The organism is Ruegeria sp. H6 (assembly GCF_056532975.1).
The window spans coordinates 56535-158491 of record NZ_JBQFOA010000011.1; the positions used below are offsets into that span (position 1 = coordinate 56535).

The window sequence follows — 101957 nt, forward strand, 5'->3', positions numbered from 1 at the left end:
ACTGGCGGATCCGGCGCTGTATGAAGATGACAGGATCGACGATCTGGAAACCTGGAACCGCAAGTTCGCCGAGTTGAGCGAAGCGATGCAAAAGGCCGAGGCCCTGTGGGTTGCCGCGGCGGAACGGCTGGAACAGGCGGAAACCGTATGAGTACGCCCGTCTCGGACACCAAAGCCATGATCGCAGGCATGCGCCCCAGGTTGCAGGATGGTGAGTTTGCCTTTGTTGTTTGGCCAGAGGACACACCGTGGCCCCAGGGAACGCAGGCCAGTTACCGCGAAGAACAAGGCCTGTCGCTGATCGTTCCGTTTGCCGACGCACCGCAAGGCGCCTTGCCCATGCGCTGCATCACTTTGCAGGTTCATTCTGCTTTGGACGGCGTGGGGCTGACTGCGGCAGTGTCCGATGCTCTGGCGCGGGCTGGTATTCCGGCCAATATGGTTGCGGGCTACCACCATGACCATGTCTATGTCCCGGCTGGGCAAGCAGATCAGGCATTGGCCATACTTCGGCAATTGCAAGAGGCGGCGAAATGATCGACGCGGCCTTTCTGATCACCGCCTTCACCACCTTGTTCGTTGTCATCGATCCGTTCGGGACCACCCCGATCTTTGTCGCGTTGACGCAAGAGATGGACGCGCGCAGTCGCAGGCGCGTTGCCTATCGCACCTGCCTCACGGCGTCGTGCATCCTGATCGTCTTTGCCGCCTTTGGCGAGGCAGTGCTGGGATTTGTTGGCATCTCGATGGAGGCGTTCAAAGTGGCCGGTGGCGCGCTGCTGTTCCTGACCGCGCTCGACATGTTGTTCGACCGGCGCACCAAAAGGCGTGAGGACCGGGCCGAAGAAGAAGAGCACCCGGATCCGTCTGTCTTCCCGCTCGCCATTCCACTGGTTGCCGGGCCCGGCTCGATTGCCACGATGATCCTGCTGGCGGGTCAGAACCCGGGGTTGGCCGGGATTGCGGCGGCTTGCGCGATGATGCTGGCCGTCATGGCGGTTGTTCTGGTGCTCTTTCTGTCCGGCGGGCTGATTGGGCGGTTGCTGGGCAAGACCGGGCTGAATGTTCTCACCCGCCTGCTGGGCATGCTGCTGGCCGCCCTGTCGGTTCAGTTCATTTTGGATGGCCTCAAAGCCTTTGGGTTTGCGACATAAATCCCCATATAGGTGTCAGGTAACTTAGCTCAGGTGACGATATGGATGGCGACAGCATTGCACGCATAGCCTATTTGGGTCTGCTTGGCGCGGCCGTGGTGGCCTGGTTCGTGTCGCAGAACCGCCAGTCGCTGAACAAGACCCTGCAACAGGCCATGGCCTGGGTCTTCATCTTCATCGGTGTCATTGCCGCCTACGGGCTGTGGGAAGATATCCGCACAACCGTTGGGCCAACGCCGCAAATGGCGGTCACGGGCGACACGATCGAGGTCCCCCGTGCGCGCGACGGGCACTATTACCTGCCGATCCTCGTGAACGGCGAGCCGATCACCTTCATGGTCGACACCGGAGCCAGCCAGATCGTCCTGACCGCACAGGACGCTGAAAAGGTGGGGATCGACCCCGCTCAGTTGAACTATTTCGGGCGGGCCGCAACCGCAAATGGCGAGGTGCGCACCGCGCCCGTGCGCCTGAACGAGGTCGAGCTGGGGCCGATTACCGACAGGGATGTGTCGGCCTGGGTCAACGAAGGGCAGATGAACCAGTCCCTGTTGGGCATGGAATATCTGCACCTGTTCTCGAACATTCAGTTTTCAGACGGGCGCATGATTTTGTCGCGCTGAGGTCGTTTGGCGCCACACCGTCATTGAGAACAAAATGAGAACATGTTAGAGTTCAGGCATGTCTGCACAGCTTCTTGGTCGCAAGCCCGCGCGCGCGGCACCCGGTGTCACTCTGCATCCTCAGATCACCTTGGAACTTGGCCGCGTGCACGAGGCCTGCGGCCCTGCGCGGCGCAGTTTTGCCATGTGGCTGGCCGGTCAGGTGCAAGGTCCCGTGCTGTGGATTTCCCCCGCGTGGGAACCCGGCCAACTGAACCCAGACGGAATGATGTCCTTTGCCGACCCGGCCCGGTTCATCTTTGTCCGCCCGCCCCGGGCCGAGGATCTGCTGTGGTGCATGGAAGAAGCGCTGCGCAGCGGGGCGATGCCACTGATCATCAGCGACCTGCCCGCCCCGCCCGGGCTGACCCCGGTGCGGCGGATGCATCTGGCCGCTGAACAGGGCGGCACCTTGGGTCAGGCCACGCTGGGGCTGTTGCTGACCCCCGGAGACGGCGGCGCACAGGGGGTCGAGACGCGCTGGCATATGGCCGCCGCCCATCAGGGCGAGACCCGACGCTGGACCCTGACCCGCCGCCGCGCCCGCGCCCTGCCCCCGGTCAGTTGGTGCGCCACCCAGACAGCCGCCCGGGCCGGCCTGCAGCTGAAACGCATCGCAACAGAAGACACAGTTGCTTGAGCAATCAACGGCTCACGCAACTTGTGACTGGTCAAAGGAATAGGTGCGCCCTAGCGTTCGGGAATGACCCACGCGATCCACGATAGCCGCTATTCCTGGCTGCGCCTTCTGATCACGCTTGCCATCGCAACGGTGGCGAATGTGGGCATGTGGGCCGTGATCGTGGTGATGCCAGACATCGAGGCGCAGTTCGGCGCAGGCCGTGCAGAAGCATCGCTGCCTTATGTCCTGACCATGATCGGCTTTGCGCTGGGCAATATGTGGCTGGGGCAACTGGTCGACCGGCTGGGCGTCACCAAAGCGCTGATCGGTGCCGCCACCCTCAGCGCGACCAGTTATCTCATGGCGACGATGACCCCGAACATGATGCTTCTGTCGCTGGCGCATCTGTTTCTGGGGCTGGGAACGTCGATCGGGCTGGGTCCGCTGATCGCCGATATCTCACACTGGTTCATGCGGCGGCGCGGAATTGCGGTGGCCCTGGTGGCCAGCGGCAACTATCTGTCCGGCGCGATCTGGCCCATGCTGCTGTCGGGCATTCTGGCACGCGAAGGCTGGCAACAGGTCTACCTGACCCTTGCGCTTGTCACGCTGGTTACGGTCATCCCCCTGTCCCTGCTGCTGCGCCGCCGGGTTCCGGCCGAGGCGCACAGCACCGCCGCAGCCGCTGCTCAGACCCGGGCGCAAAGCGTCGGACTGTCACCGCGTGCGTTGCAATACATCCTTGGATTGGCCGGGATCGGCTGTTGCGTGGCAATGTCGATGCCGCAGGTACATATCGTGTCCTATTGCGTCGGGCTGGGCTATGGTCCGGCGGTCGGGGCCGAGATGCTGTCGCTGATGCTGCTGGGTGGCGTTGTCAGCCGTATCATATCGGGGCTGATGGCGGATAAGCTGGGCGGGCTGATGACTTTGCTGATCGGTTCGATCCTGCAATGTTTCGCCCTGTTTTTGTTTCTGCCCTATGACGGGATGGTCTCGCTTTATGTGATCAGTCTGATGTTCGGTCTGGCGCAGGGTGGCATTGTACCCAGCTATGCGCTGGTCGTGCGCGAATACATGCCCCCAGGCGAGGCGGGCGCGCGCGTCGGTTTCGTCATGATGATGACCATCATGGGTATGGCACTGGGCGGATGGATGTCCGGCTGGATTTACGACTTAACCGGAAGTTACCAATTGGCCTTTATCAACGGCATCCTTTGGAACGGGCTGAATATCGCAATCATTCTGACGCTCATCAGCCGGTCAAGACCCCGCGCACAGGAGGCGCACGCATGACAATACTATTGAGCAGAAGAACCCTGATCGCCGGGCTCGCCGCCCTTCCCATTGCAGGCACAGCCAGTGCCGGATCAGTGCCTTATGTGCTGGCCCCGGACGGGACATCTGTGGGGTTCACCTTTGATCTGTCCGGCGTGGCGCAATCGGGTACTATGCCGATCCAATCCGCGGATATTCACATCAACCCAAAACGCCTGCAAGATAGCCGCGTGACCGTGGTTCTGAACGTGGCCAATGCGCGCACAAAACTGCCCTTTGCCCGGGGGCCGATGCTGTCAGACAGCGTGTTGGCCGCAGATGCGCATCCAACGATCCGGTTCGCCTCGACCAAGATAAAGTTGGGCCCGGGCGGGCGCATCTCGGACGGGGCCATGATCACCGGAGATCTGACGGTACGCGGTGTGACACGGCCCGTCACCCTGCTGGCCAACCTCTACCGCAAATCCGGCAGCGCCGCGGACGATCTGAACGCGCTGTCCATCCGACTGAGCGGCGCGCTGGATCGTCACGCGTTCGGGGCATCCGGCTATCCCGATCTGGTTGACGGCCAGGTCGGGCTGAACATCCAGGCCGAGATTATCCGCGACGGGTAAATCCGAAAGGACAAAAACGACCCGCAGAGGTCGAATAGGCGCGTGCAATTCCTTGAGATCAAGGCAAACTGCCCTCATCATGCGTACTGTCATTTCCTTTGCCGCCCTTTTTCTTTCGGTCATTCTTTTGCAACTCTCGACCGGAGGCGTTGGGCCTCTGGACGCGATCTCGGGGCTGACGCTCGATTTCACCACCGAACAAATCGGTCTGTTGGGATCTGCTCATTTCATCGGGTTTTTCATTGGCTGCTGGTGGGTCCCACGCCTTATGGGCACCGTCGGCCATTCGCGGGCCTTTGCGGTCTGTACCGCGTTGGGCGCCATGGGTCTGCTAGGGCATACCCTGACCGACAATCCGACGATCTGGGCGGGGCTCAGAATCGCGTCAGGCACTTGTGTGGCGGGCTGCTACACCGTGATCGAGGCCTGGCTGAACGCTAAAGTCACCAACGAGTCGCGCGGACGGGTCATGGGAAGCTATCGCATCGCCGATCTGGGCGCGTCTTTGTGCGCGCAGTTGATCATCGCTGTTCTGCCACCCGCCTCATATGTCTCATACAATCTGCTTGCCATCCTGTGTTGCGCATCCATCTTGCCGCTGGCCTTGACCCGTGCAAGCCAACCAAAGACGCCGGATGCCCCACGCCTGCGTCCCGGACTGGCCTGGAAAAGCTCTCCGCTTGCGGTGGCCGGGGTGATCGTTGCGGCGGTCAGTTCGGCCTCGCTGCGGATGGTCGGGCCTGTTTATGGTCAAGAGGTCGGGCTGGAAGTAGACCAGATCGCCTTTTTCCTGGCTTCGTTCGTGCTGGGGGGTGCGTTGGCGCAGTACCCGCTGGGCTGGTTGGCCGACAAATATGACCGACGTTGGGTTCTGATCTGGACCTCGGCTGCGGCCGTCCTTAGCTGCGGTATCACCATGGCAGCCAGCGGATTGGGAACCGTGGGCGTGATGCTGGCTGCGGGTATTTTCGGCTTTACGACCTTCCCGATATTCTCGGTATCTTCTGCCCATGCCAACGATTTTGCGACCACCGAGCAAAGGGTAGAGCTGGCCGCAGCACTGATGTTCTGGTACGCGCTTGGGGCGATCGCATCGCCCTATATCTCATCCACTCTGATCCAGAATTTCGGACCCTGGGCTTTGTTCGGCTTTGTTGCGATGGGGCATCTGGGGCTGATCGTCTTTGGCCTGGCGCGTATGCGGTCGCGCCCCAGCCCGGAAGAACGAACAGGTTATGTCTATGCGCCCAGAACGTCGTTCACCATTGGTCGTTTGTTGAAACGCACGCGAGAGTAACAAAGGAAAGGGCCGGGAAATTCCCGGCCCATCCGCGTCAGTGCTCGGTGCGTGGTTGGTCTTCGACCACTTCAGCCTGATCGCTCGCCTCGACCGAGCTCTCCAGGGCGCCGTTGACGATGCCGCCCACACCGTTTTCCATGGACAGTCCAAGCTCTTCACCCAGTTTCTTGAGCGCGGGCATCTGCACCGCCATACCCATGATCGAATCCAGCGCCTGATTGACCACCGGCTTGTCGCTGTTGGCCGCCCCGCCCGACGGGCCCGCGCCAATGCCACCAACCTGATGGATTTTGATCGAGTCGATCTTTTCCGCAGGTTTGACCATTTCCGAGATGATCGAGGGCATCGTCTCGATCCGCGCCAGGTCGACCTTCATGCGAATCTGATCGACGGACAGGGCATTGTCGGCCTCGACAATCGCGCGCTTACCTTCCGCTTCGGCCAGCATGTCGTTCTTCTTGGCCTCGGCCCGGATATTGAGCGCATCGGCGTCAGCCTGTGCCTCTTCCCGGCGGGCTTCGGCGCGGTCGGCTGCGGCCTCTTTCTCGGCCTGCGCGGCCAGACGGATCGCGGTTGCCTGACGCTCAGCCTCACGCGTGGCTTCAATCAAAGCGATCTGCTTCTGACGTTCGGCTTCGGCCACTTCGCGGGCGGTTGCCACGGCCTCGGTCGCTTTGGTCGCCTCGGCACGGGCCAGATCGGCAGACGCACGCGCGCGGCTTTCTTCTTCGGATTTCTGCGCGATGATGATCTGACGTTCCTGTTCTGCCACTTCGATCTCGCGTTCCTTGGCAATTTCGGCGTCACGGATTTTGCGCTCGCGCTCGATCTCGGCGGCGCGGATCGCCTCCTCACGAGAGATCCGGGCACGTTCGGTTTCGCGCACCGAGTCTTCGGTCCGCGCGGCAATCTCGGCCTCTTGCGCCACGCGCAGGGTCTCGACCTTTTGCGTTTGCTCAATCCGGGCCTGCGCCTCGTCCTGCTCGATCAGCAGCTTTTGGCGTTCCGCTTCCATCGCGGCGCGGCGCACTTCAACCTCGGCATCCGCATCGATCTGCGCGCGTTCCTTCTTCGAGGCCGCAATGACCTCGGCCAATTTGCGCATACCGACGGCGTTAAAGGCGTTGTTTTCGTCCAGCGCCTCGAACGGCGTCTGGTCCAGCGCGGTCAGCGAAACGGATTCCAGCGACAGACCGTTTTTCAACAAATCCTCGGACACTGCATTCTGCACCTCTTGCACAAAATCAGCGCGGTTTTCGTGCAGACCGTCCATGGTCATCTGGGCGGCCACGGCACGCAGACCATCGATCAGCTTGCCTTCGATCATCTCGCGCAGCTGTTCGACATCAAAGGTCCGGTCACCCAGCGTTTGCGCGGCCCGGGCGATGCCTTCTTCGGTCGCCATGACCGAGACGTAGAACTCGACGCCCACATCAACGCGCATCCGGTCTTGGGTGATCAGGGCAGCCTCACCGCTGCGCTTCACCTCTAGGCGCAGGGTCTTCATGTTGACGGGGCTGACCTCATGCAGCAGCGGAACGATGATGACGCCGCCATCCATGATGACTTTTTTGCCGCCCGCACCCGTCTTGACCAGGCTGACTTCACGCGTCGCGCGTTTGTATAGACGGCCCAGAACAAGGCCAATAAACAAGAGTACCGCTAAACTGGTCGCAACCGTAACGGCCAGGAATGGAAGTTCCATGCAATATCCTCCGAATTGGGGTTAGGAATTTTGGTTAGTCAGACAAGCCGACCAGAACGAACCGGTCACGCCGTCGGTCGCGCAGAACAAGGACCTCGGTGCCCTGATCCAGCGCATCTTTGTCCTGCAGCGGCTCAGCGCGCAGGTAGTGGGTGTTGCCAAAGCGATCCATCACGCGCACTTCCGCCGGACGACCACGCGAAGCGGTGCCCTGCGTGATCACGCCGCGGCGACGGGCCAACATCCGCTCGGACATCGCCTCGGTCTCGGTCTTGGGCAGCAGGCGGGCAAAGACGCCACCAAAGCCCCGCGCAAACCACAGGCCCAAAGCCCCGGCCGGGATGGCCGCCATCCACGCGGGCAGATCAAGCCCCAGCCCCCCGCGCAGCGCCAACTGCAGCCCGATGCCGGACAGACCAAAGCCCGCAAGCAGAACGACGAGCCAGATCATGACCGGCACTTTGCCGATCCCCAGCCAGGCCAATGGCCCAGCCGGTGCCGCACCTGGCGCGTCGGCTTCGATTTCAGCCAGTTCAAAGTCACTCAGATCGATGTCTGCATCGATGCCCAGATCGAATTCGGCAACATCCAGGTCCGGGGCATCCATGACGTCCAGATCGACCTCGCCATCACCTGCCAGCAAGCTTGCGCCTACAGCCAACGCAACCAGTTCCAGCGCCAAAAGGCCGAACAAAAGCGCAAGCGACATGGTAAAGGGCGCAAATGCACCCTCAAGGAGAAAGTCAAACATCAATAAAGTGCCCTCGTTATTGTATACGTTTGTATACCAATCAAATGGGGAGGCATTTCTAAAATTTCAAGTGTTTGTGATTCCAATTTACAACCTATGGGTAGTGCATCCTTCGATGCCACCGCAATGCGCAACCGCCTGTGGCGCAATTAATTTGGGAAATGCAGACGGAATACCGGGTGCAAAGAAAAGCCGGGCTTTTGCTGGCGGGCCACATAAGGTAGACGAGCCCGCAGTTAGTTACGTGGAAACGCAAAATGGCCCGGATTCTCATCACCTCGGCGATCCCCTATATCAACGGGATCAAGCACCTCGGAAACCTGATCGGCTCGCAATTGCCTGCCGATCTTTATGCACGCTATCAGCGTGGCCGGGGCAACGAGGTCATGTTTCTGTGTGCCACCGACGAACACGGCACACCGGCCGAGTTGGCCGCGGCCAAGGCCGGTAAACCCGTGGCGGAATACTGCGCCGAGATGTATGCCGTTCAGGCCGACATCGCCAACCGTTTTGGCCTGAGCTTTGATCATTTTGGCCGCTCGTCCAGCGAACAGAACAAGGCACTGACCCAGCATTTTGCCGGAAAACTGGATGAGGCCGGTCTGATCCGTGAAGTCAGCGAAAAGCAGATCTATTCAAATGCCGACGGGCGGTTCCTGCCCGACCGGTATATCGAAGGCACCTGCCCCAATTGCGGGTATGACAAGGCACGCGGTGATCAGTGTGAAAACTGTACCAAACAGTTGGACCCGACCGACCTGATCGAACCGCGCAGCGCCATCAGCGGCTCGACCGACCTTGAGGTACGCGAGACCAAACACCTGTACCTGCGCCAATCCGCGATGAGAGATGAGCTGCGGCGTTGGATTCAATCTAAGATGAAACCAACCACACTCACTGTTGAAGAGGAAAAGGTTGAACCTGACGACCAAAACTACTGGCCGACTCTAACTACTTCTATCGCATTGAAATGGCTTAATGACGGTGACGGTTTGCAGGACCGCGGTATCACTCGTGATCTGGATTGGGGCGTGCCGGTCAAGAAAGGTGATCAGGACTGGCCAGGGATGGAAGGCAAGGTTTTCTATGTCTGGTTCGACGCGCCGATCGAATACATCGCCTGCGCCAAGGAATGGGCGGATGCGAACGGCAAATCGGATGCCGATTGGGAACGCTGGTGGCGCACCGACAAAGGTGCCGATGACGTACGCTATGTCCAGTTCATGGGTAAGGACAACGTTCCTTTCCATACGCTCAGCTTCCCCGCGACCATTCTGGGCTCTGGCGAGCCATGGAAGATGGTCGACCACCTGAAATCGTTCAACTATCTGAACTATGACGGCGGCCAGTTCTCGACCAGCCAAGGGCGCGGCGTGTTCATGGATCAGGCTTTGGATATCCTGCCCGCTGATTACTGGCGCTGGTGGCTGCTGAGCCATGCGCCCGAAAGCAGCGACAGCGAATTCACTTGGGAGAATTTCCAGCAATCGGTGAACAAAGACCTTGCGGATGTGCTGGGCAATTTTGTCAGCCGCATCACCAAATTCTGCCGCTCGAAATTCGGCGAAACGGTGCCGGAGGGCGGTGCATTTGGCGCGCGTGAACAACAGCTTATCGAAGACATCGCAGGGCGCGTTCGGGCCTATGAGGCGCATATGGACGCGATGGATGTACGCAAATCTGCACAGGAGCTTCGCGCCATCTGGGTTGCGGGTAACGAATACCTTCAGGCCGCGGCCCCCTGGTCGACCTTCAAGGAAGACCCTGAGCAGGCTGCCGCGCAGGTCCGTCTCGGCCTGAACCTGATCCGGTTGTATGCTGTGCTGAGTGCGCCGTTCATCCCCGACACCTCGGCCCGGATGCTGAGCGCGATGAACACATTGGACACAAGCTGGCCCGATGATGTGGCAGAAGCGTTGAATGCCCTGCCCGCAGGTCATGAATTCGCCGTTCCCGCCGTGCTGTTTGCCAAGATCACCGACGAACAACGGGAAGACTGGCAGACCCGCTTTGCCGGTGTGCGCACCTAGACCCTGAATATTAGCTGACTGCCCGAACAGATCGGGCAGTCACCTTGGCTTGGATGGCAACCGACACTGCGTCGCGGTTCGTGGTCACACTTCGCTAACCACCCGTCGCACAGCCATTTTTGGCGTGGATCATCGGTCAGATCACAACATGCGAACTTGTGATATCAAATCAAAACGGCCATCCTGAGGGTAAATGCGCCGACTCGCATGTCGTGTCCGTTTTCTGGCGCAGCGCAGTGTTTACTGAAGGGGCCGTTGTAATGCCGATGATACCAACCTCTCGAAAACCAGATTTTGTTGCCGGATTGTGCCGCATTGCGGGCATCGCGGCGCTGGTATGTGCCGGCTCTGTGGCTTCCGCACAGGATCAGGGCGATGCCCCAGCCCCCAAGGTTTCCATCGCTGCGGCTTATACGCAGGAAATCACGGATGAGGCGGTCTTTATCGGGCGCGCCGAGGCGATTGAAAAAGTGGACATCGTTGCCCGCGTAAACGGTTTCCTGGAAAGCCAGAATGTCGAGGACGGCGCCCTCGTCAACAAGGACGATCTGCTTTTTACAATTGAACCAGACCTCTACCAGGCGACGCTAGAGGCCCGCAAAGCCGATCTGGACCGGGCCGAGGCCAATCTGGAACTGGCCAAGGTCGATCTGGCGCGAAAGGAAGAGCTTTACAAGCGCGACGCCACCCCTGAATCCGAACGCGACATCGCCCGCGCCAACGAACTGGTCGCCGAGGCCGAGGTCAAAGCCGCGAACGCAGCCATCCAACAGGCCCAGTTGGACCTGAGCTATACTGAGATTCACGCCCCTTTCACCGGGCGTCTGGGGCGCGTCGCCACCAGCGTGGGCGATGTTGTGGGACCGACCAACCCACCTTTGGTCAACCTGGTCAGCGAAGCGCCAATCTATGTGAACTTTTCGCTCAACGAAAAGCAATTTACCTCAGTTCTTCAACAGTTTGGCGAAAATGCCAGCACCCTGGCCGAAAGCGACAAAAGCCCGAACGTGCATGTGACCCTGCCCAATGGCACCGAGTTGGATGAGACCGGCGAGATCGTTTTTGTCGATAACCGTATCGATCCCTTGACCGGCGCAATTACCGTTCGTGCCCAGTTTGCGAATGCGGATCGTCTGATCATTGACGGAGCCTTCCTGAACGTGCAGATCGAGGCGCTTGAGCCGACATTGCAGGTATTGATCCCTCAGGCCGCGCTGCAGCGTGACCAGCGCGGAGAGTTCGTGCTGGTCGTCAATGACAAGCAGATGGTCGAACAACGCTATATCACCACGGGCGACACGGTGGATTCGGCCATTATCGTGACCGAAGGCCTGCGCGAAGGAGAAAGCGTGATTGTCGAAGGCCTGCAAAGGGTTCGACCCGGGGTTGCCGTGGACGCGGTTGTCGCTTCTGAACAGCCAGGAGAATAACGCATGTTCTCTGCCCTGTTCATCAGTCGGCCAAAACTGGCCCTCGTTATCTCGCTTGTCCTGACGATCATGGGCGGCATCGGTTATATGGTTCTGCCGGTCGCCCAGTTCCCGGACATCACGCCGCCTGTGGTCAGCGTGACGACCACCTACACAGGCGCCAACGCCGAAACCGTGGAAAACACCGTCGCCGCCCCGATCGAGGCGCAGGTCAACGGTGTGGACGACATGATCTACATGACGTCAACTTCGGCGGATAACGGTTCGTATTCATTGAACATTACGTTCGAGGTGGGCACGGACCCCGATATCGCCTCGGTCAACGTGCAGAACCGCGTGGCGCAGGCCATGTCATCCCTGCCGTCCGAGGTGACCTCGTCAGGTGTGGTGACGCAAAAAGCGTCCACCAACATGCTGTTGCTGGTCACGCTGACCTCGCCCAATGAAACCTATGACAGTGTGTTCCTGTCCAACTATGCTTCGATCAACCTGAAAGACGCGCTGGCGCGGGTTCAGGGCGTTGGTAAGGCGGATGTTCTGACCAATCTGGAATACGCAATGCGGATCTGGATGGACCCGGACAAGATGGCCGCGTTGTCGATCACTCCGGGTGATGTGATCAACGCCATTCGCGAGCAGAATATCGAAGTATCCGCCGGTTCCATCGGCGCCCCACCCGTTCCCGAAGGTCAGACCTTTCAATATACGATCAAGACCAAAGGCCGCCTGACCTCGGCCAGCGAGTTTGCAGATATCGTCATCCGTACCGGTGATGCGGGCTCGATCGTAACCGTAGGCGACGTGGCCCGCGTTGAACTTGGCGCGCAATACTATGCCGCTTCGGGCTATTTCGAAAGCGTCCCAGCCACTGTCATCGGTATCTATCAGGCCCCGGGCGCGAATGCGTTGGCCGTATCCGAACGGGTACAGGCCGAGCTCGACCGCCTGTCGCGATCCTTCCCTTCGGATGTGGAATACAAGGTTCCGTTCAACACAACCGACTTTGTCGAGGCATCGCTGAACGATGTCGTCTCGACCCTGATCCTGACCTTCATTCTGGTGATCTCGGTCGTCTTTGTCTTTCTGGGCAGTTGGCGGGCGACGATCATTCCGGCGGTCGCCATTCCGGTGTCGTTGATCGGGACATTCGCGTTTTTGCTGCTGTTTGGCATGTCGCTCAACACGATTTCATTGTTCGCGCTGGTGCTGGCAATCGGGATCGTGGTGGATGACGCCATTGTGGTGGTCGAAAACGTCGAACGCATCATCGCGGATGAGGGCCTGCCCCCGGCCGAGGCGACGCGTAAGGCGATGGGTCAGATCACCGGACCGGTGATTGCGACCACACTGGTTCTGCTGGCCGTGTTTGTGCCCGTCACCTTCATGCCCGGTATTTCCGGGCGGCTTTATTCGCAGTTTGCGGTGACGATCTCGACCGCTGTTGTGATCTCGTCGATCAACGCGCTGACCCTGTCACCGGCCTTGTGCGGGCTTGTCCTGCGTGCGCGCAGTGGCCCGCCTAAAGGACTGCTGGCGCTGTTTGAAAAGTTCATCGGCACGGTGCGCGGCGGTTATGTGGCCATCGTGCGCAAACTGCTGATCCTTCCAATCGTTGGGCTGGGTGTCATCGTTGCGTTGGCGATGGGCACGGGCACGATCATGTCCAACACTTCCAGCGGGTTCATTCCCCTTGAGGATAACGGCTATCTCTTCGTCGACATCCAACTGCCCGACGCGGCAACGCTGGAACGGACCGAGACGGTATCGGCCCGCGTGGACGAGCAGATCCAGCAGATCCCAGGGGTTGCCAGCACGGTTCTGATCAACGGGTTCTCGCTGCTGAACGGGACAACGACCAATGGTGCCGCGATCTTTGTGAACCTGACCAATTGGGCCGAGCGGCAGGAAGAAGACCTGAGCGCCGATGCCATTCTGGCCAAGGTTCTGGCCATCGCCAATGGTGAATCCGCGGCCTCAATCGTTGCGTTCAACCCGCCGCCCATTCAGGGCCTCGGCATGTCCGCCGGGGTCGAGATGGAGGTGCAGCAAACAGGGGGCGGCACGCCACAGGATCTGGCTTCGGCCGTGGGGTCCTTTGTCTATGCGGCGAACCAGCGGCCCGAGATCGGGCAGGCCTATACAACCTTCCGGGCCAACGTGCCGCAGCTGTTTGTCGATCTGGACCGGGAAAAGGCCAAGACCCTTCAAGTCTCTGTCGCCGAGATATTCCAGACCATGCAGGCTCAGCTGGGGTCGTACTATGTGAATGACTTCAACCTGTTTGGCCGCGTTTATCGGGTCATGATTCAGGCCGAGGGCGAATATCGCGACAAGGTCGACGACATCTCGAACCTCTATGTGCGTTCCAACAAGGGTGAGATGGTGCCGCTGGGCACGCTGATCGACGTGGAAAACGTGCTGGGACCGGTTCTGCTGAAACGGCATAACCTGTTCCGCTCGGCCACGGTGACAGCGGTGCCAGCACCTGGTCTGTCCACCGGTGACGCGATCAATGTCATGACCGAGGAATCGGCCACCGCCCTGCCCCCCGGCTATGCCTTCGAATGGACCGGGACAGCGCAGCAGCAGCTTGCGTCTGGCGGGCTGGTGATCGTCATCCTCGGACTGGCGATTCTGTTCGGCTACCTGTTCCTCGTGGGGCAATACGAAAGCTGGACGCTTCCGGTGTCGATCTTGTTATCGGTGATCGTGGCCTTGTTCGGCGCGGTTGCCGCGGTGGCGATCGTGGGCAGTGACATCAACCTCTATACGCAGATCGGGATGATCATGCTGGTCGGGCTTGCCTCAAAGAACGGTATTCTCATCGTGGAATTCGCGATGGAGCAGCGAGCGAACGGCCTCTCGATCAAAGATGCCGCTGCCGAGGCTGCGTTTCAACGTTTCCGCGCCGTGATGATGACCGCCCTGTCCTTCCTGCTGGGCGTGGTTCCGCTGTTGGCTGCCAACGGCGCGGGGGCTGCCAGCCAAAAGGCTATCGGTGTTGCCGTATTCGGCGGAATGCTGGCTGCCACGCTGGTTGGCGTCATTCTTGTCCCGGTCCTTTATGCGCTGATGCAAGGCCTGCGGGAATGGATCAAGGGCAGTAAGAACGACCCCGGCCCAACCGAAGAAGCCGCCTGACAAAGCCCAACGCCCCGCCAACCCAGCGGGGCGTTTTTTCTACCGACAGGTTTTGTCGTCAATTCGCCAAAACCCCAAAAAAGTGCATTGACGACCGGGGCACCAAAACTGAGGATGGAGCAACCTTCCCGAAAGGAGGCACGAGCATGGGACTTTTGGGTCAGCCACTTGGCTATTACGACTATCTGACTTTTGTCGCACTGATCCTGCTGCTGGCAGCGGTGATGGGGCTGTTTCTCTTTCTGATGGGCCTGCCCGGCCGGATCGCGATCAAGCGCAATCACCCGCATGCCGAAGCGGTCAAAGTCATGGGCTGGATGGGCTTTCTGGCTGTCGTGCCATGGGTCCATGCGTTCATGTGGGCGTTCCATGACGGTGTCACCGTCGATATCCGTCGCGGGCCAGATGAAGAAAAGGATGCCATCCGCAAAGACATCGAGCGTCTGGGCGGCACGGTGAAAGACGAATACAAACCGGCGTCGGAACAGACGCAGGAAAGCTGAGGCCAAAGGAATTTATTCACGATGTTTGTTGCCCTTGGCATCACGCTTTTCTACATCATTTTCGTCTGGTTCATCTTCTTCAAGATGGAGTGGCTCAAGTTCAACATCGCCTGGGGGATCGTCTCGTTCTGGGTGGGGGCGCATCTGCTGCTGATCTTTCTGGTCGCCTTGCGCTTCTTTCAGCCCTTCTCGGTCGACAGCCACGTCATCCGCTCGACCATCCAGATCGTGCCGAAACTGACGCAACCAACCATCCTGACCGAGGTTCTGGTTGAACCCAACACGCCTGTTGCCAAGGGCGATCCGCTCTATCGTTTTGATGACACGGTCTTCTCGCTGGCCGTTGAAAACGCAACCGCGCAACTGGTTGCAGCCGAGCAAAACGCCAAGATTCTGGAACAGGACGTCATTGCCAAGACCGAAGCGGTCGAGCGAGCGAATGCGCAATTGGCCTACGCATTGACCGAGCAAGCCCGGTACAAGAACCTGGTGCCCGCTGGTGGCGCACGTCAGGACGAGTTGGATCGCTGGGACGAACAGGTGGCCGAGGATCAAGCGCAGGTCAAACAGGCCGAAGCCAATCTGGAAAAGGCCAACCTCGCGCTGAATTCGCAGATCGACGGGGTGAACACCGGTGTGCTTCAGGCGCAGGCGCAACTGGCCGAAGCCGAGTATTTCCTGAACAATACCACAATCTATGCGCCCGAAGACGGCATGATCGTGTCTCAGCAGGCGCGCCCTGGCCTTGTGGTTGGCGATATCCGCCTGGGTGCGATCGCCAGTTTTGTGACAGAGGATGATCCCTATATTCTGGCCACTTTCCGGCAACAGAACCTGAAATTTGTCGAGGTCGGCCAACCGGTCGAAGTGGCGCTGGACCTTTACCCGGGCGAGATTCTCAACGGAACGGTCGAGGCCGTATGGTGGGCCACACGTCAGGGGCAATACCTACCTTCCGGTCGTTTGCCGGGCTTTGAGCTTCCTAAAATCCCCGGACGCATCGCGGTTCAGATCAAGGTGGATGTGCCCGAGGGCCATACCTTCCCTGCCGGCGGCCACGCCGCAGTGGCGATCTATACCGGTCAGGGCAAAAGCTTTGAGTTTCTGCGGCGCATCAACATTCGTCTCTATTCATTCGCCAACTTCATTCGACCGCTGGATATCTGAGGGCACAGACCATGACAGGCGCCAAGCCGCTTTGCAGATTGATCGGAACAGCCCTGTGCGCGGCTACGCTGGTGGCCTGCACACCGTTGGGGCCGGATTTCGTGCGCCCCAACTCTCCGGTCGTCAAACAATGGATTGAGGTGAACAACCCCAGCGTCAGCCAAAGCGGCCTGACCTCGCGCAGCGCGCCTGTCGTAAAGTGGTGGGAAACGTTCAACGACCCCACGCTTAACAAACTGATCGCGCAGGCTTATGCGCAGAACCTGTCCTTGCAGGTGGCAGGCTCGCGAGTTCTGCAAGCCCGCGCACAATTGGGCATCGCTTTCGGAGAGCTTTATCCGCAATCGCAGGCCATCGGCGGCTCGCTGCAACGGCGCGAGATTAGTGACAATCTGGGCCCGATTGCCGATATCAATCGCATCATTCCGCTGGATACCGAGTTTTCCACCTCGCAAGTGGGATTTGACGCTCAATGGGAGTTGGACGTCTGGGGCGCGCAACGGCGCGGTGTGCAGGCCGCGCGGTCCAACCTTGCTTTGCAGGTTGCAAACTATGACGATGCGCTGGTGACGCTGACCGGCGATGTCGCGGCGCTTTATGTCAACATCCGCGCCCTGCAAGAGTCGCTGGTTGTCGCGCGTGAGAACATAAAGCTGCAACAGGAATCTGCGGACCTGACCCAATTGCGGTTCAACAATGGTGTCACGACGGAGTTGGATGTACAGGAATCCAAGGCCCTGCTGAACAACACAAAGGCGTTGGTTCCAGAGTTGGAAAGCGATCTGCAACAGGCCAAAAACGCGCTGGCGGTTCTTCTGGGCACCACACCTTCGCGGATGACCAGCCTGTTGGGCAACTCCGGGCGCATCCCTTCGGCCAGATCAAACGTTGCCGTGGGCGTTCCTGCTGAGCTTTTGCGCCGTCGTCCCGACGTGCGGGCGGCGGAGTTGGCGGCGGCGACCCAATCCGCTCAGGTCGGGATCGCGATGGCCGATCTTTACCCGCAATTCATCCTGTCCGGCGCGATTGGCTTGCAGGCATCGGGCGGGCGCGATCTGTTCAGCTCGGCCAGCACAACGGGGCTTGCGAATGCGGGCGTCGTTTGGAATGTGCTGAACTATGGGCGCATCCAGAATAACGTGCGTGCGCAGGACGCGGCGTATCAGGAATTGATCGCCAACTATCAGAACACCGTTCTGACCGCCTATTCCGAGGTCGAAAGCGCGATGGTCGCCTACGTCCAATCGCGCAAGCAGGTCGGGTTCTATCAGCAAAGCGTCGAGGCCTCGCGCCGGGCCGCCGACATTGCCATTGATCAGTATCGCGACGGCATCGCCAGCTATTCTCGCATTCTGAACACGCAGACCGCCCTGCTGCGGTCGCAGGCCAATCTGATCGAAGCCCGCCAGCAGGTTTCAAGCAATCTGGTGGCCATTTACAAAGGGCTCGGCGGTGGATGGCAAATCCGCCAATCGCAAGAGTTCCTGCCCGACACTGTGCTGGCCGAAATGGCGTATCGCACCGACTGGGGCGATCTGCTGGAAAAAGACCCAACCGGTGCCAGCCTGAACTGATCCTACTTGGTCAGCCCTCGCAGACCGCCTGAAATCAGGATATTCACCTCATAAAGGATGCGCGGTGCGGCCAACCCGCCGGGGCTGGCCAAATAGTTCGGGCTCCATTCCGGTTCGAACTTTTGCTTGAAACTGCGCAGCCCTTCGAAGTGATAGAACTGTTCGCCATGCTCGTACACGAACCCGCCGATACGGTTCCAAAGCGAGGCAAGCTGCCGGTTTTCGATCCCGGAAAATGGCGCGGCCCCCAGCGAGAACCAGTGAAAACCCTGCTCGAACCCCCAGACCATCATCTCGGCAAACAGCGCGTCCATGACAAAGCTGGGACTTTCAGGTTCGTACCGCATCAGGTCCAGCGACAGTTCGGATTTATTACCCCCTTGGAACAGGTTGGCGAAGGCTCTGATCTTGCCCGTCTCGTCCCGCAGCACAGCGTGATCGAAATAAGACAAGTAGTCGTCATCAAATCCGCCTAAGGCGAAACCCTTCTCCTCACCGGCCTTTTGCGAAAGCCAGTCGTCCGAGATTTTGCGCAGTTCCGGCAACACCGGCGCGAGGTTCTCTTTCGGAATGATTTCGAACACATAGCCTTCGCGCTCGGCCCGGTTTTTGGACTGCCGGAAGCGCTTGCGCGATTTGCCATCCAGCGAGAAGCCTTCGAGCGGCACGCGCGCGACCTCACCGATCTTGAGAATAGACAGCCCCAGATCCAGGAAGGTCGGCAGATACTTGGTCGAAACGCTGTAAAAGGCACACAGCTTGCCTTCGCGGTCCGCGCGCTCTCGTAGCTGCCAAATCAATTGCTGGCCTGCCTTTTCGTCGCCGACCGGCTCGCCCTTGGTGATCAGCGCGTTGCCGGTATCGGCATAGGCCAGAAACGCTGTTTCATCGTCCGAAATCAGGAACTGCTTGTCTCCGGTCAGCGATATCTGTGATTCCGTGTCCTCGGATTCCATGACCAGTTTCACCACGACATCCGGTATCTCGGTGCGGAAAGGCGCGGGAATGTCGCGGCCAAATAACGAGTTCACGGCAACAATTCCCAAGATCACCGCAACAACAAGACTGGACCGCAGAAAGCGTGAGGCATCGCCGTTCCATGCAAAATCCCACCACAACGCGTTTTCGTATTGAACGTGGGAATAGGCAAAGAGACCGATCCAGAAAATGACCGCCAACAAGGCCATAACGCTCACGAGCCAGGGAATGTTCAACCGAAAGATCGACGCCCCACTGACCCGGTAGAACGCACCGCGGAACATCGCCAACAGGCCGATCGTGCCCAGCATCGAGATCGCCTCATGCGTATCCAGGCCCTTGGCCAATGAGGCAAAGAAGCCCGCAACCATCAGCAACATCGCAACCACCCAGGCGCGGTAGAGCTTGCGGAACAGTCCGCGCGACACCAGCAGCAGCAAGACACCGATGGCGCTGCCTGCCAGATGCGATGCCTCAACAAAAGACAGGGGCAGTACCTCTCGCAGAACGCCCAGGTTCTGTGAACTGGAAGGCAAGGCGCCCGACACCAGCAGGATAACCCCGGCCACAGCGGCCACCCCGGCCGCAACCATCGGGACAATTGGCCGGATCACCCGGTAAACCCATGTCGCCGCCCCGCCAATCCGGTGTCGTTGGGTTAGGGCCGACGCCACCGCAATGGCCAGGCTGGCGATACCAAAGGGAATGAACGTATAGGCGATGCGATAGAGCAGAAGTGCGGCGATCACATCCGAACGCCCGGACGCACCCAGCCCGGCGATCAAGGTGGCCTCGAATACACCAAGCCCACCGGGCGCATGGCTGACAATGCCAACAGCGATGGCCAAAATGTAAACGGTGAAGAAATACGGGTATCCGACACCCAGATCGTCCGGCATCAGCACATAAAGCGCCATTGAGGCGCCAAAAATGTCTCCGATTGCCGCCAGTGTCAGCAGACCGGCCAGCTTACCGCCCGGCAGGTTGAACCCGAACCCCGCAACGCCCAAACGCCGCCCACCGCGGGACAGCCAGATAAACAGTGTTACCAACCCGGCCAGCAAACAAAGCCCAATGGCCGTTTCAACCGTTTCGTTGATCGGAAGAACCTTGGACACGCCGTCCGGATGGAACGTCAGCAAAAGCCCCAGAAACAGGATCATCCCCATCCAGAACGCCACCCAAGAGGTCGCGATCACGCCCGCAACGCGGCCCAGATCCAACCCGAGCGACGCGTAGATCCGATAGCGGATTGCGGTGCCCGTGATGTAGGAAAACCCCAGACAATTCGACACCGCATACCCGCTGGCCCCGGCCATTCCGGCCACGGGCAAGGGCACTTTGCCCTCGGCAACGCTCTGCACCGCGAAAACGTCATAGAATGACAAAGACAAAAAGCTGACCGCTGTCCAGAACAACGCAAAGAACATCAAGGTCCAGGGCGTTTCGGACACATCCGTTTTCACATCCGCCCATTTCACATGCGCGGACAGATCGTGCAAAACGAACAAAGCGATGAGCGTCACGAACACGGGGATGGCAATCCGCACCAGCGGTTTTTCCAGCAAACCGGTGACCGTTTCGACCCATCGTTCGACCCGCGACACAGGTTCTGTCGCTTGATCCGTCATATCACTTACCCCTGCCCTGGTGCCAAATTCGGACCTTCGTGTTCAACCAGATCAATCCCGGTCCTTGGTTTCAGCTTGGCACAGAATGCACCGACGTCAAAGGGCGGCTGTACCGGTTCAGGATCTTCCCTTGCGTGTGGACAGCAACAGGTTGGTCTCGGACCGGGTGACACCCTCCATGCGTCGGATTTGGAACAGGACGGCGTCCAGATCAGCCAGCGTTTCCGTTCCAATCTCGGCGATCAGGTCCCAGCTGCCATTTGTCGAATGTACCGCCCTGACCTGCGCCATCGCCGCGATCCTGGACATGATCCGTTCCGTTCCCCGCCCTTCGATCCCGAGCATCATCAAACCACGCACCGGGCTTTCGGCAACGCCCTTGCGCGTGACAACGGTGAACCCCACGATTTCACCCGCGTCCTTCAGGCGCTGCATCCGGCTGCGCACGGTTGTGCGCGTAACGCCCAGAATCTCGGACAGCTCTGACAGCGATGCACGAGCATCGCGATGCAGCGCATTCAGCAGCTTTCCATCCAATTCGTCCAAATTTGACCTCCGATTCGAGCAACTTGGATTCATTTTGTGCATTCTGTTTTCTTCACGCAACCCGAACTGTGCGGATAAATAGGCATATGGAAAAAAAGAACATCATATTGGTCGGGGCCCCGATGGATGCAGGCAAGCGCCGTCAGGGCTGCCGCATGGGGCCGGATGCGTTTCGCGTTGCGGGCCTGGACACGGCGCTGCGCGATCTTGGACACAGCGTGCATGATCTGGGCGATACGGCACCTGATGCCGTCGACACCCCGGAACATGATCACCTGTTTGCCTTGCCCGAATGTGTTGGCTGGACCCAGGCGCTGAGTCGCTCAGCACAACAGGCCGCCACGCAGGGATTGCCGGTCTTCATGGGCGGAGATCACGCGCTGTCCATGGGAACTGTGACGGGTATGGCAGCCTATGCGGCAACGCTGAACCGCCCTCTGTTCGTTCTCTGGCTGGATGCCCATAGCGACTTTCATACCCCCGGCAGCACCGACAGCGGTAACCTGCATGGCACCCCGGTGGCATACCTTACAGGACAGCCCGGCTTTGAAAGCTTCCCCCCACCTGCGGCAACGGTTCCCACCGACCGGGTTGGCATGATCGGCTTGCGATCGGTTGATACGGCTGAACGCAAAACTCTTGAGCAGCACAACGCGATGCTGGCGGATATGCGCAGCATTGACGAACATGGCATCAAGGCGCCGCTGATGTCTTTCCTGGACACGGTCCGCGCCGCCAACGGCATCCTTCACGTCTCGCTGGATGTGGATTTTCTGGATCCGGCCATTGCACCCGCCGTTGGCACCACCGTTCCCGGCGGCGCGACCGAGCGTGAGGCACATCTGGTGATGGAACTGCTGCACGAAAGCGAATTGGTCTGCTCGCTCGACCTGGTTGAACTGAACCCTTTCCTTGATGAACGCGGTCGCACCGCAAAACTGATGGTCGATCTGGTTGCCTCGCTGATGGGCCGCCGCATCTTCGACCGCCCGACCCGGAGCTTTTGATGACACTTCCCTCTGACAAGGCACTGGTGCCTTTTGTATCCGTCGACAACATGATGCGCCTTGTGCATCACATCGGTGTCGAGAAAATGATCACTCAGATCGCCCGGCAGATCGAAGCCGATTTCAAACGGTGGGAGAGTTTTGACAAGACGCCCCGCATTCCGGCGCACTCTCCCCATGGGGTGATCGAGTTGATGCCGACCTCGGATGGCGAGGCCTATGGTTTCAAATACGTCAACGGTCACCCCAAAAACACGTCAGAGGGATTGCAGACCGTGACAGCCTTTGGCCTATTGGCGGACGTCTACACTGGTTACCCGACCCTGCTGACCGAGATGACCCTGCTGACTGCCCTGCGTACTGCGGCGACGTCCGCATTGGTTGGCGGCTATCTTGCGCCCAAATCGGCGACGACGATGGCCATGATCGGCAATGGCGCCCAATCCGAGTTTCAATGCCTGGCCTTCAAGGCAATGTGCGGCATCCAGACCGTGAAACTGTACGACACAGACGCCAACGCGACCGCCAAATGCGCGGCCAATCTGTCGGGCAAGGGCCTGACCGTTGTTCCCTGCAAGACGGCGGAAGAGGCTATCGAAGGCGCACAGATCATCACAACCTGCACCGCAGACAAGAAGTATGCGACCATCCTGACCGACAACATGATCGGCCCCGGTGTGCATATCAACGCCATCGGCGGCGACTGCCCCGGCAAAACCGAGCTTCACCGCGACATCTTGCTGCGGTCGGACATCTTTGTGGAATACCCGGAACAAACGCGGATCGAGGGCGAAATTCAGGCCTTGGAAGCGGACCACCCCGTGACCGAGATGTGGGAGGTTATGACAGGCCGCGCGCCTGGGCGTCGCGACGACCGGCAAATCACGCTGTTTGACAGCGTGGGTTTTGCAATCGAAGATTTCTCGGCCCTGCGCTTCATCAAGCAGGCAATCGAAGGCACCGACTATTTTGAACCGCTCGACATGCTGGCCGATCCGGACGATCCGAGGGATCTGTTCGGCATGCTGATGCGTGCCGGATAAGACAACTCACAGCTATCAGGGGGTCCTCCCCCTGATCTGTTCCCGCTAGTGGCGTGCGTGCCACTAGCGCCAATTCGCCGAGTCTTTTGGGCCTTGAAAGAAACTCAGAAAGACGCCGCGAATGGCGGCCTTGCCGATTGGCGAGACGCATTTTGCACGTTCATTGCGATTTCGGGCGACTTGAACCGTCACGACGCTGCCTCATGGTTGCGCGAACAGGTAGAAGTTGAGATTACACGTTTTCCATTGTTTTTATTATATTTTTTAAAAATCCTGCTATTTTCTTTACAAAAAATGACACGCGCAAAAAATTTCTTTACAGGATAAACATTACATTTCGGTGATTTATTTCTTTATTTTCAACTTTGCCTATTATCCGGCATCGGAGGGGGAAATCGGATCGACATTGTCAAATCGGCAGGCAAAATCGACCCGATTAGATCCAGGACTTGAAGGAGGAGTTCACCATGACCACCGCTGCCCAGGCAGATGCCAAGACATATCCGCCATCCGCAGACACAGTTGCCCACGCCCATGTCGACGCGGGTAAATACGCCGATATGTATGCGGACTCGATAAAAGACCCCATTTCCTTTTGGGGTGAGCATGGCAAGCGGGTTGAGTGGATCAAGCCTTACACGCAGGTCAAGGATGTCAACTATGGCTTCGGGTCGGTCAAAATCAATTGGTACGCCGATGGGACACTGAACGTCTCGGCCAATTGTCTGGACCGTCACCTGGAAACCCGCGGCGATCAGACCGCGATCATCTGGGAACCTGATGATCCGAATGACGCGGCGCAGCATATCACCTATGCAGAACTGCACCGTCGCACCTGCCGCATGGCCAATATTCTGGAATCCATGGGTGTGCGCAAAGGCGACCGGGTTGTGATCTATCTGCCGATGATCCCCGAGGCCGCCTATGCGATGCTGGCCTGCGCCCGGATCGGTGCAATCCATTCCATTGTTTTTGCAGGCTTTTCACCCGACGCTCTGGCCGCACGGATCAATGGTTGCGAGGCCAAGGTTGTCATCACCGCCGATGAGGCGCCGCGCGGTGGCCGCAAGACGCCGCTCAAGTCCAACGCAGATGCGGCCCTGCTGCACTGCAAGGACACGGTCAAATGTCTGGTGGTCAAGCGTACCGGCGGTCAGACCACCTGGATTGATGGTCGGGACTACGATTACAACGAAATGGCGCTTGAGGCGGATGACTATTGCGCCCCGGCCGAGATGAGCGCCGAGGATCCTCTGTTCATCCTTTATACGTCCGGCTCGACCGGTCAGCCCAAAGGCGTTGTGCACACCACCGGTGGCTATCTGGTCTATGCGGCCATGACGCATGAGATCACCTTTGATTACCACGAGGGTGACATTTACTGGTGCACGGCGGATGTGGGTTGGGTCACCGGCCACAGCTATATCGTCTATGGCCCGCTGGCCAACGGCGCGACCACGCTGATGTTCGAAGGGGTTCCCACTTATCCGGATGCCAGCCGTTTCTGGCAGGTCTGCGAAAAGCACAAGGTGAACCAATTCTATACGGCTCCGACCGCGATCCGCGCCTTGATGGGTCAGGGAACCGAGTTTGTCGAAAAATGTGACCTGAGCGACCTGAAAACCCTGGGCACCGTGGGCGAGCCGATCAATCCCGAAGCCTGGAACTGGTACAACGAGGTGGTTGGAAAAGGAAAATGCCCCATCGTCGATACGTGGTGGCAAACCGAAACCGGAGGTCATTTGATGACCCCCCTGCCCGGCGCACACGCGATGAAGCCCGGCTCGGCCATGAAACCCTTCTTTGGCATTCAGCCCGTGGTACTGGACCCTCAGTCCGGCGTTGAAATCGAAGGCAACGGCGTCGAAGGCGTTCTGTGCATCAAGGACAGCTGGCCCGGTCAGATGCGTACCGTTTGGGGCGACCATGAGCGGTTCGAAAAGACCTATTTCTCGGATTACAAAGGCTACTACTTCACCGGCGACGGATGCCGCCGCGATGAGGATGGTGACTACTGGATCACCGGACGTGTGGACGACGTGATCAACGTATCCGGTCACCGTATGGGCACAGCCGAAGTGGAAAGCGCGCTGGTTGCACATGCTGCAGTGGCCGAAGCTGCCGTGGTGGGCTATCCCCATGAAATCAAAGGACAAGGCATCTATTGCTATGTCACTTTGATGAATGATCGCGAGCCGTCGGAAGAGTTGCTGAAAGAGCTGCGCACCTGGGTTCGGACCGAGATTGGCCCGATTGCCAGCCCGGACGTGATCCAGTGGGCCCCCGGCCTGCCCAAGACCCGCTCAGGCAAGATCATGCGCCGTATCCTGCGCAAGATTGCCGAGAACGACTTTGGATCGTTGGGCGACACGTCAACTCTGGCTGATCCGTCCGTTGTGGATGACTTGATCCAAAACCGGGCCAACAAGTGAGGGTATGATGGACGCTGCCGCAACCATAGCACCCGCCGTTCTGATCCTTCTCGGCCCTCCGGGCGCCGGGAAGGGCACACAGGCCCGTATGCTTGAGGACAAGTTCGGTTTGGTGCAGCTGAGCACCGGCGACCTTCTGCGCGAAGCGGTCGCTGCCGGGACCGAAGCGGGCCTTGCTGCAAAAGCGGTGATGGAGGCAGGCGATCTGGTGAGTGACGGCATCGTCATCGCCATCCTGCGCGATCGCATGGCACAGCCCGATTGCGCAAAAGGTGTCATCCTCGACGGGTTTCCGCGCACAACGGTTCAGGCCGAGGCACTGGACGGTTTGCTGGCGGCGTCGGATCAGAAAATCAGTGCCGCAATCAGCCTGGATGTCGAAGACGCGGAAATGGTGGCACGTATCTCGGGCCGCTACACCTGTGCCGGCTGCGGCGAAGGTTATCATGACAGGTTCAAGGTGCCCGTTGTCGAAGGCAAATGCGACAAGTGTGGACATACCGAGTTCAAACGCCGCGCGGACGACAATGCCGAAACCGTTGCCTCGCGCCTGACGGCCTATCACGCGCAGACCGCTCCGCTGATTGACTATTACGGTGGCCACGGCGTGCTGCAGCATGTTGATGCCATGGGCAAGATCGACGACATCGCCCGCGATCTGGAGGCAATCGTGGGCGGCGCGATGAATTAAGGGGAGGAGACAAGCCACAAGGCTTTGATCCGACATCAGAATACTTCAATGGACCGCCTTGGCGGAACAGGGAAGTTTTGCCTGACGTCACGGGGCGGCAGGCACGACCAAGACGCGGCCCACGGCACTGGAGGAGTTGGGCATGGGCCGCCCAAGAGGGAAGCGAAGGAGGAACCCGCAATGGCGGATCAATCATCAAACTCCGCGCAGACTGCCGAAGCCGACAAGGGCTATTGGCAGGCCAACCTGCGCCTCATCTACATCAGCCTCGCGATCTGGGCGCTGGTGTCGTTTGGATTCGGCATCCTGCTGCGTCCGCTGCTGTCGGGCATCTCCGTTGGCGGCACCGATCTGGGCTTTTGGTTCGCTCAGCAGGGATCGATCCTGGTCTTTCTGGTGCTGATCTTCAACTACGCCTGGCGCATGAACAAGCTCGACGCTGAATTCGGCGTGGACGAGGAGTAAGAGCCATGGATCAGTTTACCATCAACCTGCTGTTTGTTGGCGCATCCTTTGCGCTCTACATCGGCATCGCGATCTGGGCCCGCGCGGGATCCACATCGGAATTCTACGCCGCCGGTCGCGGTGTTCACCCGGTCACAAACGGTATGGCGACAGCGGCGGACTGGATGTCTGCGGCCTCGTTCATCTCGATGGCGGGCCTGATTGCCTTTACCGGCTATGACAACTCGACCTTCCTGATGGGTTGGACCGGTGGCTACGTGCTGCTGGCACTGCTGCTTGCACCTTACCTGCGTAAGTTCGGCAAGTTCACCGTGTCGGAATTCATCGGCGATCGTTTCTACAGCCAGACAGCCCGTATCGTTGCGGTGATCTGTCTGATCGTGGCATCGGTGACCTACGTGATCGGTCAGATGACCGGCGTTGGCGTGGCCTTTGGCCGCTTCCTCGAAGTGTCCAGCACCACCGGTCTGCTGATCGGCGCCGCAGTCGTGTTCGCATACGCGGTGTTTGGCGGGATGAAAGGTGTGACCTACACGCAGGTCGCTCAGTACTGCGTGCTGATCACAGCCTATACTATCCCGGCCATCTTTATCTCGCTGCAGCTGACCGGTACGCCGATCCCGGCACTGGGTCTGTTTGGCGACACCGCCAACGGTGAGCCCCTGCTGACCAAGCTGGACGCTATCGTGACAGAGTTGGGTTTCAATGAATACACGACCCACCACTCGAACACGCTGAACATGGTGCTGTTCACCCTGTCGCTGATGATCGGTACGGCGGGTCTGCCGCACGTCATCATGCGCTTTTTCACCGTACCCAAAGTGTCTGACGCACGTTGGTCGGCTGGATGGGCATTGGTCTTCATCGCGCTGCTGTATCTGACCGCCCCCGCGGTTGGCGCAATGGCTCGCCTGAATATCAGTGACATGATGTGGCCCAATGGCGGCATCGAGGGCGGCGCAGTCTCGGTCGAGGATATCGACAACGACCAGCGTTACGACTGGATGAAAACCTGGCAGAAGACCGGTCTTCTGGATTGGGAAGACAAGAACGGCGACGGCAAGATTCAGTATTACAACGACAAGTCTGAATCGATGAACGCCATTGCGGAAGAAAAGGGCTGGGTCGGTAACGAATTGACCAAGTTCAACCGCGACATCCTGGTTCTGGCCAACCCCGAGATTGCCAACCTGCCGGGTTGGGTGATCGGTCTGGTCGCGGCTGGTGGTCTTGCGGCGGCCCTGTCGACCGCTGCGGGCTTGTTGCTGGCGATCTCGTCGGCTGTGTCCCACGACCTGATCAAGGGTGCAATCAACCCGTCGATCTCGGAGAAGGGCGAACTGCTTTCGGCACGGATCGCAATGGCTGTTGCAATCGTGGTCGCGACGTGGCTGGGTCTGAACCCACCCGGCTTTGCGGCGCAGACGGTGGCCCTAGCCTTTGGTCTGGCGGCAGCCTCGATCTTCCCGGCGCTGATGATGGGGATCTTCTCGACCCGCATCAACAACACCGGTGCGGTCGCAGGTATGCTGGCTGGTCTGGTTGTCACTCTGGTCTATATCTTCCTGCACAAGGGCTGGCTGTTCATTCCGGGCACCAACTCGTTCACCGATGCAGACCCCCTGCTGGGTCCGATCAAGTCGACCTCGTTCGGCGCGATTGGTGCCATGGTCAACTTCGCCGTCGCCTACTTTGTTGCAGGCGCGACCAAGGAGACCCCGCAGGAGATCAAAGATATGGTCGAAAGCATCCGCGTTCCCCGTGGTGCGGGCGCAGCTCAGGATCATTGAGCGTGATGCGGCCAATGGCTAAACTCCAATGGCCGCGTCTTTCGACTAACTGTACCCGCCCGGCACACCACCGGGCGGGGCTTTTGTTTCAGACACCCGGAGACACATGATGCCGCTGTCCCATGATGAGATCACCAGGTTTCTGAAATCCGTGCATCCCTATGACGCGCTGCCTTCCGATACGCTGGACGATCTGGCAAAGCAGATCGAGGTTTGGGAGGTGGAAGAGGATTTTCCCGTCTACGATCTGGGCCACACCCTGCCCGGCGTGTTTGTCATCTATGAAGGACAGGTCGAAATTACGGACGAGAACGATTCCGTGGTGTCGCATCTGGGACTGCGCAATTCCTTCGGCGAACGCGGGTTGATGAAGGATGGCAAGGCCGCGACCAAGGCACGGGCCAACACACCCTCTGTCCTGATCGTGTTGCCGCCCGATCTGGTACGGGATCTGATCGACAGCCATGAGGTTGTATCCCGGTTCTTCAACCGCACCCGGAGCCATCGGACCGGTCCGCAAAGCCTTGCGACAAGCGCGATCGACGTTCTGATGGCGCATAATCCGGCAACCTGCTCGCCTGGCACGCCCGTTCAGCATGTCGCCCAGATCATGCGGGACAAACATATTTCATCCCTTTGTGTCACCGATGGCGATCAGTTGCTTGGCATTGCCACACTGCGCGATATTTCAGGCAAATTCGTCGCCGATCAGATGCCCGCCGATACGCCGGTGTCGTCCATCATGACGCCCGACCCAATCACCCTGTCGCCGTCGGATATCGGGTCCGACGTGCTGCATATCATGATGGAACGCGGGATCGGCCATATCCCGATCTCTGAAGGTGGAAAGCTGGTCGGTATCGTCACCCAGACCGATCTGACCCATTACCAGGCTGTCAACTCGGCAGAGCTGGTGCGCCGCATCGCACAGGCCGACGCAGCCGAGCAGATGGCGGCAGTCACCTCGGAAATTCCGCAATTGCTGGTGCAACTTGTGGCTGGTGGCAACCGGCATGAGATCGTGACGCGGCTGATCACCGATATCGCCGATACAGCCACGCGCCAGCTGCTGAGACTGGCCGAAGACACGCTGGGCCCGGCGCCGGTTCCCTATCTTTGGCTGGCCTGTGGATCACAAGGGCGGCAGGAACAAACCGGCGTTTCGGATCAGGATAACTGCCTGATTCTGGACGATTCCGTGACCGATGCACATATGCCCTATTTCGGCGCACTGGCAAAGTTCGTGTCCGACGGGCTGGACACCTGCGGCTATTTCTACTGCCCTGGCGAGATGATGGCGACCACCCCGCGCTGGTGCCAGCCGCTGCGGGTCTGGAAGGACTATTTTCGCGGCTGGATCGCGAAACCAAACCCCGAGGCACAGATGCTGGCCTCGGTCATGTTTGATCTGCGCCCCATCGGAGGCACGTTCGATTTGTTTGACGACCTACAGGCCGAAACCCTGGCCGAGGCGAATGCCAACTCGATCTTTGTGGCGCATATGATCGCCAACTCACTGAAACACACTCCGCCGCTGGGATTGCTGCGCGGCTTTGCCACCATCCGGTCTGGCGAGCATCGCAACACGCTGGACATGAAGCATAACGGCGTGGTGCCCATCGTCGATCTGGCGCGCGTCTACAGCCTGCAAGGCAAATTGACCGAGGCCAACACCCGCGCTCGTCTGAAAGCGGCGGAAACCGCGCAGGTGCTCAGCCCATCGGGCGCGCGTGATCTGTTGGATGCCTATGATCTGATTGCCGAAACGCGGCTGGATCATCAGGTCAAGCTGGCCAAATCCGGTGCGAAGCCCGACAACTACTTACCGCCCTCAGATCTTTCGGACTTTGAGCGAAGTCATCTGCGGAATGCCTTTGTTGTGGTAAAAACCATGCAGTCGGCTGTTGGCCATGGCAAGGGAATGTTGGGATAGGTTGGTGGCGGGTGTGAAATCGCCTTCGGCGACCGTATTTGGAACGAGAAGAAGGGCTGGTGCGCGCCCGAAAGGTGGAGGACACTCATGTTTCTGGAACTGATCGGCACGATCTTTGCAGGCTTTGCTTTTGCAGGCGTTGTGATGTTTCTGAACAAACTGACGGGTGGTCGCCTGCCCCGCTGGGCGGCTCCGGTCGCGGCCGGTATCGGCATGATCGGGATGACCATCGCCAGCGAGTATTCTTGGTTTGGCCGCACCCAGGATACCCTGCCCGAAGGTATGGCCATCGTGCAAAAGGTGGAAAGCCGCGCGTTTTACCGGCCTTGGACCTATGCGGTGCCTTTTGTCGACCGGTTTGCAGCCATTGACACGGCCTCGGTCAAGACCAATGACAAATTGCCCGAGCAGCGCCTTGTTGACCTTTACTTCTTTGGCCGTTGGGCCCCTAACTCAATGCTGCCTGTGGCTGTCAACTGTGCAGATAGCAGCCGGGCAAATCTTGCAGATGGGGCGGAATTCGGCGACGACGGGCAGTTGCTGAATGCAGACTGGATCCCGGTTCCCACAGACGATCCGGTTGTTCGAGCAACCTGCGGGGTGTGACATGCTGACCCGGCTGAGCCTGCGCCTGCGGATTTTTCTATTCTTCTGCCTGCTTGCGGCGGGTGGCCTGATCATCAGCGCGCTTGCTTTGTGGATCAGCTATGAACGGGCGGGCAGCCCAGACCTTGCCGATGCATATGTCTTTGCCGAAATCCTGATCGCTTTTGGGTTTCTTGGGCTGATCGTCGGCGTCTGGCTGCTGTTCGACGACAATGTAGCCAAACCGATCGAACGTCTGTCGGCGCAGCTGCGCGCCCGGGCCCATGCGGGTGTCAGCACTGATCTGGATCTGAACGCCGCGCGGTATCTGGGCGATCTGGCCCCTGCGGCGGCGGGCCTCGCCGAACAGCTCAGCGACACCGCCCTCAGCACTGCCGAAGCTGTGGCCGCTGAAACCGCACGGCTGGCCGCAGACAAACAAAGACTGACAGCTCTGCTGACGGAAATACCGGTTGCGATGCTTCTGGCCGGGCCCAAGCATCAGATTGTTCTCTATGACGCGCAGGCCGCCGAGGTATTGGCCCAAATCGCGCAACCACGCCTGAATGCCTCGCTGTTTGATTACTTTGAAAGCACCGGACTGACCGATGCCTATACCCGTTTGTGCAAAACCGGGCTTGAGGTGACCTGCACGCTGACGAATGTGGACGGCACCCAGACCTATTCCGCCCGCATGAAACCACTGGGTGACGCGCCGGGATACATGCTGATTTTTGACGGTGCAACGCTTGAGATTGAACCCGAAGACTCAAGGCCGCTCGTCTATGACTTCGATCTGCTGAATGCTGCGGTTGATGTCGATCTCGAAAACAGCCCGCTGACAGATTTGTGTTTCGTTGTCTTTGATTCTGAGACCACCGGGCTGTTGCCGCACAAGGATGAAGTCGTTCAACTGGCCGCCGTTCGCGTGGTGAATGGCCGTATCGTGGACGGAGAGCGGTTGAACACACTGGTTGATCCGGGAATGCCGATCTCGGCAGCCTCGACCCGCGTGCATGGGGTCAGCGACGCCATGGTTCAGGGTGCGCCGGATATCGCCGAGGCCGGACGGGCGTTCCACCACTTTGCCCGCGACGCTGTCATCGTGGCCCATAACGCCCCGTTCGATATGGCTTTTCTGCGGCGGCACGCCAAGCGGATGGATGTCGAATGGAACCATCCGATCCTGGACACCGTGCTGCTATCCGCCGTGTTGTTCGGCGCTAGCGAAACGCACACGCTGGATGCGGTTTGTGAGCGCTTGGATGTTACCATCCCCGAAAATGTGCGCCACACGGCGCTGGGCGATTCCATTGCCACAGCCGAGGTTCTGGTCAGAATGTTGCCCATGCTGTCAGCACGTGGAATGGTGACATTTGGCGACGTCCTGCGCGAAACGCGCAAACACGGGCGTCTGCTGGAAGATCTGAACTGACGAAAAAACCGTCGCCCGCACGCTTTCGATGGACAAAGCCGACACTACATGGCACCTGAGGCCTGCCTATCTAACGAGCGGATGATGACCGAAACCACCTTTACCCCGACCCCTGATCGTATCGACACATTTCGGCAAGCGCTGGGATGTTTCGGCACTGGGGTAACGGTTGTCACGACCCAGACCGATCAGGGGCCTGTCGCCATCACGGCCAATTCCTTTGCGTCGGTTTCGCTGGACCCGCCGCTCGTTCTGTGGTGCCTGGGCAAAGACTCGAACCGGTACGAACAGTTCAGCACAAGCTCGCATTATTCGATCCATGTGATGTCGCAGGAACAGCATGAGCCCGCGCTGAAATTTGCCTGGAACGGCTTTGATTTTTCGCATTCCGACTGGCAGGCCGATGCAGCCGGCAGACCGGTGCTGCAGGATTGCCTGGCACGGTTCGATTGCGTGACCTTTGACCGGCATGAGGCTGGTGATCACCTGATTATCGTCGGGCGGGTTGAAACCGTGATGCATCGCCCCGGACAGGGGCTGATCTTCAAGCGTGGTCAGTTTGGCGGGTTCGCCGATCTGATCTAGTCATCCAGGGATCCGTGAACGGCCAGCGCCTCAAGCTGTGTTTCCTGCGGCGTGATGGTGCGAAACGCTTCGTGCACACCGGCAGATGACAGTTCGCGCGCAACTGTCAGCAAGGTATTCGGCGCGTGATCGGCGCACATCTCAGACATGTGCGAGATCTCTTGCCGCGCCACATCCATCGCGGCCTCGACCGACGGAGCACCATAGAGCTGCACAAAATGCTGCGCGAGGTTTTGGGTGATCTCATCGATTTCGGCAGGTTCGATCTGCGTGATCGCAACAAAGGTAACCCGGCCAAAAGTTTCCAGCCCAAGCCAGCCGTTTGCAAAGGCCTGACGCGCCTTGCCTTCCAGATCGGCATCGCCCCAGTTCGAAAATTCGAACCCGCCGGAAATACACCACTCCCCGGTCCGAGCCGGAGAATGGAAGACGTTCATGTCACTTTCGTCAAAGTGAATTGCCCGGGCCAGTTTCATCCGGTGCCCTCCAATAGTTGCGTCAGCGGGCGCAGATGCGTGTCCGAGCCATCTCGGATCAGCATTCCAAATTGCTCATCCGTGCCAAGAAACACACCGTGATCCGGCAAAGGTTCTCCTACCCCGCGCAGCAGACCCATCCATTCGGCATGAAGGGGCGCGTTGCCATCCTCCTGCCAGCGGTTGAGCCAGGTCAGCATGTGGCGCGACCAGCTTTCGACCAGCTGTACGGGCGAGACATCGGCGCAGCCTTCGTCATAAAGCGCGGTGACGTCCGGCGTGTGCCCCGGTGCTTCAGCGGTTTGCAGCAAGACCAGCTCCCACCCGACAATCAGCCAATCAGGCACTTCACTGGGATCAGTGGTCGAGGCCGCCGCCCGCAGGCGCCCGCACCGTGCGCCGTTGACACAGATTGTACCTTCCCACCCAAGATGCACCGCAACCTCGGGCGGGGCCAGCGCCCCCAAGGCGTTCTGGAAACCGACCGAACATAACGGCAGCATCGCCATGGCATCGGACAAAGGGACCTCGGGGGCAAAAACAACCGCCGCGCGCAGCAGATCGGCCTGAATGTTGTAGACAACTGTCCCCGAATCGCAGCCCAGCGCCGCCATGGCCTGCGCCCTATCGAACGGGTCTTCCCCACCCGGCACCGGGTGACCCGTCAGCAAAGGGGGAAAAACCGGCTCGTTCATGCGTTGCCCTTGGCGATCAGGTCGCGCGCGACCTTGCGGAACGCCTCGGCTTGCGGACTATCGGGTTTGCTGACCACAATCGGCGCCCCCCCATCGGCGGCCAGCCGGATGTCCAGATGCAACGGGATCTCGCCCAGCAAAGGCACGCCCAGCGCCTCGGCCTCGGTCGCAACACCGCCATGGCCAAAGATGTGTTCCTCATGCCCGCAATTGGAACAGATATGCGTCGACATATTCTCGATCATCCCAAGGATCGGCGTCTTGAGCTGATTGAACATGTCGATCCCCTTGCGGGCATCAATCAGGGCCACGTCCTGCGGCGTGGAGACAACAATGGCGCCGTCCACCTGAAACTTCTGGCTGAGCGTCAGTTGCACGTCACCGGTGCCGGGTGGAAGGTCGACGATCAGTACGTCCAGCGCCCCCCATTGCACCTGGCTCATCATCTGTTGCAACGCGCCCATCAGCATCGGACCACGCCAGACAACTGCCTGACCTTCGTTGGTCATCAGGCCCATCGACATTATGGTGACGCCGTGATTGCGCAGCGGCAGGATGGTTTTGCCGTCCGGGCTGGCCGGACGCCCCGAAACGCCCAGCATCCGGGGCTGAGACGGGCCATAGACATCCGCATCCAGCAGACCCACGCGCCGACCTTCGGCGGCCAAGGCGCAGGCTAGGTTTGCGGAAACGGTGGACTTACCCACCCCGCCTTTGCCCGAGGCAACAGCGATGATCCGATCCACGCCGGGCACCGCTTGCGGCCCGGTTTGCGAAGGTTTCGGTTTCGGCTTCAGATCCGGTGGGGCCTTGTCGGAATGCGCGGTCAGCATGGCCGAAACCTTCGAAACACCATCGACCAGTTGTGCCGCCTGCTCAGCGGCGGCGCGTACCGGCTCCATCCGCTCGGCCTGTTTGGGATCAATCTCCAGCACGAAACGCACGGTGTCGCCTTCGACATTCAGCGCACGGACCACACCGGCGCTGACAATATCCTGGCCAGAAACCGGATCAGTGATCTTTTTCAGGTTCGCCAGAACCGCATCACGGATGCTCATGCCTTTACCCCTTTGAATTGCCCGATCCTTCGGGCGCTGCGTGTCGACAAATTACAGTCGCCGCTCATTGCATGTGTCTCCGTCTCTTACAGTTTATTTGACGCATTCCGGACCAGACCGTTAGGTTGAGCCATGCGCTTTGTCCTCTTGTGCCTGAGCCTGACGCTCACCGCTACCCCCTCTTGGTCGCAAGAGTCGTTGGGCCTTGCGGCCCCGGATGAGGTTTCGAACTCGGGTCTCTTGCAACATATTCTTCCGCGCTTTTCTCTCAAGACCGGGATACGCGTTGTCGCGGATGAAAACGGGATTATGGAATTGGCCACCGCGTCGCCGGGCAAGCCGGTCTTCGCGCGCGGCGACGTGATCTATCACCTGCGCATCGACGATGATACCCGCCAAACCCGGTTTCAGGACTGGCTGTTGTCGGATATCGGAAAGCGAACGGTTGAAAGCTTTGCGCCGGACAGTGGCGCGCCATTCAGCGCCAGTTTTGAAGTTGCCGCGACCGATGAAGATGTCACCGTCGACGGAGATACCGAAAAAGGCGCAGAACTGTCGATGGCCCTGTGCGGGCGCTGCCATGTCATCGGGCCGCAGAACCGGATGAACGGTTTGGGCTCGACCCCGTCCTTTGCGGTGCTGCGCGCCATGCCGGACTGGTCCGAGCGGTTTCAGTCCTTCTTTGCGCTCAACCCGCATCCCGCGTTCACGCAGATCGAAGACATCACTCCGCCTTTTGCGATTGACCGCCCCTCGCCCATTCACCCGGTTGAAATGACACTGGACGATCTTGAGGCCATTCTTGCCTTTGTGACGGCGATGAAAGCCGCCGATCTGGGCGCACCGCTGCAACTTCAGTGATCCTTGCGCTTGGAAAAGTAGTCCTCGGTCGTAACGACGCGTGGTCTTGGCGCGGATTGGAACGGGTTGTCGGTGCTGTGGAACTGCGCATTCACGCGGCAATTGTCGCACATCTGGATCATGCGCGCCTGCTCGGACGTGGCAAACATCGGATGTGTGCCTGACAGTTTCTCCATGATCCGCTCAATCGTCGACTTCACCCCAAACGCGGCACCGCATTCGACGCATTCAAACGGCTCTTCCTCGTTCAACACACGCTGAGACAGCGCGGCATCGCTCAGATCCAGCTCCGGCACCAGCGTGATCGCGTCTTCGGGGCAGATCGTTCGGCACATGCCGCATTGCAGACAGGCATCCTGCTGAAAATTCAGCTGCGGCTTGTCCGGGTTGTCGATCAATGCGCCGGACGGGCACAGGGACACGCAGCTGAGGCACAGCGTGCACGCATCCGTATTCACCGCGATAGCTCCATAGGGGGCGTTTTCGGGCAACGGTAACGGCGTTTCGGCCCCGGGGTTCAGCGCCTGCGCCGCGAGCCTTGCGATCTGGCGACGATTGCCCAGCGGTAAAACCGGATTAGAAAGCGGAGCCGTCACATCCTGCGCATAAAGCGCAGCGGACAAGGCATCCGGATCAGCCTCATCAATCAGGCCAACTTGTTCCCCTGGCGCGATGGCTTGCGCCAATTGCAGCTCTCGGTTCAGCGCATCGCGTTCGGTTGTCGGGGCCAAGAGGATATCGACACGCGCAAACCCATGCGCCAATGCGGCCAGCATTTCCGCATGACCAAAGCCCGAGATCACGTCGAGTTCCAGCGGAATGACATCCGCTGGCAGGCCCTGCCCGAACCGGGCCGACAAGCGGATCATCTGCGCCCCATGTGCGTCATGCACCAAAAGCCGGGGCGCGGTTCCACCCGCTCGCCGATAGGTCCGCGCCAGAATATGCAGGCGCGACAGAAGGGCAGAGACCGGCGGGTCCTCATACGTGATCGCAGTTGACGGACACAGGGCCGCACAGGCGCCGCAGCCCGCGCAGATCATCGGATCGATGGCCACATGATCGCCGGCTGGTGTGATGGCTCCGGTTGGGCAAATGTCCAGACAGTTGGTACATCCCACCTGTTCGGCCCGCGAATGCGCGCACAACGTCTCATCCAGCCGCACATAAAGCGGCTTTTCGAATGTGCCCACCAGTTGCACCGCCTCGAAAGCCAGCCGCTCAACCGCGATTACATCCCGCGGATCAGCACGCAAGTAACCTTCTCGCTTTTGTGGAGCTGGTACAAACGGGGTGCCTCCGGTCAGGTCGATAACGATATCACAACGCGACTGCGCGCCATTGCGCGGGTCGGTCCAGGCAAACGAACCGCGGCCACCGGGTTCCTGCTGTTGCACCTGATCCAGACGCAGCGAAAAGCCACCCAGCGCCCCGGTCAGAGATTTCACCCGGGCCCGCACAACGTCAAAAGCACGATCCACCGGATCGGCCTCATCCGTTACCAGAACGGTCACGGCCAGTACACCTGACAAACGCGACGCCAGATCAAAGGCCACTTCCCCCGCGCCGATGATACAGCACGTGCCTTCGCTGAGGACGTCAACACTGGGCGTCACAGGCAAGGGCAACATCGCCTCAGCGGCGAGTGCGGCGATCTTGGCGCCAGCTGATTCCCCTTCATCCGACCATCCCGCCCGATCCCGCAGATCAACAAAGCCCGGCTGATCAACGCCCAGCTCTTCCGCGAGTTCGGAAAAAACCTGCGTCTCCTGACCGCACGCGATGAGAACCTGATCACCCGCCTGCAGCAGTGCTGCGGCTGACTCAAGCTCTCGGGTACACAGTGCGGTATGCACTTTGGTACATGTCGCGTCGCAGGACTGGGAAATCTGGTCTGGATTCAAAGACTGCGTCCCCGCGCAGTCACATAAGACGAGCTTGCTGGCCATCTCCCCTCCCGGAGTGCTTGCTGATGCCCGTCACATTAGACCTTATGACCGGCGTGGCAATGCGATCCGCGCAGATCACGAAGGATTTATGCATTATTTTTCATCATTCGATTTAGAAAGGCAGAAGTGAAACGCCTGATTTTGGCTGAAATGCGCAAAATTGAGGCATGTTTCACGCAATGTAGACTTGGCACAACGCCACATTATGTACCATAGTACACCAAGGAGGAGGTCGGACAGGACCTTCCGGGGAGGAGCCAGTGGCCAAGGCCGCAAGCCAGATTGAAATGCCGGTTGGCGTCATCGTGCGCAAAACACCCGGGGTCACCAAGTGGGCCCGGTGGAATTGGCGCGCAGTGGCCGTGTTGCCCGGCGCGGGCCCTGCGGACTGGGTTGAACTGAGGCGCGAAGGCGAAGCGGTGGAGTATCACGCAGCAACATTGCCGCTGACACTTTGGGCCGATGAGACCGAGGCCTATATGGTCAATCTGTCCGATGGCCAGCCTTCTCTGTATCTCGTGCTGCGCAACGAGTTGAAGGGCGAAACGCCCCTGAATGTCGCGCTGATCACCGCCTCACCCTATGAGGGCCAGGACTATGCGGATACCGGCGAAGAGATTGTCGAAAAAATCCCGATGACCGAGGGGTTGATCGCCTGGGTTCGGGATTTCACGCTGAAGCATCACCACGATGAGGTTTTCATAAAACGCCGCCGCGACAAGAAACGCGTCGATCTTGTTGAAGATGGCAAAGGCGATGCGCGCATCCGTCAGGATTCGGATGTCTATCGCGCGCCGCGCAAGGTGCTGCAATGAAGGATCGCGCCGATTTCTGGTCGCGCCGCAGGGCCGCCGTTCAGGCAGAAGCCGAGGCCGAAAGCGCCGCGATCGAAGCGCAAGCTATGGCCGATCAACACGCTGAACTGGAAGAAAAGACCGACGCAGAGATTCTGGCCGAGTTTGACCTGCCCGACCCGGACGCCCTGCAACCGGGTGATGATGTTTCCGGCTTTATGGCCAAGGCAGTGCCGGATCGTTTGCGCCGCCGCGCGCTGCGCCGCCTTTGGCGGTTGAACCCCGTATTGGCGAATGTCGATGGACTGGTCGATTATGGCGAAGACTATACCGACGCCGCCTGCGTGATCGAAAACCTCCAGACCGCGTATCAGGTTGGCAAGGGGATGCTGGCCCATGTCGAAGCATTGGCTGTCCAGGCCGAGGACACGCAGGATGAAGACCCTGTGACTGAGGTCGAAGACGCTCAGGACGCGCCGGTCTTGGTGGAAACAGAAGAACCGGCGCCCGAACCTGTTCATGTGGCCCATGTTGAAGAACCGGAAGAGGCGGACCTGACCCCTGCCCCACGCCGGATGAAATTTGAATTTGAAGGATGACCGAATGACCGCACCTGATGCGCAAACTCTGGAGATCTCGGCCGAGGATCGCCTGCGCGCGGATTTCTACAACTTTCTGGGTCTGCTTCTTGCGGGTCCGCCCGATCAGCTGCTGCTGGACCAGATGGTGGGCCTTGGGGGCGACGAAACCGATCTGGGTCAGGCCATTCAGGCGATGGCGCGGGTGGCCAAAGTCACCAAACCCGCCGCAGCCGAGCGCGAGTTCAACGCGCTGTTTATCGGTCTTGGACGGGGTGAGTTGCTGCCTTATGCCAGCTTCTACCTGACCGGGTTCCTGAACGAAAAACCCTTGGCGCAGTTGCGCAACGACATGGCCGCGCGCGGAATCACGCGGGCGCAGAATGTCTATGAACCCGAAGACAATATCGCCTCGTTGATGGAGATGATGGCGGGCATGATTGTGGGTCGCTTTGGCGCGCCTGCCGGGCTCGATGATCAAAAGGCGTTCTGGAACAAACATATCGGCCCCTGGGCCGCGCATTTCTATTCGGATTTGGAAGCTGCCGAGAACTCGGTTCTTTATGCATCCGTCGGCACTGCCGGTCGGGTGTTCATGGAGATTGAGCGCGAGGCGTTCCGAATGACGACAGCGTGACGTGCTGTCATTCGCCAACGTCCCTCTTGGGTCGTTAAACTGCAAATGGGAAAGGAGATACCCATGAGCAAGACCAAGGAAGAAGGCGCAACGCGCCGCGACTTCCTGAAACTGGCAGGAACTGCAGCGCCCGCTGCCGTCGCCGCCGCCACCCTGACCGGGAAAGCCGAAGCAGCCGAGCTGCCGACGGACGAAACCCGGATGCAGGACACCGCGCATACCCGCGCGTATATAGAAAGCACACGCTTCTAGCACCACGAAAGCACCCGGTTCCGACCGGACGTTTTCACCACCCGACAGACGGTTGCGATTGGCCCTGACGTCGGTTTTGCGAAGTACCAAGCCAGCCGTGGCTGACACGGCGCGCAAGGGAGGAAAGTAATGCTTAGGAAAAAGACCAACGGGGTTGCGAGACGCCCCCAGCGGACAAGTATCCTGTCCCAGGTCGGCGAGAAAACCGTCGATCGCCGCGCATTCCTGCGTGGTTCGGGCCTGACGATCGGCGGCCTTGCCGCGATCAGCGCTACGGGTGGAACCGTGACGCCAGCCAGCGCCCAGACAGCGGCCAATCAGGCCGTCGAAAATATCAAATCCGTATGTACCCACTGCTCGGTCGGTTGTACCGTCGTGGCCGAAGTGCAGAACGGCGTCTGGGTCGGGCAGGAACCCGGCTGGGACAGCCCGTTCAACCTAGGCGCACACTGCGCCAAGGGGGCCTCGGTCCGCGAGCACGCCCATGGCGAGCGCCGCCTGAAATATCCAATGAAAAAGGAAGGCGGAGAGTGGAAGCGCATCAGCTGGGAACAGGCGATCGACGAGATCGGCGACGGCATGATGAACATCCGTCAGGAATCCGGGCCGGACAGTGTGTACTGGCTGGGGTCTGCCAAGCATAATAACGAACAGGCCTATCTGTTCCGCAAGTTCGCCGCCTACTGGGGCACGAACAACGTGGACCATCAGGCCCGTATCTGCCACTCGACCACGGTTGCGGGCGTTGCGAACACATGGGGCTATGGCGCCATGACCAACTCGTACAACGACATGCACAACAGCCGGGCCATCTTTATCATCGGTGGTAACCCGGCCGAGGCGCACCCCGTCTCGCTGCTGCATATCCTGCGTGCGAAAGAGCAGAACAACGCGCCCTTGATCGTGTGCGACCCGCGCTTTACGCGCACCGCGGCCCATGCGGATGAATATGTCCGTTTCCGCCCCGGCACCGACGTCGCATTGGTCTGGGGTATCCTGTGGCACATCTTCGACAACGGTTGGGAGGACAAAGAGTTCATCCGCACCCGTGTCTGGGGTATGGACCAGATCCGCGAAGAGGTTGCCAAGTGGAACCCGGATGAGGTCGAGCGCGTCACCGGCACGCCCGGCTCGCAGCTGCGTCGCGTCGCCCGGACCATGGTGAACAACCGCCCCGGCACCGTTGTCTGGTGCATGGGTGGCACGCAGCACACCAACGGCAATAACAACACCCGCGCCTATTGCGTGCTTCAGCTTGCGCTGGGCAACATGGGCACCTCGGGTGGCGGCACAAACATCTTCCGCGGCCATGACAACGTGCAGGGCGCGACAGACCTTGGCGTTCTGTCCCACACCCTGCCCGGCTACTATGGCCTGTCGAAGGGCGCATGGGGTCACTGGGCCCGTGTCTGGGGGGAAGAGCCTGAATGGCTTGCCGGTCAGTTTGCCACGATCAAAGACAAGGAAGGCAAGGATAAACCGCTGCAGAACGAGCGCGGCATCCCGGTTTCCCGCTGGATCGACGGTGTGCTGGAAGACCCGGCCAACATGGATCAGGACAACAATGTCCGTGCCATGGTTCTGTGGGGCCACGCGCCCAACTCACAGACCCGGATGACGGAAATGAAGACGGCGATGGAAAAGCTGGACATGCTGGTCGTGATCGACCCGTATCCCACCGTTTCGGCCGTTCTGCATGACCGCACCGATGGCGTCTATCTGTTGCCCGCCTGTACGCAGTTCGAAACCCGTGGTTCGGTCACGGCGTCGAACCGGTCGCTGCAGTGGCGTGACAAGATCGTCGATCCGCTGTTCGAAAGCCTGCCGGATGAAGTCATCATGGCCAAGTTCGCCAACAAGTTTGGCTGGGCAGATCGGTTCTTCCGCAATATCGAGATGGACGATCCAGAAACCCCGAATGTTGAAAGCATCACGCGTGAATTCAACTCGGGCCTCTGGACCATCGGATATACCGGTCAGTCGCCGGAACGTCTGAAAAGCCACATGGCCAACCAGCACACGTTCGACAGAACCACGCTGCAAGCCATTGGTGGACCCAACGACGGCGAGTATTACGGTCTGCCCTGGCCCTGCTGGGGAACGGCTGAGATGGGTCATACGGGGACACCGAACCTCTATGATATGTCCAAGCCGGTGGCCGAAGGTGGCCTGACCTTCCGTGCGCGTTTCGGCGTGGAACGGGATGGTGACAACCTGTTGGCCGAAGGGGTCTATAGCGTTGGATCGGAGATTCAGGATGGATACCCTGAATTCACGATGCAGATGCTGATGGATCTTGGATGGGATGGCGATCTGACGGCTGAGGAACGCGCGGCGATTGACGCTGTTGCGGGACCAGAGACCAACTGGAAAACCGACCTTTCCGGCGGTATCCAGCGGGTCGCGATCAAGCATGGTTGTGCGCCCTTCGGGAACGCCAAGGCCCGCGCGGTCGTCTGGACCTTCCCGGATCCGATCCCGCTGCATCGCGAGCCGCTCTATACGCCGCGTCGCGATCTGGTCGAGGATTATCCGACCTACGAAGACCGTCAGGCCTATCGTCTGCCTACCCTTTATGCGTCGATCCAAAAGAACGACTTTTCAAAGGATTACCCGATAATCCTGACGTCTGGTCGTCTGGTCGAATATGAAGGTGGCGGCGAGGAAACCCGGTCGAACCCGTGGTTGGCCGAGCTTCAGCAGGACATGTTCGTCGAGATCAACCCGCGCGATGCCAACAACCTTGGTATCCGTGACGGGCAACAGGTCTGGGTCGAAGGTCCTGAGGGCGGAAAGGTCAAGGTGATGGCGATGCTGACCAACAGGGTCGGTGCCGGCGTGGCCTTTATGCCGTTCCACTTTGGCGGCCATTTCCAGGGCGCGGACCTGCGGGAGAAATACCCGTCAGGCGCCGATCCCTATGTGTTGGGTGAAAGTTCAAACACCGCCCAGACCTATGGCTATGATTCAGTGACCCAGATGCAAGAGTCCAAGTGTACTCTCTGCAAAATCTGGGCAGCGTAAGGAGGACGATAATGGCTAGAGCAAAGTTTCTCTGCGACGCTGAACGCTGCATCGAGTGCAACGCCTGCGTCACCGCGTGTAAGAACGAACACGAGGTGCCGTGGGGCATCAACCGCCGCAGGGTGGTGACGATCAATGACGGCAACCCGGGCGAACGCTCGATCTCGGTGGCCTGTATGCATTGCTCGGATGCGCCCTGCATGGCGGTGTGCCCGGTCGACTGCTTCTATCAGAACGAAGAAGGCGTCGTCCTGCACTCCAAGGACCTGTGCATTGGCTGCGGCTATTGCTTCTACGCGTGCCCGTTTGGTGCGCCGCAATACCCACAGGCGGGCAACTTCGGATCACGCGGCAAGATGGACAAATGTACCTTCTGCGCCGGTGGTCCCGAAGAAACGCACTCGACCGCAGAGTTCGCCAAATATGGTCGCAACCGGATTGCAGAGGGCAAACTGCCCATCTGCGCCGAGATGTGTTCCACCAAGGCCCTGCTCGCTGGTGACGGCGACGTTGTGTCCGCGGTTTACCGCGAACGCGTCGTTGCGCGTGGCTTCGGCTCGGGCGCTTGGGGTTGGGGCACGGCCTACGACCAGAAAGACGGGTAAAACCCTGTCTGCATGACAACCAGATGACCCGCCCCGGCGCGGGTCATCTGCCTGGGAATTTTGACCGAGGTTCAGATGTTCCGTCTTCTCTTCGCAGTGCTGCTGACTTTTGCAATGGCCCAATCCGCCGTCGCCCAGTCTGGCGCTTCAGACGCCCCAGCCCCCGTCGACAGATCAGAAACCGGGGGTGCCACCACGCTGGAAGATATCCTGGCGCGGCAAAGGGGCGAAACCGTCGACAACACCTATCGCTCGGACAACACCGGCCAGGGAAATGTCGAAGGCCTGATCGGGCAGTTCGGTACACGCGGCGTGGCCTCCGACAGTGATGTCTATCGCGCACTGCGCTATGGGTCCGCAGACGTTACCGTTTCATCTCAGGGACCCGCGGCCAGCGTTCTGATACAGGATGGCGGTATGTGGTGGTGGGCCTTCCGCACCGGGCCGCTGCGGGAATATGGCACCTACATCATCGCGGGGATGCTGGGCATCATCCTGCTGTTCTTCCTGATCCGCGGCAGAATCCGCATCGACGGAGAGAAATCGGGTCGCACCGTGACCCGCTTTAACGGGTTTGAACGGTTTGGCCACTGGCTTTTCGCCGGATCCTTCATCGTTTTGGGCATAACCGGTCTGCTGACGCTTTATGGTCGCGACTTCCTGATCCCGCTTTTCGGAAAAGAAGGCTTTGCCACCATCGCGCAGGGCTGCAAATGGCTGCACAACAACCTGGCATGGGCCTTTATGCTGGGGCTGATCATCGTCACGGTAAACTGGATCGCGCACAACATACCCAACCGCACTGACCTGAAATGGCTGGCCGCTGGTGGCGGCCTGTTCACCAAGGGCAGTCACCCACCCGCTAAAAAATTCAATGCGGGTCAAAAGATCATCTTCTGGGCCTGTATCTTGCTGGGCCTTTCCATCAGCCTTTCGGGCCTGTCTCTGCTGTTTCCGTTCGAGATGCCGCTGTTTGCCAAAACCTTCTCGATTGCAAATGCAACGGGCATTCCACAAGCGCTTGGCTTGAATCTGCCAGTGCAGATGTCGCCACAAGAGGAAATGCAATACGCACAGGTCTGGCACGTCATGGTGGCCTATGTGTTCATCGCCATCATCGTCGCCCATATCTACTTGGGATCGGTTGGTATGGAAGGCGCGTTTGACGCCATGAGCACCGGTGAGGTCGAAGAGCAATGGGCGCGCGAGCATCACTCGCTGTGGCTGGATGAAGTTCAGGAAAAAGAGGCCAGCAAGGCAGCGGCCTCGCCCGCCGAGTAAATGCGCTCTCTTGTTCTGGCCCTGACCCTGCTGGCGCTGCCTGCCTGGGCCGAGTTCTACACGTTGAAAGGGCATGGCGGGCCAATCATGGGCATCGCGACCGCGCAGGACGGCCGGATCGCAACCGCCAGTTTTGACAATTCGGTAGGGCTGTGGTCGAACCAGCGCCCGGAATGGCTCGATGGTCACGAGGCCGCCGTGAACGCCGTGGCCTTCAACGGGCGCGCGCTTTATTCCGCCGGGGATGATTTCACCCTGCGCCGCTGGCCGGGGGGTGACGTGATCGGTCGGCACAAGGGCAAGATCGTCGGCATTGCGATCTCACAATCCCATGTGGCAACCGCCAGTTGGGACGGCACCATCGGGCTGTGGCCCCAAGACGGGTCCGAGCCGCGTTTCCTGGGCCCGACCGGCAGCGGCGTGAATGCGGTCACCTTTTCCCCTGACGGAGATTATCTGTATTCCGCCGGTGTCGACGGAACGTTGCGACGCTGGGATGTGGCGACCGGGCAGGAAATCGACCGGCTGGTCGAGCACGGGTTTGGCATCAACGAAATGGTTCTGAATGCCCCCGACAACTGGCTCGCTTACGGGGCCGTGGATGGCGTTACGCGCATCCTCGATCTGGACACGCGGGAAGAGCGGGATTTTACGCTGGATCGCCGCCCTATCTTGGCCCTCGCGCTCAACCCGGATCGCAGCCTGCTGGCCGTCGGGGATGGCGAGGGATACATCATGGTGATCGATACCGTCGATTGGCGCATCGCGCAGGATTTTCGCGCCACACTGCGCGGACCGGTCTGGGCGCTGGCCTTTTCACCGGATGGCGAAAACATTCATGCAGGTGGCATTGATGAGGCGATGTACAGCTGGCCGGTGGCGGCGCTGTCGGATCAGGAGCAAATGGCCAATGCCGAACCCAGTTTTTTGAAAGACCCGCAAGAGATGGACAATGGTGAACGCCAGTTTGCCCGCAAATGTTCAATCTGCCACAGCCTGACCCCCGATGGCCAAAGACGCGCAGGGCCGACGCTGCACAGGATTTTCGGGCGGCAGGCCGGTTCGCTTGAGGGATATTTCTACTCGGAAACCCTGCAAGACTCTGATATCGTTTGGAATGAAGACACAATTGACGCTCTGTTCGATGAAGGGCCGGACCACTATATTCCCGGATCCAAAATGCCGATGCAACGGATCACCGGGACACAGGACAGGGCCGATCTGGTTGCGTTCCTGCGCCGCGCCACCGCATCCGAAGACTGAGCCGGAGGACATGATGAAAGCTTTTCTCGCCGCAGTCGCCGCAATGATCGTCATTACAGTCGCGGCCCCTTTCGCTTTGAACCAGATCGGGTTCAGCGCGGCTGATGCAACTTCCGGTTCGGCCGTGCGCCTCGATTAAATGTCCCAATATCTGACCACCCGTGAACTGGCTGATCTGTTGCGCATCGGCGAGCGCAAGGCTTATGACCTCGCCTCTTCGGGCGAGGTTCCCTGCGTTCGCGCCATGGGCAAATTGCTGTTCCCGAAAGCCGAGATCATCGCCTGGCTGAACGCCTCTCGTTCGGGTCCCCAGGTGGCCGAACCGCCCCTGCCCCCGATTGTGGCCGGCAGTCATGATCCGTTGCTGGATTGGGCGCTTCGCGAAAGCGGTTCGGGTCTGGCAACCTACTATGACGGCTCGTTTGACGGGTTGGACAGGTTGCGGACACGCGGCGCGCTGGCCGCTGCGCTGCATATCCACGAAAGCGAAGGGTTCAATAAAAACACCTTGGTCGAAGCCCTGGGTCAGGCGCCGGTCATCCTTTACGAGGTCGCTCAGCGCCAGCGCGGGCTGTTGATCGGCGCGGGCGTCACCGGGATTTCCGGCTTTGCCGACCTCAAAGGCCGCCGGGTGATTCTGCGCCAGGACAGCGCCGCCAGCCAGCGCCTGTTCGACGCGCAACTGGACGCAATTGGCCTGCAGCGAAGCGATCTGGACACGCTGGGCACCTGTGCGCGCACCGAAGAGGAACTGGCCATCGCCCTGCGCGACGGCAAGGCTGAAGCCGGGTTTGGCCTGGGCGCCATGGCGGGGTTCTTTGGGCTGGGCTTTGTGCCCACCCACACCGAGCGTCTGGACCTAGCGATCTGGCGCCGCGCCTATTTTGACCCGCCGATGCTTGAATTGCTGACGTTTCTGCAAAGCGACCGTTTCGCAACCCGCGCGTCAGAGCTGGGCGGTTACGATCTTTCGAACCTCGGCACCATTCACCACAATGGTGCTAGCGGCTGACGCGCTTCATCTTTTCCCAAATACTCTCACCGAAGGTATTGGCCGCAGGCCAATTTATTGCGCGTTGGGAAAAAACAACTGTTCTCCATCCAACGCATAAGATGCAATCGCCGCCTGACCGTCCGGTCCGATCAGCCAATCAATAAACCTCTGCCCGGCTGCGGCACGCGCGCGCGGATGCTTTTCAGGGTTCACAAGGATGACCCCGTATTGATTGAACAGACGCGGGTCACCTTCAACCATGATTTCCAGATCACCGCGGTTACCGAATGACAACCACGTCGCCCGATCGGTCAGAGTGTACGCGTTCATCCCGCTGGCCACGTTCAGCGTGGCGCCCATACCCGAGCCGGTTTCCCGGTACCAACTGCCCGAGGCAGACTTGAGATCCACGTCTGTTTTTGCCCAATGCGCCATCTCGGCCTTGTGCGTGCCACTGTCATCTCCACGAGAGGCAAACGGGACCTGCGCCGCAGCAAGGGCCTCGAACGCGGCCACGATATCCTGCCCGCCTTTCACCTTGGCCGGGTCCTGCTTGGGGCCCACAAGAACAAAATCATTGTACATCACATCGAACCGCTGAACCCCCCAGCCGTCTTTGACGAATTGCTCTTCTGCAGGTCTGGAATGAACCAAAAGCACGTCCCCGTCGCCATTGATGGCGTTTCGGATCGCCTGACCGGTACCAACCGCGACGACGCGGACATCGATGCCCGTCTCAGCCTCGAATCCTGGCAGGATATAATCCAGCAAACCCGAATTCTGCGTCGAGGTCGTGGATTGAACGATGATAAAGGGCTCTTCCGCGATCCCTTTGACCGGGCTCAAGCCAAGTGCCACCACCAATGCGCCAAGCGCTGCGCGGATCATATCTGCTCTCCGTTTTCTTTGAATTAAGCCACCAGCCCACCGGCCAGAAATCTTTGTGTTGCGCGGTCTTGCGGCTGGTCCAGAATCTGTCGGGCGGCTCCGTGTTCGTTGATCCGTCCGCCATGCATCACGACGATATCCGCCGCCAGACGACGCGCCTGCCCGACGTCATGCGTCACCATCACGATGCGCACACCGTTATCCGAGGCGCGCAGGATCATCCGCTCGATCGCCTGCGTGGCACCGGGGTCCAGCGCACTGGTCGGCTCATCCATGAACAGAGTATCAGGGTCACTGGCCAAAGCGCGTAGAATGGCGAGACGTTGCGCCTCACCACCGGACAGGGACCGCGCTGATTGACGTGCCTTGCCTTCCAGCCCACCTTCGGCCAAGAAGTCGGCGATCCTGGTCTTGCGCGCCTCGCGGCTCAAGCCGTTTCGTTTCAGCACAAAATCCAGATTGGCAGCCACCGAGCGGCGCAGCAGCACCGGACGTTGAAACACCATCGCCTGCTTGGCCCGGTGTTCCGCGTTCTGAAGGGTTCCATCGTGCAGAACCTCCCCGTGATCCGGGACAATCAGCCCGTGCAGACACCGCAGCAACAGGCTTTTGCCCGCACCGTTGGGGCCCAGTACCACAGTTGGTCCGGCCCCATCCAATGACAGGCGCGCTACATCCAGCAGGGTCTTGCCTTCTCCGGTCAATCGCAGATCGTGCACTTCGATCTTGGCCGGGATCGAGGTGGAAAAGTCACGCATGTCGCAACCCCTCCTGCTCGGCCCGCAAGGTCAGCGCGCTAACCATCGCGTTCACAGCGACGGCAATGGCAATCAGGATCGCACCCAGCGCCAGGGCGAGCGCCAGGTTGCCCTTGGACGTCTCCAGCGCAATGGTGGTTGTCATGACGCGTGTGACATGGTTGATGTTGCCGCCCACAATTATGACCGCGCCCACTTCGGCGATGGCGCGCCCGAACCCCGCCAACAGCGCCGTCACCAGCGCCAGTCGCGCATCCCACAACAGCACCGGAACCGAGGCCAACCGCGAGACACCCAGCGACCGCAGTTGTTCGGCATATTCCTCGGCCAGAGTTTCGACCACTTGACGGGTCAGCGCGGCAATGATCGGTGTAACCAGAACCACCTGCGCAATGATCATGGCCGTCGGGGTATAGAGCAATTCCAACACGCCCAGCGGGCCAGAGCGTGACAGCATCAGATAAACCAGAAGCCCAACAACAACCGGCGGCAGACCCATCAACGCGTTGATCAGGACAATCAGCATCCGCCGACCGGGGAACCGTGCGACCGCCAATGCGGCCCCAATCGGCATCGCGATAAGGGCCGAGATGAGAACCGCCATCACAGACACACGCAAAGACAACAGGACAATGGCCCAAAGCTCGGCGTCGCCGCCAAGAATCAGGCGCATTGCCATGTTGAATTCTACTGCAAATGACTGCATTTCATTTCCAAATTCATGGATTTCTCATATTTTGCAATGAATTGCTATCCATTTCCAGACCAAATCCGTACACATGTGAGTGACCCGAAACAAAAAAACGCGGCCCCGTCCGGGACCGCGTTTGTCTTTGAATTTTCAGGCTGGGTTAGTTCAGCGCAGCATCCGTGATCTGATGTGTCCAGGCGCCTTCAGGCTGCGCCGTGATCACAGGATCAGAGCCCCCGGCCAGCAATGTACCGACGGTGCGCTCAAAGTCAGCAGGGTCCAGGGCCCCGTTCGACCCGGCGGTCAGCTTGGCGATCTCACCCATCATGCGCTTTTGATGCTCTTCGGTCTGTGCACCGGTGGCATCGTTTTCCAGCACGATATCCGCGGCCTCATCCGGGTGTTCTTCGGCGTATTTCCAACCTTTCATCGAGGCCCGCACGAACCGTTCCATCTTGTCGGTGAATGCGGCATCGCTCAGGTTTTCTTCCAGAACATAAAGACCGTCCTCAAGCGTTGCGACGCCCTGATCTTCGTATTTGAAGGTCACCAGCTCGTCCGGGCTGACGCCAGCGTCAATGACCTGCCAGTATTCATTGTAGGTCATCGTGCTGATGCAATCGGCCTGACGCTGCAACAGCGGGTCAACATTGAAGCCCTGTTTCAGAACCTCGACACCGTTTTCGCTTTTGCCGCCGGTGTCGATGCCAAGCTGGCTCATCCAGCTCATGAACGGGAATTCATTGCCAAAGAACCAAACGCCAAGGGTCCGGTTTTTCAGGTCCTCAGGCGACGCGATGCCTGCGTCCTTCCAGCAGGTCAGCATCATGCCTGAGCTTTTGAAAGGTTGCGCGATGTTCACCAACGGCAGGCCCTTTTCGCGGGCGGCCAGCGCGGCGGGCATCCATTCCACCGTGACATCCGCACCACCGCCAGCAATCACCTGAGTTGGCGCGATGTCCGGGCCGCCGGGTAGGATCGTAACGTCCAGCCCCTCTTCTTCATAAAAACCTTTGTCCTTGGCCACATAGTAACCCGCAAACTGCGCCTGCGTGACCCATTTGAGCTGCAACGTCACCTCATCCGCCGCCAAGGCTGCGCTGGCTGCCAAACTAAAGGCGGCAACCGCCCCGCTGAGTAGCTTATTCATCTTCATCTCTCCTAGTTTCTAGTTGTGCCCCTTTTCCGGGGTCTGTTGCGTTATTCCTTTTATCCACGCTGGGACGGGTGCCAGAAAGTTACGGCCTTTTCGATCATCGCGACCAGCCCATAAAACGCTGTTCCGGCCAGGGCCGCCACAACGATTTCGGCCCAGACCATATCCAGCGCCAGCTGGCCCACGCTGGTCGAGATCCGAAAACCCATGCCCAAAGTGGGTGAGCCAAAGAACTCGGCCACGATAGCGCCAATCAGCGCCAATGTCGTCGAGATCTTCAACCCGTTGAAGATAAACGGCATCGCCGCTGGTAGACGGAGTTTCAAGAAGCTTTGCCAATAGGTGGCCGCATAGGTCTCCATCAGGTCGCGCTGCATTGTGGTCGCTTCGCGCAGGCCCGAAACCGTGTTCACAAGCATCGGAAAGAAGACCATCACGACAACAACCGCCGCTTTGGAATGCCAATCGAATCCAAACCACATCACCAAAATCGGTGCGGTTCCGACAATGGGCAGAGCGGCCACGAAATTGCCCACCGGCAGCAGACCAAGCCGCAGGAAATCCCAACGGTCGACAGCGATCGCCACCAGAAAGGCCGAGCCGCACCCGATGATATACCCGCTCAGCGCGCCCTTGATGATTGTCTGCACGAAATCGGCCCACAAGACCGGCAGACTGTCGGCAAAACGCGTGATGATGACAGAAGGTGCTGGCAGGATCACCAGTGACACATCCAGCCCGCGCACAACCAGTTCCCACATGCCGACAATTGTCACACCAAAGATCAAAGGCGCCAGAAGGCGCACCATCCGTGTATCGGCCTGCGGACCGCTGGCAAGACGGCCATTCAGCCACCATCCAAAGGCCCAGAGCAGGATCGCGCAAACAACCAAAATCATTGCGTTATCCCCATCCGTTTAAGCACCGACCGCTCGATCACACCCAACAGCCCCACCAGACAGGCTGCCAGAATGGCCGCGGCAAACAACGCAGACCAGATTTGCACTGTCTGCCCATAGTAGCTGCCCGCCAGCAACCGCGCGCCTAGACCCGCCACCGCGCCGGTCGGCAGCTCACCCACGATGGCCCCCACCAGCGATGCCGCGATCCCGATCTTCAGCGAGGTAAAGAGATAGGGCATCGAGGCCGGCAGGCGCAGTTTCCAGAACCCTTGCGCCTTGGAAGCGTTATAGGTCCGCAGCAGGTCCAACTGCATCGCATCCGGGCTGCGCAACCCTTTGACCATGCCGACGACGACCGGGAAAAAGCTGAGGTAAGCCGAGATGATGGCCTTGGGGATGATCCCTTGAATACCGACCGAATACAGCACCACGATGATCATCGGTGCCAGCGCAATGATCGGGATAGTTTGACTGATGATCGCCCATGGCATCACCGACAGATCCATGACCCGGCTGTGCACGATGCCAACGGCCAGCAGGATGCCCAACCCGGTGCCAATCGCGAACCCCAGCATGGTGGCGCTGAGCGTCACCCACGAATGATAGATCAGCGACCGTTTCGACGTGATCTTTTTCTGAACTGTCGTCTCCCACAACTCAGCGGCAACCTGATGCGGGGCCGGTAGGCGCGGTCGTTCTTGCGCCCACGTTGCGGGAATTGCAAAGCTGTTGCGCAGGGTCAGGCCAATCTCGCTCATGTCGCGGCGATCCTTGGCAGAGGGCGGCTGCACTTCGGCACCCGCGCGTTCCTGTTCGGTCAGAACACCTTTGATATTCATCGGAATACAGGCCGCATACCAGAGCACGACTATAGCGGCGATCACGGTGAGGACGGCGATGATCTGCTTCATGCCCGCCACTCCATCCGAATGACGGGAACAGTGTCCGGCGGGGTTGGCGGCTCTGTTCCCGCATCGACAAACCCTTCGCGGCGATAGAACTTCTGCGCCGACCGGTTTGGCACGTGTGTGGTCAGCCAAAGGAAATCGCGCCCCTCTTTGGCCTTGTCCAAAAGGGCTTTGCCGATCCCCTGACCTGTCCGCAGGCAATACAGCGCCCCGACCTTCTGTTCGACGGGATCAAGCGACATGTAGCAATCCACAGGCTCACCAGCGATCCAAATGTCGCGATTGGGAAAGGCGTCACGTATCAGGTCTGCCAGTTTGGACTCTGGCACCTCATCTTCCATCCACTCTGTCTGAGCGGCCCAGGTTGCGATGACCCCCGCGCAGGCCCCAACATCGTCAATGGATGCACGTCTGATGTAGTTGACTGCCATCACATGTCGTCTCCGTGACCTGCCCTCAGACCTTCACGCACCCGATGAGCAACTTCGATGAACTCGGGCGAATCGCGAATGTCCAAGGGCCGCTCTTTCGGCAGCGGGCTGTCGATCACATCGGTAATCCGTCCCGGCCGCGGGCTCATGACAACAATCTTCGTGCTGAGGTAAACGGCCTCGGGAATCGAGTGGGTGACAAAACCGATGGTCTTTTCCGTCCGCGCCCAAAGCGCCAGAAGTTGCTCGTTCAGATGGTCGCGCACAATCTCGTCCAACGCCCCGAAGGGTTCGTCCATCAGCAGGATGTCGGCATCAAAAGCCAACGCCCGCGCAATGCTGGCCCGCTGCTGCATACCGCCTGAAAGCTGCCAGGGGAACTTGCCACCAAATCCTTCAAGATCAACAAGTTCAAGTACTTTCTTGACACGATCTTCCTGATCTGCGGCCGAATACCCCATGATCTCAAGCGGCAGTTTGATGTTCTTGGCGATACTCCGCCAGGGGTACAGCCCGGCGGCCTGAAACACATAGCCATAGGCCCGATTGCGCCGCGCCTCATCCGCGCTCATGCCGTTGACTGTCAGCGTGCCTCCGGTCGGCGTCTCAAGCGCCGCGACACAGCGCAGAAAGGTGGTTTTGCCACACCCCGATGGGCCGATGAAACTGACGAAATCGCCTTTGTTGACGGTCAGGTTCACGTCCTTGAGCGCGTGGACTGGGCCGTCATTGGTTTGGAATGTCAGATCCAGATTGCTAGCCTGAATAACAGCTGTGCCTGCTTCGTTCATATCTCTTTATCCGTTGTCTTCCAGCGGGTCACCATGTGCTCGGTCGCGGAAAAAAGGTTTCCGTTTTTGGCGCGCAGCCGTTCGCCACTGACGAAGTTTTCCAGCCTGTCCCAATCGCGATAAAGCGCGGTGCGCCAGTAGTCGCGCAGGATATCCTCATCAATCGCGCCATGTTTGATCATCCGCGCCATAAGCCCGTAAATACTTAGAATGTAACGCGCTAGTCCGCGTTCCTCACTTTCCAAGTCTCCATATTCATTCATATGCGGACCGGTGAAGAAACGCTGTCGTGCCTCTCGGAACTGAGTGGCCTGGAGCGTTTCGTGAATCACGTGGATGGACTCTCGTAGAAACCGGCGCTCATCCTTGTCCTGACCCCGCGCCTGCAGGCGCATTTGGCGCCATACAAAGGCGGTCGTCACGATCACAGCCAAAGCAGCCAGGATCGCCGCCACATCCGCAGAGATATCCAACCAGAATTCCAAACTCATTGCACCGCGACTAGACCCCTGTCGCCGGAATACCCGACCGTTCGACAGGGCGAGGCGCCGTCAGCTCTTTCCAGGTACTCAGCGCCTTGTTCACATGGCCGTTTGGCTCACGCGCAACAAAGCTACCGTGGCCTTCCTGCGTGCGGATCTCTCCGTCATGCACGGCGACTTGCCCGCGTGTCAGCGTAAAGCGCGGCAGGCCCTTGACCTCCTTGCCCTCAAACACGTTGTAATCGATCGAGGATTGCTGCGTATCGGCGCTGATCGTTTTGGTCTTTTCGGGATCCCAAACCACAAGGTCCGCATCGGCCCCCACCAGGACCGCACCTTTTTTCGGGTAGCAATTCAAGATCTTGGCGATGTTCGTTGATGTGACCGCCACGAACTCATTCGGAGTCAGGCGTCCGGTGTTCACCCCGTGCGTCCACAGCATCGGCATCCGGTCCTCCAACCCGCCGGTCCCGTTCGGGATCTTGGTGAAATCCCCCACGCCATAGCGTTTCTGATCGGTCGTAAAGGCACAATGGTCGGTGGCCACCACGCTTAGCGTCCCCGAATGCAGCCCGTTCCACAGGCTGTCCTGATGCTGCTTGTTGCGGAACGGCGGGCTCATGACGCGGCGTGCGGCGTGGTCCCAATCCTGATGGAAATACTCGCTCTCATCCAAAGTCAGGTGCTGGATCAAAGGCTCACCCCACACCCGCTTGCCATTCATCTTGGCCCGGCGAATGGCCTCGTGCGCCTCTTCACATGAGGTATGCACGACATACAAAGGCACGCCTGCCATATCGGCGATCATGATGGCGCGGTTGGTCGCCTCGCCTTCGACCTGCGGCGGACGGGAATAGGCATGCGCCTCTGGGCCGGTATTGCCCTCAGCCAGCAATTTGGCGCTGAGTTCGGCCACCACATCGCCATTCTCGGCATGCACCATGGCAATCCCGCCCAGCTCGGCCAGACGTTTGAACGAGGCAAACAGCTCATCATCGTTCACCATCAAAGCGCCTTTATAGGCCATGAAATGCTTGAACGTGTTGATCCCGCGCGTCTCGATGACGGTCTTGATGTCATCAAACACTTGCTCCCCCCACCACGTGACGGCCATGTGGAAGGAATAGTCACAATTCGCACGCGTCGACTTGTTGTCCCAGCGCTTCAGGGCATCCAGCAGGCTCTCCCCCGGGTTGGGCAGGGCGAAATCCACCACCATCGTGGTGCCACCCGCCAAGGCGGCGCGTGTTCCGCTTTCGAAATCGTCGCTGGAATAGGTGCCCATGAACGGCATCTCAAGATGGGTATGCGGATCAATCCCACCCGGCATCACATAACAGCCAGTGGCATCCAGCTCCTGATCCCCTTTCAGATCCAGCCCGATCTCGGTGATCACACCGCCTTCAACCATGACATCTGCCTTATAGGACAAATCCGCGGTAACAACGGTTCCGTTCTTGATAACAGTGCTCATTTCAAACTCCCTGTTGCGGTCTACGCCACGTGCTTCTTTTGTTCAAAAATACCCCGGTGGAGTTGCGGCCTGCCGCGACGGGGGCAGCTCCCCCTACTCCACAATCTCCGCCGTCTCGACGACAGCATGAAACAGAACATCCGCCCCGGCGGCGGCCCAGTCTTTGCTGATTTCCTCGGCTTCATTGTGGCTCAACCCGTCTACGCACGGGCACATCACCATCGCGGTCGGTGCCACACGATTGATCCAGCAGGCATCATGACCCGCGCCCGAAATGATATCGGTATGCGAATATCCCAACCGTTCGGCGGCATCGCGCACCGCGGACACACAGCCCTCATCGAATTTCACTGGATCAAACCCGCCCACTTTCTCGAACGCGATCTGCAGGCCCATTTCGTTGACGATATCTTCGGCGGCAACCCGCAGGCGGTTCTCCATATCGGTGATCACATCCAACTCGGGTGAGCGGAAATCGACCGTGAACACCGCCTTGCCCGGGATCACGTTGCGCGAGTTCGGATACACATCGATATGGCCCGCAGCCCCCACGGCATGGGGGGCATGGGACCACGCGATCTCATCCACTTTTTCCAGAATCCGTGCCATCGCCAGACCCGCATTTTTGCGCATCGGCATCGGCGTAGATCCGGTATGGGCGTCCTTGCCAGTCACCGTGATCTGCGTCCAGCTCAAACCCTGACCATGAGTGACAACCCCGATATCCTTGCCTTCGGCCTCCAGGATAGGTCCTTGCTCGATATGCAGTTCGAAAAAGGCGTGCATCTTGCGCGCGCCAACCTCTTCGTCGCCACGCCAGCCGATCCGGGTCAGTTCATCGCCAAATTTCTTCCCTTCGGCATCTTCCCGGTCATAGGCCCAATCTTGCGTGTGCATCCCTGCGAAAACACCCGAAGACAGCATCGCAGGCGCATAGCGTGTGCCTTCTTCGTTGGTCCAGTTGGTCGCCACAATCGGGTGTTTGGTCTTGATGCCTAAATCATTGAGCGTGCGAATAATTTCCAACCCGCCAAGCACTCCGAGCACACCGTCATATTTCCCGCCGGTTGGCTGTGTATCCAGATGCGATCCGACATAGACGGGCAATGCGTCGGGGTCGGTGCCTTCACGGTGCGCAAACATGTTGCCCATCTGGTCCAGCCCCATGCTGCATCCGGCATCCTCGCACCATTTCTGGAACAATGCCCGCCCTTCGGCATCTTCATCTGTCAGCGTTTGTCGGTTGCTGCCCCCTGCCACACCGGGCCCGATCTTGGCCATCTCCATCAGGCTATCCCAAAGCCTGTCCCCATTGATCCTGAGATTCTGCGCCGGAGCTGCCATTTTCTTCCCCTGTTGCTAGCGATTTGGCTCGCATTGTTGGCCTTGATTTGACCATCTGGTAAAAACCACGCTATCACGGGTTCAACACCAGTCAAGAAATTGAATGGCACATTCGCAATTTTCGACTAAATTCGTATTACGACGGCGCAAAAAGAGACATCCAATGCCCAATGACCGTGCGCCTACGCGTATCCAGAAAAAGAACCGAGCAGCGATTCTGGAAGCGGCGCTGAATGTATTCTCAGCACATGGCTTTCGCGGTGCAACCGTCGATCAGATCGCAACCGAGGCCGGACTGAGCAAACCGAACCTGTTGTATTACTTTCCCTCCAAAGAAGCGATCCATACGGCACTACTTTCGCAGCTCTTGGATGTTTGGCTGGCCCCACTGCGTGAGCTGGACGAAAACGGCGATCCGCTGCAAGAAATCCAGACATATATTCACCGCAAACTGCAGATGAGCCGCGACCTGCCGCGCGAAAGCCGTCTGTTTGCCAACGAAATCGTTCAAGGGGCCCCGCGCATCCACGATGCGCTGTCCGTCGATCTCAAAACGCTAGTCGATGAAAAGATCGGTGTGATCTCAAAATGGATGGATCAGGACAAAATTGCCCGCGTACACCCCTATCATCTGGTGTTTTCGATCTGGGCGCTGACACAGCACTATGCCGATTTCGACGTTCAAGTGCGCGCCATTCTGGGCGAAGAGGACCCGTTCGAGGGGGCCGAGACCTTTATCGACACGCTCTATCGCAAGTTACTTGCGCCATAGAAAAGGGCCGCATAGCGGCCCTGATCTGTTTCCTCACTCGGCGGCGCGCGCCATCGGATTGTTGGGATGGCTCGTCCAGTTGGCATATTCCGGATCAACCGTCTTGCCGGTGCGAGGATCAACCTCGCCCGCGGCCATCTGCACCATCGAAATACAATTCTCGACCGGGCAGACATCGACGCACAGGTTGCAGGCAACACATTCCTCATCGATCACCTCGAACACGCGGTCATCCGACATCGAGATCGCCTGGTGGCTGGTATCTTCGCACGCCGCATAGCAACGCCCGCATTTGATGCACTGATCCTGATCGATTTTGGCTTTGGCAATGTAGTTCAGGTTCAGATATTGCCAATCGGTGACATTTGGCACGGCGCGCCCGATCACCTCATCGATGCTGCTGTATCCTTTTTCGTCCATCCATTCGGACAGGCCCGCCGTCAATTCATCGATGATCTTGAACCCATAGGTCATCGCAGCCGTACAGACCTGAACCGTGCCACACCCCAGCGAGATGAACTCGGCCGCGTCGCGCCACGTGGTCACGCCACCGATGCCCGAAATGGGCAGTCCGCGCGTGGCCTCGGCCCGTGCAATTTCGGACACCATCGACAGGGCAATCGGCTTGACCGCCGGACCGCAATAGCCGCCATGGCTGCCCTTGCCGTCAATCGACGGTTCCGGGCTGAACGTGTCCAGATTGACACTGGTAATCGAGTTAATCGTATTGATCAGCGACACCGCATCCGCGCCGCCATTTTTGGCCGCCGCCGCTGGCTTGCGGATATCGGTTATGTTGGGTGTCAGCTTCACGATGACCGGGCGGTCATAGTATTGCTTGCACCAGCGGGTCACCATTTCGATATATTCCGGCACCTGCCCCACGGCAGATCCCATGCCACGCTCGCTCATACCATGCGGGCAGCCAAAGTTCAGTTCGATACCGTCAGCACCCGTTTCCATCACGCGCGGCAGGATGGCTTTCCACGCCTCTTCCTCACACGGCACCATAAGTGACGCGATCAGCGCGCGGTCCGGGAAATCCGATTTGACCCGGGCCATTTCCTCAAGGTTCACCTCAAGCGGCCGGTCGGTAATCAATTCGATATTGTTGAGCCCCAACAGCCGCCGATCAGCGCCATAGATTGCGCCATAGCGCGGGCCGTTGACATTGACCACCGGCGGGCCTTCGGCCCCCAGCGTTTTCCACACCACACCGCCCCATCCGGCCTCGAATGCGCGGCGCACGTTGTATTCCTTGTCCGTCGGCGGCGCCGAGGCCAGCCAATACGGGTTCGGGCTTGAGACACCCAGAAAGTTCGTCGTCAAATCAGCCATTTATCCGGCCTCCCTGATGCGAGTTAGCATCTTCATCTTTTCAAAAATACTCATGGTGCACCCTTGCGGATCACGCGCTCAGGCTGGCATGGATGTCCATTGCTGCATCCCGGCCCTCGGCCACCGCAGTCACGGTCAGATCCTCGCCACCGGCGGCGCAGTCACCACCGGCCCAGACACCCGCCACCGACGTTTTCCCGGCGCCACTGACTGCGATCTTGTTGCCGTCCAGCTTCAATCCTTCCGGCGCGCCGTCCAGCGTTTGCCCGATGGCTTTCAGTACCTGATCAGCGGGCACGCGGATCGTCTCACCCGTGCCACGCAGGCTGCCACCTTCGCTAGAGGTATACTCCAACTCGATCTCGACCGCCGCGCCGTTTCCATGCACCGCCACAGGCTGCACATTGGTCAGGATGCGGACGCCGTGCGAAGCGGCAAGATCCTGTTCGTAGCGGCTGGCCCCCATGGCGTCGCGACCGCGTCGATAGGCTATCGTCACATGCTCGGCACCCAGCAGCTTTGACTTCACTGCGGCATCGACCGCCGTCATACCGCCGCCGATCACAACAACATTTCGCCCAACCGGCAATTGCGCCAGATCATCCGCCTGTCGCACGTCCGAGATGAAATCGACCGCGTGTCGCACTCCGTCCTTGTCTGCGCCATCAGCGCGCAGGGCATTCACGCCTGCCAAACCAATAGACAAGAAAACAGCATTGTAATTCTCAACCAGACCGTCCAGCGAGATCCCCTCGCCCAGAACCGAGCCGGTTTCGATGCTGATGCCACCGATCTTCAACAGCCAGTCCACTTCGGCCTGGGCAAAATCGTTGGTCGATTTATAAGCGGCAATACCATATTCGTTCAGGCCGCCCGGCTTGGGCTTGCCTTCGTGGATCACCACATCATGTCCCAACATCGCCAGACGATGCGCGCAGGCCAGACCCGCAGGCCCTGCCCCGATAACCGCAACGGTTTTCCCTGTCGCTGGCGCGCGCTCGAACGGGTGCTCGCCCGAGGTCATGAGCGCATCCGTTGCGAACCGCTGCAAACGACCGATTTCAACCGGCTTGCCCTCGGCAGTTTCGCGCACGCAGGCTTCTTCGCACAGCGTCTCGGTCGGACACACCCGGGCGCACATTCCACCCAGAATGTTCTGATCCAGAATGGTGCGCGCCGCCGACCCCGGCTGACCCGCTTGGATCTGTCGAATGAACAACGGAATGTCGATGTCGGTCGGACATGCCGTGATGCACGGCGCATCATAACAGAAATAGCACCTATCCGCGGCCACGGCGGCCTCGTGCGGGGCCAAAGGCGGGTGCAAATCCGAAAAATTCGAGGTCAGCTCATCGCTGGAAAGCCGCCCGGATACGATACCGGGTGCCATCTGGCCCTGTGCCATCACTCTACTCCCTGTAGATATGTTTGTTGTCCCTCTACCTTGCCACAATCTGATTTTTTATCAATTGGTAAAATTTACCAAATGGAAAAAACTTTGTATCTGCCCTCAGACCGGCTGTTTTTGCAGCATTTGAACGGTATTTGGGCAATCCCACCCAGCAAATCAGGCCAAAAAGAGCGGCCGATTATTCAAATCCGAGGCATCATCTGGTTTTGACGCCCGAGGTCCCTTGCTGTAATTCCGGATCAAATGGCTGCAACGGCCCTTCTAACAGAAAGCGCGCGCATGCCGGCGACTCCTTCGAATTTCAACGTTGTCATCATCGCGCAGAACAATCGGATTCAATACGAAGCGGTGCTTTTTGCCGCGTCGCTGCGCCACAGCTCTCCTGATTTCCAAGGGCGCCTGATCGTGGCGGTCCCGCAACCGGGCCCGCTTTGGGGCCGCGATCCAAGCCTGCAGAACAAGGATGTGTTGCAGGCTCTGGATCATCTGGGTGCCGAGATCGTTCCTTTTGAGAACCGAACCTTCGGTGAAAGCTATCCGAACGGCAACAAGATCGAAGCCCTTCTGGCCCTGCCCGAAGATGAGCCGTTTGTCTTTTTCGACAGCGATACGCTTATTACCGACGAACTTGCGACAGTACCGTTCGATTTCAACCGTCCTGGCGCTTCAGAAAAGGTTGAAGGCACATGGCCCAAACCTACGCTATACGGACCCGGCTATGAGGGGATCTGGCGCGCGCTCTATGATCGCTTTGACCTGGATTTCGAAAGCTCCATCGATGAAGCGCAACCGCAAGACTATTGGCGGCGGTTTTTGTACTTCAACGCGGGTTACTTCTTCTACAAATGCCCCCGCAGATTTGGTGAACGGTTTCTGGAATACGCGCGCGTCCTTCGGGATGAGGGCATTCCAGAGCTTACCGGCCAGAACCTAAATCCCTGGCTGGATCAGGCCGCCCTGCCCCTTGTCATCCACTCGTTTGGCGGATGGCGCCATGTTCTGCCTGCCGGTCTTCTGGACGGGTCGGTCAGTTGCCACTACCGCCTGTTTCCACTGCTTTATGCGCGCGAAAGCGACCGCGTCATCGAGGTACTGGAAACCGTGGCTGCGCCCAACAAGATCAAGAAGGTTCTCAAGACCTATGATCCAATGAAGAAACTGATCTATCAGGGCAAGGGCATGAACATCCGGTCGATGTTCGATCAGAACAATCTGCCCCAGCGCGAACAGGTGATCCGCAAGGCCATCAAATCCAAGGGGTTGTGGCTGCGCTGACAACGTTGTGTGCAGTCAACCAATGCCGTACAGAGTTCACGAGAATAGTTCCTACAGGAGAGTTCACTATGTCTGAGGGCCCGACCTACGGCTTTGATACGCTGCAAATTCACGCGGGCGCCCGGCCCGATCCGGCAACCGGGGCACGTCAAACACCGATCTATCAGTCAACAGCCTTTGTGTTCCGCGATGCCGATCACGCGGCAGCACTGTTCAACCTGCAAGAGGTCGGCTTTATCTATTCGCGCCTGACCAACCCAACGGTTGCGGTTCTGCAAGAGCGTGTCGCGACGCTTGAAGGCGGCGTAGGTGCCGTTTGCTGTTCGTCTGGGCATGCGGCCCAAATCATGGCGCTGTTTCCACTGATGGGCCCGGGGTGCAACGTGGTGGCCTCGACGCGCCTTTATGGCGGGACGGTCACGCAGTTCAGCCAGACGATCAAGCGTTTCGGCTGGTCGGCCAAGTTCGTGGACACCGACGATCTCGACGCGGTCAAAGCCGCCATCGACGAAAACACCCGTGCAGTGTTCTGCGAATCCGTCGCCAACCCGGGCGGCTATGTCACCGATATTCGGTCTCTGGCAGATGTCGCGGATGAAGCCGGCATTCCGCTGGTGGTCGACAACACCTCGGCCACGCCGTTCCTGTGCCGTCCGATCGAACATGGCGCGACGCTGGTGGTGCATTCGACCACAAAGTACCTGACCGGCAACGGCACCGTCACCGGCGGCTGCATCGTGGATTCGGGCAAGTTCGACTGGTCGGCCAATGACAAGTTCCCATCGCTCAGCCAGCCCGAGCCTGCCTATCACGGCTTGAAGTTCCACGAGACATTCGGCCCGCTGGCCTTCACCTTCCACGGCATCGCCATCGGCCTGCGTGATCTGGGCATGACCATGAACCCGCAGGCGGCGCATTACACCCTGATGGGCATTGAAACCCTTTCACTGCGGATGGAACGCCATGTCGAAAACGCCCAAAAGATCGCGGCGTGGCTTGAGACGGATGATAGGGTTGACTACGTGACCTATGCGGGGCTGCCCTCGTCGCCCTATTATGACAGGGTCCAGCAGCATTACCCGCGCGGTGCTGGCGCCTTGTTCACCTTTGCCGTCAAAGGGGGCTATGACGCCTGCATCAAGTTGGTCAATGCGCTGGAGATCTTCAGCCACGTGGCCAATCTTGGCGATGCGCGTTCGCTGATCATTCACTCGGCCTCGACCACCCACCGTCAGCTGACGCCGGAGCAGCAGGAAGCGGCGGGTGCAAGCCCGAATGTTGTCCGTGTCTCCATCGGGATCGAGAACGCAGATGACCTGATCGCCGATCTGGATCAGGCCCTCGCCAAAGCCAGCGCCTAAGTCATGACCGGGCACAACACCAACGAGCTGGGTCAGCCTATCGGATTGCCGGTCGAGGGCGCGTTTCCGCGCCCGACGCCACCCTATACGCCGATGGAGGGTCAGTTCTGCTCGGTTGTGCCGCTGGATGTAAACCGGCATGCGCCCGGTCTCTACCGGGCGTTTGTCAACGATGTTGATGGGCGCAACTGGACCTATCTGCCTTATGGGCCGTTCCAGTCCGAGGCGGATTTTGTCGAATGGGTGCAAGCCAACTGCACCGATGGCGACCCGATGTTCCACACGGTTCTCGACAAAGGCGAGGTCCCCGTCGGGATGACATCCTATCTACGGATCGCGCCTACCGCAGGCGCAATTGAAGTTGGACACATCCACTTTTCGCCCTTGTTGCAGCGCAAGCCGCAATCGACCGAAACCATGTATCTGATGATGCGGCGTGTTTTCGACGAATTGGGCTATCGCCGCTATGAGTGGAAATGCGATGCGCTGAATGCACCCTCCTGTAGCGCGGCCAGACGCCTGGGCTTTACCTACGAAGGCACCTTCCGTCAGGCGACGCATTACAAGGGACGCAACCGCGACACCGCGTGGTTTTCGATCCTGGATAGCGAATGGCCCAGAATCCGCGACGCGTTCGAGGCCTGGCTTGATCCGCGCAACTTCGACGACCAGGGGCAGCAACTGAAACCGCTGCAGGCCCGCGCGGACGCGTAAACTAGTCGAGTATCTCGAACTCCATCGAGATATTGACAGACACTGAAATCTCGCCGCCAGCCACCGGAACGCCACCCGCATCCGACATCGCCATTCTGTGCATCTGCTCTACGGGGCGCACACCGCCAGCCTGGTCGCTGATCGAAACCACCGGCCCCAAAGTGACACCAGCGGCCTGCGCCAGTTGTTCCGCCTTGGATTTGGCGTCCGCTACCGCGTCTGCCCTGGCTTTTTCTTCAAGCGGTTTGCGGTCTTGCACGCTAAAGCTCAACCCGCCGAAATCATTGGCGCCATCCTGGATGACCGCGTCCATGATGGGTCCCAGATTACCCAAATCCCGCACCCGCACGAACACTCGGTTCGACGCGGTAAAACCGGTGATCTGCGGCGCTTCTCCGCTTTGGCTACTGCGGTTCGACCAGACCGGGTTCAGCGACAGATCCCGCGTCTGGATATCACGAGACTCCAGCCCCATCTCATCCAGTCGCTTGAGGATCAGGGACACCGCAGATGACGTCGCCTCCATCGCGGCAGAGGCCTGCCCATCCTGGTTCGTGACCCCAAGCGTGATCGTTGCCATATCCGGTTCAGCCAGAGCCGTACCCGTACCACTGACCAGGATGCGACGTTCTTCCGCAGCGGCAGGCATCGCCGCCATCGCAGCTGTCATCGCGGTCAAAAAAGCAAGTGTCTTCAAGGTGATCCCTCCTATTGCCTTGCGTCTAAGATGGGTCTGGCGACCCATGTTCAACAAGAGGTGATACCGTCTTTTTCTTTTCCTCGGCAGGTTCCTGCTATAATCTCGCTGAGCGGACACCAAAGCGTTTGCATTGAAACTGACAACTATGGTTCATCCGGATTATGAAACCCGCCTTCGCGCTGTCTTTTTCTGAGAACGGTATTTCCCTGCATCACCATTCGGATGGCGAATGGTACTGCATCGGGACCGTTCCGCTGGACGCGCCGGATTTCGCCGAACAAATACAGGCGTTGCGGGATCAAGGATTTGCGCTGGCCAATGATCTAAGCTGTTCGCTGATCATTCCCGATGATCAGGTTCGCCTGCTGACCGTTGAAACCCACGGGCTGGAAGCCACCTCTGCGCAACAGAAAGTGCAGGAAACGCTCGCCGAAGCAACGCCTTACGACCTGTCTGAGCTGTCTTATGCCACGGCCGATTGCGCCGGTGATACGCTGGTGGCCGCAGTTGCGCGTCAGACCCTGACCGAGGCGCATGACTTTGCCGCCGCACACGGGTTCATTCCCGACGGTTTCCGGGTCAGCGCCACGGATGAGGACGCTTTGACAGGCCCCTATCTGGCCTTCGCAACTGATCTGGAACCTTTGGAGGATCAGCCAGACATTCCCGTCACAGAAGCGGTGCCAACACCGGTGGCGGAAAGTGCTGAGGACAGCGAACCGCCGGTACACGCAATCGCTGCGACCCCTGCCCCGTCTGCCTTTCGGTCACCCGAGGCAACCAAGACACCACCCCCGGTTTTGGTGCTGGAGTCAAAGCGCGTTCTGGTACCTGCGGTGGCGGCGTCGGTGGTTCTGGGCATGGTTGTCGGAGGATGGTGGGCGCTCAGGTCGTCCTCCGAACAAACGCCGATCGATCTGGCAACTGACCTTGCGGAGCCGAGTGTTCAGACCGAGATCGCGCAACCCGAACCGGCACCCCAGTCGCAACCCGCCCTTCCCGAGATTGCGCCAGAGCCAGAGCCCCAGATCGCGGTTGTAGAACCAGAGATACTGAAAGAACCCGCGCCAGAGAGCTCGGCCCCGGAAACGGTCGTGGACCCAGTGCTCAGCCCGACGGACGCCGCGATTCTCGAAGCTCTGCAGGTGGCGCCGGAACCGGTCGAAGCCATTGACCGAAGCCCAGAGCCACAGACCTTGTTTCGCGAGTTTTCGGGGGTTGCCCCGGCCACTCCACCCCTGCTGGACACGCCAGAGCCTCACCCGCCTGAAGAATTGTACCTGACATCCCTTGATCGTTCGGACCTGTCACAGGATGCAATCGCCCTGCCCGCCGTCGATGAGTTTGCGACGGATGCGCCGTTTGTATTGGCCGCACTGCCCCTTGCGAATGCCGCCGAATTCGAACTGGATGAGCGTGGCTTGGTGACCCCAAGCCGCGAAGGCACGCTCAATCCTGACGGCGTGATGGTTTACGCCGGTCGCCCGTCATCCGTCCCGCCTGATCCACCGGTCCGGTTTGAGGAAGAACCGGTTGTCGAGGAACCGGATCAAAGATTGGCCGGATATCGCCCACGGGCGCGGCCCGACAACCTGGTCGAACAGTTCGAACGTCAGCAGTTGGGCGGACGCTCGCTGGAAGAGCTTGCCGTGGTTCGGCCAAAGCTTCGCCCAGCCACGCTGCGTCCCGAACCCGAGCCAGAGGTTGACCCGACCCCAACCGCCTTGGCCGTTGTCCGCGTTCCCAGACCGAAGCTGCGCCCCGCGCGGGCGGCCGCGGTCGCAGCCGCGCAACAGAGTGCCGGAACAGCGACGCTGGGATCGACGGCCAGGGTAAACAACTCCGACGACGATATCGGAACTTTCCAACCCAGAACAGTCAATCCGCGCATCCCGACAACGGCATCGGTGGCCCGGCAGGCCACAATCGACAACGCAATCAACCTGCGAAAGCTGAACCTGATCGGGGTCTACGGCACACCTTCGAACCGGCGCGCGTTGGTCCGATTACCCAGCGGACGCTACAAAAAGCTGAAAGTGGGCGACAGGCTGGATGGCGGCAAAGTGGTCGCAATCGGAGACAGCGAACTGCGCTATCAAAAACGCGGCAACAACGTGACCCTCAAGATGCCGCGTGGATAGCGCTGAAGTCTCACGCTCGGTTGTCGTCGGCTATCAGGATGCCGCAAGCGAACTGATACCGGCCTATGACGCATTGCCACCCCAAGCCGTTTTGGCCCCCGTCGCCAAATTCCTTGAACGGAAACACAGTTCAGTTCTGGACATCGGCGCAGGCACAGGCCGAACGGCACATTGGTTCGCGTCACAAGGCAGCTTTGTCACCGCTGTCGAACCGACGCCCGCCTTTTCGCTCCCACGGACAAGCACACCACGCGCATCCAGCAATCACTTGGTGCGATGACTGCTTGCCCGATCTGAACTCCACAAATGCGCTCGACTGCTTGCACGACCTCGCCATTGCTATCGGAGTTCTCCACCACCTGACAGCCCAAGACCAGCCGCGGGCTATCGGACGCATTGCTACCCTGCTCACCCCAAGGGCACGGCTTGTATTGTCGCTCAGGCACGGGCCCAGCCCCGTTGGACGGCGGAGCTTTGGGATCGACGAACAAGGGATCCTTGCTGCCTCCAAGGCGCTGGGACTGAGACTTTTGCATCTCAGTAACGAAGCATCATTGCAAGACGGCAACCATCGCGCCGGAGTGACTTGGACATGGATTGTGCTTGAAACACCCGAAGGCTGACCAACGCGCCTGAAAGCCTGGACACAGCTGACAGTGGTTGGCGTGATCCGCTCCTTGGTCGCGCTCAATTATTGGACTCTACATGGCCGATAGCCAACCTAATTCCGCCAAGCCCGTGATCGTGAACAGATCGCGCTGTTTCTGCGCGAGGAATTCGTGTAAACTTGGGTAACGCGCGGAAAAAACGCATAAAATTGATCAATGTTGAGGATATTACGCACGTGCTGGACGCCACTGACACGCGATTGCTGTCGGCCTTGCAAAAAGACGCGCATCTGACTGCGAATCAACTGGGTGAGATGTTGAACCTGTCTGCCAGTCAGGCGGGACGTCGCCGACAGAGGTTGGAGGCCGAAGGATACATCACCGGATATTCCGCCCGGCTGGACCCGCTGAAACTCGGGCTGCAGGTGCAGGGGTTCATTCAAGTGCATCTGGACACGCACGGCCCGGAAAAATCATCAAGCTTTGCCCGGATGGTGAAAACCCGCCCCGAAATCTGCAGCGTTTGGTCCCTGACCGGTGAGGCGGACTATTTGCTGCATGTCTATTGTGACGATCTGCCAGCGCTCAACAGCTTGCTTCACGAGGTGATCCTGCCCCATCCTGCGGTGGCGCGGGTGCAAAGCCAGATCGTGATGGACCAGCTCAAACGCGACGCCCCATTGCCGACGTGACGGCTCAGGAAGGACGAATATGAACGAGTTCCTTTATCAGGCATCCATCTACCTTGCTGCCGCCGTGATTGCCGTGCCACTGTCGGCGCGGCTTGGGTTGGGCTCGGTTCTGGGGTATCTGGCCGCCGGTATCGCCATTGGCCCGGTTTTGGGCCTTGTAGGCGCCGAAACGGAAAACCTGCAGCATGTCGCCGAATTTGGCGTCGTCATGATGTTGTTCCTGATCGGGCTCGAGCTGGAGCCACGGGCGCTTTGGGATATGCGCGACAAACTGCTGGGCCTTGGCGGTCTGCAGGTCGCGTTGTCCACTGCGGCCATCGCAGGGGTAGCTTATTATGCTGGCCATCCTTGGTCTGTTTCTCTGGCCGTTGGGCTGACACTGTCCCTTTCGTCAACGGCTATCGTCTTGCAAACACTGTCAGAGAAGGGGTTGATGCAAACAAACGGCGGCAGGGCAACGTTTTCGGTTCTACTGACGCAGGATATCGCCGTCATCCCGATCCTTGCATTCCTGCCGCTTCTTGCGTTTCCGGCATCCATCCACATCGAAGACGATGGGTCGATTGACCGCGGTGTCGACGCGGCGCACGCAGACCATGGCCATGCAACGCTTTCGTTGGTCGAGGGATTACCGGGTTGGGCGGTCACATTGGTGACGATTGGGGCCATCGCGTTCGTCGTGCTTGCCGGTGTTTACCTGACGCGGCCCCTGTTCCGGTTTATCCACGCCACGCGCCTGCGCGAGATGTACACGGCGCTGGCCCTGATGATTGTCGTTGGGATTTCGTTCCTGATGGCGCTGGTTGGCCTGTCACCCGCACTCGGAGCCTTCCTCGCCGGGGTCGTTCTGGCCAGTTCCGAATTCCGGCACGAGCTGGAAAGTGACCTAGAGCCGTTCAAAGGCCTGTTTCTGGGCCTGTTTTTCATCACCGTCGGGGCCGGTATCGATGTCGGGTATTTCTTCAATGATCCGCTGGACCTGATCGGTCTGGCTCTGCTGGTCATTCTCGCCAAAGGGATCATCCTGTTTATCGTCGGGCGCGCCTTCAAGCTGCGCGGGCGCGACCATTGGCTGTTCACATTGGGCCTGGCTCAGGCAGGTGAATTCGGCTTTGTCCTGCTGGCCTTTTCGACACAGCAAAGCGTCATTCCGCCTGCCCTGTCCCAAAAGCTGCTGATGATCATCGCGCTGACAATGCTGATCACACCGCTTCTCTTTATCATCTATGACCTGCTCAGCCGCCGCATGGGCGACACCGGACCGAGCGTCGAGCCGGACACGATTGACGAGGTGGGCCCTGTGATTATCGCAGGGATCGGGCGGTTTGGGCAAATCGTCAACCGTCTGGTGCAGGCCAGCGGGTTCAAAACGGTGGTTTTGGACCACGACATCGAAACCATCCAGCTGATGCGCCGGTTCGGGGTCAAAGGGTTTCTGGGGGATCCGACACGGCCGGAATTGCTCAAGGCGGCAGGAATTGAGAAAGCCACCGTTCTTGTGGCTGCGATGGATGACTACAAACAGGTGACCCGCCTAGTGGGATATGCGCGGCGGCAACGGCCCGATATTCACATCATCGCCCGTGCCCGCGACCGCAACCATGTCTACGAGCTCTATCAGGCCGGTGCGAACGACATCGTGCGTGAGATGTTCGACGGTTCGCTGCGTGCAGGGCGCTATGTGCTGGAAAACATCGGGCTCAGCGAATACGAGGCCGCGCAGGCCGAGCAGACCTTTTACCACCATGACCGGTCCTCGGTTCGCGAACTGGCCGAGCTGTGGGTGCCGGGCATGCCAACGGCTGAGAACAAAAAGTATATCGAGCGGGCCCAGCAACTGGAAAAAGATCTGGAAACCGCTTTGTTGGAACTGGCCGAGGAACACGCAAAGAATTCCGCCTGACCCGGGCAACGCTGGGTCGGGCGGCATTAGTCAGCCGTCAGCAACGCCTGCCTCAGCAAAGGTTGCCATGCCCGAGTGGCAGGCAATGGCGCTTTTGACGATGTTGATCGCAAGCGCCCCGCCAGAGCCTTCGCCCAGACGCAGACCAAGGTTCAACAAAGGTTCCTTGCCCAGTTGCGCCAAAACCTTGCCATGCGCGCCCTCGGCGCTTTGGTGACCCGCAACCGCGTGATCCAGCGCGGTGTCCGATACCCGCCCAAGGCACGCCGCAGCCGCCGCGCAAATAAAGCCGTCCAGAACGACCGGAATGCGCAGGACACGCGCCGCGGCGATCGCGCCAGCCATCGCGGCAATCTCGCGCCCGCCAAGGCAACGCAGCACCTCAAGCCCATCTTCCGAGCCGCCATGCAAGGCGACGCCTTCGGCGACAACGCGTGTTTTGTTGGCCAGACCAGCATCATCTACCCCGGTACCGCGCCCGGTCCAGTCGGCGGCCTCACCTCCGAACAACGCACAGGCAATCGCCGCGGCGGGTGTGGTGTTACCGATGCCCATTTCGCCAACCACCAGCAGATCGGCGGACGGATCCACCGCCTGCCATCCGGTTTTCAGCGCCGCGACAAGATCATCATGGCTGAGCGCGGGTTCCTTGTTGAAATCCGCCGTGGGGCGATCCAGGTCGAGCGCATGAACATCCATCCTGGCACCAGCGGCTTTGGCCAATTGGTTGATCGCCGCCCCGCCATGTTGAAAATTCATGACCATCTGCACGGTCACCTCGGGCGGGAAGGCAGACACGCCCTGCGCTGTGACGCCGTGGTTGCCGGCAAAGACGATCACTTGCGGCGCTTTGATCTGAGGGCGTGCATCGCCGCGCCATGCGGCGTACCAGATTGCCAGATCTTCTAGCCGACCAAGGGCACCCGGCGGTTTCGTCAACTGACCGTTACGGTCCTGCGCCCCATTTCGCGCGGTCTCATCCGGGCCCGGCGCATTTGTCAAAGCGTCGCGAAACGCATTCAGGTCGGTGAATTCTGGCAGCATTCAAAGCCTCATTGCATCAGAGTGGTCCTGTGTGTTTAACCAATGCTGGCAAAGCAACAAGACCCGGAAAGGCCTGCGAGTGCACAAAAACGACACGAGCCCTTTTTCTGCGTGGGATATTCCGGTGGCACTGGTGCTGTTGACCCGCTTGCCCATTCCGACCCTGCCCCAGCATGTTTTTGACCGCCAAGCCCGCGCCACCTGGGCCTTCCCCATTGCCGGGGCGATTGTGGGCTGTCTGGCATTGTTGGTAGGTCGCATCGGTCTGAGTCTCGGTCTGTCACTTCTGGCGAGTGCCGCATTAATTGTTGCCACCCTCATCGTGGCGACGGGGGCCATGCACGAAGACGGGCTGGCCGATACGTTCGATGGGTTCTGGGGTGGATTTACCAAAGAACGCCGGTTGGAAATCATGAAAGACAGCCATATTGGCACATATGGCGTGTTGGCCTTGCTGCTGTCTCAGCTGATCCGGGTTGCTGCGATCGTTGCGCTGCTGAACGCTGATCTGGCCGCGGGAATCTTGGCGGCCTGTGTCTTATCGCGCTCGTTGATGCCGGTTCCGATGGCGCTGATGGCAAATGCGCGCGCCTCGGGGCTGAGCCATTCGGTCGGCACCCCGCCTCGCCTTGCTGTGTTGACCGGCTTGACCCTGGCCATCCTGCTTGCGGTTCTGCTGGTCGGTACGACGGCCATTCTTGCCGCGGTCATTGCCCTGTTGGTTGTGAGCGGTCTTTGGGCGCTGGCCAAAGCCAAAATCGGGGGGCAAACCGGCGATGTGTTAGGGGCGACCCAGCAGATTGGGGAAATCACGTTTATTCTTGCACTGACGGCATCGATCTAGGGCGCTGAACAATCTGCGTAGCAGCCCAAGAAAAAAGGCCGCCCCGAACACCGGGACGGCCCTTGAATAGAATTCAGAACAATCAGGCGGCGCGTGAGGTCAAGACCTCGTCCACCTGCTTGGCGGCCGAGATTTCGTCAGCACCGGACACAGCCGCCACTTCGCGGGTCAAACGCTCCAGCGCGGCTTCATAGAGCTGACGCTCGGAATAGCTTTGCTCGCGCTGATCATCGGTGCGGTGCAGGTCGCGGACCACTTCGGCAATAGAAATCAGATCGCCGGAATTGATTTTTTGCTCATATTCCTGAGCCCGGCGGGACCACATCGCGCGCTTGACCTTGGCCTTGCCCTTGAGCGTCTTCATCGCCTGGCTGATCACGTCCGGAGAGCTGAGCGACCGCAATCCCGATTCCGTCACCTTGTTGGTCGGAACGCGCAGGGTCATCTTGTCTTTCTCAAACGAAATCACAAACAGCTCAAGCGAGAATCCGGCGACCTCCTGCTCTTCGATCGAGATGATCTGACCCACGCCATGCGCGGGATAGACGACGTAATCGTTCGGGCGGAACTCAAGCTTTTTCGACTTTGACATACAGGTCTTCCTTGGTTGTGAACGGGAGGCGGACAACAAAAAACCACACGCGGCGCCCGATCTGGCCCCGACAAGCGGCTTATGTGTCATAAAATCAGAACTCCAAAGCAAACATACTTACGGAGTACATCCCATCTCAGTCATCATTCAGGTTGGGATTATATCACAAAAATGCGACATCCAAAAGCTCTATCGGATTAAAGGTCCTTAAAGTACTTATCTTTCAACGCGATAGGGTCTATATCAGCCAGATATACGCCTCACTGCGGCGGCGAATCGCTTAACCGCCTTCGCCCGGCGCTTCCGAGAAATACTTCTCCATCTTGCCTTCTTCACCGTCGCGCTCTTCAGCCTCGGGCAAGGGATCTTTCTTGGTTACGATCACCGGCCACATTTCCGAGAACTTCCGGTTGAATTCGACCCATTGTTCCATCCCCGGCTCTGTATCGGGGCGTATCGCATCGGCGGGGCATTCGGGTTCACACACGCCGCAATCGATGCATTCGTCGGGATGAATGACCAGGGTGTTTTCGCCTTCGTAGAAACAGTCCACCGGGCATACCTCGACACAGTCGGTGTATTTGCAGCCAATGCAGTTTTCGGTGACAACGTAGGTCATGTCGGATTTCCCGTTTGCGCTTTGGCGACTAGCTAATTCAGTCTGCCCGCCTCTTCAAGAGAAGATCATCCCTTTGGGGTGCGAGAAAGATCAAGCGCACGCCGTTCTTTCTTGGTTGGACGACCTTTTCCCTCGAATCCCGGATTTTTGGGCGGTACGTCCCGCTTTTCGGTCATATCAAAGTACAGCGCCTGCGCCTCGGGGGCCGGGCCCCGCCGTTCGCCCAGTGCTTCGATACGAACCACCCGCACGATCCGGCCTTGCGGAAAGGTCAGAATGTCACCGGGGGCCACGGCCTGCGCCGGTTTCAGCACCCGGTTTCCGTTCAGTCTGACATGGCCGCCGCTGACCTGTTTAGCGGCCAGGCTGCGGGTCTTGAAGAACCGCGCCTGCCACAACCATTTGTCGATCCGCAGCTTGGCCTCGGCCATCGGCTTTTAGTTGCTGTCCTTCAGACCCATCAGCGCGGCGGCAAACGGGTTGTCGGGATCAATGGCCTTTTCCTTTTTAGGGGGCCGCGACGAGAAGGATTTGGCACCCTGAGGTTTGCCGCCCTTCCTGCCCTGCGGCTTGCCCTGAGGTTTGCCGCGCGGCTTGCCCTTGCCCTGCCCTTGTTCGCGGCGCGGGCCGCGGTTCGGCTGGCGCTGTCGGCCCCATGTGAAGGTATAGAAGACCTCAACCTCGGGTTCGTCCGATGCAGGTTCCGCCAGCTGTTCTGCCGCCGGAGCCTCGGCTGCCGCCTCGGTGCTGTCGGTGGCCTCGGCTGGCGCCTCGGCGGGTGTGGTCACATCGTCCGTCGCCACTGCGTCTGTCGGGGTTTCTTCGGCGACCGGTTGCTCGGGCGCATCAGCCGCAGGCTGTTCCGCCGGTGCGGGTTTGACCTTTTCACGCTCGCCACGCTCGGCCTTGTAGCCCAGCCCCTGCATCAGATCGGCGAATTGTTCCAGCGTCATACCGGTGATCGAGAGCATGTCGGGTTTGGCCTCGAACCCACCCCGACTGTCCTCGGCGCGCAGCATGTCGGCCAGACGTTCCAGCATGTCGATACGGATCGAACGCTCGCCCGCATCGCGGTAGCCACACATGGTGTCATAGCCCTGTGGCGCATCCTTGGCGACAGGCACGGTGACCAGACCCGGAGGCGGTGCCTCGGGGAATTCCTGCAACCCACTGGACAGCGCCCACAGCACCAGACGCAGACGCGTGGGCGCGGGTTTCAGCAGAAGCGGCATGAAGATGGTAAACTGGCCAAAGCGAATGCCGTGCTTGCGCAGCGCGCCGCGGGCGTCCTGATCCAGATCCTTGACCTCTTGCGCAACCTGCGCACGCGGCAGCACGCCCAGCGCCTCGACCATGCGGAAGGCAAAGCCTTTGGCCAGACCGCTCAGTTCCTCGTCGCGCGACAGGTTCAACAGCGGCTCAAACAGGGCAGCCACCTTGCGGTCGATAAAGTGCTGCAGGCGGCGCTGCACTTTCTGTTCAACATCAGGCCCTGCGGCCTCGTCCACAAAAACCTCGACCATCGGCTTGAGAGGCTCTGCCCCGGCAACCAGTTTGCCGACCGCATATTCGCCCCACATCAGGCCGCCCTGATCGGTGAAATCTATTTCGGTATCGGGTGCATTGTAGAAACGGTCGGCACGCAGATGGAATTGCGGTGTGAGGGCCTGCAGCGAGGCCGATTTAAGCGCTTTCGCCTCGGTCCCCTGCGCGGCTTTGTCCGGGATAAACCGGAACCCTTCCAGACGACCGACGAATTCGCCTTCGACGGTCACTTCACCCTTGTCATTTACTTCGGCCAAAAGGGCCTCCTTCTGTTTGAGCCGGCGCAGCAATACAGATGTGCGCCGGTCCACAAATCTTTGCGTCAAACGTTCGTGAAGAGCGTCTGACAGCCTGTCTTCTATAGTGCGCGTCTCGTTCCGCCAATGGGATTCGTCACTTACCCAACCGTTTCGTTGCGCAACATATGTCCAGGTGCGAATATATGCCAACCTTTTGGACAGTGCATCAATATCGCCGTCGGTTCTGTCAATGCGGCGGATTTGTCGCGCCAGAAAGTCGTCGGGAATGGTGCCGCGTTCATGCAGGTGGCCAAAAATCACCTCAAGCAAGCCCGCATGTTCCGCGTGGCTGATGCCGCGAAAATCGGGGATTCGGCAGACATCCCACAGCAGTCGGACCGACGGGCCATCGCTGGCACGGGCAATCACCTCGGTCACCTGTGACAGGGATTTCAGCGCGTTCAGATCGTCAGCGGGGCGCGCCTTGACTAGATGATCATCTTGCGGCGCCACCTCAAGCGAGGTGATCAACGCTTCAACCGAGCCGAAACGCAAGGCAGCATTCCGCCAGTTGAGCTTTTTCATCGGCGTGAACCGGCTGTCCATGATCGCCTGCGCCGTGCCCTCGTCCAGAGGCGCGGCCTCACCGGTCACGCCAAAAGTGCCATCGGACATACCGCGACCGGCGCGACCCGCGATCTGGGCCAGTTCGTTCGGTGCCAAAGGCCGCATGCGCCGCCCGTCAAACTTGGTCAGCGCCGAAAACGCCACGTGATTCACGTCCAGGTTCAGCCCCATGCCGATGGCGTCGGTAGCCACCAGATAATCGACCTCGCCATTCTGATACAGGTCGACCTGTGCGTTCCGCGTGCGCGGGCTGAGCGCGCCCATGACCACGGCCGCCCCGCCCTTTTGACGGCGCAGCAGTTCCGCGATGGCATAGACGTTGTCGACCGAAAAACCGACAATGGCGCTGCGCCCGGGCATACGGCTGATTTTCTTCGACCCGGTGTAAACCAGCTGAGACATCCGCTCGCGCCGGACAAACTGCGCCTCGGGCACCAACGCGGCGATGGACCCGCGCATCGTGTCGGACCCAAGGAACAGGGTCTCATGCGTGCCGCGCGACCGAAGCAGACGGTCTGTGAACACATGGCCCCGCTCGGGATCGGCACACAGCTGGATTTCATCAATCGCCACGAAATCCGCACACATGCCCTCTGGCATCGCCTCGACCGTGCAGACCCAATATTGCGTCCGGGGCGGCACAATGCGCTCTTCACCAGTAACCAGCGCCACGACCGAGGGACCACGGATGGCGACGATCTTGTCATAGACCTCGCGCGCCAGCAGACGCAGCGGCAGACCGATGACACCGGTTCGGTGCCCCAGCATCCGCTCAATCGCGTAATGCGTTTTGCCTGTGTTGGTCGGGCCCAGAACGGCCACTACCCGGGATGACCCGCTTACCATTGTCGCCTGCCCTGAACCTTAAAGAGCCTTGCCTTCGATCTGAGGCTTCAGCCGATTCATGGCATTGGTTACTTGTTCGTGATGGGGATGTATAGCCAGCGCGCGTTCATAGGCCTTAAAGGCTTTGTCTGGCTGTCCGGTTACTTCAAGGATAAGCCCCAGACCATAGATCGCCTCATAGTGGTTGGGGTTCAGGGTCAGGGCATGTTCCAGATCCGCAATCGCCATCCCGAATCGGTCGATCCCGAAAAAGGCCGAAGCGCGGACATGCCAGCCTTCGGCAAATTCGGGGGCATGGTCGGTCAGAGCAGTAAGGTGATCAATGGCGGTTTCGATATCCCCATCGTCCAACGCCTCGCGCCCCCGTTCCAGCAGCAGATCGGCTGAGGCCGACCCGGACAAGGCCCAGAGCGCCTGCAACTGCCGATCCAGGCCTATCGCCTGTTCTGGTGTGGATTGGGCAAGTTGCTCCAACAGCACCGTTTCGTCCCTCGAATCCGCCTGTTGGGCCGAAGAACTGGTGGATATCATGACTGTCGCAACAGCTGCCGCGACGATACCTTTGAGATTGGTGATTGCAATGCTCATAACAATGGTCAGTGTAGCGTTGCGACCGTAGATGTCCATTCACGGCGCATAAACAATATGAGGAAGACCATGAGCGATATTCTTGAAAAGGCCGCAGCCGCGTTGAACGAGAAACTGGCAGGCGGCAGTTTCGATGCGTCGGCCAAGTTTGCCATCGCTGATCTGGGCGCAATCGTTCTGGATGCCGACGGCGCCCGTGTCAGCGACGATGAGGCGGATGTAACGCTCAGCGCCGATGCCGATACGTTCGAACAGATCCTCAGCGGTGAGATGAACCCGACAGGTGCGTTCATGTCCGGCAAGCTGAGCGTTGACGGTGATATGGGTATCGCCATGCAATTGGCCTCGGTGCTGGCCTGATGAACGCGTCGCCGGCCCCCCTTTTCGAAGACGTGGCCGGCGCGCCTGCCGGTGGAGCAGCTCATTGGCTGCAAACCTCGGACAATGTGCGCATCCGCGTTGGCCATTGGGTGCCTGATGTCCTGCCCAAGGGAACCGTGATGATGTTTCCCGGGCGAACGGAATATATCGAGAAATACGGCAACGCCGCCGGCGAGTTCCTGGGCCGGGGATACGCGTTTCTGGCCATCGATTGGCGGGGACAAGGGCTGGCCGACCGGTTGCTGGACGATCCGCGCATTGGCCATGTCAAACACTTCCCCGACTTTCAAAAAGACGTCGCGGCGGTTTTTGACTTTGCCTCGCAAAATGAACTGCCCAAACCCTGGTACGTGATCGGCCATTCCATGGGTGGAGCCATCGGGCTGCGCGCCGCTTTGGAAAACGATGTCTTTTCGGCGCTGGCCTTCACCGGTCCGATGTGGGGCATTTTCTTTACACCGATCATGAAACCCCTCAGCCGGGTAACGGCCTATTGGGGTTCGCGGTTTGGATTGGCGGAAAAGCCGCCCGTGACCACGACGCTGGACAGCTATGTGTTGTCGCAACCTTTCGAAGGCAACTCTCTGACGCGGGACGAAGCCATGTATCAGATGATGCGTGATCAGCTGACAGCGCATCCCGAACTGTCATTGGGCGCGCCCTCGAACCTCTGGCTGCGCGAGGCGCTGGATGAATGCGAGTGGCTGATGCAGCAAACCGCGCCGACAACGCCGTGCCTGACCTATCTTGGCAGTCATGAACAGATCGTCGACCGCAAAGCCATCCGGGCCCGGATGGAAAACTGGCCCAGCGGAACCCTGATCGAGATCCCGGATGGCGAACATGAGGTCCTGATGGAGGGCCCCGATGTGCGTGGGCCGGTCTTCGATCAGATCGCGGCGCATTTTGCCTCGGCCTGATCTGGGGATCTCGCCGATCAATTGAACGCGCAGCTGTCAGCCCGCTTGTGATCCAGGCGTGTCGGGCCTAGATGTTTGCCAAAGCAGATTTCAAAAGGTGATCCATGCGCGACCTTCCCTTTCCCGTCCGTGATGCAAATGCTGTCGGAGGTGCCGACAACTTGGGCAACCTGCCCGAGTGGGACCTGAGCGACCTTTACGCCTCGGAAGAGGCGCCGGAACTGGCACGGGATTTGGAGTGGTTGGAAGGTGAATGTGCCGGATTCGCTGCGGACTACGAAGGCAAACTGGCCGAACTGGACGCTGCAGGCTTGCTGGCCTGTGTGCAACGCAACGAAAAGATCAACGCCATCGCCGGGCGGATCATGTCCTTTGCAGGCTTGCGTTATTATCAACTCACCACCGATGCGGATCGCGCCAAGTTCCTGTCCGACATGCAGGAAAAGATCACCGTCTTCACCACACCGCTTGTGTTCTTCACGCTTGAGATCAACCGCATCGACGATGACGCCCTGAAAGCTCTGCTCGATGCCAATGCCGATCTGGCCCGGTACGAGCCCGTCTTCCGCCGCGTTCGCGCCATGAAGCCGTACCAATTGTCTGACGAGCTTGAGAAATTCCTGCACGATCTGGGGGTTGTTGGCGACGCATGGGAGCGTTTGTTTGACGAAACCATCGCGGGTCTGACCTTTACCATCGACGGCGAAGAGCTGAATATCGAAGGCACCCTGAACCTGCTGACCGAGCAGGACCGGTCCAAGCGTGAGGCCGCATCGCGCGAGCTGGCAGCCGTGTTTCAGGACAACATCAAAACCTTCGCGCGTGTGCACAACACGCAGGCCAAAGAAAAAGAAATTGTAGATCGTTGGCGCAACATGCCGACCGCTCAGACCGGCCGCCACCTGTCAAATGACGTGGAACCCGAAGTGGTCGAGGCCCTGCGCGAGGCTGTTGTTGCCGCCTACCCCAAGCTGAGCCATCGGTACTATGAGTTAAAACGCAAATGGCTGGGACTGGACGTTATGCAGGTCTGGGACCGCAACGCGCCCCTGCCGATGGAAGACACGCGTATCGTCGGCTGGGATGAGGCCGAAAAAACCGTGATGGACGCCTACAATGCGTTCGATCCGCGGATGGGTGAAATCGCGTCCCCCTTCTTTTCCAAGGGTTGGATCGATGCCGCGGTAAAACCTGGTAAAGCGCCCGGTGCCTTCGCCCACCCCACCGTCACCGACGTGCACCCCTATGTGATGCTCAACTACCTGGGCAAACCGCGTGACGTAATGACCCTGGCGCATGAGCTGGGCCACGGCGTGCATCAGGTGCTGGCGGCAGATCAGGGTGAGATGCTGTCGTCGACCCCGCTGACCCTGGCCGAAACGGCATCTGTGTTCGGTGAGATGCTTACCTTCCGCAAAATGCTGGACAAGGCCGAGACCCCGGAACAGCGCAAGGTGCTGCTGGCGGGCAAGGTCGAGGATATGATCAACACGGTGGTCCGCCAGATTGCGTTCTATGACTTCGAATGCAAGCTCCACGCCGCCCGGAGCGAAGGTGAGTTGACCCCGGACGATATCAACGCCCTGTGGATGAGCGTTCAAGCCGAAAGCCTTGGGCCTGCGTTCGAGTTCATGGAGGGGTACGAGACCTTCTGGGCCTATATTCCCCACTTCGTCCACTCGCCCTTCTACGTCTACGCCTATGCCTTCGGCGACGGCCTCGTGAACGCGCTCTATTCCGTCTACGAAAGTGGCGCAGATGGTTTCGAGGACAAGTATTTCGAAATGCTGCGCGCCGGTGGCTCGAAACACCACTCCGAATTGCTCGCCCCCTTTGGGCTGGACGCCAGCGATCCGAAATTCTGGGACAAGGGCCTGTCTATGATCTCGGGCTTTATTGATGAGCTGGAGGCTATGGAGGGGTAAGCGTACGAGACTATGGCGATGGTTGCATAAGGTCCCTTAGCTTTTTCGTCCCAGCAGGTAGACGTTCGACTGAAATGGAAAAGTCCCAAGACCGTTGTGGCGCAGCGCTTGGGATTTCACCAAAATCTGAAGCGTGCCCATTGCCGAGCGCAGAGTAATAGCGTGACACGTTTACGGCCCAAACAAGGATACGGCTCTAGAGTGAGATGAGTCGCTTCAGCCGTTGACGCCGCACATGGGGTCCAAAACGCTCCAACATTCGTTGAACTATGCCCTCACCGCATAGTTCAGAAAGGCAATTGAGGGTATAGAGGGCGTGGTCGGGATGCGCCCAAAGCGCACCTATATTGTGATAGTGGACGATGGATTGTGTCTGCCCTTCCCCAAATCCATGGGATCGAATATTGGAATTCAATCGTTGGTCCATTGCCTCGACAGGTTTCGCCCGATCATACCCTAATATCGGGAGCGTGAACTGGTCGATGTTGGCACGATCATATGGATAGACCACATCACGATCAAATTTTTGCGCAAGGCGAAGCCATTGGGGGCCGATCTCGGTCGGCTCCTGGTTCAGTCGCTCGCGAAAGATGATCATACCAGCGTTGTAATAGGGCAATGACAACAACTTCCTGCCCGCTTGAAGCCTGACCCTCTCGGTCGGCAAAGGAAGGTCAAAACACCCGTAGAAAGCTGTCCAGCCCTCTTCGGTGTTGCTAGGCGAAGTATAGTCGGAAATACATGCGCCAATCTCCGCATTGCCAAGCTCATAAGCGAAATCGACAGGCGTGACCAATATCGTATCAGTATCAAGAAATACGGACAGATCACATGATCTCGGCTGAGCTGCGGCCAGGATCTTGTTCCCCTGAGGGTAAGGTGCCGTCCAGATGCGTTCGTTCCCGTCCGTCGCCGGAATTTTCCGCACCGCAACATCGGCGGCCTCAAGAACCTCAAAGGTCAGCGTATCCACTTGATCAAAGTAATCCTCGCGCACATAAGCCGCAGCCTTCTGGTTGGATGTGAGGTTGGCTTTCAGCGTCGGAGCGAGCAAGCAGGCTTGTGCTTCAAGGCGCTGACCATCGACGATGAAAAAGACTTCGGTTTGCTTATCCATCACTGCACCTCCTCATGCCTGCGCCCATTTTTTGCGGGGTTCTCGCAGCAAAAAGAACCCATTTGCCCATCGTCAGATGAGCATAAGAAACCGCTATGGGATTTCGGTTCCGGTCGCTTGCACCACTACAGCCTGGATTTCCAATTGCAAGATCAGTCTTTCTGGGTCGTACTCGGAAAAAAGTCCTATCGTCATCGGACCGGGGAAGCTTTGCGCGCAGATGCCATGTTAACCGGACATTGCAGACCTTCGACCAAATTGGTGATGCCGACACTTGGCGCAAGCTGGTCACTGCTATCTCGAACCGGCGTTCTTCAAGATCAACGCGCTACTCTAACACAAGCTCGGGGCCCAAAGTAGCCAAACTCAGCTCACTTCAACTGACTGTCTTTCGAACCGCGCCGGTTGATGCCGCCGCGGGATTGGAAGGCTCCGTCGCGGTCCTGTTGGCATTCCAGACACAGCTTTACACCCGGTAAGGCCAATCTGCGCTTTTTTGGGATAGGTTCTTCGCATTCGGCGCAATGGGCCAGGCTTTCGCCCACAGGGCGCTTTTGCGCTTGCATCCGGGCGAGCTCGTCGGAAATCGACGCTTCGATCTGTTCGCTTACCGCACCGTCACGGGCCCAACCACCAGCCACACTCTGCCTCCTTTTTGCGGGGCGTACAGATTAGACGCGGGACCCGTCGTTTTGCAAGTCGAGGCTACAAGGTCGCAGCGTTGGCGAAAGCCTGATCAATCATGACCTGCGTGCCGCGTGAAAACTCCAGCGGGCAAGGATAGGCGCTGCCATCCCGAACAGATCGGCCAAACGCCTCGACCTGTAGCTTATAATGATCGTCGCCGGGAAAGCGGGTGACCTGAACCTCAAGCCCCCGGCGGTGCAACTCGACACGCGCTTCGCCAAATAGCCTCGCGTTGAACGGCGCTGTCAGTCGGATCACACCGCCTTCGCCATGGAATTCCATCCATTGGTTTGGGTGCAACCGGGTCGAGACATAGGCCGAGTACGTAAAACCCGGAAAGCGCGCCTTGATTTCGGTGAACACATCAACGTCGTTCTCCCACCGGATCGCGGATCGCACGGTCTCAGGCTCCTGCCCCGTCACGAACCGAGCACTGCCGATGACATAGACGCCAATATCCCGCAGGCCGCCGCCGCCAGTTTCCGGCCGGTTTCGGATGTTGCCGGTATCGGCGCGATTGTCATAGGAAAACGCGCCGGTCACATGCTTCACCGTGCCAATCGCCCCATCCGCGACCAGTTTTTGTGTCAGTTGCCACTGTGGGTGATGGACGATCATGTAAGCTTCGGCCGCCAGCAAGCCAGTTTGGTCCCGCTTTGCGATCAGCTGATCAAACTCTGCCGCCTGCATGGTCATCGGCTTTTCACACAATACGTGCTTGCCTGCGTCCAGCGCCTTGAGGCTCCAGTCCACGTGCAGGTGATTTGGCAGAGGAACATAGACCGCCTCAATGGCCGGGTCAGCCAGCAGCGCATCATAACTGTCGTAGACACTCAAATCGGGGCAGTATGCCTGAAAGGGTTGCGCCTTGACCGGATCGGACGTGGCCAACCCGGCGAAACGGGCGCCGTTTGCCGCGTGGATGGCCGGTGCCATTTGCTGCAGAGCAAATTTGGATGCGCCCAGAATGCCCCATTGAACCGGATTTTGCATGATGTTCCCTCCGCCTGTTTCTTGCCGTTAGCGCTAGCGCGGATCGGTCCGTCTGGCAAGGACCCATAGAAAAACCGGCCCGGGATGGCCGGGCCGGTTTATCGTTCTTGGGTTTAGCTCATACCTTGCCCAGCATCCCTTTTTCGCGGGCGAGTTCGCGCATCTTTTTCTGCAGCTTCTCAAACGCGCGCACTTCGATCTGACGAATGCGTTCGCGGCTGACATTGTACTGTGTGCTCAGATCTTCCAATGTCACCGGCTGATCCATCAGACGACGCTGGGTCAGAATGTCTTTCTCACGATCATTCAGCACCTCAAGCGCAGCCGCCAGCAGTTCGCGACGCGCCTCAAGCTCATCGCGCGCTTCATAATCACCGGCCTGATCGGCGTCTTCATCCTCAAGCCAATCCTGCCATTGCATCGTGCCCTCGCCTTCGGAGCCGACAGTGGCGTTCAGCGAGGCATCTCCACCGGACATCCGGCGGTTCATGCTGATCACTTCCTCTTCGGTGACACCCAGATCCTGAGCGATCTTGGCGACGTTTTCGGGCCGCAAGTCGCCTTCCTCCAGCGCGCCGATGCGTGCCTTGGCCTTACGCAGGTTGAAAAACAGCTTTTTCTGCGCCGACGTTGTGCCCAGTTTGACCATCGACCACGACCGCAGGACGTATTCCTGGATTGAGGCGCGGATCCACCACATGGCATAAGTCGCCAACCGGAAGCCTTTTTCCGGGTCAAACTTTTTGACGGCTTGCATCAGGCCGACATTGGCTTCGGAAATCACCTCGGCCTGTGGCAGACCATAGCCGCGATAGCCCATGGCAATCTTGGCCGCCAATCTCAGATGAGATGTGACCATCTTATGCGCCGCTTCGGTGTCTTGTTCTTCCACCCAGCGTTTCGCCAGCATGTACTCTTCTTCCGGTTCAAGCAGCGGGAATTTACGAATTTCCTGCATGTACCGGTTCAATCCACCCTCTGGTGACGGTGCTGGAAGATTTGAATAATTTGCCATTCTTTTCTGCCCCTTGGACAAATGTTTAAGCCCTTAACATGGGATATGGGCATCGCGCCCGACGCATTCAAGAGGAACCGTTAACAGTCTGGAATTAACCTTTGATAAATGAAAGCTGAGAATGAATTTCTCACGTGTCTTTGTGAATTATGACATCGGGCTGCGCAGCGCGTCCAGAAGCGAATTCATGTCTTCGGGCAAATCGGCTTCAAACCGCAGCATTTCGCCGCTGATGGGATGTTCAAAGCCCAGAACAGCGGCATGAAGCGCTTGCCGCGGGAAGGTTTGCACTGCCTCGGCTGCGGCACGATTCACCGCGCGGGCAGCCAGTTTGCGTTTGCCGCCGTAAACCGGATCCCCGACCAGTCCGTGACCCGCATGAGCCATGTGAACGCGGATCTGATGGGTTCGACCGGTTTCCAACCAGCATTCGATCAGCGACACAACGGGCGGCGTTCCAAAACTTTCAACCACCCGCGCACGCGTCACCGCATGGCGACCACCGTGAAAGGTCACTGCCTGCTTTTGCCTGTCTGTCTTGTGCCGTGCCAATTGCGTCGTCAGCCGCAGGATATTTCCGGGCTCGAAACTGGTCCCCTTGATCCCTCGCAGGCGGGGATCGTTCGCGTCCGGCACGCCGTAACACACGGCGCGATAGTATCTTTCGACGGTATGCGCCTCGAACTGAGCGGCGAGGCCCTGATGCGCCGCATCCGATTTGGCCACCACAAGCAACCCGCTGGTTTCTTTGTCGATGCGGTGCACGATCCCGGGGCGTTTGACACCGCCGACACCAGACAAGGACTCGCCGCAATGGTGTAGCAGTGCATTCACCAATGTCCCATCCGGTGACCCGGGTGCCGGATGCACCACCATGCCTGCGGGTTTGTTGACCACGATCAGGTCATCATCCTCATAATCGACGTCAAGCGGGATGTCCTGCGGACCAATATGGCTTTCATCGGCCTCGGCCACCGATATGGCAATTTGGGCACCTTCGGCGATCTTGGCTTTGGGATCGACAACAGGCTGCCCGTTCACCCTGACCGCGCCATCCTGGATCAGCCGCGCAAGGCGTGTGCGCGACAGGTTTTCCGTGGCTGGAACATCCCTTGAAAGCGCCTTATCAAGACGGGGCGGTGGTGCTGCCGCGATTTGAAATTCTATCAGGCGGGTGCCCATGACTGTCCCTTCCGACCCCCAGGAACCGCAGGAAACGCCACAGCTGAGGCTGCTTCGGCGTATGGTCATGCTGTTGACCGCGGTGATGATTGGCGGGGTTCTAGTGACATTCGCGCTGATTGTCATCCGCCTAACGGATCGGACCCCGAAACTGCCCGACCAGATCGAACTGCCGGACGGTGCCAAAGCACAGGCGCTGACAATCGGTACCAACTGGTACGCCGTTGTCACCGATGACAACCGCATTCTGATTTTTGACAAAACCACCGGCAAACTGCGCCAGGATATTGCGGTTGAATAAGAGCGCTTAGCTCGGAATGACCGGACGCGCGGCGGACAGATCCGGCGCGATCCTTATGGACTGCGCCAACGCAGACTGCCCTGCCCGCGAAGCCTCGCCCAGAAACTGCGCAGGTACGCGGGTGGCAGCCGCCAGCGCCTGTTCAAGCGGCAGATCCAGATGCTCCACCAGCATACGAACCGCTGTCGTCAGATCCAGATCCGCACCTGCCAGAGTGCCGTCCTGCAGCGTCAACCTGCCGTCATTGCGCTGGATGGGTCGGCCTTCCAGTTGAAACTCGGTCAGGTCCGTTCCAGCCACCGCCATTGCGTCACTGACCAGAAATATCTGCCCTGGCCCCTGTTTCGCCCGCCACGCCGCCTGCATGGTTTGCGGATGCACATGGATCGTATCGGCGATCAGCCCGGCGGACATCTTGCCACAGGTCAGGGCCGCGCCGACCAGGCCAGGTTCGCGGCTGCCAAGCTGGCTCATTGCGTTGAAGAGATGCGTGGCACATCTGGCGCCAGCCTCGGCATAGGCCAGACAAGTGTCATACGGCGCATCCGTGTGACCCAGCGAGACGATGATCCCGGCCTCGGCCAAGACCTCGACCTGCTTTGGTGTCGTGCTTTCGGGCGCAACAGTAACCATCAGCGCGGGCAGTTCGGCGGCGGCGTCCAGTAGCAATTGCAGGTCCTGATCGGTCATCGGGCGGATCAACGCGCTGTCATGCGCGCCTTTTCGGCGCACCGACAGATGCGGCCCTTCAAGGTGTAGCCCTGCGATACCCTGCACGCCCTCTTGCACCGCATCGATTGCGGCGCAGACAGCCAGTGCGGTCTTTTCCGGCGTGTCGGTGATCAGCGTTGGCAAAATGGCCGTGGCCCCCAGGCTGCGATGGGCAAAGGCCATACGGCGCAGTGTTTGAATCGATGGATCATCGTTGAACATCACGCCGTCACCGCCATTGACCTGCAGGTCAACATAACCGGGGCTCAGAATGTCTCCGCCCAGATCCTCGGTCACCTCGTCTTTGGCAATCTGATCCTGGGGAACGATTTCGGTCAACGCGCCGCCCACAAATCGCGCCGCTTGCCCCTCACGCAAACGCGTGCCATCAAAAATCGGGCCACCTGAAAAGGTGATCGTTGGTGCGGTCATACCGTTTCCGTCACTTTGCGCAGATGCCGCGGACTATCGGGGTTCACACCGCGCTGCGTCGCGACCATTTCGACCATGCCGTAAAACGCAGCGATGGTTGGAACGGGGTCCGTCATCCAATGCGCGGTTCGAACATGTGGCAGCGTCGCGGCCTTTTGCACACGGTCCGTCGTGGCGAAAACCTTTGCGCCCTTGGCCGCCAGCGCGTCGCAAACCTGGGCAAGGCTGTCTTCGGCCGCGTCTCCCGAGGCGAGCGCCAGAACAGGAAAGCCCCGATCCACGATCGAGACCGGGCCGTGCAGAACCTCGGCCGCCGAATAGCTTTCGGCGTGGATCTGGCAGGTTTCCTTGAATTTCAAAGCCGCCTCATTGGCGATAGCCAGCGATGTGCCCCGCCCCAGCGTGAATAGCGACCCGCCGTCAACGGCCTCGGCCACGGCACTCCAATCGCAGGTTATCGCAGTGGCCAAGCTTTCGGGTAACGCGCGAATGGCCGCCAACAGGGCGTCGTCGCGCTTGACCTCGGCCAATAGCCACAACCCTGCCACCAGTGACGTGACAAAGGTCTTGGTTGCAGCCACGCTCAGTTCGGGGCCTGCGTGGATCGACATCGCCGAAGACGCGACATCTGCCAGTGCTGAACTTGTGTCATTGGTAATCGCCACCGAATACGCCCCGCCCTTAGTGACGGATTGCGTCAGTTGCACGATATCAGGGCTTTGTCCGGACTGAGACACCGAGATACAGGCCGCGCGGTCGCACCGCATATCGACGCCATAGATCGATTTGACCGACGGCCCGACCGATGCCATTGGCAGACCCAGCAGGATCTCGGAGGTGTACTTCAAATAGCTGCACGCATGATCCGAAGACCCCCGAGCCACCGAGATCAGGAACTGTGGATCGCAGTCGCGAATGTCGTTTGCAATTCGGGCGGTGGCAGCAGCGCCTTGGGTTAACAAACGTTCAACTGCGTCGGGTATCTCATTGATTTCCCGCCTCATTTGTGTGATCTGATCAGGCATTTTCCCAGGCTTTCAGTTTGACAGGCGCAGCTCGGCCACAAAGTCATAGGCATCGCCGCGGTAAATGGATCGGGTCAGCTCGGCCACTCGGCCACTGTCCAGGTACGAGGTCCGCTGAATGCGCAGACCGGCGGTTCCCTCGGCAACGTCCAACAGGCGTGCTTCGGTCTCTTCAAGGTTAATGGCCGAGATCTTCTGAATGGCGCGGTCCGGCCGAAACCCCGATTTCTCCAACACGGCGTAAAGCGACCCGGTGACTTCTGTCGGATGGGGCAGAATATCCAGCGGCAGTGCCGCACGCTCCAGCGCCATCGGTCGCCCGCCTGCCTGGCGCAGTCGGTGAATGCGCGCAACCTGCGCGTCCGCCGACAGGCCAAGCGCCAGCATTTCTTCCGGGGAAGGCAGGAAAATACCGCGTTCAAGCCAAATCGACGTGGTGCTGAGACCGCGGCGCTCCATATCTTCGGTGAAGGATGTGAGATGTGACAGCGATTGTTCCACCCGGGCCACCGGCTCGCGCACAAATGAACCCGAGCCCTGACGTTGTTCAATCGCACCTTTGCGAACCAGTTCCTGAATGGCTTTGCGCACGGTGACGCGGGACAAATCGGTCAATTCGGCGATTTCCCGTTCCGGCGGAAGCGAGCTGTTGGGGGTCAGAATGCCCTCGGCAATCCCCTCTTCAAGCCGTTGGCGCAGTTGTACGTAACGGGGGCCCGCGCTGTGGCCCAACCACCCCTCGGGGCGCAGGAAATCAGCGATGTTCATGCGCGATCTCCTCGTGATAGGCCCAGGCCAGCGCGATCGCACCGGCCATCGGGTCGCCCTTGGGCTGTGCCACCTCGGCCTGCATGGGTTCTGGCAGATAGGTCGCGTATTGCGGCCCGATACCACCCGTCAGGCAAATGGGAAGACCGGGTTTCCAGCCCAGTCCTGTGATGCGGTCTTCCAGATATTCTGCGCCGTGCTGCAGTATCGCAACAGCAACCGCATCCCCCTGCGCCGCAGCTTCGGTCACCAGCGGCGCAACGGCGCCGAACGTATCCGGCGACATATCAGCCGCGGCACGTACCAGTCCTGCGGCCCCCTCGAATTGCTCGGCCAGTCGCCGCGTCAGGTCTGTTTTTGCGACCATCCCATCTAGCGCATCCAGCGTTCGGGACATTGCCCAGCGCGCCACCCATTGCGCCGAGGCCTGATCGCCCAAAATCGGCCCCCAGCCACCCGCAAAACGGGGCTCTCTGTCAAACTGCGCCGCCAGGAACGAGCCGGTTCCGCAATGGCCGATAACGCCGTCGCCAGGACCCAGCGCGCCCCGCAGCGCGGCTGGGCGGTCATCCTGGATCCGCACGCGGGCAAAGGGCAACGCGGCGGCAAGATCACCGGCCAGTTTCGCGCCGGTTACTCCGGCCAATCCAAGATATGTAGGCGCATCGGACAGGTGTTTCGGATCGATTCCGGATTGCACGGCAAGCTGATCAAGGCCGCTCAGCAATTGCGTCACCGTCCCGTCGAAACTGGTCGAGACATTGGCTGCGCCGACCTCGATCTGATGGACGGTATCTTTTGTACACAGAGCCATGCGGCACCGCGTGCCACCGCCATCCGCGGCCAGTACAATGGTATCAGGCGCTTGAGTCATAAAAATACCTTTATAATACCTATTCGCAAAATAGAAGCAAAAAAAACGCCAATCTAGTGTTTTTCGGCGATGGCTTTGGCAAATCCGGCGCAATCGAACAAAATGGTAGACTAATGGTATCTAAAAGGTATGATGCATGAAGCTTAGGGGAGAATCAGGTGACCACGCCAGTTACAGAACAGCTGCATCAGGATGCATTTGGGCTGGACGCGCGACCGATTAATGAGGTCGCTCATCTGCTGGCGCGCGCGCAAGCTGCTGCAGCTGAGGCCCCGATGGAGGCGTTGGAGCCGATCACATTGGGCGCACAGGCAATGGCGCGAACGGTTCGATCCGGTGGCGTGTTACACTATCTGGCTGCGGGCTCTTCCGGCCTGATGGCCGCTGCGGACGCGCAAGAACTGGGGGGGACGTTCTCAATCCCGTCCAAGCAAGTTCGCATTCGTATGGCGGGCGGGTTGCCAACCTCGGCTGAGATGCCGGGTGAGGTCGAAGACATCGCCGATGATCTGAGCACCGAACTGAGCGAACTCACCGACAAAGATACGCTTATCGCGGTTTCGGCCAGCGGCACCACACCCTATACTGTTGCGGCCGCGGAAATTGCGCGCACCCGCGGGGCGGTGGTGATCGGGATTGCCAACAATCCGGGATCGAAATTGCTGCAGCTCTCTGATCACGCGGTCTTTCTGCCCACCCCGCCCGAGCTGATTTCGGGTTCGACCCGTTTGGGGGCAGGCACCGCACAGAAAATCGCGCTCAACATGCTGTCGACCCTCATGGCCGTTGACCTTGGCCATGTTCAGGACGGAATGATGATCAATCTGCGCGCGGACAACGACAAGCTGCGTGCCCGTGCAAATGGCATCGTCCAGCACTTGACGGGCGCCGCGCCGGATCAGGCGGAAACCGCCCTGAAACAAGCAGATGGTAACCTGAAATGCGCCGCGTTGCTGGCCGCAGGGGCCGAAACGCGCGAGGCTGCGCGCAACTTGCTGCTTGAGACCAAAGACCATCTGCGCCCTGCGCTGGATCGGCTGAGAAAACACAAACAAGACAACAATCTGGGAGAGACCAAATGAAACGCAAAACCCTGAGCCTGGCCCTGCTGAGCACCGCATTGGTTGCCACAAGTGCCTATGCACAAGACGCCACGCTGACCATCGAAAGCTGGCGCAACGACGACCTTGCCTTGTGGCAGGACAAGATCATTCCGGCATTCGAGGCGGAACATCCCGGCATCAAGGTTATCTTTTCCCCTTCGGCACCGGCCGAGTACAATGCCGTGCTGAATTCCAAGCTTGAGGCCGGATCGGCGGGCGATCTGATCACCTGCCGCCCGTTTGATGCCTCGCTGGCGCTCTATGAAGCGGGTCACCTGACCGATCTGTCTGATCTGGACGCGATGAGCAATTTCTCGGACGTGGCGAAATCTGCGTGGCAGACCGATGACGCATCGGCCAGCTTCTGCGTTCCGATGGCATCTGTGATCCACGGCTTCATCTACAACAAGGACGCCTTCAACGAGTTGGGTATTGACGTTCCCACCACCGAGGCCGAGTTCTTTGCCGCGCTGGAAAAGATCAAGGAAGACGGCACCTATATCCCGATGGCGATGGGCACCAACGACCAGTGGGAAGCCGCCACCATGGGCTATAACAACATTGGCCCGAACTACTGGAAAGGTGAAGAAGGCCGCCTGGCGCTGATCAAGGGCGACCAGAAACTGACCGATCCTCAGTGGGTTGCACCTTATGCGACACTGGCCAAGTGGGGTGCTTACCTGGGTGACGGGTACGAGGCACAGACCTATCCCGACAGCCAGAACCTGTTCACGCTGGGCCGTGCCGCGATCTACCCTGCGGGCAGCTGGGAAATCTCAGGCTTCAACACGCAGGCTGAATTCGAAATGGGCGCCTTCAAGCCGCCGGTCCAGAATGCGGGTGACACCTGCTATATATCGGACCACACCGATATCGGCATCGGTATGAACGCCGCCAGCGAAAATCAGGAAGCGGCACGCACGTTCCTGGCGTGGGTCGCCAGCCCAGAATTCGCCAGCATCTTTGGCAACGCCCTGCCCGGCTTCTTCCCGCTCTCCAGCACTCCGGTCGAGTTGGAAGATCCGCTGGCCAAGGAAATCGTTGGCTGGCGGGATGAGTGCGAAAGCACGATCCGGTCGACCTACCAGATCCTGTCGCGCGGCACGCCAAACCTGGAAAACGAAACCTGGGGCGCATCCGTTGCTGCCATCAAAGGCGCCGAGTCGCCCGAGGCGCTTGGTCAAAGCCTGCAAGACGGTCTGGCCAGCTGGTACCCACCGCACCAGTAAAGTCTGAACCACTCACACCGGACGCGGCCTTGGCGTCGCGTCCGGACTTTCCTTCGGGAGTTTCCCATGCAAACCCGTCGCATCAGATGGCACATCGCCGTATTCCTTGCGCCTGCCGTTCTGGTCTACACGGCGGTGATGATCTTCCCCCTGTTCAACACGCTGCGACTGGCGCTGTTCAGCGAAGTTGATCAAACCCGCATCTATGTCGGGTTGCAGAATTTCCAAACCCTGTTTTTCGACCCGATCTGGTCCGAGCAGTTCTGGAACGCGCTTGGCAACAATTTCTGGTTCTTCCTGATCCACATGCTAGTGCAGAACCCCATTGGTGTTGCTTTGGCCGCGCTCCTGTCGCATCCGAGGTTGCGGTTCGCAGCATTGTATCGGTCGGCGATTTTCATCCCGACCATCCTGAGCTTTGTGATCGTTGGCTTTGCCTGGAAGCTGATCCTGTCGCCGCTCTGGGGTATCGCCCCGTCGATGCTGGACGCGATCGGCCTGAAATCCCTGTTCGCGCCGTGGCTGGGCAAGGAAGAATACGCCTTGACCACGCTTGCGCTGGTCTCGGTCTGGCAATTTGTCGGCATCCCGATGATGCTGATCTATGCCGCCCTTTTGTCGATCCCCGAAGAGATCCTTGAGGCCGGAGAGATCGATGGCATCACCGGAGCGTCGGCTTTCTGGAAGATCAAACTGCCGCTGATCCTGCCCTCGATCGGAATTATCTCGATCCTGACATTTGTGGGTAATTTCAATGCGTTCGACCTGATCTACGTCTCGCAAGGTGCGCTGGCGGGGCCGGATTTCTCAACCGATATCCTCGGCACCTTCATGTACCGCACATTCTTTGGCTTCCAGCTACAACTGGGTGATCCGCATATGGGATCGGCCATCGCCGGAGCCATGTTCGCGATCATCCTCGTCGGTGTCTGTATCTACCTTTTCGGCATCCAGACCCGGATGCGCCGGTATCAGTTGTGAGGGCAAAGCGATGAACAAGGCACGCCATAACCCGCTGAACACCGCTGCCATGCACGGGGTGCTGATCCTTTACACTCTGATCGCCCTGTTCCCGGTCTTTGTGATCATCATCAACAGCTTCAAATCCCGCCGCTCGATCTTTCGCGAACCGCTCGCCCTACCGGATGCCGAAAGCTTCTCGCTGATCGGCTACCAGACGGTAATGAAGCAAGGTGATTTCTTCCTGTACTTTCAGAACTCGATGATCGTCACGGTGGTGTCGCTAACCTTCATCCTGCTGTTCGGGGCCATGGCCGCCTTTGCACTGAGCGAATACAAGTTCAAGGGCAACACGCTGATGGGCCTCTATCTGGCGCTTGGGATCATGATCCCGATCCGCATCGGCACTGTTGCGATCCTTGAGATGATGGTGGCCACCGGTCTGGTCAACACGCTCTGGGCGCTGATTCTGGTCTATACCGCGCAAGGTCTGCCGCTGGCGGTTTTCATACTGTCCGAGTTCATGCGGCAAGTGTCAGATGATCTCAAAAACGCAGGCCGCGTCGATGGATTGTCGGAATACACCATCTTCTTCCGGCTGGTCCTGCCGCTGGTTCGCCCCGCCATGGCAACGGTTGCCGTGTTCAACATGATCCCCATCTGGAATGACCTCTGGTTCCCGCTGATCCTCGCCCCGGCGGAGGAGACCAAGACCCTCACGCTGGGCAGCCAGGTCTTTATCGGCCAGTTCGTCACGGACTGGAACGCGGTTCTGTCGGCGCTATCCATGGCGATCCTGCCGGTGCTGGTGCTCTATGTCATCTTCTCGCGCCAACTGATCCGCGGCCTCACTTCAGGAGCTGTCAAATGACCAAAGTTCTGATCGCCGGCCTTGGCAATATGGGCCTCAGCCACGCGCTGGCCCACCATCACCACCCGGATGCTGAAATCGTCGGACTGGTTAACCGGTCCGGTCGTGTGGATCACCCCGATCTCACGGGCTATCCGGCCTATTCGGATTTTCACACGGCTCTGGCCGAGGCCAAGCCCGATCTGGTTGTTGTCGCAACCTATTCCGACAGCCACGCCGATTTCGCCTGTGCCGCGATGGAGGCTGGCGCGCATGTCTTTGTCGAGAAACCGCTGGCGACCACCGTGGCCGATGCAAAGCGCGTCGTTGCAAAAGCCAATGAGACCAACCGCAAACTGGTCATCGGTTATATCCTGCGCCACCACCCCTCATGGATGCGCCTGATCGCCGAGGCGCGCGATCTGGGCGGGCCATATGTGTTCCGCCTGAACCTGAACCAACAGTCGTCGGGTGCCGAGTGGGAAACGCATAAGGCACTGATGCAGACCACCTCGCCCATCGTCGATTGCGGCGTGCATTATGTCGACGTGATGTGTCAGATCACCGATTCCGACCCGGTACGCGTCCATGGTATGGGCCTGCGCCTGAGCGATGAGATCGCCGAGGACATGTATAATTACGGCCAGTTTCAGGTGATCTTCGCCGATGGCTCGGTCGGCTGGTACGAGGCCGGTTGGGGCCCGATGATATCAGAAACCGCATTCTTCGTGAAAGATATCGTATCGCCCAACGGCTCGGTCTCGATCACCGACGGCAACAAGGGTGCATCCGCCGATATCGACGGCCATACCAGGGTTGGTGGCCTTCTGGTTCACCGCCCCGACGGCGACCGGACAATCGACATGCCGGATGAGCCCGGCCATCAGGAGCTTTGCGACGCGGAACAGGCCTATATGCTGCGTGCCATCGCCGAAGATATCGACCTGACCCGCCACATGAATGACGCCGTGCAATCGCTGGCCATCTGTCTGGCCGCCGATGAAAGCATCCGCACCGGCCAACCCATTTCGCTGCAAGAGGCATCCGAATGACCGCCCTGACGCTGACAAACGTATGTAAGTCCTTCGGCACTGTCGAAGTCCTCAAGGACATCAACATCGACGTGGAAGACGGCGAATTTGTCGTCTTCGTCGGTCCATCGGGCTGCGGCAAGTCCACCCTGTTGCGGGTGATTGCGGGGCTTGAGGATGTGACCGCAGGTGAGGTGCGCATTGGCGGAGAGCTGATGAACCTCACCCCGCCCTCGAAACGCGGCATCGCGATGGTGTTCCAAAGCTACGCGCTCTACCCCCATCTGAACGTCCGCAAGAACATGTCGCTGGCGCTGAAACAGGAAGGTCAGAGCAAGCAAGTCATCGAAGACCGCGTCGCCAAGGCCAGCAAGATGCTGAATCTTGAGCCATATATCGATCGCTACCCCTCGGAGTTGTCCGGCGGTCAGCGCCAGCGCGTCGCCATAGGCCGCGCCATCGTGCGCGAACCCAAGCTGTTCCTGTTCGACGAACCGCTCTCCAATCTGGACGCCGCCCTGCGCATGAACACGCGGCTTGAGATCGCCAATCTGCATCAACAACTCGCCGCCTCGATGATCTATGTGACCCATGACCAGACCGAGGCGATGACCCTGGCCGACAAGATCGTCGTCCTGCGCGACGGACGCGTCGAACAGGTCGGCAGCCCGATGGAGCTTTACAACAACCCAACCAACCAGTTCGTCGCCGGATTCCTCGGCGCGCCTTCGATGAATTTCTTCCCCTCCAGCCTTGTGGGCGAAAGCGCCGACGTTACAACCGGCATCCGTCCCGAGGATCTGTTTCTGTCAGATGACGGCGCGCTCAGCGCAAACGTCACCCATGTTGAGCATCTGGGCGGCGACACAAACGTCATCGCGGTGGTCCAAGACCATCAAGTCACCGCACGCCTGTTCGGTCAACACGACGTCTCGCCCGGCCAAGCCGTCCAATTCGGCTATGAACCCGCCAAAACCTACAGATTCGACCCAAACGGCGCGCGTTTGAGCTGACGATAAGACTGTCACTGAGAGAGTTGGTGCGGTCGAGAAGACTCGATTCTCAGAATTTTACCACAACCATCGAAAAATAAACACTTTTTCTGAAACGTCACACAGCTTTGTATGCTTCTTTGTGTGACGTTTTTGCATGACTTTTTGGGTGGTCTAACCGTTCATATCAACTTCATCATGGGCGACCTTGGAATCCTGATGGGCTCAGCCTGATGGTTCATATAAAGTGTATATTTATCAATAGGTAAGCGTTGTTTTTGGATTGGCATGAATCGGCGCGTTACCGAATTGGAGCGTTTGGGTACCGAAAATTGTGAGCAACTTTGCGCGTTAAAAACACCTTAGCTACCAACTTGAGAAGAACAGATTCTCAGCCTCACTAACTGGTTTTGCAATATCACCTTTAAGCATCCGGGAGTATCTATAGCCGAGCGGTACGGTTACTTAGCCTGCGGAGTGGATTCTAAGCCTTGGAACCAATCTGGCAGGTTTGGCAATGGCAAGATGCGGAAGGCTGCGGGTTCCAAAAGATGCCAGCGCACGTTTTTCGAGCCGTGGAGGCCCTGTGATAGTTGACCAATCCCAGTCGAGGCTGCACACTCAGCCAGATATTCAGGGCGGGTTCAGCATCAACGATCTTTCTCCAATAAAACCGTTCCTGCGTTGGGCAGGGAGTAAACGTGCCGTGGTTGCCCGTCTGAGACAACACTCACCGGAAGGCTACAAAAGGTATCTGGAACCATTTGTAGGCTCCGGGGCGCTATACTTTCATTTGCGGCCCAATGAAGCAATTCTGTCCGATTTGAATTGGGACGTAATCAACCTGTTTGAACAGGTCCGCGATAATCCAGAGTCACTACACCAACGTTTAGTGGCAATTTCGCGTGATAAAGACACGTACCTGTCAATACGTGCTGGATTTGGCGATGAAAGTGACAGTTTAAGCCGGGCAATTTCGATGCTTTACTTGAACCGAAATTGTTTCAACGGTTTGTTTCGAACCAACAAGAGCGGAAAGTTCAATGTTCCTTATGCATCTGCACGTAGAGGAGAAAATCCCAGCTTGGAAGATATCCTCGCTTGTTCTAAGCAACTGAGATCAGCAAAGCTTGTACAAGGCGATTTTATCGATGTGCTACTTGAGAATGTCCGGGAAGGTGATTTCGTGTATCTCGATCCGCCGTACGTTCTGTCTCAAGGTCGGATATTTAACGAATATGTAAAAGGGCATTTCAGTGTACATGATACGTCTCGTCTCGCGAGTGTGTTGCGTGAAATTGACTCAAGAGGAGCAAACTTTCTGATGAGCTTTATCGACGATGAAGTCGTATCAGACATTGCCCAAGAATGGGGTGCGCAGAGTTACAGTGTGCATCGAAACATATCTGGGTTCGCAGCTAAACGGCGAAAAAGCCCAGAGTTAATAATCAAAAATTGAATAGATGAAGATCGTTGTTCTTTCCGACTTGCATGCGTTCTGCTCTGCTGCGCTAGAAGCTTCCAGCGAAAAGGCTGCTCCTTCCTTTATCGATTTTTCCTCGACCTCGAGAACTGCAAACGTTGATCCTCTGATTGGCTTTGAGGAGCTATTCAGGGGCGGTCATGTTGAAGCACCAGACCTACTGATCGTCGCGGGTGACCTTGGAGATCGGGCTGATCCACAGGCAATAGAGAGAGTATGGTCCACTTTGAGTACTTTGGCGGCTGGCGAGAAACGAACAAAGCTTGTTGGCGCGGTAGGCAATCATGATCTCGATTCTCGGCATACCAAAAACAAGTTCGACCCTCGCGGTTTTGTTCGCAGTCTGTCCCCAGCCTTTCCATTCGCAGACTCAACATATGATGACCTCAACATCCTCGAATACTGGGCAAACAACTTCTCCCTGATCGAAAGTTCGAGCTATCGACTTCTCAATGTAAACTCATGCGCGTTCCACGGCTATGGTCCAGACGCAGCGCGCGAGCTTGATCATGGTAGAGTAAGCGATATCACCCTCGAAGCTATCAAAAGAAAGGTCGAAATCTCGGTCTCGGCTGCCCCACACAAACATAACGTTTGTTTGTTTCACCACCACATTCGTCCAGTCTCGACAGACGATTTTGACGATAGCAGCCCTATGAAGGGCTCAGAGAACTTGGCCCATTTGTTGAGCGAGCACAAAATGGGAGAATGGCTGTTCCTTCATGGCCATCGGCACCGTTCTGACCTTTTTTGCGCTGGGGGCAACACTGCGCCAATTGTGTTATCATGTGCCAGTTTTGCAGCTACCCGAGTGAACGATTTGAACAACTCAAGTCCAAACCAGTTCTACGAGATCACTATATCGGATGTGCCCGAAGGAACGCGATCAAAAACCGAGGGTACTTTAAAATCTTGGAATTGGGTGCCCGGTATGGGTTGGCTTTCGGAACAGAGTATACCGGGAGGCCTGCCAGTATCTACTGGTTTCGGATTCCGAGGGCATATACCCACACTCGCGACCGAGATCGCGTTACGTGTCAAGGAAAGTGGCAAGCTGTCTTGGGCTGAATTGGAAAGTAGCAGGCCTGAGACCAAGTTTCTGATGCCGACGGATCAGAAAGCACTTTCAGAATCGCTCGATGAGAATGGCATTGTCGTTACTAAATTGGGTGAAACAATCTTGGAGCTTGCGGTGCGAAATGATTGAGAGCTCTTTTTTTGATACGTTCAATGCAAAGCACAAGACTGATGAAGAAATTGCCACAAGCTTTGTGCCACCAACCAACATTTTAAGAGATATTGTTTCGAGAGATCATACCGTACTCTCTGGCCCACGTGGTTCTGGAAAGACAACACTCTTGAAGATGCTAACGCACTCGGCATTGAATCATTGGGGGGGCGACCAAGCAGAGGAGTTCAAGGACAAAGTAGATTTCGTATCTGTCTTTGTTGCCGCAGATAGAAGTTGGCACGGTCAACTCAAAAGAATTACTCAGACTGTCCCAGATGCAGAATCCGCGAAGCTTCTCGGCATGAGTGCTTTCACCACGCACATTTTCAAAGCGACGATGAACACCTTTGTTGGTTGGAACGCCCTCGGTGATACGGTTGACGAAAGAACACGCTCTCTCCTGCCACAAATCAGTGCTTCCGGTGAACAGGAAATTTGCAAGCACCTTGCCGATACATGGATGCTCTCGCCACGAGCGTATACTTTCCTTGAGATGGAGCGTGACCTGTCCCGTCGACTGGCAGAGATTGGCGTCTTGCGAAACCAGTTGAGGTTCGGTTCTGACATTATCCGAGAGCGTGAAAACAAGTTTCTCTTTGTTGACTACCGAGAGGGAATTAAGAGCGCCACAGACATTCATAACCAAGTCTCAAAGCTAAGCGATCGTAGGTGGAGTTACATCTTTGACGAGATGGAGGTCGCGCCGACGTTTGTTCAGGAATCTCTCTTTGCTGACTTGAGAGGCGAAGTTAGTAAATTAAAGATCAACTATAAGCTGGCTCTCGCCCCATTTAATAAGAATTTTCGCTCTGTCTTAGACGGACTGGGTGCAGCGCCAAATCACGACTACAAACATGTTGATTTAACCTTTGCCCGCAAGGAGGGCGGGTACGAGTTTTCGAAGCGACTATGCGAATGGATGTTAGCAGAAGCTGGTTTGTCAGTCCCGGTGGAGAAGTTGTTGGGAGGGTCATATTTCTCGTTCGAGGATGAAGACTCGGACGAAATCGAAAACTCCGATAGCAAGTACAATGACGATCGCCAATTGGGACAAGTCTTCAAGCGGTTGAGCGAGAAAGACGCCAGCTTTCGGGAGTACCTAGCACGTAGAGGAATAGATTTGACGGCGGTAGATCAACTCGACGAGGCTACCCGCGCGAAGACACTTCGAAAGGTCCGCAACGTAACGATCATCAGAGAGTATTTTTCTCAAAGCTCCAAGTCGGACATTCGGCCTGAGAAGCTAAACTCTCGGTCGCGCAAAACTTACGCTTTGTACACCGGCAACCCTTCAATGCTCGCCCTTACCGAGGGTAATCCGCGCAGCGTCATCAATTTGTTTTCTCCTATCATCGCTGAGTACGTGCGAAAGGATGGAAAATCTACCGTATCAAGCCGGGTTCAAGCTGATGAGGTTAGACGTTCAATCCGCATAATGCGTTCTCTATTGAAGACCGTTCCTCATGGAGACAGACGGTACCATGGAAAAGGAATTTTGTCATTCTTGGACGATATTGGTAACGCGCTATATGCGGGCGTGATGGCAGGCAAGTTCTCGGACAACCCTCCACTATCATTTAGAGTTGGCAAAGGCGTGAGTTCCAGCCATTTGGCTGCAATTGGAAAGGCTCTGAACATTGGCGCTTTGGTCTACGTGCCAGATGGAGACTCCGAAGACGTAATCTCGAGTGTGGTCGGCAAGAGGTTCAGATTGAATTACATGCTTGCAGTCTACTATAAGTTGCCCTTGGCTTTGGATAGGGCAGTATCTCTGGAAAACCTGCTTGGGCGAAAGCTTAGCGGTGCTCAGGCACAAATGGATCTGCGGAATGAAGATTGATGTTATCAACCACCTTCCATCAGACGAAGAGGAATTCGATCTTCTTATATTTGCTGTGGGCTACGAGGCCAGAGCGCGCCACGTTGCGCAGACCTATGCATCTCGAAGCAAAACCATCATGGGATATCGGTTTCCCGAAGGCCAAATTCTAAGCTTCAACAAAAATTTGGAGTTCCTGCAACGCACAAACGGCCTTCTACTGGACGCGTCAGACACTGTTGAAGCTGTCCTGCGAAAGCAAGGTGCTACTGATTTTCATAATCGTAGAATTTGCCTAGATGTCTCCTCTTTGAATCGTGGCGCTATGTCAGCGCTCTTAGGAGAGTTGCTAGAGTCAGATTTTTTTTCCGGATGCACTTTGAGTATTTTGTACGCAGTTGCAGATTTTACTGTTCCCTCACGTGAGGAAGTCGATTTCTTGGATTTTGGACCGCTTGCTGGTTTCGAGGGCTGGACAGCTAACCCCGAAAAGCCAACCACTCTGATACTTGGGCTGGGATATGAAGCGGACCACGCAATTGGGGCTCTTGAGTACCTTGATCCAAGTGCTGCTTTTGCGTTCTTCCCGGATGGACATGACGCAAAATTTGCCAAGGAAGTTCACCAAGCTAATCAAACCTTCTTTGATGTTCTTGGAATGGACCGGGTGGTGCAGTACCCGGTTTTATCTCCCTACCAAACTTTTTGGCAGATGCGGTCGTTGATACTGTCGCTTCGCGGGGTCTCTAGGGTTGTTCTGGTGCCGATGGGACCCAAGATTTTCTGTAGCCTTTGCATGATTTGCCAAAAGGTTCTCGGAGAGGAGGTCTCAGTCTGGCGCGCGAGTGGTCATACCTTGGCGAATGCAAAGGAAGCTACCGCCGCAGGGCCAATTTGTGGATATACTGTCCAACGAGTTTCGGAGACGGTTGGCCCAGAGTTGGTCGCTTGAGCCACCGCCAAAATCGATCTGGCTAAATTGGTTTCATCGTGGCTTAGAGAGCTAACTCACTGACGCTAGAGACTGATCATCGAACAACCGGAACCGTCTGCTTTTGGTATATCGCAGGTAGCGTGAATTTATATATTCGTAGTTGCTCACTATGAGTGGGTGACCCGTTCCAAGTTGAAAAAACTGCATTTTGTGGTAAATTTTTCCACATAGGTCAGCTTAGTAATTGACCTGTCCACGGCGGGGTCGTGGGCCTTTTCCCAATCCTGAAAGGAGCAGCAACGTGCCGCAAGGCATTGAGACTTATTGCGTGTCAACAAACGATATTCGGGCCGCGACGGCGGACAAATGGGGCCTCTATCGCGTCCGCGCTGTAGTGCGCGGCCTGCCATCTATCGACGGCCCAAAGACCAGCGGACGTAGCCACAAGCTTTTTCGTCCTACCGATCTCCTCCCACGACTTCGAGCCAAGCCACAATGGACCGAAGCGTTTGAGGCTAACCTTCTCGACATCATTCAAGCCAAGGAATTTCAAAATGAATGAACAAGCAGACCCGCTCGCACGTGGGCAAGAAATCATCGACACTATGAGCCGCACACAGCGCGAGAAATTCGACGCAGTGATTAGCGACCTGAAAGTCGAATGGGCCATCGCCTACGGCGACCTGCAACCGATTATCGTTGTGAAACGGCATGCAAAATTGACCCCTGTATTGGGGTAATCGGCGTCCAAAAGTGACCCCCCTGATATTTCTGTTCAGAAGCTTCCTCAA

Annotated in this window: 98 protein-coding genes (1 of these 98 only partly in view); 61 read left to right on the top strand and 37 right to left on the bottom strand. The window is 58.6% G+C overall.

Going from position 1 to position 101957, the window contains the following annotated elements; genetic code table 11:
* The 8 genes from ACR0AG_RS16825 to ACR0AG_RS16860 all read left to right on the top strand — a co-directional run.
* On the top strand, nt 1-151 hold the end of the coding sequence (locus ACR0AG_RS16825) for an ABC-F family ATP-binding cassette domain-containing protein (protein ID WP_480840997.1). It extends 1700 nt beyond the left edge of the window; only the last 151 of its 1851 coding nucleotides appear in the window; its start codon lies beyond the left edge, outside the window; the stop codon is at nt 149-151.
* On the top strand, nt 148-537 hold the full coding sequence (locus tag ACR0AG_RS16830; RefSeq protein WP_480841000.1) for an ACT domain-containing protein: 390 nt from the start codon (nt 148-150) through the stop codon (nt 535-537). The genes ACR0AG_RS16825 and ACR0AG_RS16830 overlap by 4 nt, the downstream gene beginning before the upstream one ends.
* Nucleotides 534-1154: a MarC family protein gene (locus ACR0AG_RS16835; protein ID WP_480841002.1), complete on the top strand. Its 621-nt coding sequence runs from the start codon at nt 534-536 to the stop codon at nt 1152-1154. The genes ACR0AG_RS16830 and ACR0AG_RS16835 overlap by 4 nt, the downstream gene beginning before the upstream one ends.
* A gap of 41 nt (nt 1155-1195) precedes the next feature.
* Complete coding sequence (locus ACR0AG_RS16840; protein ID WP_480841004.1) at nt 1196-1777, top strand: retropepsin-like aspartic protease family protein; 582 nt, start codon at nt 1196-1198, stop codon at nt 1775-1777.
* A 58-nt stretch (nt 1778-1835) separates the two neighbouring features.
* A complete protein-coding gene (locus ACR0AG_RS16845) occupies nt 1836-2456 on the top strand; it encodes an ImuA family protein (RefSeq protein WP_480841006.1) in 621 nt (206 codons plus the stop codon).
* Nucleotides 2457-2519: 63 nt separating this feature from the next.
* Complete coding sequence (locus ACR0AG_RS16850; RefSeq protein WP_480841008.1) at nt 2520-3734, top strand: MFS transporter; 1215 nt, start codon at nt 2520-2522, stop codon at nt 3732-3734.
* Nucleotides 3731-4330: a YceI family protein gene (locus ACR0AG_RS16855; RefSeq protein ID WP_480841010.1), complete on the top strand. Its 600-nt coding sequence runs from the start codon at nt 3731-3733 to the stop codon at nt 4328-4330. Before ACR0AG_RS16850 ends, ACR0AG_RS16855 begins: the two co-directional genes overlap by 4 nt.
* Before the next feature lie 79 nt (nt 4331-4409).
* The gene (locus ACR0AG_RS16860; RefSeq protein ID WP_480841012.1) at nt 4410-5627 is read left to right on the top strand and encodes an MFS transporter; all 1218 of its coding nucleotides are present in this window, start codon (nt 4410-4412) and stop codon (nt 5625-5627) included.
* A 37-nt stretch (nt 5628-5664) separates the two neighbouring features.
* Here the strand turns inward: ACR0AG_RS16860 and ACR0AG_RS16865 are convergent, their stop codons facing one another.
* Nucleotides 5665-7335, bottom strand: coding sequence for a flotillin family protein (locus ACR0AG_RS16865; protein ID WP_480841014.1), 1671 nt, complete (start codon nt 7333-7335; stop codon nt 5665-5667).
* 34 nt (nt 7336-7369) lie between these two features.
* On the bottom strand, nt 7370-8086 hold the full coding sequence (locus ACR0AG_RS16870) for an OB-fold-containig protein (RefSeq protein WP_480841016.1): 717 nt from the start codon (nt 8084-8086) through the stop codon (nt 7370-7372).
* 257 nt (nt 8087-8343) lie between these two features.
* Here ACR0AG_RS16870 and metG point away from each other — a divergent pair, with 257 nt between their 5' ends.
* The 6 genes from metG (at nt 8344) to ACR0AG_RS16900 (ending at nt 17931) form a co-directional block, all read left to right on the top strand.
* The gene (gene metG / locus ACR0AG_RS16875) at nt 8344-10116 is read left to right on the top strand and encodes a methionine--tRNA ligase (protein WP_480841018.1); all 1773 of its coding nucleotides are present in this window, start codon (nt 8344-8346) and stop codon (nt 10114-10116) included.
* A gap of 260 nt (nt 10117-10376) precedes the next feature.
* Complete coding sequence (locus ACR0AG_RS16880; protein WP_480841021.1) at nt 10377-11546, top strand: efflux RND transporter periplasmic adaptor subunit; 1170 nt, start codon at nt 10377-10379, stop codon at nt 11544-11546.
* Nucleotides 11547-11549: 3 nt separating this feature from the next.
* Nucleotides 11550-14687, top strand: coding sequence for an efflux RND transporter permease subunit (locus ACR0AG_RS16885; protein ID WP_480841023.1), 3138 nt, complete (start codon nt 11550-11552; stop codon nt 14685-14687).
* Between the two features lie 146 nt (nt 14688-14833).
* Entirely contained in the window at nt 14834-15190 is a 357-nt protein-coding gene (locus ACR0AG_RS16890; RefSeq protein WP_480841025.1) for a DUF3302 domain-containing protein, read from the top strand.
* 21 nt (nt 15191-15211) lie between these two features.
* Nucleotides 15212-16357 (top strand): HlyD family secretion protein, encoded by a 1146-nt coding sequence (locus ACR0AG_RS16895; protein ID WP_480841027.1) that lies wholly within the window; start codon nt 15212-15214, stop codon nt 16355-16357.
* An 11-nt stretch (nt 16358-16368) separates the two neighbouring features.
* Entirely contained in the window at nt 16369-17931 is a 1563-nt protein-coding gene (locus tag ACR0AG_RS16900) for an efflux transporter outer membrane subunit (protein WP_480841029.1), read from the top strand.
* A gap of 2 nt (nt 17932-17933) precedes the next feature.
* On the opposite strand, the gene mprF is transcribed toward ACR0AG_RS16900, so the two are convergent.
* The gene (gene mprF / locus ACR0AG_RS16905; protein WP_480841031.1) at nt 17934-20540 is read right to left on the bottom strand and encodes a bifunctional lysylphosphatidylglycerol flippase/synthetase MprF; all 2607 of its coding nucleotides are present in this window, start codon (nt 20538-20540) and stop codon (nt 17934-17936) included.
* Nucleotides 20541-20657: 117 nt separating this feature from the next.
* Nucleotides 20658-21086 carry an Lrp/AsnC family transcriptional regulator gene (locus ACR0AG_RS16910; protein ID WP_480841033.1) on the bottom strand — a complete coding sequence of 143 codons (429 nt, stop codon included), beginning with the start codon at nt 21084-21086 and terminating at the stop codon, nt 20658-20660.
* A gap of 86 nt (nt 21087-21172) precedes the next feature.
* On the opposite strand from ACR0AG_RS16910, the gene rocF reads away from it, so the two are divergent.
* The 11 genes from rocF (at nt 21173) to ACR0AG_RS16965 (ending at nt 33052) form a co-directional block, all read left to right on the top strand.
* On the top strand, nt 21173-22093 hold the full coding sequence (rocF, locus tag ACR0AG_RS16915) for an arginase (protein ID WP_480841035.1): 921 nt from the start codon (nt 21173-21175) through the stop codon (nt 22091-22093).
* Nucleotides 22093-23136 (top strand): ornithine cyclodeaminase, encoded by a 1044-nt coding sequence (locus ACR0AG_RS16920; RefSeq protein ID WP_480841037.1) that lies wholly within the window; start codon nt 22093-22095, stop codon nt 23134-23136. The genes rocF and ACR0AG_RS16920 overlap by 1 nt, the downstream gene beginning before the upstream one ends.
* Nucleotides 23137-23229: 93 nt before the next feature.
* Nucleotides 23230-23463: a hypothetical protein gene (locus ACR0AG_RS16925; RefSeq protein ID WP_480841039.1), complete on the top strand. Its 234-nt coding sequence runs from the start codon at nt 23230-23232 to the stop codon at nt 23461-23463.
* A gap of 140 nt (nt 23464-23603) precedes the next feature.
* On the top strand, nt 23604-25568 hold the full coding sequence (gene acs, locus ACR0AG_RS16930) for an acetate--CoA ligase (protein ID WP_480841041.1): 1965 nt from the start codon (nt 23604-23606) through the stop codon (nt 25566-25568).
* 7 nt (nt 25569-25575) lie between these two features.
* The gene (locus ACR0AG_RS16935) at nt 25576-26259 is read left to right on the top strand and encodes an adenylate kinase (protein WP_480841043.1); all 684 of its coding nucleotides are present in this window, start codon (nt 25576-25578) and stop codon (nt 26257-26259) included.
* A gap of 180 nt (nt 26260-26439) precedes the next feature.
* Nucleotides 26440-26724 carry a DUF4212 domain-containing protein gene (locus tag ACR0AG_RS16940; protein ID WP_480841045.1) on the top strand — a complete coding sequence of 95 codons (285 nt, stop codon included), beginning with the start codon at nt 26440-26442 and terminating at the stop codon, nt 26722-26724.
* 5 nt (nt 26725-26729) lie between these two features.
* Complete coding sequence (locus ACR0AG_RS16945) at nt 26730-28514, top strand: sodium:solute symporter family protein (protein WP_480841047.1); 1785 nt, start codon at nt 26730-26732, stop codon at nt 28512-28514.
* A gap of 109 nt (nt 28515-28623) precedes the next feature.
* On the top strand, nt 28624-30447 hold the full coding sequence (locus tag ACR0AG_RS16950; protein ID WP_480841049.1) for a DUF294 nucleotidyltransferase-like domain-containing protein: 1824 nt from the start codon (nt 28624-28626) through the stop codon (nt 30445-30447).
* An 87-nt stretch (nt 30448-30534) separates the two neighbouring features.
* On the top strand, nt 30535-31053 hold the full coding sequence (locus ACR0AG_RS16955) for a hypothetical protein (RefSeq protein ID WP_480841051.1): 519 nt from the start codon (nt 30535-30537) through the stop codon (nt 31051-31053).
* Nucleotide 31054: 1 nt separating this feature from the next.
* Entirely contained in the window at nt 31055-32467 is a 1413-nt protein-coding gene (locus ACR0AG_RS16960) for a 3'-5' exonuclease (protein ID WP_480841189.1), read from the top strand.
* An 84-nt stretch (nt 32468-32551) separates the two neighbouring features.
* Nucleotides 32552-33052, top strand: coding sequence for a flavin reductase family protein (locus ACR0AG_RS16965; RefSeq protein WP_480841053.1), 501 nt, complete (start codon nt 32552-32554; stop codon nt 33050-33052).
* Here ACR0AG_RS16965 and ACR0AG_RS16970 read toward each other — a convergent pair.
* From ACR0AG_RS16970 to ACR0AG_RS16980, 3 genes are read right to left on the bottom strand one after another with little or no spacing between them, the layout of a single operon-like run.
* Nucleotides 33049-33528 (bottom strand): DUF6505 family protein, encoded by a 480-nt coding sequence (locus ACR0AG_RS16970; RefSeq protein ID WP_480841055.1) that lies wholly within the window; start codon nt 33526-33528, stop codon nt 33049-33051. The genes ACR0AG_RS16965 and ACR0AG_RS16970 overlap by 4 nt on opposite strands.
* Nucleotides 33525-34223 carry a biotin/lipoate--protein ligase family protein gene (locus tag ACR0AG_RS16975; RefSeq protein WP_480841057.1) on the bottom strand — a complete coding sequence of 233 codons (699 nt, stop codon included), beginning with the start codon at nt 34221-34223 and terminating at the stop codon, nt 33525-33527. The genes ACR0AG_RS16970 and ACR0AG_RS16975 overlap by 4 nt, the downstream gene beginning before the upstream one ends.
* Entirely contained in the window at nt 34220-35281 is a 1062-nt protein-coding gene (locus ACR0AG_RS16980; RefSeq protein WP_480841059.1) for an Mrp/NBP35 family ATP-binding protein, read from the bottom strand. The genes ACR0AG_RS16975 and ACR0AG_RS16980 overlap by 4 nt, the downstream gene beginning before the upstream one ends.
* A 132-nt stretch (nt 35282-35413) precedes the next feature.
* Here ACR0AG_RS16980 and ACR0AG_RS16985 point away from each other — a divergent pair, with 132 nt between their 5' ends.
* Entirely contained in the window at nt 35414-36142 is a 729-nt protein-coding gene (locus ACR0AG_RS16985) for a c-type cytochrome (RefSeq protein ID WP_480841061.1), read from the top strand.
* On the opposite strand, the gene ACR0AG_RS16990 is transcribed toward ACR0AG_RS16985, so the two are convergent.
* On the bottom strand, nt 36136-38091 hold the full coding sequence (locus ACR0AG_RS16990; RefSeq protein WP_480841064.1) for a 4Fe-4S binding protein: 1956 nt from the start codon (nt 38089-38091) through the stop codon (nt 36136-36138). The genes ACR0AG_RS16985 and ACR0AG_RS16990 overlap by 7 nt on opposite strands.
* 260 nt (nt 38092-38351) lie before the next feature.
* Between ACR0AG_RS16990 and ACR0AG_RS16995 the strand changes: the two genes are divergently transcribed.
* From ACR0AG_RS16995 to ACR0AG_RS17040, 10 genes are all read left to right on the top strand, one after another.
* Nucleotides 38352-38906: a DUF3305 domain-containing protein gene (locus ACR0AG_RS16995; RefSeq protein WP_480841066.1), complete on the top strand. Its 555-nt coding sequence runs from the start codon at nt 38352-38354 to the stop codon at nt 38904-38906.
* Nucleotides 38903-39484 carry a DUF3306 domain-containing protein gene (locus ACR0AG_RS17000; RefSeq protein WP_480841068.1) on the top strand — a complete coding sequence of 194 codons (582 nt, stop codon included), beginning with the start codon at nt 38903-38905 and terminating at the stop codon, nt 39482-39484. The genes ACR0AG_RS16995 and ACR0AG_RS17000 overlap by 4 nt, the downstream gene beginning before the upstream one ends.
* A 4-nt stretch (nt 39485-39488) precedes the next feature.
* On the top strand, nt 39489-40100 hold the full coding sequence (locus tag ACR0AG_RS17005) for a TorD/DmsD family molecular chaperone (protein ID WP_480841070.1): 612 nt from the start codon (nt 39489-39491) through the stop codon (nt 40098-40100).
* A 63-nt stretch (nt 40101-40163) separates the two neighbouring features.
* Nucleotides 40164-40352, top strand: a complete 189-nt coding sequence (locus ACR0AG_RS17010; protein ID WP_170792315.1) for a ubiquinol-cytochrome c reductase iron-sulfur subunit N-terminal domain-containing protein — start codon at nt 40164-40166, stop codon at nt 40350-40352.
* A gap of 129 nt (nt 40353-40481) precedes the next feature.
* Nucleotides 40482-43376 carry a formate dehydrogenase subunit alpha gene (locus ACR0AG_RS17015; protein WP_480841072.1) on the top strand — a complete coding sequence of 965 codons (2895 nt, stop codon included), beginning with the start codon at nt 40482-40484 and terminating at the stop codon, nt 43374-43376.
* A gap of 11 nt (nt 43377-43387) precedes the next feature.
* Nucleotides 43388-43981, top strand: a complete 594-nt coding sequence (gene fdh3B, locus ACR0AG_RS17020) for a formate dehydrogenase FDH3 subunit beta (RefSeq protein ID WP_010439472.1) — start codon at nt 43388-43390, stop codon at nt 43979-43981.
* A 75-nt stretch (nt 43982-44056) separates the two neighbouring features.
* Nucleotides 44057-45262, top strand: a complete 1206-nt coding sequence (locus tag ACR0AG_RS17025) for a formate dehydrogenase subunit gamma (protein ID WP_480841074.1) — start codon at nt 44057-44059, stop codon at nt 45260-45262.
* A complete protein-coding gene (locus tag ACR0AG_RS17030; protein WP_480841076.1) occupies nt 45263-46525 on the top strand; it encodes a c-type cytochrome in 1263 nt (420 codons plus the stop codon). It abuts the gene before it with no gap.
* 13 nt (nt 46526-46538) lie between these two features.
* Nucleotides 46539-46664 (top strand): hypothetical protein, encoded by a 126-nt coding sequence (locus ACR0AG_RS17035; protein WP_480841078.1) that lies wholly within the window; start codon nt 46539-46541, stop codon nt 46662-46664.
* Nucleotides 46665-47537 (top strand): substrate-binding domain-containing protein, encoded by an 873-nt coding sequence (locus ACR0AG_RS17040; protein WP_480841080.1) that lies wholly within the window; start codon nt 46665-46667, stop codon nt 47535-47537. It abuts the gene before it with no gap.
* 54 nt (nt 47538-47591) lie between these two features.
* Here the strand turns inward: ACR0AG_RS17040 and ACR0AG_RS17045 are convergent, their stop codons facing one another.
* The 11 genes from ACR0AG_RS17045 to ACR0AG_RS17095 form a co-directional block, all read right to left on the bottom strand.
* Nucleotides 47592-48407, bottom strand: coding sequence for an ABC transporter substrate-binding protein (locus ACR0AG_RS17045; RefSeq protein WP_480841082.1), 816 nt, complete (start codon nt 48405-48407; stop codon nt 47592-47594).
* Between the two features lie 23 nt (nt 48408-48430).
* Entirely contained in the window at nt 48431-49165 is a 735-nt protein-coding gene (locus ACR0AG_RS17050; protein ID WP_480841084.1) for an ATP-binding cassette domain-containing protein, read from the bottom strand.
* On the bottom strand, nt 49158-49871 hold the full coding sequence (locus ACR0AG_RS17055) for an ABC transporter permease (protein WP_480841086.1): 714 nt from the start codon (nt 49869-49871) through the stop codon (nt 49158-49160). The genes ACR0AG_RS17050 and ACR0AG_RS17055 overlap by 8 nt, the downstream gene beginning before the upstream one ends.
* Before the next feature lie 145 nt (nt 49872-50016).
* The gene (locus tag ACR0AG_RS17060; protein ID WP_480841088.1) at nt 50017-51006 is read right to left on the bottom strand and encodes an ABC transporter substrate-binding protein; all 990 of its coding nucleotides are present in this window, start codon (nt 51004-51006) and stop codon (nt 50017-50019) included.
* 59 nt (nt 51007-51065) lie between these two features.
* Nucleotides 51066-51911: an ABC transporter permease gene (locus ACR0AG_RS17065; RefSeq protein ID WP_480841090.1), complete on the bottom strand. Its 846-nt coding sequence runs from the start codon at nt 51909-51911 to the stop codon at nt 51066-51068.
* Complete coding sequence (locus ACR0AG_RS17070) at nt 51908-52825, bottom strand: ABC transporter permease subunit (RefSeq protein WP_480841092.1); 918 nt, start codon at nt 52823-52825, stop codon at nt 51908-51910. Before ACR0AG_RS17070 ends, ACR0AG_RS17065 begins: the two co-directional genes overlap by 4 nt.
* Nucleotides 52822-53253 carry a GNAT family N-acetyltransferase gene (locus ACR0AG_RS17075; protein WP_480841094.1) on the bottom strand — a complete coding sequence of 144 codons (432 nt, stop codon included), beginning with the start codon at nt 53251-53253 and terminating at the stop codon, nt 52822-52824. The genes ACR0AG_RS17070 and ACR0AG_RS17075 overlap by 4 nt, the downstream gene beginning before the upstream one ends.
* On the bottom strand, nt 53253-54044 hold the full coding sequence (locus ACR0AG_RS17080) for an ABC transporter ATP-binding protein (RefSeq protein ID WP_480841096.1): 792 nt from the start codon (nt 54042-54044) through the stop codon (nt 53253-53255). The genes ACR0AG_RS17075 and ACR0AG_RS17080 overlap by 1 nt, the downstream gene beginning before the upstream one ends.
* Nucleotides 54041-54535, bottom strand: coding sequence for a DUF4760 domain-containing protein (locus tag ACR0AG_RS17085; protein ID WP_480841098.1), 495 nt, complete (start codon nt 54533-54535; stop codon nt 54041-54043). The genes ACR0AG_RS17080 and ACR0AG_RS17085 overlap by 4 nt, the downstream gene beginning before the upstream one ends.
* A gap of 10 nt (nt 54536-54545) precedes the next feature.
* On the bottom strand, nt 54546-56000 hold the full coding sequence (gene hydA, locus ACR0AG_RS17090) for a dihydropyrimidinase (protein ID WP_480841100.1): 1455 nt from the start codon (nt 55998-56000) through the stop codon (nt 54546-54548).
* Nucleotides 56001-56093: 93 nt separating this feature from the next.
* A complete protein-coding gene (locus tag ACR0AG_RS17095) occupies nt 56094-57344 on the bottom strand; it encodes a Zn-dependent hydrolase (RefSeq protein ID WP_480841102.1) in 1251 nt (416 codons plus the stop codon).
* 163 nt (nt 57345-57507) lie between these two features.
* Between ACR0AG_RS17095 and ACR0AG_RS17100 the strand changes: the two genes are divergently transcribed.
* Nucleotides 57508-58116, top strand: coding sequence for a TetR family transcriptional regulator C-terminal domain-containing protein (locus ACR0AG_RS17100; RefSeq protein ID WP_480841104.1), 609 nt, complete (start codon nt 57508-57510; stop codon nt 58114-58116).
* Nucleotides 58117-58149: 33 nt separating this feature from the next.
* Here the strand turns inward: ACR0AG_RS17100 and preA are convergent, their stop codons facing one another.
* Both preA and ACR0AG_RS17110 read right to left on the bottom strand, forming a co-directional pair.
* Complete coding sequence (gene preA / locus ACR0AG_RS17105; RefSeq protein WP_480841106.1) at nt 58150-59454, bottom strand: NAD-dependent dihydropyrimidine dehydrogenase subunit PreA; 1305 nt, start codon at nt 59452-59454, stop codon at nt 58150-58152.
* Nucleotides 59455-59524: 70 nt separating this feature from the next.
* Complete coding sequence (locus ACR0AG_RS17110; protein WP_480841108.1) at nt 59525-60859, bottom strand: NAD(P)-dependent oxidoreductase; 1335 nt, start codon at nt 60857-60859, stop codon at nt 59525-59527.
* A 285-nt stretch (nt 60860-61144) separates the two neighbouring features.
* Here ACR0AG_RS17110 and ACR0AG_RS17115 point away from each other — a divergent pair, with 285 nt between their 5' ends.
* The 3 genes from ACR0AG_RS17115 to ACR0AG_RS17125 all read left to right on the top strand — a co-directional run bounded on the left by ACR0AG_RS17115 (nt 61145) and on the right by ACR0AG_RS17125 (nt 64215).
* Nucleotides 61145-62140, top strand: coding sequence for a hypothetical protein (locus tag ACR0AG_RS17115; protein ID WP_480841110.1), 996 nt, complete (start codon nt 61145-61147; stop codon nt 62138-62140).
* A 68-nt stretch (nt 62141-62208) separates the two neighbouring features.
* Nucleotides 62209-63501 carry an O-acetylhomoserine aminocarboxypropyltransferase/cysteine synthase family protein gene (locus ACR0AG_RS17120; RefSeq protein ID WP_480841111.1) on the top strand — a complete coding sequence of 431 codons (1293 nt, stop codon included), beginning with the start codon at nt 62209-62211 and terminating at the stop codon, nt 63499-63501.
* 3 nt (nt 63502-63504) lie between these two features.
* A complete protein-coding gene (locus tag ACR0AG_RS17125; protein ID WP_480841113.1) occupies nt 63505-64215 on the top strand; it encodes a GNAT family N-acetyltransferase in 711 nt (236 codons plus the stop codon).
* A gap of 1 nt (nt 64216) precedes the next feature.
* On the opposite strand, the gene ACR0AG_RS17130 is transcribed toward ACR0AG_RS17125, so the two are convergent.
* Nucleotides 64217-64912, bottom strand: a complete 696-nt coding sequence (locus ACR0AG_RS17130) for an SIMPL domain-containing protein (protein WP_480841115.1) — start codon at nt 64910-64912, stop codon at nt 64217-64219.
* 164 nt (nt 64913-65076) lie between these two features.
* Between ACR0AG_RS17130 and ACR0AG_RS17135 the strand changes: the two genes are divergently transcribed.
* From ACR0AG_RS17135 to ACR0AG_RS17150, 4 genes are all read left to right on the top strand, one after another.
* Nucleotides 65077-67056: a hypothetical protein gene (locus tag ACR0AG_RS17135; RefSeq protein ID WP_480841117.1), complete on the top strand. Its 1980-nt coding sequence runs from the start codon at nt 65077-65079 to the stop codon at nt 67054-67056.
* The gene (locus tag ACR0AG_RS17140; RefSeq protein WP_480841119.1) at nt 67049-67336 is read left to right on the top strand and encodes a hypothetical protein; all 288 of its coding nucleotides are present in this window, start codon (nt 67049-67051) and stop codon (nt 67334-67336) included. The genes ACR0AG_RS17135 and ACR0AG_RS17140 overlap by 8 nt, the downstream gene beginning before the upstream one ends.
* Nucleotides 67337-67900: 564 nt before the next feature.
* On the top strand, nt 67901-68356 hold the full coding sequence (locus ACR0AG_RS17145; RefSeq protein ID WP_480841121.1) for an Lrp/AsnC family transcriptional regulator: 456 nt from the start codon (nt 67901-67903) through the stop codon (nt 68354-68356).
* 19 nt (nt 68357-68375) lie between these two features.
* Nucleotides 68376-70259 (top strand): monovalent cation:proton antiporter-2 (CPA2) family protein, encoded by a 1884-nt coding sequence (locus tag ACR0AG_RS17150; protein ID WP_480841123.1) that lies wholly within the window; start codon nt 68376-68378, stop codon nt 70257-70259.
* 30 nt (nt 70260-70289) lie between these two features.
* Here ACR0AG_RS17150 and cobT read toward each other — a convergent pair whose 3' ends face one another.
* The gene (cobT, locus tag ACR0AG_RS17155; RefSeq protein WP_480841125.1) at nt 70290-71303 is read right to left on the bottom strand and encodes a nicotinate-nucleotide--dimethylbenzimidazole phosphoribosyltransferase; all 1014 of its coding nucleotides are present in this window, start codon (nt 71301-71303) and stop codon (nt 70290-70292) included.
* A gap of 124 nt (nt 71304-71427) precedes the next feature.
* On the opposite strand from cobT, the gene cobS reads away from it, so the two are divergent.
* Nucleotides 71428-72147, top strand: coding sequence for an adenosylcobinamide-GDP ribazoletransferase (cobS, locus tag ACR0AG_RS17160; protein ID WP_480841127.1), 720 nt, complete (start codon nt 71428-71430; stop codon nt 72145-72147).
* An 82-nt stretch (nt 72148-72229) separates the two neighbouring features.
* Here the strand turns inward: cobS and ACR0AG_RS17165 are convergent, their stop codons facing one another.
* From ACR0AG_RS17165 to ACR0AG_RS17185, 5 genes are all read right to left on the bottom strand, one after another.
* Nucleotides 72230-72739: a CarD family transcriptional regulator gene (locus tag ACR0AG_RS17165; protein WP_170792284.1), complete on the bottom strand. Its 510-nt coding sequence runs from the start codon at nt 72737-72739 to the stop codon at nt 72230-72232.
* 280 nt (nt 72740-73019) lie between these two features.
* On the bottom strand, nt 73020-73358 hold the full coding sequence (gene fdxA / locus ACR0AG_RS17170) for a ferredoxin FdxA (RefSeq protein ID WP_170682977.1): 339 nt from the start codon (nt 73356-73358) through the stop codon (nt 73020-73022).
* A 65-nt stretch (nt 73359-73423) separates the two neighbouring features.
* The gene (locus ACR0AG_RS17175; protein WP_480841130.1) at nt 73424-73789 is read right to left on the bottom strand and encodes an RNA-binding S4 domain-containing protein; all 366 of its coding nucleotides are present in this window, start codon (nt 73787-73789) and stop codon (nt 73424-73426) included.
* A 6-nt stretch (nt 73790-73795) separates the two neighbouring features.
* On the bottom strand, nt 73796-76615 hold the full coding sequence (locus ACR0AG_RS17180) for a helicase-related protein (RefSeq protein WP_480841132.1): 2820 nt from the start codon (nt 76613-76615) through the stop codon (nt 73796-73798).
* Between the two features lie 18 nt (nt 76616-76633).
* Entirely contained in the window at nt 76634-77242 is a 609-nt protein-coding gene (locus ACR0AG_RS17185) for a tetratricopeptide repeat protein (RefSeq protein WP_480841134.1), read from the bottom strand.
* 30 nt (nt 77243-77272) lie between these two features.
* Between ACR0AG_RS17185 and ACR0AG_RS17190 the strand changes: the two genes are divergently transcribed.
* From ACR0AG_RS17190 to ACR0AG_RS17200, 3 genes are all read left to right on the top strand, one after another.
* Nucleotides 77273-77563: an SCP2 sterol-binding domain-containing protein gene (locus ACR0AG_RS17190; RefSeq protein ID WP_480841136.1), complete on the top strand. Its 291-nt coding sequence runs from the start codon at nt 77273-77275 to the stop codon at nt 77561-77563.
* Nucleotides 77563-78504 (top strand): alpha/beta fold hydrolase, encoded by a 942-nt coding sequence (locus ACR0AG_RS17195; RefSeq protein WP_480841138.1) that lies wholly within the window; start codon nt 77563-77565, stop codon nt 78502-78504. Before ACR0AG_RS17190 ends, ACR0AG_RS17195 begins: the two co-directional genes overlap by 1 nt.
* A 104-nt stretch (nt 78505-78608) precedes the next feature.
* Nucleotides 78609-80429, top strand: a complete 1821-nt coding sequence (locus tag ACR0AG_RS17200; protein ID WP_480841140.1) for a M3 family oligoendopeptidase — start codon at nt 78609-78611, stop codon at nt 80427-80429.
* Between the two features lie 196 nt (nt 80430-80625).
* Here ACR0AG_RS17200 and ACR0AG_RS17205 read toward each other — a convergent pair whose 3' ends face one another.
* From ACR0AG_RS17205 to ACR0AG_RS17225, 5 genes are all read right to left on the bottom strand, one after another.
* A complete protein-coding gene (locus ACR0AG_RS17205; protein ID WP_480841142.1) occupies nt 80626-81546 on the bottom strand; it encodes a hypothetical protein in 921 nt (306 codons plus the stop codon).
* Between the two features lie 371 nt (nt 81547-81917).
* A complete protein-coding gene (locus ACR0AG_RS17210; protein ID WP_480841144.1) occupies nt 81918-82187 on the bottom strand; it encodes a DksA/TraR family C4-type zinc finger protein in 270 nt (89 codons plus the stop codon).
* Between the two features lie 64 nt (nt 82188-82251).
* Nucleotides 82252-83226, bottom strand: coding sequence for a Gfo/Idh/MocA family protein (locus tag ACR0AG_RS17215; RefSeq protein WP_480841147.1), 975 nt, complete (start codon nt 83224-83226; stop codon nt 82252-82254).
* Between the two features lie 118 nt (nt 83227-83344).
* Nucleotides 83345-84241 (bottom strand): RNA polymerase sigma factor RpoH, encoded by an 897-nt coding sequence (gene rpoH, locus ACR0AG_RS17220; RefSeq protein ID WP_480841149.1) that lies wholly within the window; start codon nt 84239-84241, stop codon nt 83345-83347.
* 147 nt (nt 84242-84388) lie between these two features.
* Nucleotides 84389-85423 (bottom strand): RluA family pseudouridine synthase, encoded by a 1035-nt coding sequence (locus ACR0AG_RS17225; protein WP_480841151.1) that lies wholly within the window; start codon nt 85421-85423, stop codon nt 84389-84391.
* On the opposite strand from ACR0AG_RS17225, the gene ACR0AG_RS17230 reads away from it, so the two are divergent.
* Nucleotides 85422-85724 (top strand): DUF6476 family protein, encoded by a 303-nt coding sequence (locus ACR0AG_RS17230; protein WP_480841153.1) that lies wholly within the window; start codon nt 85422-85424, stop codon nt 85722-85724. The genes ACR0AG_RS17225 and ACR0AG_RS17230 overlap by 2 nt on opposite strands.
* A gap of 6 nt (nt 85725-85730) precedes the next feature.
* On the opposite strand, the gene nagA is transcribed toward ACR0AG_RS17230, so the two are convergent.
* Genes nagA through ACR0AG_RS17250 form a run of 4 tightly spaced genes read right to left on the bottom strand, consistent with a single transcriptional unit; the run spans nt 85731 to nt 89534 of the window.
* Nucleotides 85731-86867 carry an N-acetylglucosamine-6-phosphate deacetylase gene (gene nagA / locus ACR0AG_RS17235; protein WP_480841155.1) on the bottom strand — a complete coding sequence of 379 codons (1137 nt, stop codon included), beginning with the start codon at nt 86865-86867 and terminating at the stop codon, nt 85731-85733.
* On the bottom strand, nt 86864-87892 hold the full coding sequence (locus ACR0AG_RS17240; protein WP_480841157.1) for an SIS domain-containing protein: 1029 nt from the start codon (nt 87890-87892) through the stop codon (nt 86864-86866). The genes nagA and ACR0AG_RS17240 overlap by 4 nt, the downstream gene beginning before the upstream one ends.
* Nucleotides 87893-87904: 12 nt before the next feature.
* Nucleotides 87905-88660, bottom strand: coding sequence for a GntR family transcriptional regulator (locus ACR0AG_RS17245; protein ID WP_480841159.1), 756 nt, complete (start codon nt 88658-88660; stop codon nt 87905-87907).
* Nucleotides 88647-89534, bottom strand: a complete 888-nt coding sequence (locus tag ACR0AG_RS17250) for a glucosamine kinase nucleotide-binding domain-containing protein (protein ID WP_480841161.1) — start codon at nt 89532-89534, stop codon at nt 88647-88649. Before ACR0AG_RS17250 ends, ACR0AG_RS17245 begins: the two co-directional genes overlap by 14 nt.
* 158 nt (nt 89535-89692) lie before the next feature.
* Between ACR0AG_RS17250 and ACR0AG_RS17255 the strand changes: the two genes are divergently transcribed.
* The 12 genes from ACR0AG_RS17255 (at nt 89693) to ACR0AG_RS17310 (ending at nt 101906) form a co-directional block, all read left to right on the top strand.
* Complete coding sequence (locus tag ACR0AG_RS17255) at nt 89693-90616, top strand: N-acetylmuramic acid 6-phosphate etherase (RefSeq protein WP_480841163.1); 924 nt, start codon at nt 89693-89695, stop codon at nt 90614-90616.
* A complete protein-coding gene (locus ACR0AG_RS17260; RefSeq protein ID WP_480841165.1) occupies nt 90613-91866 on the top strand; it encodes an ABC transporter substrate-binding protein in 1254 nt (417 codons plus the stop codon). Before ACR0AG_RS17255 ends, ACR0AG_RS17260 begins: the two co-directional genes overlap by 4 nt.
* Nucleotides 91867-91932: 66 nt before the next feature.
* Entirely contained in the window at nt 91933-92847 is a 915-nt protein-coding gene (locus ACR0AG_RS17265) for a carbohydrate ABC transporter permease (RefSeq protein WP_480841167.1), read from the top strand.
* Nucleotides 92848-92857: 10 nt separating this feature from the next.
* Complete coding sequence (locus ACR0AG_RS17270; protein WP_480841169.1) at nt 92858-93697, top strand: carbohydrate ABC transporter permease; 840 nt, start codon at nt 92858-92860, stop codon at nt 93695-93697.
* Nucleotides 93694-94728, top strand: coding sequence for a Gfo/Idh/MocA family protein (locus ACR0AG_RS17275; protein WP_480841171.1), 1035 nt, complete (start codon nt 93694-93696; stop codon nt 94726-94728). Before ACR0AG_RS17270 ends, ACR0AG_RS17275 begins: the two co-directional genes overlap by 4 nt.
* Nucleotides 94725-95720 (top strand): ABC transporter ATP-binding protein, encoded by a 996-nt coding sequence (locus ACR0AG_RS17280; protein ID WP_480841173.1) that lies wholly within the window; start codon nt 94725-94727, stop codon nt 95718-95720. Before ACR0AG_RS17275 ends, ACR0AG_RS17280 begins: the two co-directional genes overlap by 4 nt.
* A gap of 565 nt (nt 95721-96285) precedes the next feature.
* A complete protein-coding gene (locus ACR0AG_RS17285; RefSeq protein WP_480841175.1) occupies nt 96286-97158 on the top strand; it encodes a DNA adenine methylase in 873 nt (290 codons plus the stop codon).
* Between the two features lie 4 nt (nt 97159-97162).
* Entirely contained in the window at nt 97163-98389 is a 1227-nt protein-coding gene (locus ACR0AG_RS17290; protein WP_480841177.1) for a metallophosphoesterase family protein, read from the top strand.
* Nucleotides 98382-100253, top strand: coding sequence for an ORC-CDC6 family AAA ATPase (locus ACR0AG_RS17295; protein ID WP_480841179.1), 1872 nt, complete (start codon nt 98382-98384; stop codon nt 100251-100253). The genes ACR0AG_RS17290 and ACR0AG_RS17295 overlap by 8 nt, the downstream gene beginning before the upstream one ends.
* Nucleotides 100243-101184 carry a hypothetical protein gene (locus ACR0AG_RS17300; protein WP_480841181.1) on the top strand — a complete coding sequence of 314 codons (942 nt, stop codon included), beginning with the start codon at nt 100243-100245 and terminating at the stop codon, nt 101182-101184. Before ACR0AG_RS17295 ends, ACR0AG_RS17300 begins: the two co-directional genes overlap by 11 nt.
* A 283-nt stretch (nt 101185-101467) precedes the next feature.
* A complete protein-coding gene (locus ACR0AG_RS17305) occupies nt 101468-101728 on the top strand; it encodes a hypothetical protein (RefSeq protein WP_480841183.1) in 261 nt (86 codons plus the stop codon).
* Complete coding sequence (locus ACR0AG_RS17310) at nt 101721-101906, top strand: hypothetical protein (protein WP_480841185.1); 186 nt, start codon at nt 101721-101723, stop codon at nt 101904-101906. Before ACR0AG_RS17305 ends, ACR0AG_RS17310 begins: the two co-directional genes overlap by 8 nt.
* The last annotated feature ends 51 nt before the right edge of the window (nt 101907-101957 follow it).

Excerpts from the sequence above, each read along its gene's own strand:
- ACR0AG_RS17215 (WP_480841147.1), bottom strand. The coding sequence starts at position 83,226 with ATGCAAAATCCGGTTCAATGGGGCATTCTGGGCGCATCCAAATTTGCT.
- ACR0AG_RS17195 (WP_480841138.1), top strand. The coding sequence starts at position 77,563 with ATGAACGCGTCGCCGGCCCCCCTTTTCGAAGACGTGGCCGGCGCGCCT.
- ACR0AG_RS17115 (WP_480841110.1), top strand. The coding sequence starts at position 61,145 with ATGCCGGCGACTCCTTCGAATTTCAACGTTGTCATCATCGCGCAGAAC.
- ACR0AG_RS16840 (WP_480841004.1), top strand. The coding sequence starts at position 1,196 with ATGGATGGCGACAGCATTGCACGCATAGCCTATTTGGGTCTGCTTGGC.
- ACR0AG_RS16940 (WP_480841045.1), top strand. The coding sequence starts at position 26,440 with ATGGCGGATCAATCATCAAACTCCGCGCAGACTGCCGAAGCCGACAAG.
- ACR0AG_RS17275 (WP_480841171.1), top strand. The coding sequence starts at position 93,694 with ATGACCAAAGTTCTGATCGCCGGCCTTGGCAATATGGGCCTCAGCCAC.
- ACR0AG_RS17190 (WP_480841136.1), top strand. The coding sequence starts at position 77,273 with ATGAGCGATATTCTTGAAAAGGCCGCAGCCGCGTTGAACGAGAAACTG.
- ACR0AG_RS16965 (WP_480841053.1), top strand. The coding sequence starts at position 32,552 with ATGACCGAAACCACCTTTACCCCGACCCCTGATCGTATCGACACATTT.
- ACR0AG_RS16870 (WP_480841016.1), bottom strand. The coding sequence starts at position 8,086 with ATGTTTGACTTTCTCCTTGAGGGTGCATTTGCGCCCTTTACCATGTCG.
- ACR0AG_RS17205 (WP_480841142.1), bottom strand. The coding sequence starts at position 81,546 with ATGGATAAGCAAACCGAAGTCTTTTTCATCGTCGATGGTCAGCGCCTT.
- ACR0AG_RS17040 (WP_480841080.1), top strand. The coding sequence starts at position 46,665 with ATGTCCCAATATCTGACCACCCGTGAACTGGCTGATCTGTTGCGCATC.
- ACR0AG_RS17250 (WP_480841161.1), bottom strand. The coding sequence starts at position 89,534 with ATGACTCAAGCGCCTGATACCATTGTACTGGCCGCGGATGGCGGTGGC.
- cobT (WP_480841125.1), bottom strand. The coding sequence starts at position 71,303 with ATGCTGCCAGAATTCACCGACCTGAATGCGTTTCGCGACGCTTTGACA.
- ACR0AG_RS17230 (WP_480841153.1), top strand. The coding sequence starts at position 85,422 with ATGACTGTCCCTTCCGACCCCCAGGAACCGCAGGAAACGCCACAGCTG.
- ACR0AG_RS17165 (WP_170792284.1), bottom strand. The coding sequence starts at position 72,739 with ATGTCAAAGTCGAAAAAGCTTGAGTTCCGCCCGAACGATTACGTCGTC.
- ACR0AG_RS17060 (WP_480841088.1), bottom strand. The coding sequence starts at position 51,006 with ATGAATAAGCTACTCAGCGGGGCGGTTGCCGCCTTTAGTTTGGCAGCC.
- ACR0AG_RS17175 (WP_480841130.1), bottom strand. The coding sequence starts at position 73,789 with ATGGCCGAGGCCAAGCTGCGGATCGACAAATGGTTGTGGCAGGCGCGG.
- metG (WP_480841018.1), top strand. The coding sequence starts at position 8,344 with ATGGCCCGGATTCTCATCACCTCGGCGATCCCCTATATCAACGGGATC.
- ACR0AG_RS16980 (WP_480841059.1), bottom strand. The coding sequence starts at position 35,281 with ATGAGCATCCGTGATGCGGTTCTGGCGAACCTGAAAAAGATCACTGAT.
- ACR0AG_RS17290 (WP_480841177.1), top strand. The coding sequence starts at position 97,163 with ATGAAGATCGTTGTTCTTTCCGACTTGCATGCGTTCTGCTCTGCTGCG.
- ACR0AG_RS16900 (WP_480841029.1), top strand. The coding sequence starts at position 16,369 with ATGACAGGCGCCAAGCCGCTTTGCAGATTGATCGGAACAGCCCTGTGC.
- ACR0AG_RS16955 (WP_480841051.1), top strand. The coding sequence starts at position 30,535 with ATGTTTCTGGAACTGATCGGCACGATCTTTGCAGGCTTTGCTTTTGCA.
- ACR0AG_RS17065 (WP_480841090.1), bottom strand. The coding sequence starts at position 51,911 with ATGATTTTGGTTGTTTGCGCGATCCTGCTCTGGGCCTTTGGATGGTGG.
- ACR0AG_RS17185 (WP_480841134.1), bottom strand. The coding sequence starts at position 77,242 with ATGGACATCTACGGTCGCAACGCTACACTGACCATTGTTATGAGCATT.
- ACR0AG_RS16845 (WP_480841006.1), top strand. The coding sequence starts at position 1,836 with ATGTCTGCACAGCTTCTTGGTCGCAAGCCCGCGCGCGCGGCACCCGGT.
- ACR0AG_RS16945 (WP_480841047.1), top strand. The coding sequence starts at position 26,730 with ATGGATCAGTTTACCATCAACCTGCTGTTTGTTGGCGCATCCTTTGCG.
- ACR0AG_RS17180 (WP_480841132.1), bottom strand. The coding sequence starts at position 76,615 with ATGGTAAGCGGGTCATCCCGGGTAGTGGCCGTTCTGGGCCCGACCAAC.
- ACR0AG_RS17035 (WP_480841078.1), top strand. The coding sequence starts at position 46,539 with ATGAAAGCTTTTCTCGCCGCAGTCGCCGCAATGATCGTCATTACAGTC.
- ACR0AG_RS17010 (WP_170792315.1), top strand. The coding sequence starts at position 40,164 with ATGAGCAAGACCAAGGAAGAAGGCGCAACGCGCCGCGACTTCCTGAAA.
- ACR0AG_RS17100 (WP_480841104.1), top strand. The coding sequence starts at position 57,508 with ATGCCCAATGACCGTGCGCCTACGCGTATCCAGAAAAAGAACCGAGCA.
- ACR0AG_RS17095 (WP_480841102.1), bottom strand. The coding sequence starts at position 57,344 with ATGGCAGCTCCGGCGCAGAATCTCAGGATCAATGGGGACAGGCTTTGG.
- ACR0AG_RS17045 (WP_480841082.1), bottom strand. The coding sequence starts at position 48,407 with ATGATCCGCGCAGCGCTTGGCGCATTGGTGGTGGCACTTGGCTTGAGC.
- preA (WP_480841106.1), bottom strand. The coding sequence starts at position 59,454 with ATGGCTGATTTGACGACGAACTTTCTGGGTGTCTCAAGCCCGAACCCG.
- ACR0AG_RS17270 (WP_480841169.1), top strand. The coding sequence starts at position 92,858 with ATGAACAAGGCACGCCATAACCCGCTGAACACCGCTGCCATGCACGGG.
- acs (WP_480841041.1), top strand. The coding sequence starts at position 23,604 with ATGACCACCGCTGCCCAGGCAGATGCCAAGACATATCCGCCATCCGCA.
- ACR0AG_RS17125 (WP_480841113.1), top strand. The coding sequence starts at position 63,505 with ATGACCGGGCACAACACCAACGAGCTGGGTCAGCCTATCGGATTGCCG.
- ACR0AG_RS16950 (WP_480841049.1), top strand. The coding sequence starts at position 28,624 with ATGCCGCTGTCCCATGATGAGATCACCAGGTTTCTGAAATCCGTGCAT.
- ACR0AG_RS16860 (WP_480841012.1), top strand. The coding sequence starts at position 4,410 with ATGCGTACTGTCATTTCCTTTGCCGCCCTTTTTCTTTCGGTCATTCTT.
- ACR0AG_RS17280 (WP_480841173.1), top strand. The coding sequence starts at position 94,725 with ATGACCGCCCTGACGCTGACAAACGTATGTAAGTCCTTCGGCACTGTC.
- ACR0AG_RS17075 (WP_480841094.1), bottom strand. The coding sequence starts at position 53,253 with ATGGCAGTCAACTACATCAGACGTGCATCCATTGACGATGTTGGGGCC.
- ACR0AG_RS17295 (WP_480841179.1), top strand. The coding sequence starts at position 98,382 with ATGATTGAGAGCTCTTTTTTTGATACGTTCAATGCAAAGCACAAGACT.
- ACR0AG_RS17110 (WP_480841108.1), bottom strand. The coding sequence starts at position 60,859 with ATGGCACAGGGCCAGATGGCACCCGGTATCGTATCCGGGCGGCTTTCC.
- ACR0AG_RS17135 (WP_480841117.1), top strand. The coding sequence starts at position 65,077 with ATGAAACCCGCCTTCGCGCTGTCTTTTTCTGAGAACGGTATTTCCCTG.
- ACR0AG_RS17200 (WP_480841140.1), top strand. The coding sequence starts at position 78,609 with ATGCGCGACCTTCCCTTTCCCGTCCGTGATGCAAATGCTGTCGGAGGT.
- ACR0AG_RS17245 (WP_480841159.1), bottom strand. The coding sequence starts at position 88,660 with ATGAACATCGCTGATTTCCTGCGCCCCGAGGGGTGGTTGGGCCACAGC.
- ACR0AG_RS17005 (WP_480841070.1), top strand. The coding sequence starts at position 39,489 with ATGACCGCACCTGATGCGCAAACTCTGGAGATCTCGGCCGAGGATCGC.
- ACR0AG_RS17070 (WP_480841092.1), bottom strand. The coding sequence starts at position 52,825 with ATGAAGCAGATCATCGCCGTCCTCACCGTGATCGCCGCTATAGTCGTG.
- ACR0AG_RS16985 (WP_480841061.1), top strand. The coding sequence starts at position 35,414 with ATGCGCTTTGTCCTCTTGTGCCTGAGCCTGACGCTCACCGCTACCCCC.
- ACR0AG_RS16895 (WP_480841027.1), top strand. The coding sequence starts at position 15,212 with ATGTTTGTTGCCCTTGGCATCACGCTTTTCTACATCATTTTCGTCTGG.
- ACR0AG_RS16890 (WP_480841025.1), top strand. The coding sequence starts at position 14,834 with ATGGGACTTTTGGGTCAGCCACTTGGCTATTACGACTATCTGACTTTT.
- ACR0AG_RS17055 (WP_480841086.1), bottom strand. The coding sequence starts at position 49,871 with ATGCAGTCATTTGCAGTAGAATTCAACATGGCAATGCGCCTGATTCTT.
- ACR0AG_RS16975 (WP_480841057.1), bottom strand. The coding sequence starts at position 34,223 with ATGAACGAGCCGGTTTTTCCCCCTTTGCTGACGGGTCACCCGGTGCCG.
- hydA (WP_480841100.1), bottom strand. The coding sequence starts at position 56,000 with ATGAGCACTGTTATCAAGAACGGAACCGTTGTTACCGCGGATTTGTCC.
- mprF (WP_480841031.1), bottom strand. The coding sequence starts at position 20,540 with ATGACGGATCAAGCGACAGAACCTGTGTCGCGGGTCGAACGATGGGTC.
- ACR0AG_RS17120 (WP_480841111.1), top strand. The coding sequence starts at position 62,209 with ATGTCTGAGGGCCCGACCTACGGCTTTGATACGCTGCAAATTCACGCG.
- ACR0AG_RS17240 (WP_480841157.1), bottom strand. The coding sequence starts at position 87,892 with ATGCCTGATCAGATCACACAAATGAGGCGGGAAATCAATGAGATACCC.
- rpoH (WP_480841149.1), bottom strand. The coding sequence starts at position 84,241 with ATGGCAAATTATTCAAATCTTCCAGCACCGTCACCAGAGGGTGGATTG.
- ACR0AG_RS16880 (WP_480841021.1), top strand. The coding sequence starts at position 10,377 with ATGCCGATGATACCAACCTCTCGAAAACCAGATTTTGTTGCCGGATTG.
- ACR0AG_RS17015 (WP_480841072.1), top strand. The coding sequence starts at position 40,482 with ATGCTTAGGAAAAAGACCAACGGGGTTGCGAGACGCCCCCAGCGGACA.
- ACR0AG_RS17080 (WP_480841096.1), bottom strand. The coding sequence starts at position 54,044 with ATGAACGAAGCAGGCACAGCTGTTATTCAGGCTAGCAATCTGGATCTG.
- ACR0AG_RS17050 (WP_480841084.1), bottom strand. The coding sequence starts at position 49,165 with ATGCGTGACTTTTCCACCTCGATCCCGGCCAAGATCGAAGTGCACGAT.
- ACR0AG_RS17025 (WP_480841074.1), top strand. The coding sequence starts at position 44,057 with ATGTTCCGTCTTCTCTTCGCAGTGCTGCTGACTTTTGCAATGGCCCAA.
- ACR0AG_RS17310 (WP_480841185.1), top strand. The coding sequence starts at position 101,721 with ATGAATGAACAAGCAGACCCGCTCGCACGTGGGCAAGAAATCATCGAC.
- ACR0AG_RS16885 (WP_480841023.1), top strand. The coding sequence starts at position 11,550 with ATGTTCTCTGCCCTGTTCATCAGTCGGCCAAAACTGGCCCTCGTTATC.
- ACR0AG_RS17085 (WP_480841098.1), bottom strand. The coding sequence starts at position 54,535 with ATGAGTTTGGAATTCTGGTTGGATATCTCTGCGGATGTGGCGGCGATC.
- fdh3B (WP_010439472.1), top strand. The coding sequence starts at position 43,388 with ATGGCTAGAGCAAAGTTTCTCTGCGACGCTGAACGCTGCATCGAGTGC.
- ACR0AG_RS17150 (WP_480841123.1), top strand. The coding sequence starts at position 68,376 with ATGAACGAGTTCCTTTATCAGGCATCCATCTACCTTGCTGCCGCCGTG.
- nagA (WP_480841155.1), bottom strand. The coding sequence starts at position 86,867 with ATGACCGCACCAACGATCACCTTTTCAGGTGGCCCGATTTTTGATGGC.
- ACR0AG_RS17225 (WP_480841151.1), bottom strand. The coding sequence starts at position 85,423 with ATGGGCACCCGCCTGATAGAATTTCAAATCGCGGCAGCACCACCGCCC.
- ACR0AG_RS16960 (WP_480841189.1), top strand. The coding sequence starts at position 31,055 with ATGCTGACCCGGCTGAGCCTGCGCCTGCGGATTTTTCTATTCTTCTGC.
- fdxA (WP_170682977.1), bottom strand. The coding sequence starts at position 73,358 with ATGACCTACGTTGTCACCGAAAACTGCATTGGCTGCAAATACACCGAC.
- ACR0AG_RS16990 (WP_480841064.1), bottom strand. The coding sequence starts at position 38,091 with ATGGCCAGCAAGCTCGTCTTATGTGACTGCGCGGGGACGCAGTCTTTG.
- ACR0AG_RS17030 (WP_480841076.1), top strand. The coding sequence starts at position 45,263 with ATGCGCTCTCTTGTTCTGGCCCTGACCCTGCTGGCGCTGCCTGCCTGG.
- ACR0AG_RS16865 (WP_480841014.1), bottom strand. The coding sequence starts at position 7,335 with ATGGAACTTCCATTCCTGGCCGTTACGGTTGCGACCAGTTTAGCGGTA.
- ACR0AG_RS16855 (WP_480841010.1), top strand. The coding sequence starts at position 3,731 with ATGACAATACTATTGAGCAGAAGAACCCTGATCGCCGGGCTCGCCGCC.
- ACR0AG_RS16835 (WP_480841002.1), top strand. The coding sequence starts at position 534 with ATGATCGACGCGGCCTTTCTGATCACCGCCTTCACCACCTTGTTCGTT.
- ACR0AG_RS16830 (WP_480841000.1), top strand. The coding sequence starts at position 148 with ATGAGTACGCCCGTCTCGGACACCAAAGCCATGATCGCAGGCATGCGC.
- ACR0AG_RS17000 (WP_480841068.1), top strand. The coding sequence starts at position 38,903 with ATGAAGGATCGCGCCGATTTCTGGTCGCGCCGCAGGGCCGCCGTTCAG.
- ACR0AG_RS17260 (WP_480841165.1), top strand. The coding sequence starts at position 90,613 with ATGAAACGCAAAACCCTGAGCCTGGCCCTGCTGAGCACCGCATTGGTT.
- rocF (WP_480841035.1), top strand. The coding sequence starts at position 21,173 with ATGGAAAAAAAGAACATCATATTGGTCGGGGCCCCGATGGATGCAGGC.
- ACR0AG_RS16970 (WP_480841055.1), bottom strand. The coding sequence starts at position 33,528 with ATGAAACTGGCCCGGGCAATTCACTTTGACGAAAGTGACATGAACGTC.
- ACR0AG_RS17265 (WP_480841167.1), top strand. The coding sequence starts at position 91,933 with ATGCAAACCCGTCGCATCAGATGGCACATCGCCGTATTCCTTGCGCCT.
- ACR0AG_RS17300 (WP_480841181.1), top strand. The coding sequence starts at position 100,243 with ATGAAGATTGATGTTATCAACCACCTTCCATCAGACGAAGAGGAATTC.
- ACR0AG_RS16920 (WP_480841037.1), top strand. The coding sequence starts at position 22,093 with ATGACACTTCCCTCTGACAAGGCACTGGTGCCTTTTGTATCCGTCGAC.
- ACR0AG_RS16850 (WP_480841008.1), top strand. The coding sequence starts at position 2,520 with ATGACCCACGCGATCCACGATAGCCGCTATTCCTGGCTGCGCCTTCTG.
- ACR0AG_RS16935 (WP_480841043.1), top strand. The coding sequence starts at position 25,576 with ATGGACGCTGCCGCAACCATAGCACCCGCCGTTCTGATCCTTCTCGGC.